The following is a 111,103-nucleotide window of genomic DNA, read 5'->3' as shown; positions in this document are numbered from 1 at the left end:
TCGTCGGTCAGCCTGAACCGGGCGTACAGCGTCTCCTTCGCGGGCTTCTTGAACCGAACCTCGGCTTCCTTGTCCCAGACGACGTAGCCGTCGCCGAGGGACTTCAGGAGCATCATCATGTAGAAGGGGTCGACGGCCCCGTAGATGCTGCCGCCGAAGGTCACGCCGACGTAGTTGCGCGTCCGCCACGAGTGGGGTAGCTTTACGCGAACTTCCTGCCAGTCCGGAGCGATGTACGTCACCCGCCCGCCGGTGCCGCGGTAGGCCGGAAACAGGTTGAAGCCGATCCGATAGAGGCGAGCCCTCAGGGACGCGAGCATGGGGGAGACTCCCGCCGCGGTTCGGAAAGCCATTCGGAAACGAGAGCCCCGTGTTCGCCCGTTGTTTCCCCGATCTCCGGCTCGGGGATGTCACATCGTCGCACTCCTGTCAGGAGAGCACCTTTTTTATCCGTTCCGGCCGAACGGAGAGCTATGCGACACCGGATCTTCAACGAGGACGGCGACGAGGAACTCGTTTTCGTCATGGGCTGGGGGAACCGCTGGACTCACGAGAACGTCAGTTGGCTCGTCGGGCAGTTGACCGACGCCGGCTACCGGGTCCACGCGTTCGAACTCCCCACCAACATCGACGACTTCAAAGCCGACTGGCTCGAGCCGGTCGCCGAGTACGTCCGCGACATGGACGGCTACCAGTTGCTGGGCCACAGCGCGGGCGCGCTGATCGCCCAGGCCCTCGACGGCGCGGACAACCACGTCTACCTGAGTCCGTGGTGGGGCTACGGCGAATCGTTCCCCGATCCGGTGCTCGAGGCGGTCTCGAAGCTCCCGACGACGTTCCCGTGTCTCCCCGTCGGGGACATCGACCGTGAGGCCTTGGGCGAGAAGGCCACCGACCACCAGATCGCGACGACGCCGCGGTGGATCTCGCCGGCGTTCGTCCGCGAGACGCGCCGCGCCCAGGAGGATCTGCTGACGATCGATCACGACGCGGTCGTCTTCTGCTCGCTGCGCGATCCGGTCGTCAGCCTCCGGCCGATCGGCGAGCGCGTCCCCGCCGAACACGTCGTCCTCTACGATGGCGGCCACGAACTGTTCTCCTCCGCTAGCCGCGAGCGCCACGTCGACACGCTGCTGGCGGCCCTCGAGGAGGGTGCCGAAGCCGTCGAAGAAGACGACGAGTCCGAAGAAGAGGCGGATCCGGTCCCGGCCTGAAGCGACGTCACCGCTGCCGGTACCGTGGCAGCGGTCAGAGCGCGTCGACCAGCGCGCCGAGTTGCGACCGGCCGTTCGTCAGCAGTGCGCGGGGAAATCCGCGGCGGGCGTTCGCGAGAGCGTCGCCCAACGCGGCCGTCGCGTCCTCGGGAATCCCCTCGCCGTGACCCAGGAGAATCCGTTCCGGAGCGATTCCCGTAAACGCTCCCGTCGGCGGGGTGAGACGACATAACAGATAGACGGCCAGCCGTTCGTCGCCGGCGAGGTACGGCGGCGCCGTCCCCAGCAGATCGGGCACGTACAGCGTCCCGTTCGACCGGCGGTAGGCGATCGCCTCGCGCCAGCCGGGGAACGGATTCGCCTCGCGAACGGCGAATCCGGACGCGCCGATTTCGTCGGTGACGAACTCGAGGTCGAGGTCGATGTCGCCGTCGGACAGTCGGCCGGCGGCCCGGTCGAGCCACGACGGAACGAAGACCGGGACGTCGTACCGACGAGCGAACGCGGCCGCGTCGCGAGCGTGGTAGTTCGAACAGACGACGACGCCCGCGACCTCGCCCCGGCGCTCGAGTTCGGCGTCGATCCTGGGCGCCTCGAGCGGATCGAACAGCCAGAGTCGGTCGTCCGCGCCGACCAGCGCGTGACTGGCTCGCTGGCCAGTTTCGTCGGGCTGGGCGAGCCAGCCGAACCCGTCGTCGAAGTCGTCGACGAATCGAGGGTCGGTCGGCGGTGACCTATCGTATGCCGTCATACGAGGTTCGTCTCCAGGGCGTCTAAAAGTCGTTTCGTTGAAACGACGGTCGCGAATCCCGCCAGCGGAGTGCATCGTCCACTCGCGAGCGCATCGGTCTCGGCGACGGCTCCGGCGGCCTCGAGCGCGCCCTCCCGTCAACGAAACCGTGATGGGCGGCGACCGACAACGGACCGCTAATGGACTGTACCCGGTGTGACGAAGAGGCGGTGATGCACGCCGCTTACTCGGGAGCACACCTCTGTGCGGATCACTTTCGGGAATCGGTCGAGAAGCGGGTGCGTCGCCGCGTCCGACGGGACGACCTCGTCCCGCACGATGCGACGCCTGAGAACCCCCAGATATGGGTGATCGGGCTCTCCGGCGGGAAGGACAGCGTCGTTCTCACGCAGATCCTCCACGACACGTTCGCCGAGGACCCGCGCATCGAACTCGTCGGGCTGACGATCCACGAGGGAATCGAGGGCTACCGCGACGAGTCCGTCGAGGCCTGCGTCGAACTCACCGACGACCTCGACGTTCGCCACGAACTCGTCTCCTACGAGGAGGAGTTCGGCGTCCGGATGGACGACGTCGTCGAGGACGACCCCGAAAACATGGCCGCCTGCGCCTACTGCGGCGTCTTCCGGCGGGACCTGCTCGAGAAGTACGCCGAGAAACTCGAGGCCGACCTCCTGCTGACCGGCCACAACTTAGACGACGAGGCCCAGACAGCGCTGATGAACTTCCTCGAGGGCGACGTCGAGCAGATCGCGAAACACTTCGACGCCAGCCTCGGCCCCCTCTCCGAACGCGACGAGCAGGACGAGTTCGTCCCGCGCGCGAAGCCGCTGCGCGACGTCCCCGAGAAGGAAGTCGCCCTCTACGCGCACATCAACGACCTCCCGGCCCACATCACGGAGTGTCCCCACGCCAGCGAAGCCTACCGCGGCGAGATCCAGCAGTTGCTCTACGGACTCGAGGAGAACCATCCCGGGACCCGCCACTCGATTCTCGCGGGCTACGAGGATCTGGCCTCGATCGCCGCCGACGAGTTCAGCGGCGACGACGGCGCCGACCTCCGGGAGTGTGTCGAGTGCGGATCGACGACCACCCGCGAAGTCTGTCGGAAGTGCTCGCTGCTCGAGTCGCTAGCCTGACCGACAACGCGGTCGATCGCGGTCACGACGGGTGTCGCCGTGGTGTCCGTTCGAGTTGACTCGCGCAGTACGCTGCAGTCGGCACCAGTCGCCGGACGGTCTCCGTGAGTTCGCACTCGAGCGATAGTTCGGTGTTACGGCTGTATACGGGCGCAAACAGAGGGTTCGGTCGGCGTGGAAACCAAGCTCGGTATCGTCCGAGCGGTCGAGTCGGTGTAACTATCTGAGTAACAGCCGAGCGTCGCGAAAAGGCACCGCGTCCGAACCGTCGACCGATCCGCGGACGGTGTGAGAGCAGTACGCCGGCAGCGTTACGCGTCGATTACCGGATGACGTCGACGCCGTGTTGCTTTTCGACTTCCTCGCGCCCGCCGTCGCTGTGGGCGTTGAAGTTTGTCTCCTCGAGGTTGTTGCTCGCGTCGAAGTCGGCGTCGTTGACGCCTTCGATGCTCGCGCGGGACTTGTCGGCCTGCTTCTGGGTCGTCGGCCCGAGCACCTGTGCGCTCTGGACGCCGGTCATGATCGCCATGACCCGCACCTTGCCCTTGTAGTTCTCCTGGATCCGGGCGCCCCAGATCACGTTCGCCGAGGCCTCGAGGCGCTCGGTGATGTTGTCCGCGATGCCCTCGGCCTCTTTCAGCGTGAGGTCGGGACCGCCGGTGATGTGGACCAGTCCGCCGCTCGCACCGCGGTAGTCGACGTCCAGCAGCGGGTGGTTCATCGCGTCCTTGACGACCTCGTCGGATTTGTTCTTGTCCTGGGTCTCGCCGACCAGCATGACGGCGACGCCGCCCTGGTTCATGATCGTCGACATGTCGGCGTAGTCCAGGTTGATCAGCGAGGGCTGGGTGATCGTCTCAGAAATGCCCTTGACGGTCTCGGCGATGATCTGGTCCATCACCGAGAACGCCTTGCCGATCGGGAGGTTCGGGACGTAGTCGAGCAGCCGGTTGTTGTCGAGCACGATGATCGAGTCGGCCTGCTCGCGCAGTTTCTCGAGGCCTTCCTCGGCCTTGACGGTGCGCGCGCGCTCGACGTTGAACGGCGTCGAGACCATGCCGACGACGATCGCACCCTGCTCCTTGGCGATCTTGGAGACGACGGGGGCGGCACCCGTGCCGGTCCCACCGCCCATCCCGGCGGTCACGAACACGAGGTCCGCGTCGCCGAGCACCTCTTTGATCGTGCTCTGGGCCATCTCTGTCGCGCGCTCGCCCATCGACGGGTCGCCGCCGGCGCCGAGCCCGTTGGTGAGCGACTTGCCGACCAGGATCTTCGTGTCGGCCTCGATCATCTTGAGGTGCTGCTTGTCCGTGTTGATCGCCACGGTGTCGGCGCCGTCGACGCCGATGTTGTACAGCCGGTTGATCGTGTTGTTACCCGCACCGCCAGCGCCGACGATGACGATTCGCGGATCGCCGAACTCGTCGTCGTCCATGTCGGCGTCCATCTCGCGGGCCTCTTCCTCCGCGTTCTCGAGGGCGTCTTGTACGATATCCTGCATCGTTACACCTTGGCCCAGGTTCGTTTACCGGACTGCTCGCTCGGCCCGTCCTGTTGTTCGTTGATCATCTCTCGGACCGCCGACCGGATCGCTTCGCTCCGGTTCGGGAACTCGCCCGAGTCGACCAGTTGCTCTACCTCCTCGATCTGCTGTTTCGGGATTCGCAGTGTCACACGCTCCATATTTGTATTCCCCGTTGGGGTAAGACGGTGGCGCGCCCCTGTCAGACGCGGCGTGTCTTACACGTGAGCCGCCCGACATCGGGCGGTTTGCGGCGTTTGCCGAGTGTTGTAAGACGACCGTCTTACGCGACTAAGTAGAATATCCGCATAGACAATAAAACTTTCGTCAGACGCGACTGTCCGTGTCTTACACCGGTCCCTACGACTGACTCTCCGTCCCGAGGACGTCAGCTGCCGGTGTTCGCCGCCCGCAGCCGGGGCAGAACGACCAGTCCGAGCGGATCTCGTCACCGCACTCACAGAACAGCCGTCGCGAGGCCTTTTCGCCGCAGTTCGGACAGTAGACGTGCTCTCCCGCCACCTGTTCGCCACACTGTCCACACGACGTCGACACCTCGTCGGGCGTTTGCGGCCGGTCGACGGACCGATCGGCTGACGAGTCGGCCGGCGGATCGGCCGTCTCCCGGTCGCCCGTCTCGCGTCGCGTCCGATCCTCGGGAGTGTCGCCCGCGAGCGAGACGGAGACGGTGACCTCCTCCGGACGGCCACGGCGCGTGCGCGCACCGTCGCGATCCAGTTCGTCGAGTCTGTCGGCGAGCAGTTCGTCGACGCGCCGGCGAATCAGGTCGTCGATCGCACCCGTCTCGCCGCCCGCGCCGCCACGTTCCGGCCGCTCCGCGGCCCCGAGATACGAACGCAGCGCCTCCCGCATCGCCTCGCTCTTGGAGATCTCGAGCCCCTCGAGTTGCTCGACGAGGTCGTCGTCGGCGCGGAACGTGATCTTGCTCATTCCGATGTTACAGCGACATTGACACTCCACCTATTTCAATCATTCTGCTAGTCACTGTAAGACACACATCGCCCGCTGCCGCCACGAATAATAACCCTTATGTGACCCACGGCGTCTACGTTGACGTGCGACCGCCCTTAGCTCAGACTGGTAGAGCAGTCGACTGTAGATCGACTTGTCCCCCGTTCAAATCGGGGAGGGCGGATTTTCTCCGAAAATCCGACCGACACGATTTGAACACGAGAGTCGCACGCTCGCGAGTGTAACGAGCGGGACCGTCTCTCATCTGTTCAAATCGGGAAGGCGGACTCCTCCTGCGAACGAAATCTGTCCGAGCGACAGTCCCAGCAGTCCGGCGTTTACGTGTCGTATCCGTCGAAGGAATCGGACCCCGATTCCAGTCACCGGTCCATAGTGCGGCTTCCAGCCTCAGTTTTGCTCCCGTTCGTCTCCATCGGCAACCGGCAGCGTAAACGAGAACGTCGACCCCTCTCCGGGCGCCGATTCGACCCACAGCTCCCCGTCGTGGCGCTCCACGATCCGCTCACAGAGCGCCAGTCCGATCCCCGTTCCCGCGTGCTCGTCGCGGCTGTGCAGGCGCTGGAAGATGTCGAAGATCCGCTCCTGATCCTCGGGCTCGAGCCCGATCCCCTCGTCCGCGACCGAAATCACCCACTTCTCGCCCCGTCGCTCGGCACCGACGTCGATCCGCGGCGGCTCGTCGCCGCTGTACTCGATGGCGTTGTCCAGCAGGTTCTGGAACACCTGCCGCAACTGGTCGGCGTCGCCCTCGACGCGTGGTAGCGGCTCCCGCGCGATGTCGGCGTCGTGTTCCTCGATCGTAAACTGGAGATCCGCGAGCACGTCTGCGAGCACGTCGTCCAGCTCCACCGGTTCGAGGGGTTCGCCCCGCGAGTCGACCCGGGAGTACGCGAGCAGGCCGTCGATCATCGCCTTCATGCGTTCGGCGCCGTCGACGGCGAACTCGATGAACTCCTTACCGTCGTCGTCGAGGTCGTCCCCGTACCGGTTCTCGAGCAGTTGCAGGTAGCTCGAGACCATCCGGAGTGGCTCTTGCAGGTCGTGAGAGGCGGCGTAAGCGAACTGCTGGAGGCGTTCGTTGGACTCCTCGAGGCGCCGCTCGCGCTCGATCCGTTCGGTGATGTCCTGGGCGTAGCTCAGGCCCGCGTAAATCTCGCCGTCGGGGCCGCGTAACGGGGTCGCCCACACTTTCCAGTGGCGGCCGACGACCGTCGTTTGTGTGGTGCCGGTCTCGCCGTCTTCGATAGCGGCCCGGAACAACGGCTCGAGGTCTGCCACGGCGTCGTCCGGGTAGAGGTCCGGCATCCGCGTTCCCTCGACTTCCTCGGCGCTCGGTGCGGGACCCCCCACTTTCTCGCCGGCCGCCAGCGTGTATCGGAGGTCGTGGTCGTAGACGCCGACCGTTCCGTTGGGGAACCGTTCGGCCAGCGTCCGGTGGAGTCGCTCGGACTCCGCGAGCCGACGCTGGGCCTCCCTGCGCTCGGTGACGTCGCTCATGGTGACGACCCCGCGGGTCACCGCGCCGTCATCGTCGCGGATGGGCATCCCCTCCAGTTCGACGATTCGACGTTCGCCGTCGACGGCCTCGATCTCGAGGACGTCGGGGTCGGTCACTTCCTCGCCGTCGACGACCCGAGCCAGCGTCATCTCCTCGGGAGCCACGGGGTCGCCCGAGTCGGCCCACCGCACCGTATACCGCTCGTACTCTTCGACGGAGCCGGCGTCGAAGACGTCACCGCCCCAGATCTCGTGGGCGACGTCGTTGGCATCGACGATCTCGCCGTCGGCCTCCGCGACGACGACGCCGACCGGAAGGACGTCGAATAGGGCCTCGAGCTGCTCCGTGTGGCGCTCGAGTTCGCGCTTGTGACGCTCCCGCTCGGTGACGTCGCGGACGACGCCGACGCGGCCGACGTCGTCGCCGATCTCCAGCGGCGTGAGCCGGCTCACGACTGGAATTGCCCCGTCGTCGGTCACCAGCTGCTCCTCCAGTTCGGCGACGTCGGTCTCGCCCTCGAGCATCTCTCGCTGGAGGTCGTCGCCCTTCTCGATCTGGTCTTCGCGGAACGCGGCCGACGCGTGGCTTCCGATCAGCGACTCCCGATCGGCGCCGACCATCGACGCGAACGCCTCGTTGACCGTGATGAACCGGTTGTCGCCGTCGAGAACGTAGACCCCCTCGCCGATCGTTTCCACGATCCGCCGGTACTGCTCGAGTTCCCGTTCGCGCTCCTTGCGTTCGGTGACGTCGGCGATGATCCCCTCGATGACGGTACGGTTCCCATCGTCGCGGACGCTGCGGCCGTAGTCCCTGACCCATCGCCGGTCGCCGTCGGCGGTCTCGATGCGGTACGTTTCCGAGAAGGTGTCGTCCTCGTCCACCGCCTGCTGGACGCTCTCCCATAGCGTCTGGCGGTCCGTATCGACCATGACGTCCTCGCCCCAACTGACATCGCCGCGCTCGAGGGCGTCGGCGTCGTAGCCGGTCAGCGGCTCGCAGGCGTCGCTGACGAACTCCATCGGCCACCCGCGTTCGTTCTCGCAGCGATAGACCATCCCGGGGACGTTGTCCATCAGCGTCGAGAGTTGGCGCTCGTACTCGCGACGCTCGGTGACGTCCCGGACGATACCGGTGAAGTACCGCTCGCCCCCGTACTCGACCTCGCTGAACGAGACCCCCAGCGGGATCTCCGAGCCGTCGGCCCGAACTCCGGGGAGTTCGACGTAGTCCCAGTCGAGGGTCCGGTCGCCGCTCTCGAGATACCGGGTCAGCGCCTCGCGGTGGCCGTCCGCCAGCCCGTCCGGCATGAGCGTCGTCAGCGACTCGCCGACCAGCTCTTCCGGATCGTAGCCGAAGACGGTCTCGACTGCGGGGTTGACCGTCCGAACCGTGCTGTCCTCGTCGATCGTGACGATCACGTCGCTGGCCGCCTCGGTGAGGGCCCGGTACTGCTCGAGTTCGCGGTCGCGCTGTCGATGCTGGCGTCGTTCGCCGACGTCCTGTACGACGGCGATAGCTCCCTGCAGTTCGCCGTCGTCGGTCAGCGGTCCGACTCGGACCGCACAGGGGTTCGGGTCGCCCTCCGCGGTGTGAACCGCCAGTTCGAGGTCGAACGGCTCGACCGGTCGATCGTCCGTCGCGAGTCGGTCCTCGAGTCGCTCGGTATCGGACGCGGAGAGCACGAGCGAGACGTGTTCGCCGAGGAGGTCGTCGCGAGCGTAGCCGGTCAGTTCGAGGAGGTCGTCGTCGACTGCGAGGAATCGGTCGTCGGTATCGAGCTGGCAGACCGCCTCGTCGACGGTGGAAACCAGCGTTCGAAATTGCTGGAGCGCCGCTTGCTCGTCCGCGTCCTCCCATGCGTTCACGTCAGCGGCCCCCACCCGTTCGCTCATATGACCGGAAGAGATCGTCGAGTCGGATAAATTCCTCGACGATCGGCTCGAGTCGCCGGTGACGCCGGTGAATTCGATTGGCGGGTTCGTGACGGCCTGCAACGCTGCTCCCGCACCGGCCGCGTACGGCAGTCGCGTGCTCACCGGTCGTCGCTGGTCCCGTCGACGGCCGGCAGCGTGAACGAGAACGTCGTCCCCTCGTCCGGTTCGCTCTCGACCCACAGCTCTCCGTCGTGCCGTTCGACGATGCGTTTACAGAGCGCGAGACCGATGCCCGTCCCCTCGTGTTCCTCGCGGGTGTGCAACCGTTCGAACACCTCGAAGATGCGGTCGGTATCGTCGGGATCGATCCCGATGCCCTCGTCTGCGACCGAAACCGTCCACATATCGCCGTTTCGTTCCGCGTCGACGCGGATTCGTGGCGGCTCGTCGCCGCTGTACTCGATGGCGTTGTCCAGCAGGTTCTGGAACACCTGCCGCAACTGGTCGGCGTCGCCCTCGACGCGGGGGAGGTCCTCGACCGTGATCTCGGCGTCGTGGTCCTCGATCCGGAACTGCAGGTCCGCGAGGACGTCGTCGACGACCCGCTCGAGGTCGATCGGTTCGAGCGGATCGCCGCGCGTCGTGACTCGAGAGTACTCGAGGAGGCCGTCGATCATCGCCGTCATCCGCTCGGCGCCGTCGACGGCGAACTCGACGAACTCGCGGCCGTCGTCGCCGAGTTCGTCCCCGTACCGGTCCTCGAGCAGCTTGAGGTAGCTCGAGACCATCCGCAGCGGCTCCTGCAGGTCGTGAGAGACGGCGTAGGCGAACTGCTCGAGGCGCTCGTTGGATTCCTCGAGTTTCCGCCGGTACTCCCGCCGCTCGGTGACGTCGCGGAAGTAGACCGACACGCCGCTCTCGGATGGGTACAGGGTCGCTTCGATCCAGAACCCGAGCCGTTCCGAGTAGTGTTCCAGATTGATCGGTTCCTGACGCTCCATCGCCGCGTCCAGGCGCTCTCGCGTCAGTTGGGTCTCCGCCGTCCCCGGGAACACGTCCTCGAGGCGTTCTCCGAGGAGTTCGTCTTCGGTGACCTCGAGGAGGTCCGCCGCTCGGTCGTTGACGTGGGTGAACCGCCCCTCCTCGTCGAGCGCGTAAAACGCGTCGGAGATCCGGCCGAACACCTCGCTCAGTTCGCTCTCGAGTACCCGCTGGCGTTCCTTCAGCTCGGTGATGTCCTCCCCCGCGGTGACGATTCGATCGATCTCGCCGCGCTCGTCGGCGATCGGGACGGCGTTGATCGACAGCCAGCGTCGGTTGCTGTCCGGGCGTTCGACCTGTAATACGCGATCGGACACCGACTCGCCCGTCTCGAGCGCCCGCACGGACGGATACTCGTCGGCCGCCAGTCGTCGGCCCTCCTCGTCGTAGATCCGCCTGTCCTGTAGGGAGAACGATTCCGGATCGTCGACGTCGAAAATCTCCGCGGCGCGGTCGTTGATCCGCGTGACTTCCCCGTCGGCGTCGAGCACGAGCCCGCCGACGGGAATGGTGTCGAGGATCCGGTCGGTCAGGTCGCGCTCGCGCTCGAGGCGTCGCTCGTGGCGGAACCTGTCGAACGTCGCCTCGAGGCTCGAAGCGACGACTCGCGCGATCATCTGATCGCCCTCGTCGAAGGCGTCGCGCTTCTCGGAGCTGATGAAGGCGACGCCGTGGTCCCCGATCGGCAGGACCATCTCGCTACCGATCGGCGTGTCGGGATCGTACGCGTCCGGAGCGGCGCCCACGTCGGCGTAGAACGCCGGTTCGCCCGACTCGAAGACGCGCCAGGCGATCCCCTCGTTCGGCTCGAACGTCGGCAGGTCGCCGAGCAGGCGCTCGGTCGCCTCGGTCCAGCTCGCGGGCCGAAGCGCCGCCGCGTCGGCGTCGTAGAGGTAGATCCCGTTGAGCGTCATCCCGAGGATGTCGCGGAGGTGGTCCAGGGCCCGTTCGGCGACCGCCGCGCGCGAGGACTCCTCGAGCCACTCGCCGACGGCTTCGTTCAGCCGTCGCAACTGTTCGGCCCGGCGGTGATCGTCGGTGACGTCGTAGTAGAGTTCGACCCGGCCGCCGGCGTATCGCCCCGATTCGATCGGCCGGCTCCGGTGCTCGAGCCACCGTTCCTCGCGGTCGGGGCCGGGCGTGACGTGACAGTCGAACCGTTCGTCGTAGCTGTTGTCGTCGTAGGTGGCCAGAACGGTATCGGCGAAGGCGTCGCCGTCGGCGACGCGGTCGCGGATCTCCTCCTCGATCAGTTCGCGTTTGTCGCGACCGATCGCGGCGTCCCGGTCGAACCCGAAGTACTCGCCCGCGGTCTCGTCGGCCCAGGCGACGTCGAACGACTCGTCGAGCACGAAGACGCCCACGTCGGCCTCGTCGAGAACGCTGGTGAGCGTCTCGTAGGAGCCACGCGTCGTCTCGATCCGTGCCTGGCGCTGTTTCCGATCCGAGACGTCGCGGGCCACGCCGACCGTTCCCCGGAACGTGCCGTCCTCGATCAAGGGGCTGACCCGCAGTTCGATCGGCACTCGGCGCCCGTCGGCCGTCTCGATCGAGACCTCGAAGACGCCGGCGGCGTCCCGATCGGTCGATAGCTCTTCACGGATCTCGCGTTCGATGCGCTCGAGGTCGTCGTCGTCGAGAACCAGCGAGACGTGTTCGCCGAGCAGATCGTCGCGTGCAAACCCCGTCGTCTCGACGATGATGTCGTTGACCGCGACGAAGTTACCCTCGGCGTCGAGCTGATAGAGGCCGTCGTCGATCGTGCTCACGAGCGTCCGGTAGCGCTGGAGCGCCGCGCTCTCGTCGACGTCGCCCCAGAATCCACCTCCGGTGGCGTCCGCTCGTTCACTCATATGGATTGTACTCAGGCTCCGTCCGGAAAAGTCACCCGTACGCGACGGCGATTCGAAATTCGAGTGGATCACCGATCCGAAGCGGCTCGCCGTCGGATCGAGTCAGGGGGAAGATTCACGCTAATTGGTATCATGTGTGTCAACATGACCGAACGGGATCCGTTTCCCCAGAAGGACGAGCGCTTACCGAGCAGCCAGATAACGACCGGTGCCGGCCGCGCGCCCCAGCGAGCGATGTTCCGGGCGATGGGGTACGACGACGAGGACCTCGCCGCCCCGCTGGTCGGAATCGCCAATCCGGCCGCCGAAATGACGCCGTGTAACGTCCACCTCGACGACCTCGCTGCCGGCGCGAGCGACCGCCTCGACGAGGGCGGGATGCCCGTCGAGTTCGGGACCGTCACGATCTCCGACGCTATTTCGGTCGGTACCGAAGGGATGAAGACCTCGCTGATCTCCAGGGAACTGATCGCTGACAGCGTCGAATTGGCGGCAATCGGCGAGCGGATGGACGGGCTGGTGACGATCGGCGGCTGCGACAAGAATCTGCCGGGGATGCTGATCGCGATGGTCAGGACCGACCTCCCCTCGGTCTTCGTCTACGGCGGGACGATCCTCCCGGGCGCGTTCCGCGGCGAGGACGTCACGATCCAGGACGTCGGCGAGGCCGTCGGCTCGCACTTCGCCGGCGAGATAACCGACGAGGAACTACTGGAACTCGAGCGCACGGCCTGTCCGGGTGCCGGCTCGTGTGCCGGAATGTACACCGCGAACACGATGGCGGCACTGAGCGAGGCGCTCGGACTGTCACCGCTCGGCTCCGCGTCGGCCCCGGCCGAAAGCGACGAGCGGCTGGCGGTCGCCGGACGCGCCGGCGAGATCGCCCTCGAGTGCGTCGAGCGGGATCGTCGGCCGAGCGACGTCCTCTCGCGGGCGTCCTTCGAGAACGCCATCGCGCTCCAGACCGCGCTGGGCGGGTCGACCAACGGCGTCCTCCACCTGCTGGCGATCGCCCGCGAAGCGGGGATCGACCTCGAACTCGAGGACTTCGATCGTATCTCCCGCGAAGTCCCCCACCTCTGTGACTTCCGACCGGGCGGCACCCACGTGATGGCCGACCTGCACGAGAACGGCGGCGTCCCCGTCGTCCTCCGGCGACTCCTCGAGGCGGACCTGATCGACGGCGACGCGACGACCGTCACCGGCCGGACGATCGCCGCGGAACTCGAGGCGCTGGATCTGCCCGCCGCCGACGCCGTCGACGAATCGGTCGTCCGCCCGCTGTCGAATCCGGTCCACGACGTCGGGGCCATCGCCGTCCTCTCGGGGAACGTCGCGCCCGATGGCGCGGTGTTGAAACTGACGGGCAACGACGCCGACGCCTACAGCCACACCGGCCCCGCTCGCGTCTTCGAGAGCGAGGAGGCGGCCGCCCGGTTCGTCCTCTCGGGCGACCTCGAGAGCGGCGACGTCATCGTCATCAGAAACGAGGGACCTCGCGGCGGTCCCGGGATGCGCGAGATGGTCGGAATCACCGCCGCCATCGTGGGACAGGGCCACGAGGACGACGTCGCGATGCTGACCGACGCGCGGTTCTCCGGGGCGACTCGCGGCCCGATGATCGGCCACGTCGCCCCCGAGGCGGCCGTCGGCGGGCCGATCGCGGCCCTCGAGGACGGCGACGAGATCACGATCGACGTCCCCGAACGGACCGTCGCGGTCGACCTCGACGACGGGCAACTGGCGGCGAGACTCGAGGATCAGTCATCGCACGACTCTCCCGAAATCGGCGGCGTGTTGGCCCGCTACGGCGGTGACTTCGGTTCGGCCGCCGCCGGTGCAGTCACGAACCCGGCGTTCCGCGACGAGTAGGCCGATAGCGCGGCAGATCCGCCGGTCAGTCGTCGTCGGGAGAGAGTCCGGAGACTTCGTCGTCGTCGTCTACGGGCGTAAACGCCATACTACCACACTGACAGCCGTCCCGTCGCCCGATCGGTCGGAAGTCGCCGTCGCCGATCTCGAGCGCCGCGTAGAGTGCCCCGCACTGTTCGCACATGGCGATCGTTCGTTGGTGCTCGTCGTCCCCCATGCGTCTCGTCTTGCGGTCTCGAGAGCGGCTATATGAATCCATCTCGAGTACGGAAGCGACACCAGTGCTGTCGCGACCGCAGTGACAACAGGCGATCGTGCCGGCGCGCGATCGTTTCACAGGCGATCGCCGGCCGGTCGTTTTTCCCTCGGCCCGCGATAGCACCGGCTATGAGCGAGGGTGGCCCAGACCGCGACCGCGCACAGGACCGCGCCGAGCAGCGGAAAGCCGAGCGGGCCGAGACGACCGAGTCGATCCTCGCGGAGGTGGAACGAGACCTCGGCGAGGTCGAGTATCCGATCACGAGCGAGGAACTCGCCTCGGAGTACGCCAGCGAACCGATCGACATGCCCAACGAGACCGAGTCGCTCGGGAGCGTCTTCGATCGGCTGGCCGGCGAGCAGTTCGACACCCCCGAGGAGGTCCGCGAGGCGGTCTACGGCGAGATCACCGGCGAGGCCGGCAGTCCCAACGAGGCCAACGCCGAACGCGACCTCACCAGGCTGGACGAGGAGAAACAGGGATCGCTCGGCGAGAGCGGCGGGAGCACGTACTGAGTCCGAGTCGGAAACGGCGGTCGCTTCGGTTCCCGGTCGGGCCGCCGCTCGAACGACCCCGGCGGTGACCGCCGTCATCGTCGACTCGCGTCGCGCCGCCGATCGCCGTCACGTGCCCCGATTGTCAGAGCAGAACGGATTTACGTCCCGGTCGCCTTGTCTCGCGTATGGATTACGAAGCGAGTCTCGACCGAGCCATGGAAGACGTTCCGGACATCGGGGGCGACGAAGAGCGACTGCAGATCCCCGACGCCGAGACCCAGAAGGACGGCGCCTTCACGCGGTTTACGAACCTCGGCGAAATCGCCGACGTCCTCTCGCGCGAGGACGAGCACCTCCACCGGTTCGTCCAGCGCGAGATGGGGACCAGCGGCAAGTTCGAGGACGGCCGCGGCCGATACAACGGGACCTTCTCCGAGCAGGACTTCGACGCGGCCGTCGACGCCTACGTCGACGAGTACGTGCTCTGTTCGGAGTGCGGCCTGCCGGACACCCGCCTCGTCCGCGAGGACCGCACGCCGATGCTTCGCTGTGACGCCTGCGGTGCGTTCCGCCCCGTCACCAAGCGCTCGACCAGCAGCCAGCAGCAACAACAGCAGGAGGCCGTCGAGGAAGGCAAGACCTACACCGTCGAGATCACCGGCACCGGCCGCAAGGGCGACGGCGTGGCCGAGAAAGGGGAGTACACCATCTTCGTCCCCGGCGCCGCAGAGGGCGACGTCGTCGACATCTACATCAAGAACATCTCCGGCAACCTCGCGTTCGCTCGCCTCGACTGAGAGCGGCCGACCGCCGATTATCGAAGGCTGGCGGTTATCGAAGGCTACCGATCGTTGACGACTGCCGATTATCGAGTGCCGTTTTCGCGACCGCGCCCCGCCATCGGAGCCATCCGTCGCTCCTCCTCGGGGAGTCGAACCACTTTCTCGCGACCGAGTCGGTAGCGCTCGATCGCGCCGTCGTCCTCGAGCGACGAGAGGAGTTCGCTGAGGGTCGACGGCGACCAGCCGTACTCGTCGACGAAGCGCCGCTGTTTGATCCGACCGCCGTGGTCGGCGAGGACGGCCCGCACGTATTCGGACGGCAGCCACCCGTACTCGAGGATTTCACCGCGACTCGTCGGCCCCGTATCGGGGTCGAGCGGGTCCGCGTTCGAATCGGCGCGCGACTCGAGCCGTGTCGCAGTATCGCGGCCACGATCCGTTCGGCGGCGACGTTCGGTGCGGCCGCCGTGGTCGGAGCCGCCGCGTTCGTGCTGCCGGTCGCGGTGTGGACCGTCGTCGGTCCGGTGACCGCCGTCGGGGGTATCGGAACGGGGGCTGACGCGGACCAGCGAGCTGATCGTTCGAAGACCGGCGCGGACGGTGCGCCGAACGCGGCGGACGACTCGGGAGGGAGGGGATGATCGTCGGGACATAGGGCGGAGCTACGATCCCTAGCCTGACTGTCGTCGTTACAAATCTTTTCCACCGTCGACCGCCCGTCGCCCCGCGCATATCGCGGCGTTAAAGTCAACTTGCGTTAGTACCGCTGACGTGGGAGTATCGTTCGACCTCTTCGGGACGCTCGTGACCGCCGATAGACCGTCCGATCCGGCCGCAGCAGTCGCGGCCGAACTCGAGCGCCGCGGCGTCGACGTCCCCGACGACTGGGCCGACGCCTACGCGGAGAGTCACATCGACGCCCCGGAGGGAGCCGAGGTACCACTGCCGGCTCACGTCTCGCGCGCGCTCGAGAGCCGCAACGTCGACTACGAGCGCAACGCGGCCCGACGGGCGGTCGTCGCCGCCTTCGATCCCGCCGTCGAGACCAGACCGGGCGCCCGCGAGGCCGTCGACGCCGCCCGCGAGCGCGGTCCGGTCGCGATCTGCTCGAACTGCAGCGTCCCGGAACTGGTGGGCCGCACCCTCGTCCGCTCGGCTTTCGAGCGCGACGAGTTCGACGCCGTCATCACGAGCGTCGGCTGCGGGTGGCGCAAACCCGCCCCGCAGATCTTCGAACTCACCGCCGACCAGGTAGGGGTCGACTCGAGCGACCTCGTTCACGTCGGCGACGACCGGCGGGCCGACGGCGGCGTCGAGAGCGTCGGCGGGACCGCGCTGCTGCTCGCGGACCACCCGCTCGAGACGCTTCCAGCGCGACTGGCCGAGCGGGAGGAGTCACAGCAGTCATGACCACGCGCGGGGACGACGACACTGTGACCCGGACCGGGACGCCGCTCCTCGAGTTCATCGGGGGCAAAACGGAGGCACGACCGTGCTACTGACGATTATCGCGCTGTTCGGACTCGCCTTTAGCCTCGACCTATTGGTCGGCGAACCGCCGACCCCGGCCCACCCGGTGGCGTGGTTCGGCCGCCTCGTCGGCGCGCTCGACCGAGAGTGGGCCGCCACAGAGCGCGGCCAGCGACTGGCCGGCGTCGGGATCGCGCTCCTCGCGCCGCTGGTTCCCGCCGGGGCCGCCGCCGGCGTCGTCCTCCTCGCAGGGGCGTACTCCGCGCTCGCCGCCGCGGTAGTCGCCGGCGTCGTCCTCTTCCTGACGACCAGTCTGCGCTCGCTGCTCGAGTTGACCCGCGCGGTCGTGGACGCCACTGCGGACGTCGCGGCGGGTGAATCCGAATCCGAATCGGATTCAGGCGACGGATACGGACCCGATTCCGGCGACAAACCTGGACCGGATTCAGGCGACGGCCTCGAGGCGGCCCGCGAGCGGGTCCGCGGACTCGTCGGTCGCGATACGGCCGGGCTCTCGGCGGCCGAGATCCGCAGCGCCGCGGTCGAGAGCGCCGGCGAGAACCTCGCCGACGGGCTGGTCGCGACGCTGCTTCCCTTCGCCCTCCTCGCGCCGCTGTCGCTGCCCGCCGCCGCGGCCGCCGCGGCGTGGGTCAAGGGTGTCAACACGCTGGACTCCATGCTCGGCTACCCGTCGAAGCCCCACGGCACCGCGAGCGCGCGCCTCGACGATCTCGTGATGTGGCTTCCGGCCCGGCTCACGGCGGTCGCGATCGCCGTCGCCGGAGTGGACCCGCTCGCGCTCCGGCGCGCCGCCGAGTGGGCCCGCGACCCGCCCTCGCCCAACTCGGGGTGGCCCATGGCGACGCTGGCCTGCGTCCTCTCGGTCCGTCTCCGGAAGCGGGGCGTGTACGACCTCAATCCCGCGGCCGACCTGCCGACGGCCGCCGACGCCGAGCGGGCTATCGCCGTCGTCGGCCGGGCGGCCGTCGTCGTCGTCCTCTTCACCATCGCTCTCGCGGCGGCCGTGACGGCGCTCGCGCCGCTCGAGGCCGGGCAACCGATTCCGACGGATCCGACGGCCGGCGTCGGCGTCGCGCTCGGCGCGGGCCTCGCGTTCCTGGGCGACCCCCTCGCGGTACCCGCGTGGCCGATCCCGAAGCCGGAGGTGGTGTTCGCGTGATCGGGGGGCCGTTCGGCGCCGTCCGCGGCGCGCTCAGCTTTCTGACGCGGCTCCCGGTCGGGTACCGCGACGGCGACTGGATCGCGTTTCGCTCGAGGCCGGCGGCGTTCCCCGTCGTCGGCTACGTCGCGGGCGCGCTGGCCGCGCTCCCCCTGCTCGCGGCCGGTGCGCTGCCGGCGCCGACCGTCGCGTTAGGGTATATCCTCGCCGTTTACGCGGTCCTCGGGATCCACCACATCGACGGGATCGCTGATCTGGGCGACGCGCTCGTCGTCCACGGCGACGTCGACCGGCGCCGCGAGATCCTGAAGGATACCACGACCGGCGTCGGCGCGCTGCTGGCGGTCTCGCTCGTCGTCGCGGCGCTCGCGCTCGGGGGACTCGCCCTCGCCGGGCTTCCCGCGTTCCGGGCGGTCGGCGTCGCGGTCGCCGCCGAAGTCGGGACGAAACTGGGGATGGCCGCGATGGCCTGTTTCGGCCGCGCGAGCTACGAGGGGATGGGCCGGCAGTTCACCGCCGCCGCGACGCCCGGTCGGTTCGTCGCACCCGCCGCCGTCGCCCTGCCAGCCGTCGCGCTGACCTGGCCGACCCCGACCGCGGCGGTCGCCCTCTGCGGCGCGCTCGCGGGGATCGCCCTCCCCTGGTACTGGGCGAATCGCTTCCTCGGGGGGATCAACGGGGATATCTTCGGCGCGGCCAACGAGATCGGCCGCGTCGTCGGCGTTCACGCGGGGGTGATCGCGTGGACGCTGTTGTGATGTGCGGCGGGAAGGGGACCCGCCTCGAGAGCCCGCACGAGAAACCCCTGCACCCGATCGACGGCACCCCGATGGTCGACCGCGTGCTCGCGGGCCTCGAGGAGAGCCGCGTCGAGGGCGTTTACGCCGCCGTTTCGCCGAACACGCCCGAGACGCGAGCCCACCTCGAGGCCACCGCCGGCGTCGAGCCGATCGAGACGGCCGGCGACGGCTACGTGGCCGACCTGATCGCCCTGCTCGAGCGCTCCGCCCTCGAGCCGCCGATCTGCACCGTCGCGGCCGACGTCCCGCTGCTCGCGGGGGCCGGGATCGACCGAATACTGGCGGATTACGACGGTAACGACGCCGACGGACGCGACGCCCCGTCGATGACCGTCGCCGTTCCCGTCGCACTCAAGCGCCGACTCGGCGTCAGCGTCGACGCGACGCTCGAGTCGGCCGACCACCTCGCGCCGACCGGGGTCAACGTCGTCGGCACCGCGGACGACTCCAGATCCATGACACACCGCAGCTACGACCCACGACTCGCGATCAACGTGAACCGACGCGAAGACGCCCGAATCGCCGCCGAGCGGTTGTCCACGGAGGGCCGATAACGTGCGCGTACTCCTCCCCGCCGGGACGACCGAGACGGCCCTGATCGACGGCATCAGCGCCGCCGGCGCGGCGCCGGAGCTGATGGAACACACCCCCTCCGCGGACGTCGAGATCCTCGAGTACGGCCGACCCACGACGGCGCCCGTCACGCCGGTCAGCCCGAACGGCTGTCCGACGCCGGCCGCGGTGACCCGCGCGGTGCGAGAGGTGATCGGGTTCGACGCCACGGTCGTCGACGCCGGCCTCGTCCAGCCGACGGGCGCGCCGACGGTCGACCTCGGGGTCGAACCGGGCGCCGACATTCGCGAGCCGGAGGCCGTTCCGGACGCCGAGGCGATCTTCGACCGCGCCCACGCGTTCGGCGCGAGCCTGCCGGACGACGACCTGCTGATCGGCGAGACCGTGCCGGGGGGAACGACGACCGCGCTGGGCGTGCTCACCGCGCTGGGCGAACCCGCCGGCGTCTCCTCGTCGCTGCCAGACAATCCGATCGAGCGCAAGCGCCGCGTCGTCGACGAGGCACTCGCCGCGAGCGACCTCGCAGCCGGCGACTGCGAGGGTCGCCCTCTCGCGGCGATCCGCGCGGTCGGCGACCCCGTGCAGGCGACCGTCGCCGGTATCGCCGCCGGCGCGCTCGAGTCCGAAGCCGACGTCACCCTCGCCGGCGGGACGCAGATGATCGCCATCGCGACCGCGCTGCGCCACGCGGGGGTCGACGAGTCGCTGTCGATCGCGACCACGTCGTTCGTCGCGGACGAACAGGGTGACCGCCTCGAGGAGGCCTGCGAGCGACTGGACTGCGACCTGACGGTGACGGATCCCGGCTTCGACGCCCGCGAGCACGTCGCGATGCGGCGCTACTGCGCCGGCGAGGCGAAAGAAGGCGTCGCGATGGGCGGCGCACTGTCGCTCGTCCCCGACGGCCGGATGGACGACGTGCTGGACCGACTCGAGGGCGTCTGCGACCGCCTCGGTATCGATCCCGACGGCGACCCCGACTCGGGCCCGGCGACGCATACGGAGGGCGACGGTGGACCCTGACTCGGTGCGCGAGGGGGAGCGCGTCCCCCACGGCGGCGAGACGGACCGGGACGTCCTCGACTTCTCGGCCAACACCAATCCCCGAACGCCCGACGGCGTCGAGGCGGTCTACGCGGACGCGCTCGAGGCCTCGCGGCGCTACCCCGACGACGACTATCCCGAGTTCCGGACCGCTGCTGGCGAATTCGGCGGCTGCGACCCCGAGCGAGTGATCCCCACGCCCGGCGGGCTGGCCGCGATCCGGCTGGCGATGGAAGTCACGCTCGAGCCCGGCGACGAGGCGTTGGTCCCGTACCCGAGCTTCGGCGAGTACGCCCGAGAGGTGCGGTTACAGGGTGCATCACCGCAGTTCGTCCCCCACGACGAGGTTCCGGGGACGACCGACGGCGCGCTCGAGGACTGCGCGCTGGCGATCGTCTGCACGCCGAACAATCCGACCGGTGAGGCGACGGATCCCGCCGCGCTGGCCGACTTCGCGGCGCGGTGCGAGGCGGCGGGGACGACGCTGCTGGTCGACGAGGCGTTTCTGGGCTTTACCGACCTGCCTTCGGCCGCCCGACTCGAGGCCGAGGGCGTGATCGTCGCCCGTTCACTCACCAAACTGTTTGGGTTGCCGGGGCTGCGCGCCGGATTCGCAGTCGCGACAGGCGAGCAGCGGGTCGCCCTCGAGACCGCTCGCCGGGCCTGGTCGCTCGGGACGCCGGCCGCCCGCGTGGGCGCCCACTGCCTGCAGCGGGACGAGTTCGTTCGCGACACGCGTGAACGGGTCGCGAGCGAACGCGAGCGGATGCGCGCCGCGCTCGAGTCGCGGTTCGACGTCGCCCCCTCTGACGCGCCCTACCTGTTGTGTGACGTCGGCGAGGACGACGTCGACGACGTGATCGCCGCGGCGCGCGAGGACGGCGTGGCGATCCGGGACGCGCGGACGTTCCGCGGGCTCGAGTCCCACGTCCGTGTCGCCGTCAAGGACCGCGCGGCGAACGATCGATTGCTCGCGGCGCTCGAGGTGGGCGGCGCCCTCGAGGCGCCAGACGCAGCCGAATCCGACGACTCAAGTGGTGGGCGCGAGACCGGACGCCGTGGATGACCGCGACTGAGCCAGCGTACGACGCCGTGCGCCGGGACGGGATTCTCCGCGTTCGACGGCCGGGGACCGAGTGGCTCTCGACCGGCTGGAACGGCGGCCGGCGGCGCGCCGACTGCGCGTACAACGTCTCGGTCCCCGAGGGCTGGGACCGGACGGATCTGGGCGCGTACGTCGACGAGCGCCTCGAGCGGGCCGGGTTCGACGACGCGGGCGGGGGTGTCGATAATGGGGGCGGTCGTGACGCCGATCCGGCCGACAGCGAGGGAGACGGATGTGGCGAGCCCCCGGTTCTGCTCACCGGCGTCGATCAGGTCCACGCTCGCGGAGCGCGGTACGGCTCCGTGACGGCCTACGCGACCGCCGGGGTTTCGAACCCCGCGGCCCTGCCGATGGACGTCGAAGAGGGCTCGAGGCCTCGAGACGACCCCATCGACGTCGATTCGGACGCGGCCCCGGGTCGAGGGACGGTCAACGTCGTCGTCGTCACGACCCGCGCGCTCGCACCCGGCGCGCTGGCGAACCTGATCGCCGTCGCCGCGGAGGCGAAGGCCGCGACGCTGCTCGCCGAGACCGGCTTTCCCGGTACCACGACGGACGCCATCGTCGCGGGCCACGATCCGTCGGGTGAGCGGGCCGCGTTCTCGGGCAGCGGCACGGATGTCGGCGCGGCCGTCCGGGCCTGCGTCCGCGAGGCCGTTCGGGCCTCGTTGCGTGCCCGGTACGCGGATTCTGGAGACGAGATACCCGACTCGGTCGCTGACGCATCCTCCGGCGTCTCGACGGATCAACGGGCGAGGATCGTTCGGCCGCGACTCGAGGAGTGATACGCATTCGACGGATGCGAGGCCTGAACGGAGTGAAGGCCTCGGAAAAGCGAACGGGGAGCGAAGCGACCCGTGAGCCCTCACCGAACCGCGATACGAAACGTGGGAGGTCGTCGCGACCGACTTTGGAGCGCGAATTGGCTGGAGGGCGTGGAAACCCTCGTATCAGGATCACGCTCGTGCTCACCGTTTCGTCCGAGGCGCAGTCAATCTCTTTGTTGTGATTGGTTCGAGCCTCTGTTGCTCATACTGGCAACAGGGAATAGCCACGCCCTCCCCAACCGATTCGCTCCCTGCGGTCGCTCATCCCTCGCGCAACATCGTCGGCCGCCCTCGCCGTCGCTCGGGCGACCGACAGCGCGCGCCACCGCACAATAGCTGCTCGCATGCGGGTTCGACCGCTGTCGATTTGAGTCCGAAACCGTCGATCGGGACACATTCGATATCGGCCTCGAGTCCAGCCCACGAGAAACACCTTTTCCCCGTCCGTCGCCAATGACCGGTCATGGAGGACGAGGACGATCCGACGGCGATCCGATCGCTCGCGCTGTCGGCCGAGGACGCTGCCGACGCCTACGCGTACACGCGGGAGAACCCGGGCGAGGCCGTGCTCCGCGTGACGCCGCCGTTTCACGGCCGGATGCGGGCGCGGATCCACGTCTACCGGCGCGACGACACCGAACTGACGGGCGCGGTCCACGTCCGACCCGACGCCGTCATCGCGGACGAGGTCGTCGCCGACTACCCCGACCTCGAAGGGAAACTCGACGATGCGGACCCGTCGACGACCGAGCGGATCCGAAAGCGCCACGCCGAGGCGGTCGAGGAGTGGCAGGCCCGGGCGCAGGAGGCGATCGTCGACGCCGTGACGATCGACACCGACGCGGGTCCCCACCGCGTCGAGATCAAGCGGGTCGGCTAAACTCACGGTTCGCGGCGACCGTCTTTTGCCGACCCGTATCCGCGATTCCCCGTCCACGAATTTCGACGCGATGTCGCCGCTCTCCTGTACTTTCACTTTCACTCCGGGTGGGTCGGTTTAACGTACACTCAGTCTTATCGATAGGTATGGCACTGATCGTCGACCGCACAGACGACCGAGGCGAGCCGACCGACCGACGCGAGGGCGCCACGCTCGAGCGAGAACCACAGCGACGACGCATCGACGTCACCGACCTGCACACGGCTGGTATCGAGGAGTTCGTCCGGTCGAACGTCGATACCGACTGCGTCTCGCTCGAGCACCGCGGGGCCCGGACCTTCCTCGTCCTCGAGGAATAAGCACACCCGTCACACGCGCCGCCCGAGTGCCTGTCACACGCTCCGGCGGGCTCCCTGTCACACGCCGTCTCGGAGTGCCTGTCACACGCTCCGGCGGGCTCCCTGTCACACGCCGTCCGGAGTGCCTGTCACACGTTCCGGCGGGCTCCCTGTCACACGCCGTCTCGGAGTGCCTGTCACACGTTCCGGCGGACTCCCTGTCACACGCCGTCTCGGAGTGCCTGTCACACGTTCCGGCGGACTCCCTGTCACACGCACCGTCGGATCACGGGATTGGGACCGATAGACTATCGATCCGGGTTCGGGACCGACACCGCGCGACCCCTGTCAGCAGTCGCTCGCGTGTTCGGTCCCCCGCACCGTTTTTATCGCGACTGTGGGTGAGCGTCGCATACAGGAAGACCGAGGCCATTCTCAAGTGAGTGATTCGACTCGAGTAAGCGACGACGGACAATCGCAGTCCCTCAGAATCGCTGCAGTCGGATTTCGTCTCGGGTAATCTCGTCGATGTGATCCTCGTCGAGGTGATAGCGCTCCATCCCGTCGGCGACGTCGCGATCGCGACTGAGCCGCGACTTGATCGACTCGCTCATCTCGGCGCCCGGTTCGACGAACGCGACGCCGGCACCGACCTCGTCGACGACGCCGATCTCCTTCCCGTTCGTGTTGACGACTCGCTTCCCTTCGTCGTCTACCGTCAGGTTGGCGCACATACTCGCTCGTTGACCGACCGCCGGGGTATACGTCGGGCCTCCATGTGCGTGTGTCACCCGGTGGGCCGCCCGACGCGTGGGTCGCCTGTATCGGCCGGCTCGGGGCAACTCGGAGGGTGGTGCGTCGACTCGAGCGACGATTCGATCCGAACCGGTCCGAAATCGAACCGATACGACTAATCGGGAGGAACCGCGACGGCCGGTAATGAAACTCGCGCGGATCGCGACGGACGAGGGACCGGTCACGGGCAGATACGAGGACGGCGTCGTGCACACCGACGACGGCGCCTACGAGGTCGGCGCTGACGGCGAGTTCCTGCCGCCCTGCGAGCCGTCGGCGCTGTACTGCGTCGGACGCAACTACGCGGCCACGATCGAACAGATGGAGTACGAACGCCCGGACGAACCGGACTTCTTCATCAAGCCGCCCGCGTCGCTGCTGGGCCACCGGGATCCGATCCCCTACCCCGCGTTCACCGACGAACTCACCTACGCCGGCGAACTCGCGGCCGTCATCGACGAACCCTGCCGGAACGTTTCTGAAGACGAGGTGCCGGACGTCGTCCGCGGCTACACGATCCTGAACGATATGGACGCGCTCGACCAGCAGGGCCGCACCGCGCGCAAGGTCTTCGACGGTTCCGGCCCGCTGGGGCCGTGGATCGAGACCGCCGTCGATTCGACCGACGTCGACATGTGGACCGACGTCGCCGGCGAGCGCCGACAGGAGGCGAACACCGAACTGATGTTATTCGACCCCGACGAGATCGTCGCCTTCCTCTCGCGGCGGTTCACGCTCCGCCCCGGCGACGTGATCGCCTTCGGGAGCCCCGCCAACCCCGGTCTGGTCGAACCCGGCGACGAGGTCGAGATCACCTACGAGGGCGTCGGCACGCTCCGAAACACCGTCGTCGACTCGAGCGAGCGGGAGAAGCTGCCGCTCGAGCGAGAGACGGTTCGCGCGTAGGGCCACCGTCGGCTCCCGAGACGCCGGGTAGAAAGACACTTCACGCGGACCGCCCTCCCACGAGACGTGAGCGCTGATCAGCGGCGACGCGTCGAGGTCTACCCCGACCGCGAGGTCGTCGTCGAGTTCGATCCGGACCTCACCTTCGAGTGCGTCGACGACTGCACGTGGTGCTGTCAGCACGGCGTACTCCTCTACGACGAGGACCTCCTCGAGCTCGCCCAGCGGGCCAACCTCGCCGAGACGACGACGGACTTTCGCGGCGAGAAGTTCGTCACCCGCGAGGAGAAAGACCGGGACGAGCACGTCGACGACGACGGCTGCGCCTGCGCGTTCCTCCGGGACGACGGCCTCTGTAGCTTACACCTCGAGGAGGACTGGAAACCCACCCGCTGTTCGGTCTTCCCGCTGGCCGTCTTCCTCGAGGACGGCGACCTCCACGTCGATATCCGCGACTCGGCCCACGAGCACTGCGAGGGGCTGAACGTCAGCGAACGGCGCGTGACCGACAACCTCGATGCCTTCGTCCCCGAACTGCTCTGGGAACTCGAGAATCCGGATTCCGATCGAGAGCTGTAACACCTGGATTCCGACCGGGAGCTGTCGCGTCTCGCTCGCCGACTGAGACGTTTCGTCCGACGACGAGCGGTTCTCTCTCAGCGGTGGTGTCAGACGAACCGACAGTCACCAATGCGTCAGATGTTACCACGACTCTCCAATGTTTTAAACGTCTCCCGCACGTAGTACGACTGTGACAGAAGAATCCGGGCGCCGGAATCTCCGTATGCCCAACAGCGATGAAGTATTCGCCGTCGTAACCGAACACCTCGGAGGGAACCACGTTCAACTCCGCTGTGCAGACGGCGAGGAGCGCCTCGGCCGCATCCCAGGTCGCATGAAGTACCGCACCTGGATCGAGCAAGACGACATCGTCGTCGCCGAGCCCTGGGACTGGCAGGACGAGAAGGCCACGATCGAGTGGCGCTACACCAGTCAGGACGCGGATCAACTGCGCCGCGAAGGCCACATCGATTGAACCCTCGGTACCGGCTCCACAACTAGACTTCTCTCGACGTACCACGACCGACGAGCGACGGCGCCGTCGCCTGCGAGCGAAATCGCCGCCCCGGGCGCCGACGCGTCGATGGATCGTCTCCGTCCAGCCGACGGCCCGACGGCTCGTTCCCGTCCAGCCGACGTTCCGAACGGACAGTTTCCCGACAGGGGCCGGTCGTTTTTCCCCGTCGCGCACGTAGAAGGGGTATGTCGAGCGCTACCGCAGATACCGTCCGCGTCTGGCTCGTCGAGCGAACCTACTCGGACGACGAGCAGAACCTGATCATCCTCACCTACGCGACCCCCGACGGCGAGCGGTACTTCCGGAAGGAGCGGGCGCTAACTTCCTTTACGGACGTCCGCGATACGACCGCCGCCGTCGACGCGGATTCCGGAAACCTCGGCAACGTCGACGACGCCGAAACCCGCGAGCAGTACGCCACCGAAGCCCAGCGCATGGCCGACGTTCACGACCCCGACGACGTCATCTGATCGCTCGCTTCCACGTTTGTAGGTCGACGACGGCCCCGTCTACGTCGGCCGCATCGGCCGTCGTCGCGGCCCAGACGAACATTCCTGCGACGGACTCGGGATCGCGCCCCGTCCCGCCCGATAGGTCCGTCGCGACCCGTCCGGGATCCAGACAGCCGACGGTGTAGTCGGTGTCGGCGGCGAACCCGCGAGCCACCGCCTCCGCCGTCGCCTTCGAGACGGCGTAGGCGCCGTAGCCCGATTCGGCCTCGCGAGCGACCGATCCCGTCGGGACGAGCACGCGCGCCTCGTCGTTCAGGTGGGGTAAGGCCTCGTGCATCGTCGCGAAGACGCCCCGCCCGTTGATTCGCCAGTGGTCGTCGAACGCGGCGTACGACTCGCGGTCGATCGGCGTCGAGCCCGGTTCCCCGTGGTAGACGCCGGCCGCGGGAACCACGACGTCGATACCGCCGTTCGGGCCGGTCCGGGAGGCCGTCTCGGCCAGTCGCTCGAGGTCGAACTCGTCCCGGACGTCGGTGCGAACGCCCGCTACGGCCGCCTCCTCGTCACTGTCGGCGTCCGCACCGACGTCCCCGTCCGCATCGGACTGTGCGTCTTCGGTCGCGGACGCGAGTCGCTCCTCGAGCGCCGCGACCGTCTCCGAGACCGCGTCGCCGTCACGGGCGCCGACGACGACGGTCGCGCCGCCGTCGGCGAAGGCGTCGGCGACGGCGCGTCCGATGCCGCGAGTGCCGCCGGTGACGACGACGGTCGTTCCCTGGAGTGTCATGGAACGGCGTACGACGGGCGAGAACAAGGAACCCGGTGGATCGGATCGCGGCGGTGGGCCGTCGAAATCAGCGACCGAACAGCCGCCGGAAGATACTCCGCTCGCTCGGCCGCTCGGCGAGCATCACCGAGCAGTCGACGTCGTTGACCACGTCGAGGTGGAGCGAACTGGTCACGAGCCGCGAGAGGAGGCCGCGCTCGGTCGCGCCGAGCATGATCGTCGTGTGGTCGTCGGCCGCGCGACAGATGGCCTCCTCGACGTTCCCGGAGTCGTCGATCAGGATCTCGGCGTCGTGGAGGTCGTGGTCGATGGCCCACTCCTCGAGGAACTCCTCGCCGGCGCGGCGCTCGTCGGGGCCGTCGACGATGTGGAGTAGCGAGACTTCGGCACCGGTGGTATCACTGAGCGTCTTCGCAACTTCGGCGCTCAGGTCCGAGTCCGGACCGCCGGCCGTCGGCAGGAGGATCCGCGAGGTGTCCAGCCCGCGGTTCTTGACCACGAGGAAGTCACAGGGAAGCTGGCTGGTCAACTCGCTGATGGGGCGCTCGGCCCGGGCGGCGTCCCAGAGGTTGTTGTCGCCCCAGCCCATCACCACGAGGTCGGCGTGCTCGCGGACGGCGGTGTCGAAGATTTCCTCGAACGAGCGGTGGGTGACGACCGTCGACGTCTCGCTGTCGACGTTGCCGTAGTCGATCGACCCGGTGACGTCCTCGAGCAAGATCTCCGATTCGTTGACGATCCGGGACCGCTGTCGGTCGCTGCCGACCGTCGACGGCCGGTCGGGCGTCTGGACGACGTGGACGACGTGGACGATCGCCGACTCGTGCCTGCTCGCGAGCGTCGCGGCGAGTTCGACGAGTCGCCCTTCGGTCCGCGGATTCGCGATCGGGACGACCACCCGGTAGGTGTCGTCGTTAGCGGGTGCCGTCGTCTCGGCCGTGTCGATCAGGGGGACGTACGAGCGCCCGGCGAGGCTCCCGAACAGCCACTCCTGGGGGGAGAGCCGCCGTTCGATTCCATCGAAGCGGGCCGACTCGAGGCGTTCCTCGCTCGTCTGGTAGTAGTTGACGATGGTCACCAGCAGGATGCCGCCGAGCGTGTTCCCGAGCAGGACCGGCAGGACGAACCCGGTTAGACCGGGAATGAGCGGATATTCGCCGGCGAAGAATAGATAGAGCATCTCGGTGAAGGAGACGACCACGTGGAAGAGATTGCCGAAGGGGATCGCCAGAAACGCCAGGTAGACGACAACGAGCCGGGAGATCGTGTCGCGCGAGGCGAACGTGACCCAGACGACGCCGGCGACGATCAGGCCGGCGAAGGCGGCCTTGAAGAACAGGTCCCAGACCGGCGTCTCGACGCCGTGCTGTGCGATGCTCAACGCCGCCGCTTCCGCGTCCGGGTCGAACACGCCGCCCCACGTCAGCGCGATCGCACCGACGGCGCCGCCGGCGAAGTTCCCCGCCAGCACGATGACCCAGTGGCGTAACAGCGTCGGGAGACTGGTCAGGCGCTCCAGAGTCAGCGCGACCGGCGGCAGCGTGTTCTCGGTGTAGAGCTGGTAGCCGCCGATGATGATGTAGATGAACCCGAGCGGGTACAGCAGGGCGCTCAGAATCGGGTGGCCGTCGGTCGCCCCGTACAGCGAGGCATAGAGCAGGAACGTGATCGTGATCGCGAAGCCGGCGGCCAGCCCGCTGAAGAACAGTTCGCGGTTCCCGGAGGTGACCTCCTCGTCGGCGGCCGCGACGATTCGCTGGAAGACCTCGTCGGACGAGAACCGGTCGCGGACGACCGATCCAACGGCGGGAGCGCCGCTTCTGGACCGCTCGACGGCCTCGCGCACTCGTTCGGTCTCCACCTCTTCTTGAACCGGGGGATCCTCTTCCCGGTCGGGACGGTCGGTCTCCGCCCGATCCGGTCGGTCGTGATCGCTCATTGTCGAGACCGAATCACGGGACGAACTAAGCGTTTGGCTTTGAGGACGCCACGAGTCAGCAGGTGTCAAACCAGCGCCGGAACGACTGGAGACCCCATCGTAGCCGCACCGACCGACGATCGCCACCGCGAGCGAGCGCCGACCGTTCGAGCCGGCTCGAGGCCCTCGATCGAGCCGGCTCGAGGGCCGCGATCGAAGGGACGTCGATATCCGAACCCTACGTAGGTATGACGTACGTTTTTGACCGTGCCGACACTCATAGTAGGGTATGCAATCGCTGGCCGGTGAGTCGGTCGTCGTGATCGGCGCCGGGATCGGTGGCCTCTCGACGGCCTGTTACCTCGCCGACGCGGGCGCCGACGTGCGAGTCGTCGAGAAGAACGAGCAGGTCGGCGGCCGAGCGAGCCGCCTCGAGCGGGACGGGTTCCGGTTCGACATGGGGCCGTCGTGGTACCTGATGCCCGACGTCTTCGAGCGCTTCTTCGGCGACTTCGACCGGACGCCGTCGGACTACTACGAACTGACGCACCTCGACCCGCACTATCGAATCTTCTTCAAAGACGACGATCGGGTGGACGTCACGCCCGACCTCGAGCGCACCAAGCGCGTCTTCGAGGCGTACGAGGACGGCGCGGGCGAGGCCTTAGAGCGCTACCTCGAGAAGTCACGCGAGAACTACGAGGTGGGGATGGAACACTTCGTCTACGAGGACCGCACCCGCCTGCGCGACTACGTCGACCGCGACGTGGCCCGGCAGGCGCGCGGGCTCTCGTTGCTGGGGTCGATGCAGGGCCACGTCGAGGACTACTTCGACCACCCGAAGCTCCAGCAGATCATGCAGTACACGCTGGTGTTCCTCGGCGGCTCCCCCGAGAACACGCCGGCGCTGTACAACCTGATGAGCCACGTCGATTTCAACCTCGGCGTCTGGTATCCCGAGGGCGGGATCGGCGCCGTCGTCGACGCCGTGGCCGAAGTCGGTCGCGAACTGGGCGTCGAGTACGACACGAACCGCCCCGTGACGGCGATCAAGGGCCGCGAGGGCGCGTTCCTCGTCGAGACCCCGGCGGGGCCGCTCAGACCCGATCTGGTCGTGAGCAACGCCGACTACGCGCACACGGAGCAGGACCTGCTCCCGCCCGAGCGGCGCGGCTACGACGCCGACTACTGGGAGCGGCGGACCTACGCACCCTCCGCGTTTCTGCTGTATCTCGGCGTCGAGGGGTCGGTCGACGACCTGGCCCACCACACGCTCGTCCTCCCGACCGACTGGCAGGACCACTTCGATCAGATCTTCGAGGACCCGGAGTGGCCCGACGACCCGGCCTACTACTGCTGCGTGCCGTCGAAAACGGACGACGACGTCGCTCCCGAGGGCCACAGCGCGCTGTTCGTCCTCGTCCCCGTCGCGCCCGGCCTCGAGGACACCCTCGAGATCCGCGACGAGTACCGGGACGAGATCCTCGCGGATATCGCGGCCAACACCGGCACCGACCTCCGCGACCGGATCGTCCTCGAGGAGCGCTTCTGCATCGAGGACTTCGCCGATCGGTACAACAGCTACGACGGGACGGCGCTCGGACTGGCACACACGCTCCGCCAGACGGCCCTGTTCCGGCCGCCCCACCGCGCGAAGGGGACCGACGGGCTCTACTTCGTCGGCGGGGACACCACGCCCGGTATCGGCGTCCCGATGTGTCTCATCAGCGGCGAACTGACAGCCGAGAAGGTCCTCGAGGACTACGGCCGACCGACGAAACGGTGATCGCCTCGAACCCCCGCGATGCGCCCCGACGGCCTCACGCACTTCCATGACCAGGGATTCGACGTCCTCGACAGCGGATTCGGCGTCCTCGAGCGACGAGCGCCTCGGCGACCGCCTCTCGTATCTGTTGACCCTCTCGCGGCCGCGGTTCTGGCTCTACCTCGCCGGGCCGGTCCTCGTGGGCGTCGCGTACGCCGCCGAGAGCGTGGGCGACCTGTTCGCGCCAGAAGCGGCCGTCCTGTTCGCCTACTTCCTCCTGCCGGCCAACGTCTTCCTCTACGGGATCAACGACGTCTACGATCGTGAGATCGACGCGGCGAATCCCAAGAAGGAGGAGCGGGAGGCCCGCTACCGCGGCCAGCGGATCGTTCCCGTCGCCGTGGCGCTGTGTGCCGTCCTCCCGCTGGCGATCCTTCCGCTCGTGCCGTCGGCGGCGTGGCCCTGGATCGCCGTCTTCCTCGTCCTCGGCGCGGCCTACAGCGCCCCGCCGGTCCGGTTCAAGACCACGCCCCTGTTGGACTCGGTCTCGAACGGGCTCTACATCGCGCCCGGCGCGGCGGCCTACGCCGCCGTCGCGGGGAGCCAGCCGCCCCTGCTGGCCGTCCTCGGCGGCTGGCTGTGGGCGATGGGGATGCACACGTTTTCGGCGATTCCCGACATCGATCCCGACCGCGAAACCGGGATCCGGACGACCGCGACGGTGCTGGGCGAGCGCCGGACTTACGCCTACTGCGGCGCCTGCTGGCTCGCGGCCGCCACCGCGTTCGCCGCCCTCGACCTCCGACTGGGCGCGCTCATGCTCGTCTACCCAGCGCTCGTCGCGGCCATCGTCACCTCGAGCGTCGCGGTCGACCGCGCCTACTGGTGGTTCCCCGCGATCAACACGGCGGTCGGCGCGGCGCTGACGATGGGCGCCCTCTGGAGGCTGGTCTATGGCTGATCCGGGCGATGCAGCGGGCACCGACGGCGATGCCGCCACAGACGCCAGCGCCACTGACGCCGAGACCGGCGCCACCGACGCCAGCGCCACCGATGCTGAGGCCACTGACGCCGACGACACTGATGCCGACGCCACTGACGCCGACGCCGGCACCGAGGTCGACGAGCGACGCGCGGCCGTCCAGCGGCGCCTCGAGGCCCTGATCCGGGAGAACCGGTTCACGATCGCCGTCGTCTTCCCGGTCGTCGGCGCGGTGACGCTGGTCGCGAGCGCCGAGGGGTTCGTTCCCGTCCCGCTCGCGTTCAACCCGCTACTGATCCTGTTCGGAACGCTGGTAATGCGCTCGCCGCTGGTCGTCGGCCTGCTCCCGCGGATCGACCGGCGAGCGCTCGCCGCGCTGGGACTCCTGACGGCGTACACGTACGCGGTCGAGTTCGTCGGGGTGCGAACCGACTGGCCCTACGGCGCCTTCGCGTACGGGATCGAACTCGGACCGATGCTGTTCGGGGAGATCCCGCTGGCCCTGCCGCTATTCTTCGTGCCGCTGGTGCTGAACGCCTACCTGCTGACGCTGCTGGCGTTCGAGGAACGGACCGCGACGGCGCTGGTCCGGATTCCGGCGGCCGTCGCAGCGGTCGTCGCCGTGGACCTCGTGCTCGACCCCGGCGCCGTCGCTATCGGCTTCTGGGAGTACCTACCGCCGGGGGACTACTACGGCGTGCCCGCGTCGAACTACGCGGGCTGGCTCCTCTCGGGGACCGTCGCCGTCGTGCTCGTCGACCTCGCCTTCGACCGCGCGGCGCTGCTCGAGCGCGTGCGGACCTGCGAGTTCGTCCTCGACGATCTGGTGAGCTTCGTGTTGCTCTGGGGCGGGATCAACCTTCTCTACGGGAACTGGCTCGCGGCCGGCGTCGCCGGCCTGTTCTGTCTGGGGCTGTTCCGGACGGACCGCTACGACCGCGACCTGCTCCGGACGGCGCTTCCCACGGGCCGTCGCGAAGACCACGATTCGTGAGCCGCGCTCAGCGAAGTCGGCGGAACGTCGACGCGCCGCAGGCGCACTCGTCCTCTGATCCTATCGGCGTGAACGCCCCATCCTCGAGCACCTCGGCGGGGAGAATCGCGCTACAGCCGGTACAGGCCACGACCGCCTTCTGCTTGCTCGTGATTGCCATATCGTCACGACGAACGTCCACTGGGATCACCGTACTCCCAACGTGTTTCGGGTCCGGAACGATGACGACGAGGCCGCTCGAGCGCCGTGATCGCGGTCGGACGACGCGTCTCCGGAATCGCCCCCGCACCAGTGACTCCGGGATCGGACCGTTCCAGTGATCGGGGACCGGTCTGCGGCGAGGGCCGAACGTGCGCGCTCCAGTCTTTTGCTCGTGCGGCCCGTGGGAGGCGTATGGCGACCAGAACACCGCTCGAGTGTCCGCTCTGTCGCGAGGAACTGATGCGCGATCAGAACCTCGAGGACCACCTCGTGGCCACTCACTCGGAACGGGAGCTGGCAAAGTTCGTCGTCGCCGAGACCGAAGCGCTCGAGGCGAAGGACGTTTCCGAATAATTCCGCGATGGATCCCCGATAGCGCGGGAATCGAACCGTGACGATCACCGCGTCGGGACGCGGCTGCTGCGGCCCGGTTCGCGTCGATCCGTCTCGAGGGAGGGAACGGCCGACACGCGCTTGAAGACGGCCTCCGGGTCCCGGTTCCAGTGCCAGTGCCAGCGCGTCTTCGCGAGACACCACAGCTTTCGCGCCGCGGAGAGCGACGGCTCCGCGGTGAGGACGTCGTACTCCTGTCCCCGGATGACCGCGTGGTGTTCCGCGTAGAGCACGGCCGCCAGCAGGACGGGCAGTTGACAGTCCGCGGGGAGATACCGAATTCCGGCGACGCCCTCCCGATAGAGGTCCTCGGTCCGCTTCATTTCGGCGGCCATCGCGGCCGCGAAGTCCTCCGAGTACTCGAGGCGCTCGACCTGCTCGGGCGGGACGCCGTGCGCGCGAAGCGTTTCCTGCGGGAGGTAGATCCGGTCGCGCTCGCGGACGTCCTCGCGGACGTCCCGCAGGAAGTTCGTCATCTGGAAGGCGTCGCCGAGTTTGATCGCGTGCGGGAGCGCCGCCTCCGGGTCGTCGGGGTCCATGATCGCGGTCATCATCACGCCGACCGCGGCCGCCGACCCCCGCATGTAGCGCTCGAGGTCGTCGTAGCGCTCGTAGCGGCCGGTGTCGATGTCGGACTGCATCGCGTCGACGAACGAGTCGATCTCCGAATCCGGGATGTCGTACTCCCGGCGGAGTTCGTCGAACGCCTCGAGGACGGGTTCCTCGGGGCCGGTTTCGCCCAGCGCCTGAGCGCGAAGCGACTCGAGTTCGGCCCGCTGGCGCGCCGGCGGGACGCCGTCGGCGTCGTCGACGACCTCGTCGGCGATCCGGAAGAACGCGTAGAGGACGTGCGTGGCGTGGCGAACGCGTTTCGGAAGGAACCGCGTCGCCAGATAGAACGTCTTGCCGGTGCGCCGCTGGATGGCCTTGCCCGCGTCGATGTGTTCCTGTTGCATTCTCTGTCTCGCCCCAACTGACAGCTGAGGGATGTATTCCGTACGACAGTTGCTTATAAAATAGCTACCCCTTACTAGTCGGGCCTGCGTCTGCTCGCGGGCCGCGAGACGGCGACGCCGTCGTCTCATGGCCTTTGCCCGTTCGGCTGCTCGCGGAGCTTTGCTCCGCGTCCGTCTCGTTCGAGGCGGTGAAACCGCCTCGCAGCCCGCCCGCTCGCACGGTCCGCGGAACGAAGTCGTTCGAGAGACGGCGGTACCGTCTCTCGTGATGACGAAAATCAGCACCGCTGATTTTCGAACCATTACGCGCTATCGAACAGTTCGTCGAGGAGTTTCCGCTGGGCGGCCCGGAGGTGCTGGTGGAACGTCGACCGGGAGATGTCCATCGATTGGGCGAGGTCGTCGCCGGAGACGTTGCGCGGCCACTCGAAGTAGTCGGCGAAGTAGGCCTTCCGCAGCGCCGTGAGCTGCCGATCGGTCAGCGAGGACTCGAGTCGAGCCACGACGTCCTGTGGGGTCTGGGGCGGCTGATCCGTCTCGTGGTAGCTGACCAGTTCGACGCCGTCGTACGTCCGATCGAGCAGATCGTAGACCGAGCGCGCGGACTGGGCGGTCGGAAGGTCGACGGTGAGATCGACGCCCACCTCGCGGGCGGCAGTCTGCGCGGATTCGTTTCCCGCAGTCGCCGCATCGAACCGACGGATCGCGGCCCCGTGTTCGGACAGTCCCGTCACGACGGCGTCGTCGATCGCGACCTCGAGAAGGGCGCTGTCGTCGTACGTGGAGAGCACCGTGACGTCGGAGACACCGTCGATTTCCGCCGCCGGAGGGACGGCCTCGACGGCCCGGTCGGCCTGGAAGAACGCCAGCGGCGTCCCGTCCTCCGCGTAGGTCAGGCCGCGATAGCTGAGTGCCGTCTCGAGCGCGACTGCCAGCGCCGCGACGAACTGCGACGGGTCCTCGACGGTGATCTCGAGTTCGACGACGCTGTCGGTCGTGAGCATCCGGCGAGCCTCGAGGGCGTTCATCGCGGTCGCGATCGTCCCGGCCAGCGAGTCGAGGACGAGCAGTTCCCGCTCGCCGAAGACGTCCGCGTCCGTCGCGAACAGGGTGAGGACGCCGTACGTGACGTCGCCGTAGGTCAGCGGCACGGCGGCGACCGATCGGAACGAGTCGCCGGCTCCCGCCGGCCACCAGCGCTCCGCGTCGTCGAACGCCTCGAGGTCTTGTATCACCTGTACCCCGCCGTCCGCGAGCGCCCGGACCGCGGGGTGGGTCTCGTCCGTGCCGAGGACGAGTTCGTCGTCCTCGAGGGCGGCGTCGCCGTCGGCGGCCCACTCGCGGGGTGAGAGCCGACGGTTCGTGGCGTCGAGGCGGCCGATCCAGGCGAGCACGTAGGGGTCCGTCCCGACGAGCGTCTCGCAGACCCGCCGCTCGATCTCCTCGCGCGTGGCCGCGCCGACGGCGGCGTCGGTGACCTCGCGCAGCAGGCCGTCGATGCGATCGAGGACGTGCTCGAGCGCCTCGTGCTCCTCGCGGAGCTCCGCGGCGGTCTCCTCGACCGCGATTTCGGCCAGCTTCCGCTCGGTGATCTCGAGGTGGAGGATCGAGACGCGGACCGCGCCGTCGACGGTGAACCGGTTGGCCCGCATCAGGAACCACCGCTTCTCGTCGGGCGAGTGGCACGGGTACTCCATCGCGAACGTCTCGCGCTCGCCCTCGACGACGGCCTCGAGCCCCTCGACGGCCCGTCTGGCGTGTTCGTCGTCGACGTCCGCCGTCGCGAGGTAGTCGACGCCGACGTGGTCGGCGGCGTCGTCCGGGCCGAACTCCCGCCACGCTCGGTTCGTCGACAGGATCTCGCCGTCACCGTCGATGACCGCGACGGTGATCGGGAGCGTCTCGAGGGTCGCCGCTGCGAGGTCGTTCCCGGTGCCCATCGGGCGCTACTTCGCGCCAGAACCCCATAACGAAACCGGGCGACGCGTGTCGAGGACGTCGCTACCGCAGCGCGATGGACGGGGCGTCGCGTGTCGGGGATGTCGCGTCCACGCTGGGTTATCGCGGCCCCAGCCTCTCTGGCACACGGCGGAAAAAACGGACGCTTCGGGCGGACAACCGGGGAGTTCGGGTGTTCACTCCTCGAGCAGTTCCTCGGCGAGCATCGGGATGAACGTCCCGATGTCGGTGACCATTCCGATAGCCTGCGCGCTACCCCGGTCGAGCAACTGGGTGACGGTGGCGGGATTGATGTCGACGCAGACGGTCTTGGTCGTCGAGGGGAGACAGTTACCGACGGCGACGGAGTGCAGCAGCGTCGCGAGCATGAGCACGATGTCGGCCTCCTGGGCCTGCTCGCGGATCGCGTTCTGGGCCTCGATCGAATCGGTGATCGTGTCCGGCAGCGGCCCGTCGTCGCGGATCGATCCCGCGAGGACGTAGGGAACGTCGTTGCTGACGCACTCGTACATCACGCCCTCGTCGACGACGCCCTCGTCGACGGCCTCCTCGATCCCGCCGAGGCGGGCGATCTCGCTGATCGTGTAGATGTGGTGTTTGTGCCCCTTCCGCGGGTGCTCGAGTTTCTCCGTGTCGACGCCGAGCGAGGTGCCGTACAGGTCCCGCTCTAAGTCGTGGACGGCGAAGCCGTTGCCGGCCGACAGCGCGTCGACGTACCCCTCGCGGACCAGGTCCGCGAGCGCGTCGCGGCCGCCGGAGTGGACGATCGCCGGGCCGCAGACGACGAGGACGTTGCCGTCGGTTTCCCGAACCTCGCGCATCTCGTCGGCGATCTCCTCGATCAGCGACGCGGAGGGACGCTCGCTGGAGACGCCGCCCTGCATGAAGCCGAAGGAACCGCCGCCGTTGCGGGGGCGTTCCGGCGGTTCGACCCGGATGCCGCTTTCGCCCGTAACGATGAGGTCTCCCTCCTCGACGGCGTTGAGGACCTTCGTCTGGACGCGCGGACGCTCGCCGTCCTCCGGCTCTCCTCGTTCCACGACGAGCGCGCAGTCCATCTCGGCGTCCTCCACCTCGATCCACTCGCCGTCGACGCGGACGAAGGTGGGGTGGTTCGTCGTCGAGTAGAAGTCGACGGGGACGACCCCGTCCTCCGGCGCCTCGTGGAGCGTCGCGTCCCGCGGGTCGGCGACGGTCGCCCCCTGCTGGTTGAGTTCGTGGAGGATGGCCCGCAGGTCCGCTTCGGTCTCCGCCATCACCCGCATCCGGCAGTACGTCTCCGCGTGCTTGTGGCGGCCGACCTCGAACTCCTCGACCTCGAACTCGCCGCCCATGTCCATCACGGCCCCGAAACAGTTGCCCATCGTCCCCGAGTCGATGATGTGTCCCTCGAGTTCGACGGTTCGCGAAACGGTCATCGGTGCAGCGTTGGCGGCCGGGGACCGTGAATGTGTGCGTCTCGGATCGACTGGACCGGGAACGCCTCGGCGCGCCACCTCGGTCTCCGAAGCCGCCGTCGGTAATCGCCGCTCCTTCGCACCGTCACCGATCGCCGCCCCTCAGTACCGTCACCGACCGCCGATCTCAACCCGCCGCCGACGGCCCTCGACGCTCGCGAATTCGCCACAGGCGCCGTCCGCCGATATTTCAGGGGAAATGACGGTTCTGCCAACACTTTAGTACAGTTCCGTAGACGGCCTCACCGGAGAGCAACCGTGTCGAACCCCACCCCTACACCCGCGACAGTCGAACTGTGGATCCGATCGTTCGCCCCCTCGAGCGCCGGTCCGACCCAGGAACGCGCCCTCGACCGACTCGACGAACTCGCGTCGACCGCGTCGATCGAGTCGGTCGAGGTCGGCGTCTGGGGGAAGGAAGTCGAGGTCGAGGGCGTCGACCGCGCGGTTCGGATTCCACAGCTTCAGCGGATCGAACGGCGGCTCGAGGCGTTCGAGACGTGGGCGGCTCGCACGGATCGCCGCCTCGAGCCGTTCTTCCGGAACGCGCACGTCGAATCGTCGATCACGGGCGAATCGCGCGACGTCTGGCGACTGCCGACGATCGCGGTCGCCGAGTTCGACGAGAACGACGACCTCCTTCACGTCGCACCCTGTCGCGACGGCGATCGAACGATCGACGTCTTCGACCGGTTCGATGCGCTGGCCGACGACGCGGAGCCACACCGCCCGATGGACGGGCCGCGCCGGACGGAGGAGGTGATGACCGACCGCTCGTCCGAACGGACGAACTACGGCCGGGATCACGTGGACCTGCCGGCGTTTCGGTCCGACTAATCGTTCCAGTTCCGACCGCTATCGCCGCGACCGCGATCGCCGCGGGTGCTGCGCGTTCGGTCGCCGTTCCGGGTGGGGACGCGATCGCCGGACCAATTTTCTGCCGTCGATCGATCGGGGATGGGGACAGTCAGGATCAGCGTGAATAACACCTATGCTATTCAGTGACATACGACGACGCATGGCGAGTGAACCACACGCGATCGGCCCGTCACAGTGTCGAAACTGCGGCTTCGAAGCGCCCGGTGGCGACGACGCGTGGCGTCGGATCGACGTTCCGAAACTGGGTCGCATGACCCAGTGTCCCGACTGCGAGAGCACAGACGTGATCACGAGTCGGTAGGTCGCTCGAGCGCAGACAGACTCTTGGGCGTCACGCGCCTAGACGGAGGTATGGGACACGAACCGAACGCGCACGAGCGCGGGGCGGACGACGACCTCCCCGCGAGCGACGCCGAGTGGCGATCCGAACTGAGCGAGGAGGAGTACCGCATCCTGCGGGAAGCCGGCACCGAACCGCCGTTCAGCGGCGAGTACGTCGACCACAAGGAAGACGGCAGCTACGTCTGCGCCGGCTGCGGCGCCGAACTGTTCGACTCGGAGACGAAGTTCGAATCCGGCTGCGGCTGGCCGAGTTTCTACGACGTCGACGACGGCCGCGTCGAGACGCGCACCGACACCAGCCACGGGATGCGACGCACCGAAGTCCTCTGTGGCAACTGCGGCGGCCACCTCGGCCACGTCTTCGAGGACGGCCCCGAGCCCACCGAGAAACGGTACTGCATCAACTCGGTGGCCCTCGAGTTCGACGAGGAGTAGGACCGCGCCCGTCCCCCCGATTCGGTCTCGGCGCGGTATGAGACGAGTGCAGGCACTACCCTTTTCGACGCGACCGCCGGACCACCGGGCATGTCCAACGAACGACCGACCGCCGAGGAACTGCGACAGGGAGTCACCGTCGAGGTCGTACAGGGCGATCAGGACGTCCAGTCGACGGACGCGGAACCGATCGTCGGCGAGGTCGCGACGGTCTACGGCGACGAACCCGAGGGACCTGAGGTCGAACTGAAAAACGGCGTCGTCGGCCACGTGCAGTCGGTCGTCCACGACGAATAGCGCGCGTCGATTCACCCGGCCCGCTCCTCGAGTCCCGCTTCGTCTCGAGTCGTTCTCTCCGGCCATCGTCTCGAGTCGTCCCCTACGGCCGTCGTCACGCATTGCGTCTCGACGGAATCGATTTCAGCCGTGCCGTTGTCGCCCGACTATGGCCGACTCGAGTCGCCTCGCTTTCGTCCGCGACGTCGCCGCGGTCGCCCGAGAGCGCCAGCTCAGCGTCAAATCGGCGGGACTGGCCTACCACGCGTTCAACACGCTCGTCCCGCTGGCGATCCTCGCGCTCGTCGCCGTCTCGTTCACCGACTCGTTCGAACCGTTGATCGCGACCTTCGAGCGCGCGGCGGGGCTCGACGAGGCGGTGACCGACGGCGGCCTCGAGGGGGGCGTCGGAACCAGTGCCCGAAGGCGGGCGGCGGTGTTCGCGGTTGCGATCCTCCTCTGGAGCGCGGTCCGGCTGTTTCAGGCGGTCAACAGCGCGTTTACGGACGTCTACGGTGCTCGAAAGGAGGAGTCGTACGTGAGTACGGTGACGACGATCGCGCTCGTCACGGCGCTCAACACGGCCCTCGTGACGGCCACGGTCGCGGTCGGCGTCGCACTGGTCAGCGTGGTCGGGATCAGCCTCTCGACGGTCGTCGGCGGGGTCTGGTCGGCGGGTCTCAACACCGTCCTGCTCGCGGCGCTGTTGCTCGTGGTCTTCTTCCCGATGTACTACTGGTTTCCCCAGCCCGACGTCTCGGTCGCCGAGGTGCTGCCGGGAACGGCGTTCGCCGCCGTCTCCTGGACCGTCCTGGCCGTCGGCTTCCGAATCTACGTCACGGCCTCGGAGAGCGTCGCCCTGTTCGGGATCGCCGGCGCGGTCCTGTTGATCCTGACGTGGGTGTACCTGGGCGGGCTCTGTCTCCTGCTCGGCGCGGTTCTCAACGCCGTCCTCGCGGGCCACGTCGATCCCGAAGATGGGTGGGTCCCGATGCGATCGGTGTGGTCGACGGATCACTCCGACTAGGCGCTCGGCGGCGTGGATTCAGACGCTCGACGGCGTTACGGGCCCGAGCGACTCTCCTGCAGTTCGTACCAGGCGGCGATACCCAGAGAGAGGACCAGGAGCGAGAGGCCCGTGACGACGCCGGAACCGAACTGCTCACCGAGTTCGACGTCGACGACGCCGCTGCTCAGGAGGACGACGCCGACGGCGATCGCGGTCGCGCCACCAGCCAGTATCAGGAAGCGGAGAGCAAACTCGATCGTCGCGTCAGCCCGTATCCAGTCGGACGGGATAAGGCGCCTGCCTGAGTCTGAACCGTCGCGAATCCGACGGGACACTCGCTATCACACCCGTCAGCGTCCGTCGTCGCGAAACGCGGCGTAGATCGTCCGCGCGCGGGTCTCGCGGATCCCCTCGATGCAGCCGTACACGCGCTGTCGACGTAGTCTCGCAGGGTCTTGCGCTCGAAGCCGACCGAATCGATCGCGAGATCGCCCGTGGGCAGTCGATCGACGACGACCTCGGTCACGTCCGGATGGTCGCGGACGGCCGCGAGGAGGCCCGCTGGCTCCCGATCGTCGACGGTGACGGCGACGCGCATGCTCGTCGGTTCGTCGTCGACCCGGGCCGAACGAGGTGTCCCGCGAGACGCGGCAGGGAGATTCCACGAGCCGAAACGAACCGATGGGTTCTATCGGCTCGCGTCCGTATACGCGACGAATGGTTTCCGAAGGGATCTCCGACGGCGCGCAGGTTCTCGCCGTCGGGTCCGACGCCGAACACGCGGGGCCGCTCTCGAACTGGGTCGAAAATCGAGCGGCGACCGAAGACGGCGCCGGCGCCGTCGAGACGGTTTCGAGCGCGAGCGAGGCCCTCGAGGCGCTGGACCGACGGGCCGTCGACTGCGTGGTGACCGCCCAGCACCTGCCGAACGGAACCGGACTCGAGCTGATCGAACTGCTCCGCGAGCGCGACCCCGACCTGCCGGTCGTCCTCGTCGCCCGCGACGGCGACGAAGCGCTCGCCAGCGAGGCCATCGCGGCGGGCGTCTCGGAGTACGTCCCCGCCGATCGGCCGGACGCGGCCCTCGAGGCGACCCTCGAGCGAGCGATCGAACGGGGTCGCGACCGACGGCAGTGTCGTGCGAGCGCGCGCCAGTTCGGCGCGGTGTTTGACGATCCGGAGGCGTACGCGTGGGTGCTGGATCTCGACGGGCACCTTCGTCGGGCCAACGAGACCGCGCTCGAGGCGATCGACGCGAGCGAGCGCGACGTTCGCGGCGAGTCGTTCGCCGAGTCGCCGTGGTGGGAGTACGCCGAGGCGGGACCGACGACGCTCCGGCGTGCGATCGATCGGGCGGCGAACGGGACGGTCGTCGATCGGGAGATTCGGCTCGGCGGCGGGGACGCGAGCGGCGAGGTGCCGCGAACCCTCGAGGTGACGTTCCGACCGATCCGCGACGAGTCGGGGACCGTCGTCTCGCTGCTCGCGCAGGCGAGCGACGTCACGGAGCGAGTCGAACTCGAGCGAGAGCTCCGCGAGTCGGAGGAGCTCCACCGGGTGACGCTCAACAACATGACCGACACCGTCCTCATCACGAACGATGCGGGCGAGTTCACCTACGTCTGCCCGAACGTCCACTTCATCTTCGGCTACGACGACGACGAGATCCACGAGATGGGCTCGATCGAGGAACTGCTCGGGCCCGACCTCTTCGACCGCGAGGACCTCGAGGACGAGGGCGTCCTGACGAACATCGAGTGCACGGCGACGGACAGGGCGGGCCGTGAACACACGCTGCTGGTCAACGTCCGCGAGGTCTCGATTCAGGACGGAACGCTCCTCTACAGTTGCCGTGACGTGACGAAACGAAAACGCCGGGAGGTGGCGCTGACGGCGCTCCACCGGACGACGCGGGAACTGCTCTACGCCGAAACCGAGCGCGAGATCGCCGACATCGTCGTCGGCGACGCTACCGAGATCCTCGACTGCGAGGGGAGCGGCGTCTACCTGTTCGATACCGACGAGAACGTCCTCCGCCCGGCCGCCGCGTCTCCGGGACTGAATCGCCTGAACGGTCCGCTCTCGCAGCGACGCGCCACCGGCGACAGTATCTCGGGCCGGGTCTTCGTCGAGGGCGAGTCCCGGTTCTTCGCGGACGTCTCCGACGCGGACGCGCTGGCCGATCCGACGACGGACGTCAGGAGCGCGGGGTTCGTGCCGCTCGGCGATCACGGCGTCTTGCTCGTCGGGGCGTCCGAAACCGACGCCTTCGACGACGTGGATCGCGAAGTAACCGATCTGCTCGGGGCGACGGCGGAGGCGGCGCTCGATCGGGTCGAGCGCGAGCGAACCCTCCGCGAGCGCGATCGCGAACTCAAACGGCAGAATCAGCAGCTCACCCGGCTCAATCAGGTCAACGAGATCATTCGCGAGATCGACGCGGCGCTGGTGCGGGCCGAAACCCGCGAGGAGATCGAGCGAGCCGTCTGCGAACGACTCACGTCGGCCGATCGGTTCTCGTTCGCCTGGATCGGGACGACCGACCCCGCGGGCGAGCACCTCGAGCCGACAACACTCGGTGGAACGGGGCGCGGTCAGGAGTACCTCGACAGCGTCTCGCTCTCGCTCGCGGACGCGACCGAGCCGGCGGCCCGCACCGCGGCCGACCGCGAGGTGACGGTCGTCTCGAACGTCGTCGACAGACTTCGCGACGAACCGTGGCGCTCGGAGGCCCTCTCCCGGGAGTACCAGTCCGTCGCCGGCGTCCCGCTCGCCTACGACGAGTTCACCTACGGCGTGTTGACCGTCTACGCCGATCGCCCCGACGCGTTCGACGAGGTGACGCGGACCGTGCTCGCGGAACTCGGCGAGACCATCGCCTCCGCCATCGCCGCCGCCGAGCGCAAACAGGCGCTGCTGACCGACTCTCGGACCCGCCTCGAGTTCGACGTCCGCGACGACGGCTTCGTGTTCTCCCGGCTCGCCCGGCGGGCCGACTGCGCCCTGTCGTTCGACGGCGGCGTTCGGCTACACGAGGACGGGGCCGCCGTGTTCGCGACCGTCGACGGCGCCTCACCCACTGCCGTCGCGGACGCGGCCGCCGATCTCGTCGCGGTCGACGACGCTCGGGTGATCAGCGACGACAGGAGCGACGGCGACGGAACCGAGGCTAACGGGACCGACGGCGACGAAACCGCCAGTAACGGGTCGAGTAACGCCAGCGGGACGGTCCTTCTCGAGCTCTCACCGCCGTTTTTGGCGCTCCAACTCGCGGATCACGGCGTCGTATTGCGGAGCGTGGAGGCGACGCCGGAGGGGTCGCGCGTCGTCGTCGACGTTCCGCGCACCGTCGACGCGCGGGGGAGCATCGACATCGTCTCGAACGCGTTCTCGGACGTCGATCTTCACGCCAAACGAACCGTCGAGCGGACGAGCGCCCGCGACCTCCGGTCGGAACTGCTCGAGCGACTCACGGACCGCCAACTCGAGGTCGTGCAGGTGGCGTACTACGGGGGCTACTTCAAGTCGCCCCGTGAACGTTCGGGCGAAGCGGTCGCCGAGACGCTCGGCATCTCCGCGGCGGCGTTCTATCGTCACGTCCGGACCGTCCAGCGGAAACTGTTCACGATCCTGTTCGAGGAGATCGGCGTTCCGGCAAATATCGAGGGCAGTGTTGAATAGTGAACCCTCTCGAACGGACGGGGTTAGCTATCCAACGAATATGCCTATCCTAATATCCCTATTATTCCTGAATGCAACGGCGCGACTCCCATGAAAGACATCTCCCTCAACCCCGACGAGGAATCGACCTACGAGTGCTTCGACTGCGGAACCGTCGTCCGCGCGGCGGCACCCGAATCCTGTCCTGACTGCGGCGCCGACATGCGCAATCGGCAGACACCGATCGAGTGATCGAGTCGCCATGGCGTCGAACCAGCAGTCGTCAGCGTCCGCTACGCCGCAGCGATCGGTCGACGCGACCGAACCCGAGACGGCGCTCGAAACCGCTCGCCGACAACTCGAGCGGGCGACTGCCCATCTCGAGATCGACGAGGCCGTGCTCGAGCGACTCAAACACCCGACCAAAGTTCACGAGGTGAGCGTCCCCCTCGAGCGCGAGGACGGCTCGGTCGAGGTCTTCACCGGCTACCGCGCCCAGCACGACAGCGTCCGCGGCCCGTACAAGGGCGGGCTCCGGTACCACCCCGAGGTCACTCGCGACGAGTGCGTCGGCCTCTCGATGTGGATGACCTGGAAGTGCGCGGTGATGGACCTCCCCTTCGGCGGCGCGAAGGGCGGCGTCGTCGTCGACCCCAAGTCGTTGACCGGCGACGAGAAAGAGCGACTCACCCGCCGGTTCACGCAGGAGATCCGCGGCGCGATCGGCCCGACGAAGGACATCCCCGCTCCCGATATGGGAACGGATCCGGCGACGATGGCCTGGCTGATGGACGCCTACAGCATGCAGGAAGGCGAGACCATCCCCGGCGTCGTCACCGGCAAACCGCCCGTCGTCGGCGGCAGTTACGGCCGCGAGGAGGCGCCCGGCCGCAGCGTCGCGATCGTCACGCGCGAGACCTGCGACTACTACGGCTACCCGCTCGAGGACACCACCGTCGCCGTGCAGGGCTTCGGCAGCGTCGGCGCCAACGCGGCCCGCCTGCTCGAGGAGTGGGGTGCGACCGTGGTCGCCGTCAGCGACGTCAACGGCGCGATCCACGACCCCGACGGGATCGACGTCGATGCGATCCCCTCCCACGACGAGGAACCGGAGGCGGTCACCAGCTACGCGGCGGAGGCGAGCGACGTCGCTCGAATCACGAACGCAGAACTGCTCGAACTCGACGTCGACGTCCTCGTCCCGGCCGCCGTCGGCAACGTCATCACCGCGGACAACGCCGACGACGTGGCGGCGGACATCGTCGTCGAGGGCGCGAACGGCCCGACGACGTTCGCCGCCGACACGATCCTCGACGAGCGTGGCGTGCACGTCGTCCCCGACATTCTGGCCAACGCGGGCGGCGTGACGGTCAGCTACTTCGAGTGGCTCCAGGATATCAACCGCCGGACGTGGAGCCTCGAGCGCGTTCACGAGGAACTCGAGGCCGAGATGACCGAGGCCTGGTCGGCCGTGCGCGACGAGGTCGAGCGGCGCGATCTCTCCTGGCGCGACGCCGCCTACGTCGTCGCGCTGTCACGGGTCGCCGAGGCCCACGACGCGCGCGGGTTGTGGCCCTGACCGCGGCCTCGAGTTGACCGCGGCTACGGGTCGCGGACCGCGCGGCTCTCCGTTTTCGGTCCCGCTTCACCGGTCGTGAGGACGTATTACACGTTCCAGTCGATCGTACGGACGTACTATGCGTTCCGGTCGAGATACGCGATCGCCTTCGCGTCGCTCACCTGCCCGAACTTGCAGTAGAACTGACCTACTGCGCGGAACGACTCGGGGGTCTCGAGGGCGATCACCGCGTCGGCCTCGCTCTCGAGGTCGTCGACGCCCCGCGGCGACCCGACGGGAACCGCCAGCGCGACGTACTCGGCGCCGGCCTCCCGCACCTGTCGGAGACAGGCAGTCGCGGTCGCGCCGGTCGCGACGCCGTCGTCGACGACGACCACCCGCTTCCCCTCGAGGTCCGGCAGGCCCGGCCGATCGCGGTATCGGTCGGCCTTCGCCGCGGCGTTTTCCGCTTCGTCGTCCCTGCTCTCCTCGAGGTACGTCTCAGACACGCCCAGGCGATCGATCAGGTCCTCGTTGTACCAGACGCTGCCGTCGCTGGCGACCGCCCCGAGCGCCAGTTCGGGGTTCTCCGGCGCGCCCATCTTCCGGGCGACCACGACGTCGAGGTCCGCATCCAGCGCGTCCGCGACCGGCCGCGCGACGGGGAGCGCGCCGCGGGGGATTCCGAGGACGATATCGGCCTCGAGACCGCGGGACTCGAGGTCAGCGGCGAGTCGTTCGCCGGCGTCGGTTCTGTCGTCGAACATACAGCGAGCTACGACGGCCACGTACTATGGCTTGTCGTGGCAGACGATGGAACCGACCGCTGCGCAACCGTTTGCGGTGGCGCGCGCTGGCGACGCGCTCGAGTATCGACGAGAGCGCGTCGCCGAGGTTGCGCGAGGGATGAGCGAGCGAGAGCGCGGCGCTACGCGCCGCGGACGCGAACGGCGTAGCCGTGAGCGGGAGCGAGCGAATCGGTTGGGAAGGGTGTGGAGATCACCGTTGCCAGTAGCAGCAGAACGCTCGAGTTAATCGTTTCACCGAGCGTTTCCGAGTCGAATTGAGATCCGAAAACGACCGGAACACGCCTGCCAAACGGCTACCCGTCCCGGTTTCTGGATGTGCGGTATGGGACGACTGCAGCGAACGCTCTCGAACATCTCCGAGGAAGAGATCGACAACGGCCGGATCGGGATCGTCGCCGGCGCGATCGAGTACCCTAATCAGCCCGTGCTCGTCGGCCGCGCGGCGCTGCGGACCGGCTCCGACCACGTCCGGACGTTCGTCCCCGATCCGATCTACGAGATCGTCGCGGGGCAGGACCCGAACCTGCTGGTCGACCGCTACGCGGGCGAGCAGTTCGAGGAGAGCGCGGTCGAACGCACCCGCGAGATGAGCGAGTGGGCAGACGCGCTCGTAATCGGCCCCGGACTCGTCGACGCCGATCCCGAGGCCGTCTGCGAGGCGATCGACACGATCGACGTCCCGATGGTCGTCGACGCCCTCGCGCTCGAGCCGTCGCTCGACGCCGACCTCTCGAACGCCGTGCTCACGCCCAGCGATACGGAGGTCGGTCCGATCCGCGACGAGTACGGCTCGCTCGCGACGTTCACGGAGGAGACGGGCGCCGTCGTCACCCTGACCGGCGACGTCGACGAGATCGTCGCCGGCGGCGAACGACTCGAAAACGAGACGGGGACGTCGGCGATGACCGCCGCCGGGACCGGCGACACGTTGGTCGGGATCGTCGCCTCGCTGCTCGGCCAGGGAATGGACCGGCACGAGGCGGCCGAACTGGGCGCGTGGATCCTCGGCAAGAGCGGCGAGCTGGCGACCGCCGAGCGCGGGCCGGGCGTCGTCGCGACCGACGTGATCGAGCGGATTCCGGACACGATCCGCTGAGTCGAGGGCGTCCGCTCGAAGCCGCTGCGGATCGGGCGCGGTCCGTTTGGAAGCCGCTGCGGATCGGGCGCGTTCCGTACGGGTTCCGACTGGACGGGAAACCATTACTGCTCGGCGCGTCATCAGTTCGAACGAGATGTCCGAACAGCGCTCCCCACCCGCGGCGACGACGGCGGACGAAATCTCCCACCCCGTCTTCGCTGCGATCTACGATCTGTGTCCGGAACCCGAAGCACTCGAGGCCCAGCGCGGGTATCTCGTGCGCGACCTCTCGGGCCGGGTGCTTGAACTGGGCTGTGGCACCGGCGACATGTTCCCGTTCGTCGTCGACGGCGCGAGCGACGACCTCGAGTACCACGCCATCGAACCTGACCCGCACATGCGCAGGCGGGCGGCCGAGGCCGCTCGCGAGACGGGACTCGCGGTGGACCTCCGGGACGCCCGCGCGGAGTCGCTTCCGTACCCCGACGACAGCTTCGACGTCGTCCTCGCCGGCGTCGTCTTCTGTACCGTCCAGGATCCCGACGCGGCCCTCGAGGAGGTCGTCCGCGTGCTGAAGCCGGGCGGCGAGTTCCGCTTCCTCGAGCACGTCGGCGCCGACGGTTGGCGCGGACGAGGGCAGGAACTGCTCGATCCGATCTGGCAGCGCGCGGCGGGCGGCTGTCACCTCACCCGCGACACGGTCGGGCGCTTCGTCGGCCACGAGGCGCTCGCCGTCGAGGAAATCGAGTCGCTCGAGGCCGGCGTCTTTCCCGCGACGCCGATCGTCCGCGGGACGCTGCGGCGCCGCAACGACGGCGTCGTGGGCTGAGTTCCGAACTCCGGGCTCGAGTCCGCCGCGACGGCGTCTCGGTCGGCTAATCGAGGAACCCCGGAGTCTGCAGGTGGAACCGTTTCCCGCGCGTCCGTGATAGACGCGACTATGTCCGAACCGGATCGAGAGCCGACGGAGAAACCCACGACGTCCAAGGAGGAGGCCGAGTCGGAGGGGAAGTGGATGGCCCGTAACGGGATCGCGATCGGGGTCGTCTCGATTCTGGCGCTGGTGGTGCTCATGATCGGGGCGATGCAGGCGACGGGTCTCGTCGACGTCCTCGCCCCCTTCGCGGAAACCGCAGGCGCACAGTGGGGCGTCTTCTTCGTCATGGCCCTCGTGGTGATCATCCTCGGTGGCTGGAGCTGGAAGGCCATCGCCTAGGGCCGCGGTCGAGTCGAATCGCGGGGTCACGATACCCCGTGACGGCGAGAACCGATCCGTCCGTTCCCGTCCGTTCCCATCCGCTCTTTCTGCCCGGTAGTTCGCTTCGTCTGGCTGTCGATTCTCTCCGCGTGCCCGCTCGGTTTCCCGGGGTCACCCGCCGTCGGCTTCCAGCACCTCTCGGTTCCGGATCCACGCGTCCGCGCCGAACTTCCGGTCGGCGAGGTCCCGGGCCGCCTCGAGTTCGTCGTCGCGCCACGACGCGTCCGCCGCGTCGCACCACTCCCCGAGCGCCGTCGCGAGCGTCTCGACGGCCTCCGAGCGGTCGATGCCGGTCTCCTCGCGGATGCTCGTCACGCGATCGGCGAACGTCTCCGGGCCGACGTCGGTCTCGAAGACGCCGACGTGGCGCTCGGGTTCGAGGTCGTAACTGATCGAGCCGTGTTGGATGACGACGTCGCGCTGGCGGTACTGGGCGTTGCCGCTGATTTTCCGGGCGTCCGCGCCCGCCGACGCCGGTGCGACGACGTCGTGGGCCGGGTTGATGTCCCGCAGATAGCAGGAGGGCTGGTAGATCGACGACTGCTCGACGCCGGCGAAGTCCGCGTCGACGCCCATCCGCCGGAGTCCCTCGAGGATCGGCTCGCAGAACAGCGCGTAACAGTCCATCAGGTCGCCGGGCACCTCGTCGGCCGGCGCGACGATCGTATAGGAGATGTCGGCGTGGCGGTCGTGGTAGATCCCGCCGCCGCCGGTCTGACGACGCGTCACACCGACCCCCTCGCGCTCGCAGTACTCCCAGTCGACCGTCTCGGCGTCTTGACGGTACCCCAGCGACAGCGTACTCGGTTCCCACGAGTAGACCCGAACGGTCCGCAGGTCGTCCTCGAGGGCCGTCCGCGCCGCGATCTCTTCGACGGCCATCTGCACGGCCCCCTCGCGGGGGTCGTCCCGGATCAGCCGCCACTTCCGATCGGCGAGTTCGCTCATACCGGCTGGTCACCGGCGACCGAGTTAGTGATTGCGACGGCCCGTCGTCGCCGATTCCGTCCGAATTCCGTCCGAATTTCGGTCGAACCGGCGGCCGGAGTGAATCGACCGCCGAACGCCCTCGCTCGTACACCTTCTCCCACCTAATGGAGATTTGTAGGTTCTAACCGCAGGTTCTACACGGTTTTACACTCACACTGAGGGGGCGACTCGACTGCGAGCCGTTCAGACTGAGGACACCACGACGTCCGGAGCTACCAGATTCCTAGAAGGAAAAGAGGTCGGTCTGCCCTTCCTCGACACCATCGACACTCTGCCGACGAACCCCGCCGGGCGGGACGATCTCCCCCGCCTCGATCGAGTCGGTGAGCCACGCCGCCCGCTTCCCGACGTCGTCCAGGTGGTCGTACGGAAAGTGTTCGTCCGGGTCTACCCGTTCGAAGACGACTCGAAGCGACCGACGGAACGTGTTCGTTGTTTCGAGATCAAGCAGCCGCGGATAGGCGAGGACGTAGAGGTCGTCGTCGTCCGTCCAGTCGATATCGCGGGCGCTACCGTACACCGCGTTCGCCAACTCGGTCGGCGTGATCGCTTCGAGATTTCCGACCGACTCCTCGTCGAGGCCGTCCGGTGTGAGGTAGAGCAGCTGGTCGCAGAGTTCAGACGCGAAGCGTTGTTCGCGGCTACGAAAGGTCGTTCCATTGGATGGAAGAAGAAGGACGTACGTTGTCACAATTCCTTACCGGTACGTTTCGTGGGTGACACCGGGGATGTTTCCGAAGTGTCCGTCACCAGCGAGAACAGGCTCATCACGCTCCAGAGCAGTTGCTGCGATTGCTGCATCTCCTTTCCCGATACCAGGCCCCTCTCCTTCATCCGCATCGGCCATTCGCTCACCGAGCAGCCGCCCAGCGCGGCGGGAGATACTCGGAGTCATATCTATTACTGGGTAGGAATCGAGTACGGCTTCTACCTTCTGACGTTCTTCGACGGTGTTCGCTACCTTCCCGACGCCGATATAGAGCTCCAGAACGGTCATTGAGGGGATTACCAGCGGAACGTTCTCTACTTCGAGTTCCTGTTCTTTCTCGACGGCGGGTTCGACGTCGTCGATGACATCCAGAACGAAGCTTGTATCGACGATCATTCGAAGCGCTCTGCAACTTCGCGGACTTCATCACGATCCGCCTGATCAGCGGCCTCGATTGCTTCTCGCATCTCGCTCACCTGGTTGTCGTCGAAGACGTCGCGGAGATCGCGGAGTGACCGCCCACCGATGAGTCGATCCACGGCGTCGCTGAACGACTCGTTATCACGTTTGTTCGCCTTGATGCGTTCGTATACGTCATCTTCGAGACGGATCTGATGTGACATCCTTGTTGACAGCGTTGACGCTCTACGAGGATTAAGATTGGGGTGGTCAGCGCAACTGGCCCAGTTCGTCAAGGCTCTTCGGTCTTGTACTGCTCTAGCTCGTCGCCGATACTACCGTGAAGCCGATCATACGCTTCCTTGAGCAAGCTTCGAGCCTGGGTCAATCTCATCTCGGTTTTAGGGTCTACCCATGTCCCAATATCGTCGCGGGCTAAATCAGGGATGGTTGGATCAGTGGCGTAATTATACGCGGTGGCGATCGCATCCAGATCCCACGCCAATGCCCGAAGCTTCTCGTCATCAATTTCCTCTATTTCTTCATCATCGAGGGGTGGCTGAAGCACCGCCTTTCCGAGATATTCGTTCTCTTGGTCTTCTATCTCCTCAGAATCGTTCACTGGCTCCTCTTCTTGGAGATAAACGTGTTTCACGAAAGTTCGGAGTCTGCCGCGCGTATGTTCGGTATATACCTGGCCTACCGGTGCGTTCCACTTTTCCTCAAAAGAATCGTCAGGGTCACCATCTCCGAATACTTCTTCGGAGGCGTCTGTGAACGCGTCATCCAAGTCATCTTCGACTCTATCCAGTAATTTCAAAAACTCCCGTGCTTCGTTCTCTGTAAGGCGTTTATCTTTGTTCATTCTCCGAATCCATTTCCCGGTATCTCATTAACCAAACAACAGACGAACCAATTATTTCGGGTGGGGATTGAAACCCGAGGTGGTTGTTGAAGTGTTCCCCTGCTTGTTTTGTCGAGACCTCTATGAAACTATGATTACATCCGCGCCATGGACACTGTCCAGTTACTGGCCCAGACAGATCCCGTTCCCGATCACTCCCACTTTCGGTGAACCAATCGTAAGGACTCATATTTCTGTTCTACCTATTTCTCCTGCTCTTCTGCCCACAATTCTGAGAGGAGATCGTCGCCAAGATCTGCGGCCTCGTGTAGTCCTTGGGCCGTGATTTCTCCGATACGCTTTCTATTCCGCTTTACGATCACCTGGCCGCCTGGTTTCTTTTCGAGAAGGATGTCACCGACAGTCATGTACTCCGTCTCATGTTCTTTGTTCAACGGCCCCAGCAACGCAAAGTATTGGTATTCTATGTCGGTAGGTGCATTGGATTCAGCTACTAAATCAACGTCCAGCGAGTTAAGGTCACCAACATACGCGGGGTTGATGTGCCCTTTAGCTAACATCCGTGCAATCCTACACCGTTCCTTAGCGTCGTCCTGAGTCATGCAATGATCTCCTGTTGCTCAGCATTGGATAAGGGCTCCAGATCCTTATGGCACGATTCACAGACGGTCACGAGATTGTCCAGTTTATGCGCCTTCTCGTCATCATCGAACTTACGGTAGGGTTCAATGTGATGAACGTGGAGTCCAGTCTCATATTCTGCCCGGTGTTCTTTCTGGGTCATGCCGCATTTCTGGCAGCAGAAGCCATCTCTTTGAAGTGCTTCAAATCGTGCTTCGCCCCAGTCTGGCCCGTAGTCCGAGGACTTTGGGCCACCAGAAGTGACGTATCCACACCATCGGCATTCAATTCCCATTGATTCAGCGGCCACCACTCTCCGGTCAAAGAACGAGTGTTCTTCACACTCACTTGGATCGGTGACAGATCGGCGGTACCAGCATATTTCAGACTCATCACAACCCGAATCTAAACAGTTCTTGCAGAGTCCTGGTGAAGTCCGATGGGCCACCTCTATATGTCTCGTATCGAGTCCATCATCTTCAGGATCGAATCCGTTCTCTTTGATTTCTTCGGCGATAGACCGCCTCAATTCTTTCCGCTCTTTTTTCCCTTCTTCCGATTGGTCAAGCGACTCCTCACAACATGTACACTTCAATCGCTTAACTTCCAGGTCGTCACTCGATCGAAGTGTCTTCTTACACTCCGGGCAGAACTTGTATCCACGTTGTTTCCCTCGTTCAGAGGTGCTTTTCACGACCTCTGTTCCACAGTCTCTACATACCGTTTTGGAATAGTCAGCCATCGTTTTCCTCCAGTTCGTCTAATCCGGTCTCAATCACACGTCGGTACGCCTCATCGAGATCAAGGTCGTTCGCTGCGGCATAGTCTTTCACGCGTCCATTTAGCTGGTGGCTGATCTGAATATTCGGTCGCATGTGCGTCCCGATGGATCGTTGTCCGTTAGCCATTCTGGTTTTCACACCGATAGTCAGTACGTCATAGTGTCTATTAGTCTTTTGGACAAATAGACATAAGCCAGTGCTCTAACCACTTATCAGTTATCGGCAATCTTTATGCCACCTGTATGTGTGGGCGTCCTAGTGAGTGCCCGCGACTGCCGCAGAGCTGACGACTGCCCTCTTGGACGACATCGACGTCGATAGCTGCAAGTTCAGCTACACGGAGACGCAGATCGACGGCCCCGATATTCATCACGTCTACACGACAGAATCCTACGGAGTCCCGTCAGACCCGTTCGGCGTCGCCAATCAGATCACGTCGCACCTGGAGGACGGCGAGTCACTCCTCGACGCGATCTCCCAGACTCGGCTCTACCAGGAGTTCGACGACCCCTATTGGAACGATCACCCGCAGGTCTACGACTTTCAGGTGATGCTGCGGACGTTCCTGTTCGCCGAACTCCGCGGGTTCGCTCACCGCTCGCACATCGCTGACTTCCTCGACGAGAACCCGAACACAGCGCTTGATCTTGGATTCGACTTCAAGAAGAACTCGCTGGAGGTTCGTACGCCGTTTCAGACCACGGTTAACGAGTGCTGGAACGACCGGTTCAACTAAGACGTACGCGACTACATCGGAGAGACCGTCGAGTACGTCCACGAGTGGGCGCGCGAGAACGAGACGTTCATCGAGACCACAGAACTGAGCGTTCCCTCCGAAGACGAGGAGGAAGGGCTCTCGAAGGAGGAGATTCGGCGCATTGTGAACGAGATGATGTGCCACATCCTCCCGAACTATTCGTTCGAGCGCGGGGACAACAAGAGCCACCGGAAGAACCTCTTCTTCGAGGTACTCGCACACTGCGCGCTTACCAGTTCGAGCGTCTACGGCGGTGGAGAGACGTTCGAGTGGTCGAAGTGCAGCGACGAAGCGCCGCCGTCCGGGCGGACGTACTTTGACCACATCCAGAGTCTCTCTCCCGCGCAGATGCTGGAGATGTTCGACGAGGCGATCGAGAGCCAGTTCAACGCGGCCTCGAAACTCGACCTCTACGACCAGGCGCTCCCGATCGCCATCGACACCACCACGTGGGAGTCCGATGCGTTCGGGAAGCGCGTCACCTTCGAGTCAATCAGTAACCCCGAAGACGACGAGTGGAGCAAGGCGAAACGCAACGAGACGTACAAAGCGATCGAGAAATGGGATTTGCAACCGCTCGTCGGGAGGGACTCTGAGAAGATTCGGAACGCCGACTTCGATGATCCTGAGTTAGTCGAGATCGCCGAGTCCATCCCGGACGTCGTCCGGTACGTCCACGGGACGAAGTCGGGCGACGACTTCTGCTACGCGTGGGAGTTCGCTGCGGCCTGCATCGCACACCCCACGTGCCCGATGGTGTTCGCGGTGAAGCCGCTCGAACGGAAGGACGAACTCGAAGAACACGTATCGGAGTTCATCGAGCGCGCGCAGGAGCTCATCGTCGTGGACGAAGTCTACATGGACTCCGCGTACGCGCAGGTGCCGGTCTACAATCGGTTCCGGTACCCGGGCAAGTTCCGGACAGCGGACGTCTTCGACATGGACTACGTGATGAATATCCGCGAGAACGACGACGTGAAGAAAGCTGTTCTCAAGGAGAAGCCCGGTGGCGGTGACTTCACCGCTAAGATGGACGACAACGACGATGACGTGACCATCCTTCAGGAGTACGCCCAGTACTCGCAGGACGAGAAAGCGTACGGCCACACCACGCTATTTGCGCTGCCGAAGCGGGGCGTCGAGACGGTCGAAGACCCCGTGACCGACCGCGTTGCGTTCTGTACGAATCGCGCTGGGTTCGACTCCGAGAGAGCGCTTGAACTCGTCAACGGCAACGACGCCGACGACATCGAGGACGAGCGCGGGGGCTATTCGTGGCGCTGGCTCATCGAGTCCGGGTTCAAGAAGGTGAAGGAGTTCCTCGCGTACACGAAGACGGGAGACGCCGATACGCGGCTCTTCTACATGTTGTACGCGACGCTGTTGTTCAACACCTGGATGCTCGTCGATCGGACTGTGAAGAAGCGGAAGGGAATTGAGTATGCGGACGATCCCGAGCTGAAGGCGAAGACCTTCGCGGTGATCGTGGCGAACTACCTCCGCCCGGTGACGTAGCACCCCACGTTTCTTCTGAAAAACCGCCTCACTCCTGAGCGGCAGCGCTCGGCAACTTTCCTTCTTTTCCGCCGTTCTTATCGCGTAACACTCATATAGACCGACCGGCGAGTATCGGCTACCTTCTTTCACGGTGAGTGGCTGGTATCGAACCGAGAGCTAACGGTTAGAATCGGCATTTCTCCGATAGGTGTTCTCCCATTTGATATAGCGTGAGATGGTTTACAGCAGACTCGGTAACCGATTCACGGGGCCGTGTCCGCCGACGCTGGGTGCGCCGCCCCCACGAATTCCCCGTGCCGACCGCTCGTTCGCGGCCGGAATCGGACGTCACGACGTTTTTACGTATCCGACGGCTATCCCGGGCTATGGTGCGGAACGTCGCCGGGTTACTCCCGGAGCTCGAGGCCGAAGACTTCTATCTCCTCTCGGGGGTCGAACAGGGGATGCGCTTCTCCGAGTGGGTCCAGCGGGAGAAGCTCCCGAAGTTCTCCAGCCTGACCGAAGAGGAGGTCGATTACCGACTCGAGCGCTGTCTCAAACGCGGGTTGATCGAGAAGAAGACGATCCAGTACGAGGGGTACACCCTCCAGTTCGAGGGGTACGACTCCCTGGCGCTCCGGGCGCTCGTCCAGCGGGAGACGATCGGCGAGTTCGGGTCGCCGCTGGGCGTCGGCAAGGAGAGCGACGTCTACGAGGTTCGCTCCTACAAACCGCTGGCCCTGAAGTACCATCGCGAGGGGTACACGAACTTTCGGGAGGTCCACAAAGAACGCGATTACACGTCTGAGAACGACCACGTCTCGTGGATGTACACCGCCCGGAAGGCCGCCGAACGGGAACACGAGATCCTCGAGGCGCTCTACCCGGACGTCTCGGTCCCCCAGCCCATCGATCAGAACCGCCACGCCATCGTCATGGAGAAGATGGACGGCGTCGAACTCTCGCGAACGCGACTCGAGGACGACCAGGTGCTGGGCGTGCTCGACCTACTCGTCGACGAGATCGCCAACGCGTACGCGCACGGGTACGTCCACGCCGACATGAGCGAGTACAACGTCTTCGTCAACGAGGCGGGAGTGAAGATCTTCGACTGGCCCCAGGCGGTCCCGACCGAACACGAGAACGCCAGCGAATTCCTCCGGCGTGATCTGACGAACATCGTCGGCTACTTCCGCCGCAAGTACCCCCAGCACGTCCCCGATGGACTCGAGAGCGATGACCTCGCCGCGTCGATCGAGGACGACTCGTTCGAGACGATCACCGAATTCGTCGCCTAGGAAGCGGGAGCGGCTCGTCGGTCCGGACTGTTCGTCAGTCAGGAGTAGCCGCTGGTCTGGCTCCTCGTCGGCCTCGAGCGGGCCAAACGACTGAAATCGATTCGTTTCTTCCGGCCTACCTCCCGTCGCGTCCCGACCGCAGTTCCGAGAGGGAGTTCGCAGAGTAGCTAGCGAAACTGTGTCGTTCGGGAGTGACACGGCCGTTCGGACTGTCTTCCGGTCGCTGGAACGCCGCGAATCGGCCGAATAGAGACCGAGCGACGCTGATTTTCCGAGTCTGCCTCGTTGCGGAGACTCTGGTTCGATATGCGGGTATCGCATTGGATAAACTGAATATCGATATACGAAATCGTGGTTCTCCAGTCGAATCGATTCGATCCGGATTCAGGTCGTATCGGGCCGGTGGTGCCCCAACGGGACCGAACCGATCGTCTCGCTCGACCCGCTCGAGTCACCGAGTCGCGAATCGGTCGCTCGAGCGGTCAGCAAATCGTCTGGCGAAGATCGGAAGCCATAATACCGCAGTCACCCGATTTCGGGGTAGAAACCGACGCTGGCTACACCGTGGTTCGATTCCGCGGGTCGGCATTCGGTCAGCCGTACGTCATTGGCGGGTTCCGACCGATTTCGGTCGGATCCCGGAATCGTTACGTCTGGCCGACTGAGGCGACCACAGCGGCGGGGTTCCACCCGTACCCATCCCGAACACGGACGTTAAGCCCGCCTGCGTTCCGGCGAGTACTGGAGTGCGCGAGCCTCTGGGAGACCCGGATCGTCGCCTCGCTCTTCATACTGCAGTTCGCACCGCTACCGACGGGTACTCCTCGCGGCGCTCGGTTGGCTCCCGTTAGATCGACCGCCGCCGCAAGGGTTCGAGGTCCGCGTGCGCGCCGTCGATCCTCGAGCCGATGACTGCGACGTAGGCGTTCTCGCCCGTGTACGGCGCCTCGAGTACTGTGCCGCGGTTTTATCGACGACGCCATCCAGTTTTCGCCCTTAGCGTCGGTCCCGAAGTTCGAAGCCCTTATACTCGAGAGTTCGGAAGATACGGTAGACTCGCTGAGCCGCGGGCGGCAGCGGGCACCTGTACGGCATCGCCGCCACAGGTCGGGATGTGATCCGCGGGGCTTCGCCCCGGTCGGGATTGAACCAGGAAACGCCCGCAGGTGATACACAATGGCAGAAAGCTTCTACTCCCACATCAAGGAAGCATGGAAGGACCCCGACGACGGCAAACTCGGGGAACTGCAGTGGCAGCGCAAGCAAGAGTGGCGCAAACAGGGCGCCATCGAGCGCATCGAGCGCCCGACCCGCCTCGACAAGGCGCGCGAACTCGGCTACAAGGCCAAACAGGGTATCGTCGTGACCCGGGTCTCGGTCCGCAAGGGGACCGCCCGGAAGCAGCGACACAAGGCCGGCCGGCGCTCGAAGCGCCAGGGCGTCAACCGCATCGGGCGACGCAAGAACATCCAGCGCATCGGCGAGGAGCGCGTCTCTCGGAAGTACCCCAACCTGCGGGTGCTCAACAGCTACTGGGTCGGTGAAGACGGCTCGCAGAAGTGGTTCGAAGTGATCCTCGTGGATCCGAACCACCCCGCGATCCAGAACGACGACGACCTCAACTGGATCTGCAGCGACGACCACACGAACCGCGCCTTCCGCGGCCTGACCAACGCGGGCAAGGCCAACCGCGGTCTCAACAACCGCGGCAAGGGCGCCGAGAAGGTCCGTCCGTCGAACAACGGCGACCGCGGCCGCGCGAAGTAACGACGACCGCGGGCGGTTGGCGGTTTCGCGCTGATCCGGATCGATTCCGACTTCGATTTTTCTCGACTCGAGTCGCGAGCGACAGCGCCGCGTCACGAGGTGCCGCAGGCGGGCGGTTTCGGCGGCGAACTCGCGGCCAAAATCGTCGACGGGCCGGTCTGGCACCTCGAAGAGGCGATCGAGCGCGTCCGCTCGGCGTACGCGCCGCGTTCGAGGCGTCGCCGGGCTGACGTTTATTTCGACGGCCGGCGTACCCGCTCCCATGGTGGACCACGTTCTCGTCCCCGTTGACGACTCGTCGCAGTCGACCGCCGCCCTCGAGTTCGCGTGCGAAGAGTATCCGGACGCCAGAATCACGGCGCTGCACGTGCTCGACCCGGGCGATTTCTACGCGGCGACAGGGACCGAAGGCGGCGCGATGGCGAACTACGACGACCTCCAGCAACACCACGAGGATCGAGCCGACAATCTGCTCGAGGAGGCCCGGGAGCGGGCCGCCGACTACGGGGTCGAGATCGAGACGGACCACGTCGTCGGCGGAATCTCGGGCTCGATCGTCGACTACGCGGCCGACAACGGGATCGATCACATCGTCGTCGGCAGTCACGGCCGAACGGGCGCGAGCCGAATCCTGCTTGGCAGCGTCGCGGAGAAGGTCGCCCGCCGCTCGCCGGTGCCGGTGACGATCGTTCGCTGACGCGCTCACGTCGACTCACTGTCTCGAGTCGGCTAGCGAGTGGCTCGTATAGCGGTCACGACGCGCAAGTGCAGCAGTGACGAGTCGCGTGGAGGACGTGACGACAGGTACGAGCGGTCCTCCGAGGAAAACAGCGCGACCGCTATCGATCCGTTAGCGGCCGAAAACCCGACGTTGCGTGCCTACGCGGAGATGGTCTGGCTCTCCCGTTCGGACTCCGAAGAGCGAATGTCCAGGTCGGCACGGAGCGCCTCGATGGCGTCCTCGGGGTCGGTCTCGGAGTCGAAGACGCGGTCGAACCCCATCTCGCGGAAGGACTGACGGGTTTCCTCGAAGTCGTCCTGCCCGACAGCGAGGTTGCCGCCGATGTAGGTCGTGACGTCCTCGAGACCGGCGTCGACGATGGTCTGGTGGAATCCCTGACAGTCCTGCTTGGCGTGACCGTAGAGCGAGGAAACGAGTACAGCCTCGGCGTCGTGAGCGTCGGCGGCTTCGACGAACTCTTCCTGCGAGGTCTGGACCCCGAGATTGACGACGTCGAACCCGGCCGCCTCAAACGCTTGTTCCAGGATGGTGATCCCGACGACGTGGGCGTCGGACCCGATCACGCCGAGGATGACTGTCTTCGTCATGTTCGTACCACCACAAACTGGGGGGAGCACCATAAACCTAATGATTAATAATGTGTTAGTCGTTCGCACGGTCCCCTGCTTGCGATCTGGGGTGTGAGTTACGGGCCGAACTACGATTCGGCGCCCTGCGAGCGGGCTCGAGGTGGAAACGCCGGGATATCGCTCGAGACGATGCCTCGAGGGACGGGAGCGATCCGATGAGTGTCGTGAGCGGCGATCAGTCGCCGTCGACGGGTATCGATGAAACTGGCGGTGGATTACAGTAGATCGCACTCGAGGACGGAATCTGCCGATAGAGTGCTCTATTCGGACGTATACCTAGTGAACGGATCCAATCAGACTTTCGTGAGCGCGCCGATCGGTGCGTCGGTGCGTTCGCGCGCGCGCTTGATGCCGTCCTCCCCCGCCGCGATCAGCGCGAAGACGCCGGCGACGTCCGCGTCGGCGGTCTCGACGATATCGAGCAGGAGTTCCTGAGTCTCCCCCGAGCGGATGAGGTCGTCGACGACCAGCACCGACTCCCCGGCGTCGATGGCCTGCTCGGGCAGGTAGTAGGTGAGTTCGATCCCCGACTGGAGGCGCTCGCGGGCCTCGATGAACTCCTCGACGGCGGTCTCCTTGCTCTTCTTCGCGTAGGCGCAGCGGATTCCGTAGTAGCTCGCGAGCGACGCGGCGAGCGTGATGCCGTCGGTCGCCGCAGTCAGGACCACGTCGGGGCGGTCGAACTCGAACCCGTTCGCGACGACCGGCGCGACGAGGTCGAGGAACGGCTGATCGAAGACCGCCGCGCTGTTGTCGACGTAGCCCTCGTCGTCGACGCGGATACGCGCCTCGAGTTCCTGGCCGAGCGCCTCGCGGCCCAGATCCTCGACGATTTCGCGCGCGCGATCGGTTCCCGGGAGGACGTGCCCGTTGACGTACCGGTTGAGGTCGCCCGCCGGCAGTCCCGTCGTTGCCGCGAGTTCGTCGTAGGTCCGCGTCTCCTTCAGCATCCGCAACACGTCGACGGCCCGCAACTGGAGGGCTGCCTTCTCGGCTCTGTTCATACCGAGATACTCACGGCTGTGCAACTATGAACACGTCGATGTCGGAAACGGGTATGAATACCCACGTGCGTGGGATCACGGATCGACGGCCGATCGACGACGTTCCCGCCAACCGGATCGAACGAAAGAGTGGAATTGACCGCGTTCGCCGTCGCAGAGGGAGATCGAGACCCGAACCGCCCCATCTCGGGGCTTCTGGACCTCGGGGCTCGGGCCTCCGGGTCTCGGGTCTCGGGACTCGAATCTCAGATCTCGGATCCCGGAACCGCCTCAGTCCTGAAGGAAGTCCGGTTGCGTTCGCTGCTCCTCGACCTCGCGCTCGAGATGGCTTCGGAACGCGTCGATCTCGACGTCGTACTCCTGGTCCTCGAAGCGGTCGCGGACCGAGATGTTGCCGTCTTCCTCCTCGTCGTCGCCGACGATGATCTGGTAGGGGACGCGGTCGTCGTGGGCCGCGCGGATCTTCCGCTCGAGCGTGCTGTCGCGGCCGTCGACCTCGACGCGGAACGCGTCGAACTCGTTGGCGACGCGGTGGGCGTAGCCGAGATTGTCGTCGGAGATGGGGAGCACGCGGACCTGCTCGGGCGCGAGCCACAGCGGGAACCGGCCCTCGTAGTGCTCGATGAGCATCATGAAGAACCGCTCGTAGCTGCCGTACAGCGCGCGGTGGATCATGACGGGGCGGTGTTCGTCGTTGTCCTCGCCCACGTAGGAGAGGTCGAAGCGCTCGGGCATGTTGAAGTCGAGCTGGACCGTGGGGCCGTCCCACGAGCGGCCGATGGCGTCCTCGAACGCGAAGTCGATCTTCGGGCCGTAGAAGGCGCCGTCGCCCTCCTCGAGGTCGTAGTCGAGGTTTCGCTTCTCGAGGACGTTCTCGAGTTGCTCCTCCGCCTCTTCCCAGATCTCGTCGCTACCGACCGACTTCTCCGGGCGCGTCGCGAGGGCCATCTCGTACTCGAGGTCGAACGTGTCGAGGACGTCCGTGATCATGTCCATGATCCCTTCGACCTCGCGCTCGATCTGATCGGGGCGGATGAACAGGTGGCCGTCGTCGATCGTGAAGGCCCAGACCCGCGAGAGCCCCGAGAGTTCGCCGCGCTGTTCCTTCCGGTAGACCTTCCCGTTCTCCGCGTAGCGGATCGGGAGGTCGCGGTAGCTCCAGGACTGATCCTGGAAGATGGCGGCGTGGCCGGGGCAGTTCATCGGCTTCAGGCCGAACTCGTCGTCGCCGACGTCGAAGATGAACATGTCGTCGGCGTAGTTCTCGTAGTGGCCCGAGCGGTGCCAGAGGTCCGTCTTGAAGACGTGGGGCGTCTCGACGTAGTCGTAGCCCGCGTCCTCGTTCAGGTTCTCGACGAAGTCCTCGAGTTCCTTCAGGACGGTCTTGCCCGGCGGGTGATACAGCGGCAGTCCGGGGCCGGTGACGTCCTGAATCGAGAACAGGTTCATCTCGTTGCCGATCTTCCGGTGGTCGCGCTCCTCGGCCGCCTCCTTGCGCTCGAGGAACGCCTCGAGGTCGCTCTCGTTCTCGAAGGCCGTGCCGTAGATGCGCGTCTGCATCGGGTTCTCCTCGTCGCCGCGCCAGTAGGCGCCCGCGATCTCGAGGAGTTTGACGACGCCGATCTCGCCCGTCGAGTCGACGTGGGGGCCGGCACAGAGGTCCTCCCACTCACCCTGTTTGTAGAAGCTCACGGTGTCGTTCTCGTCGGCGAACTCCTCGAGCAGTTCGAGCTTGTAGGGTTCGTCCGCCAGCCGCTTCTCGGCCTCCTCGATCGAGACGTCCTCGCGCTCGATCTCGTAGTCCTCGGCGACGATCTCTTCGATCTCCTCCTCGAGATCCGCGAGGTCCTCCTCGTCGATGTCGAGATTGTCGAAGTCGTAGTAGAAGCCCTCGTCCGTCGGCGGGCCGATCGCGAGTTTGACCTCGTCCTCGTCGTACAGTCGTTCGACCGCCTGTGCGAGGCAGTGCGACGCGGAGTGGCGCATGACGTCGAGGTACTCGTCGGACTGGTCCGTGACGATCTCGAGGTCGACGCCGTCGTAGACGGGCGCCTCCTTGGCGACGAGGTCGCCGTCGAGTTTGCCGGCGACCGTGTCGCGGCCGAGGCCGGGGCCGATCTCGTAGGCGCAGTCCTCGACCGTCGCGTCCGCGTCGACCTCGAGTTCGGAGCCGTCGGGCAGTACGACCGCTATCTGTTCCTGTGACTGGGAATCTGGTTCTGACATGGGTGGTGTAGCTGTGGGTAGTGCTGTGGCTGGTGCTGTGCTGGGAACTTCGGTGAGAAGTTCGGTCGGGGGTCCGCCGTGGCCGCTCGGCTGCGGGTCGGTTCCGACACAGCGAGCGGTAGGTGTGGGTTAGAAGCGGGCGAAAGCCCCTGTAAAGCGGACACCTACCATCGTGGATTCGGATTGTCTCGAGCGGGATAAAAGCCTTCTGATGGTGTGGCGGTCCGTCGGAATTGATCGATCGTCGTGGCGACGGTCTCTGGCCAGATCGGCTCGTTTCGTTCTCGCATCGGCGTGGACGGACCGATACTCGTTTTTCGCGCCCCGTCGAAGCCCCGGTATGACCGTCACTGCCGTGCTCTTCGACCTCGACGACACGCTGTATCCCTATGCCCCGTGCAAGGAAGCGGGGCTCGAGGCGGCTCGAACCGTCGCGCTCGACCTCGGCTACGAGTTCGATCGGGAGGGCTTCGACGCGTTCTACCGGTCGGGACGCCGGGAGGCCAAACGCGAACTCGCCGGGACGGCCGCGACCCACGAGCGGTTCATCTACTTCAAACGCGCGCTCGAGGAGCGGACCGGGGAACCCAGAGCCGGCGACGCGCTGGCGCTCGGCGAGGCGTTCTGGGAGGCCTACCTCGACGAGATGGAGCTCTTCCCGGGCGTCCGCGAGACCCTCGAGACGCTGCGCGAGAACGGCGTCGCGGTCGGTATCGTCACGAACCTCACGACGCGCATCCAACTGGAGAAGGTCGATCGACTCGGTCTCGAGGAGCACATCGATCTCCTGCTCACCTCCGAGGAAACCGGCCGGGAGAAGCCGGGCTCGGTCATGTTCTCGCTGGCCCTGTCGCGCCTCGAGTCCCGGCCGTCGGAGGCGGTGATGGTCGGCGACAATATCGAGACCGACGTCGTGGGCGCGAACGCGGTGGGCCTCGAGACGGTACTCTGGAACGCCGACGTCGACCCGGCGGACGAACCGCTCGCGGGCCGTCGACGCCCCGACCACAGGATAGATTCCTTCGGGGATCTAACGGAGGAGGTACTGTGATCCTCGAGTCCGAGCGGAGAGCGGTGGTCGATCACGCGCCGGACCTCGCCGCGCTGACGCCCGGCCGGACGGGTAATCTGAGCGTCCGCGATGGCAACACCGGCGACGCGTTCGCGGTGACGCCGACCGGCGTCCCCTACGACAGCTTCGACGCCGCGGACGTGCCGGTCGTCGGCGTCGACGGCGACCAGCGCGGCGGCGAGATGGCCCCGAGCAGCGAGGTGCCGATGCACGCCGCGATCTACCGGCGCGAGGACGTCGGCGCCATCGTCCACACTCACTCCCCGTGGTCGACGGCGATGGCGGTCGCTCACGAGCCGCTGCCGCCGATCCACTACATGATCGTCGCCGTCGGCAAGTCGGTCCCGGTCGCCGAGTACGCCCCCTACGGCACCGACGAACTGGCTGCGAACATCGTCTCGGCGATGGACGACGCCGACGCGACGGCGACGTTCATCGAGAACCACGGACTCGTGGTTACGGCGTCGGACATAGAGACCGCCCTCGAGAACACCCACCACGTCGAGAGCCTCGCGCGCCTGTACCTGCAGACGCGGGCAGCCGGGCTCGAGCCCGAGACGCTGTCGGACGCGCAGTTGGAGACGGTCCTCGAGAAGTTCGAGTCCTACGGGCAGTAACTCTCCACGATAGCGGAGCGACTCCGATCGGACCGTAGAAACGCGACCGCTTCTCCTCGCTGGCAGCCCTCACCTGTCGCACACATCGAGGCTCGTCGACATCGAAGAGTCACCGAAATGGATCCGAAGCGATCGCTCTCGCGGTCGAACTCGGTCTTCCGACCGCCAACCGTGTAGGGGTCGGCGCCGGTCGCACTCGGCGAGCGGACGGCTGATGGTCCGGGCCGACAACCGCGTTCACTTCAAGTGCGGACCTGTCCATCCGTGGACTCACCAAATTCGCCTGTAAATCAGGTATTAGTGAATGTATACTGATAGTGACGGTATCCGTTCGACCCGGTCTTCAGACGAAACGAGTGAGACCTCGCAGGAGCGTGTCCGAATCGATAGACGGAGTTTTCTCACGGTGGCCAGCGGTGCAACGGCGCTCGCTGCCGTAAGTTCGATCGCCGCTGGAGCCGACGGTTCCGAGACGGTCGGCTACGGCGGGGACGGATACGGTGCGGGCGGTTACGGTGGAGTCGACGACTCGGAACCAGTCGACGGAAGCGAACGGGAAGAATCGGTGGGCCCGGTGATCGATCGGCTCGAGCTTCGGGACCGAAGCAATCCGCAGTGGGCGCGCGTCGGTGTCGACTGGTCGGTCTCCCACTCCGACGAACTCCTCGCGGAAGTCGAGTCGGTGCTGACCGGTGACGGCTGGGGATCGATCTCCGAATCCACCGGAGTGAGCGGTTCGAACGCCGCGGGCGAACACGGTCATCGCGTTCGCAAGGGACACGGTGAACGCTACGAGGTCGAACTCACGGTCACCGATACGAACGGCAATACGGCGACGGAGACGGCGACGATCGATCTCTGATCGAGCGACCGGAGAGCGCGTCGGCGAGCACTCAGTCCCGGTCCGCTAACAACTCGCTCGCGGTCACCAGCGCCTCCATCTCCACGCCGGCGTCCTCGACGTTCTCGCGGCCGCCCTCCTCGCGGTCGACGACGACCAGCGCGCGATCGACGGTCGCGCCCGCTTCCCGGAGCGCCTCGACGGCCTCGACGAGGCTCGTCCCCGTCGTCACGATGTCCTCGACGACGACGACCTCCTCGCCCTCCTCGAGGCGGCCCTCGATCAGGTTCCCGGTGCCGTACTCCTTGCGCTGCTTGCGCGCGATGACGTAGGGAACGCCGGCGGCGACGCTGGTGGCCGCCGCGAGGGGAACGCCGCCGAGGGCGACGCCGCCGAGTTTGTCGTCGGCCTCGAGTCGCTCGGCGAAGGCCGCGGCGATGGCCTCGAGACAGTCCGGGTCGGTCTCGAAGAGGTACTTGTCGACGTAGTACTCGCTGGTACCGCCGTGGGAGAGTTCGAACTCGCCGAACTTGACGGCCTCCGCCTCGCGCAGGGCTGCGATGAGTGCCTCGTTCGTCATTGCTCGAAGGGCCGCACCGAACCGAAATAAGCGGTGTGGAACGGACCCGTCGGGCGAGCGCTCCGGAGTGCCGATGCGTACACCTTTTTATTCTGTCACTGAGTGGCCTGTGGCATGCCACCGTCACGCGCACCCGAACCCCACCCGGAGGTCGAACCGCTCCTCGAGTTGCTCGACTCGCCGGACGCGCCCGATCTGCACGAACTGCCGGTCGAGGAGGCGCGCGAACTCCTCGAGGGAATGTTCGCCGCCGAGGGCGACCCGATCGCCGTCGAGTCGGTCGAAGACCGAACGATCGACGGCCCGGGCGGGGACCTCCCGGTCCGCATCTACCAGCCCGCGGGCGAGACCCCGCGGCCGACGATCCTCTTTTTCCACGGGGGCGGCTTCGTCCTCGGGAGCGTCGACGCCTACGACAAGACGTGTCGGAAACTCGCCGCCGAGACCGGCTACACCGTCGCCAGCCTCGAGTACCGGTTGGCGCCCGAGCACCCGTTCCCGGCCGCTCTCGAGGACTGTTACGCCGCGCTGGAGTGGGCCGCCGACGAAATCGAGACGCTGGGCGGCGACCGCGGTCGCATCGTCCTCGCGGGCGACAGCGCCGGCGGCAACCTCGCGGCGGCGACGGCCCTGCGCTCGCGGGACCGTGGCGGCCCCGAAATCGCCCACCAGGTACTGTTCTACCCCATCACCGGCGACGTCACCGAGACCGAGGCCTACGAGGAGAACGGCGAGGGCTACTTCCTCGAGCGGGACGGGATGGCGTGGTTCGAGGACTGTTACTTCGATCGCGAGGTAGACAAAGGGAACGTCTACGCCCGCCCGCGACTGGCGGCCGACCTCTCGAGGCTGCCGCCCGCGACGGTCGTCACCGCCGGCTTCGACCCGCTGCGGGACGACGGCGCGGCCTACGCCGAGCGCCTCGAGGCCGCCGGCGTCCCGGTCTCGCACCACCACTACGAGGACATGATCCACGGCTTCGTCAGCATGGTCGAGGGCTCGGTCGACCTCACGCGCGCCCACGAGGCCTACGACGCGGTGGCCGACGACCTCGAGGCCGCCCTCGAGTAAGCCCAGCGGGCCGTAACGCCAGTCTCGTGAACCGATCGCGAGCGCACCGGAACCGACCGCGAGGCACCGGAACCGACTGAGAGCACGCCGCGCCTGCCGATGCGGATACCTTTTTGTTCCCGACGATGAGAGTACCGTACTATGACACCAACTCGCGCACCCGAACCCCATCCGGAGGTCACGCAGTTCCTCGAGGTCTACGAGTCGCTGGACTCTCCCTCGTTCGACGAGGTGTCGGCCCAGGAGGCCCGCGAGATGCTCGAGGAGTTGCGCGCCGGCGGCAAGCCGGCGGTCGAGGTGGCGTCGGTCGAGGACCGGACGATCGACGGCCCGAACGGCGAGATACCGATCCGGATCTACGAGCCCGGTACTACAGGCGAGGACGGGGCGGACGACAGCGGCGCCGAACCCGCTTCCGACCGGCCGCTCCTCCTCTACTTCCACGGCGGCGGCTGGGTCGTCGGCAGCGTCGAGACCCACGACGACACCTGCCGGAAACTCGCCGCCGACTCCGGTTACCCCGTCGTCAGCGTCGACTACGGCCTCGCGCCCGAACACCCGTTCCCCGAGGACCTCGAGGACTGCTACGCCGCCCTCGAGTGGGCCGCCGAGGCGGCGCCCGACCTGAACGCCGACCCGGAGCGACTCGTCGTCGCCGGCGACAGCGCCGGCGGCAACCTCGCGGCCGGAGTGACGCTGCTCGCTCGCGACGAGGACGGTCCGGAGATCGCCCACCAGTTGCTGATCTACCCCAGCACGGGCGACGTGACCGCGACCGACGCCTACGAGGAGAACGGCGAGGGCTACTTCCTCACCACGGACGACATGCAGTGGTTCCGGGACCACCGCTTCGAGCGCGAGCTCGATCAGGGGAACGTCTACGCGATGCCCCGGCGCGCTCGCGACCTCTCGGGGCTGCCGCCGGCGACGGTGATCACCGCCGGGTTCGACCCGCTGCGGGACGACGGCGCGGCCTACGCCGACCGCCTCGAGGCCGACGGCGTCCCGGTCACCCACTACCACTACGACGACGTGATCCACGGCTTCTTCGGGATGTTTTCCGACCCGGTGAACCTCGAGCGCGCCCACGAGGCCTACGAGGACGCCGTTCGGGATCTGCGGCAATCGCTCGAATGAGACTGGTGTTTTGAGACCGGTTTCGCAATCTGAGTGTCCTTGTACTGAGTGACTGGGACGTGCGGTTCGAGGGGGATGAGGTCGAAAACGCGCGTTCTGCTATCGTGGCAACAGGGAATCGCCACGTCCTCCCCAACCGATTCGCTCGCACGCTATCGTCGGCGCCCTCGCTATCGCTCGAGACGCCGACAGCGCGCGCCACCGCAACGCCGGATGGTTAGGCTACGTGGTCTGTAGAGCGACTCTGTTGACCGGCCGTTCGCGGTCCCAACCCAAAAAGCATCTAACGACAGCTATCCGTCCATACTGCATGGACGTTTCTATCGTCGGCAGCGGCTACGTCGGGACGACGATCGCCGCCTGCCTCGCGGATATCGGCCACGACGTTGTAAACATCGAGATCGACGAGGAGATCGTGGCGACGATCAACGCCGGCGAGGCGCCGATCCACGAGGCGGGCCTCGAGGAGCGCATCGCCGAACACGCGGGCACGAGTCTTCGCGCGACCACGGACTACGACGAGGTCCGCGAGACCGACGTCACCTTCCTCTGTCTCCCGACGCCACAGGCCGACGACGGCAGCCTCGATCTGGCGATCATGCGGGCCGGCGCCGAATCGCTCGGCCGCGCGCTCGCCGAAAAGGACGGCGACCACCTCGTCGTCGTCAAGAGCACGGTTTTGCCCGGGACTACCGAGGAGGTCGTCGGCCCGATCCTCGAGGACGAATCCGGCCGCCAGATCGGCGACGGACTCGAACTCGCGATGAACCCCGAGTTCCTGCGGATGAGCACGGCCGTCGCGGACTTCCTCGAGCCGGACAAGGTCGTGATCGGCGCCTCGAGCGACGGGGCCGCCCAGACGCTGCGCGAGCTTTATTCGCCGATTCTCGAGGGCAAGCAGACGGATCTCGTCGAGACTGATATCCGGGAGGCCGAACTCATCAAGTACGCGAACAACGCCTTCCTCGCGTCGAAGGTCTCGCTGGTCAACGACCTCGGCAACATCTCGAAGGAGTACGGCGCGGACGCCTACGAGGTGCTCGACGCGGTCGGCTTAGACGACCGCATCTCAGAGCGATTCATGCGCTCGGGGCTGGGCTGGGGCGGCTCCTGCTTCCCGAAGGACGTCAACGCCCTGCGGGCCGGCGCCCGGGAACAGGGGTACGACCCCGAACTACTGGACGCGGCCGTCTCGGTCAACGACGAGCAACCCCGCCGGCTCGTCGCCCTGCTCGCCGAGCACGTCCCGCTCGAGGGCGCGCGCATCGCGGTGCTGGGCCTCTCGTTCAAGCCCGGCACCGACGACGTGCGCAAGTCCCGCGCGCTCGACGTGATCGAGCACCTGCGCGAGCGTGGTGCCGACGTCGTCGCCTACGACCCGGTCGCCGTCGAGAACGTCCGCCCGGACTATCCCGAGATCGAGTACGCCGACTCGGCCGACGAGGCGCTCGCGGGCGCCGACGGCGCAGTAGTCGCGACCGACTGGCCCGAGTTCGACGACCTCGCGTTCGACGGGATGGCCCGCCGGGTGCTGGTCGACGGCCGCCGGATCGACGTCGATCGGGAGGCCCTCGAGATCTACGAGGGGCTCACCTGGTAGCATGGATGACTGTCGCTCGAGCCGGAATGGCACTAATAAGCCCGGCAATGGTGTATCAGTACCCTTTTGCGCCGTCGCGGGGGAATGAATGGCGATGCAAGATGACGCGGTTCGCGCGGACGCGAAGATCTCCGGCGGCGACGGTGAGGTCATCGCCATGAGCCGCGACACGCAGGAGATCGCAGCCGACGAGGTCTGCGTGCTCATTCCGACCCTCGACGAGGCGGCCACGATCGGCGACGTCATCGACGGCTTTCACGAGGCGGGGTACACCAACGTGCTCGTCGCCGACGGCGACTCGACCGACGAGACCCGCGAGATCGCCCGCGACCGCGGCGCCCACGTCTTCGTCCAGTCCGGCGATGGGAAGGGACAGGCCGTCCGCGAGGCCCTCGAGTACGTCCAGGTTCCCTACGTGCTGATGGTCGACGGCGACGGCACGTACGATCCCGCCGACGCCGAGACGATGCTCGAACCCCTCTCGCGGGGCTACGAGCACGTGATCGGCAACCGATTCGCGAACATGGACGACGACGCCATGAAGTCGCTGAACGGCTTCGGAAACCGGATGATCAACCGCTCGTTCCGGTTCATTCACGGCGCCGACTACGACGACATCCTCTCCGGCTACCGCGCCTTTACGGTCGAGTCGTTCGACCGCATCTCGATCGATTCGGACGGCTTCACGCTCGAGACGGAACTCGCCGTCGAATGCGTCAAACACGGCGTCGACACGGCCGTCGTCCCGGTCAGTTACACCGCCCGGCCCGAGGAGTCCGAGACCAACCTCCACCCGGTCAGAGACGGCGGGACGATTCTGCTCGCGCTGTACTCGCTGGCCAAGACGAACAACCCGCTGTTCTACTTCGGGAGCTTCGGCATCGGCGGCATCGCCACCGGCGGCGCCGTCGCGTCGTACGTCCTCTGGGAGTGGATTCAGTACCAGCAAGGCCACGAGATCATGGCGCTGGTCTCGGCGGCCGCGATCCTGCTCGGCGTCCAGTTGCTCATGTTCGGCGTCCTCTCGGACATGCTCCTCTCCCTGCACCGGGAACAGCGGCGCCGTCTCGAGCAGATCGCCGGCAGAAACCGAGAGCGAGACGACGACGGAACGTAGTCAGAACGGCAGCATCGAGCGAACCTGCTGGAAGACGCCGCCGGAGTGGTTCCGGCGGTACTCCTCGAACGGTTCGTGGAGCGCGTTGAGCAGTTCCTGCCGGGACCGGAACTCCGCGGTCTCGACCGTCGCGAGTATTTCGCCCAGCGCGACGTCGTCACCGTGGACGTTGTAGGGGATTCGTTCGTGACCGAGCTCGGCTTCGACGTCGGCTTTCGTCGCCGGGAACGAGAGGTCGGCGTCTCTCAGCCGAGCGTCGACGGCGGCGATGCCGAACTCGATGCTCTCCGGTTCGTCGTCGTCTCCGCCCGAGGGTGGCCGGACTCCCATACGTACCAGTAGCGCGTCCGATAGCAAAACCGCTACGAAGACTGTCGGGGAGCGGGCCGTGAAACCGCGGCGGACTCACGCCGTTGGAACGCTACCGAGTTATGCCGTCGAAACGCCATCGAGTCGCGCTGTCGACACGCCTTTGACGACGGCGACGGAGTATCGCGTATGACCGAGTACACCACGGTTTCGATCCCGAAGGATCTCGCCGACCGCGTCGACGAGACGATCGAGGGAACCAGTTTCCAGAGCACGAGCGATCTCGTGCGGTTTCTGCTCCGCAGCATCGTCATCCAGCACCAGAAGGAGGGCGAACTCACCGAAGCCGAGTTCGAGGAGATCACCGAGCAGTTGCGCGGACTGGGCTACCTCGAGTGAGGGTTTTCAGCTTCGAGCGGCCTAGTGAGACGTGGAGGTCGAGTCTATGCCACACGTTCCCGACTTCCCAACGCCGTCGGACGACGACGACGAGCGCGAGTCGAAGCGCGGCGGCATCGTCGACAGAATAATCGACGACGGTAACTGCCCGACCGTCGGGGTCGACGCGCTCCCGGGCGCGACGCCGGTCCGGTGACGTCGGCCCTGACGCGCGGCCGTTTTTCTACTGCGATCGGTCGGACAGCGACTGGTCGGGCGGCTGGGCGTCGACGACCTCGAGCGGTTGGCGCTCGCCGGACCGGTCGAAGGCGGCGAAGGTCCGTTCGCCGAGTTCCCACGGGGGAACGGCGACGAAGATCACCTGTGCGAGGTCGTCCCGTTTGGTCACCTCGAGTTCCCGGACGGGATGGGAGACGAACTGCCCCTGAGCCTGTCGGGCGGGCGTTGAGAGGTCGACGCCGAAGACGGCGTTGACGGGGTTGTCGGGATCGGGCAGGAAGAAGTCCGTGAAGACGGGCGTCTCGGCCGGGATTTCGGTCGCGCTGCCCTCGAGATCGCCCGCGGACGTGATCGAGACGCCGGTCGTCACGCGATCCGGATCCGCGTCGCTGGCCAGATCCAGCAGCACGTCGACGAGCGCGCGCGTGATGTAGACCACATCTCCCGTAAGCACCGATAGTAGTTAGTTGTGTGCCCGCTCGGCCGCGGGGCTCGGTTCGGGCGGGACGCGTCTGCTCGCGACGAGGACCGACTCCCGCCTCAAACGGGAAGCAACTGCCACGCCATTCTCGCGTACGCCTGCGGGGCGCGCCGCCGCGAGTTCTCGAGCGCGTCCTCGAGGGCGCCCGCCGCGTCCGTCTCGATACCGGACCCGTGCCCGACGCGGATCCGTTCGGGGGCGAACCCGCCCAGTTCCTCCCGCGGCGGCGTGAGCCGCCGCATCGGGTGGACCCCGAGGCGTTCGCGCCCGGCGCGGAAGAAGTCGGCCGTGCCGACAGACTCGGGGACGACGAGCGTTCCGTTCTCGGAATCGTAGAGGGCGACCTCCTTCCAGAAGCGGTTGTCGACCACCGTGTGGGCCTCGAGTCCGGTGTCCGAGAGTTCGTCGGAGAAGCGCGCCACCGGGGCCTCGATCTCGTCCGTGACGCCCTCGAAGATTCGCGGGAGGTAGACCGGAACGTTGTGCCGGTCCGCGATCGCCTCGGCGTCGCGGGTGTGGCGGTCGAGCAGGACGACGACGCCGGTCACGTCGCCGAACTCGGCGAGCAGGTCGTCGAGTCCGTCGGCGTCGACGGGATCGACCACCCAGACCTCGCCGTCGATCGCGAGGGCGTGGCTCGCTCGCTGCATCTCCTCGTCGGGATGGGCGATCCAGCCGACGCCGCCGTCGAAGCGGTCGATCTCCCGAAACTCGGTCGCGGACTCGTCGATACGGAAGGACATACCCCGTGAGTACGACCGCGGCGGGTAAAAGCGTAGGCGACGCTTCTATACCGCTGTTCGGTGTACGTCCCACCATGCTCACCGGCCTGTCCTGGCTCGCGCTCGAGGTCAAGTACCTCGAGCCGGCGCGGTCGTTCTACGAGGAGACGCTGGCGCTGTCCCTGCGCGAGCGGCGGGCGGACGAACTCGCGTTCGCCGCGGGCGAGACGGATCTCGTCCTCCGGCGACCCGAGGCCGTCCCGCGGGGCGGACTGCACACCCACTACGCGTTCTCGATCCCCGACGCGGAGTACGACGAGTGGTGGGACCGACTGAGCGCCGACTACGACCTCGAGGAGGTCGCGTTCGGCTCCGCGAAGTCGCTGTACCTGTACGACCCCGACGGCAACTGCGTCGAACTCGGCCAGCAGGGCGTCGACGGCCCCGGCATCGACGGCATCTTCGAGGTCGTCCTCGAGGTCGAGGACCTCGAGCGCGCCGAGGCGTTCTACACCGAACTCGGATTCGAGACGGTCGACGTGGGTGACGAGCGCAAACGAGTTCGGATGAACGGCCCGATGGCGCTGGAACTCTGGGAGCCCCACCTCGGTATCGCGGACGCCCGCGGCGGCGTCCACGTCGATCTGGGGTTCGAGACCAGCGAACCGACCGGCGCGCTCGAGGCGGTCAGCGACCGCGTCAGCCGCGTCGATCGCGTTGCGGACGAGGAGGTCGTCGTCCGCGATCCGGACGGCCACGTCCTGACGTTCACGACGTAGGGGCCGTTGCCACGCGAGACGTACCGATGTGCGGTGGCGCGCGCTGGCGACGCGCCTGAGCACTGCGAAGGCGCGTCGGTGAGTACGTGCGAGGGATGAGCGAGCGGGACGAGGGGTGAACGCAGTGAACCCCTCGGAGAGCGAGTGAATCGGTTGGGGAGGGCGTGGCGATTCCCTGTTGCCAGTGCAAGTCGCTCGCTCGAGTGTACGAGTTCTCCGGGCGTAACTCTCGATATCGTCGTTCCGTCTCGAGACCTGCTTTCCTCACGCGTTCGGTCGATCGGGCGAATCCCTGCCCAGCGCAAGCCCGCGCTTTATCGATTCCAACGCTGTCCCACCAGATGGATCACCCATGAGCATCGACTCAACCGAAGACCTCTTCGTATCCGGACTCAAGCACGCGTATTACACCGAACAACGACTCCTCGACGCCCTCGAGGAACTCGAGCAGAGCTCCTCGAGCGAGGAGCTCAAGAGCGGCTTCGCCGAGCACCGCGAGGAGACGGAGACCCAGGTCGAGCGCATCGAGCAGGTGTTCGACCAGCTCGACGCCGAGCCCGAAGCGGAGGAAGACCCCATCGTGGAGGCGATGATCCAGGCCCACGAGGAGTTCATGGATCAGGACCCCAGCGACGAGGCCATCGATCGGTTCAACATCGCGGCCGGCCAGAAGTCCGAACACTACGAGATCGCCACCTACGGCAACCTCATCCCGATGGCCGATCAGCTCGGGATGGACGACGTCGCAGACACGTTAGAGGAGACGCTGCGCGAGGAGCAGGACGAACTCGAGACGCTCTCGGAGAAGGGCGAGCAGTTCGACTACGGCGAACTCGAGGCCTCGGACTAGCGACGAGCGCGGACCCGCGGCGCGGAGCAGCCCCACGCAATCGGCTTCTTTCTCGCGGCGTACCGTCGGTTTCCGAGGCCTACAGTCGATCCGTACTCACGTCGACGCCCGGCGGCGTCACGAGCAGGAAGCCCCGGAAGTGGACGAGGTTACCCCCCGATTCCTTGATGTCGCGGGCGAACCCGGCCGCCAGTTCGTTGACGTCGCCCTCGACGTTGAGGACGAGGACGTTTCCCTTCGAGATGGCCTCGAGCCACTCGCCGTCGGGCGTCGTTCCGTCGAGGGTGCCGAGCACGATGCTCCCCTCGATCTCGAGTTCGTCGTCGATGTGTTCCTCGACGGTTCGAAGGTCGAGGTCGAAGTCGCTCATACGAGGGGGCTCGAACTGCGGCGAGAAAAACGTTCGCCTCCGAACTTTTGCTCTGCGGGCGCGCCTTCGGCGCGCCCTCGGCAAAACTTCGATGAAAAGCCTGCGTCACCCCCTCAGCCGCGCCGATGGCGCGGCCTCGAGGGTTCCTCGGCCCGCTCGCTCCCTTCGGTCGCTCGCGGTCTTCGACCGTCTACGATCGTCCGCGGCGGCGATCGAGTCGAACCGATCAGTCCATGGGGAACTCCTTCTGGAACCCGCGGAACTCGGTGTGGTGGGCCTCCTCGTCGGTGAGGATCGTCACCGCCACGTCCTCCGTGACGGGGTCGTTCGCCTCGTCGGCGGCGTCGACCAGCGATCGGTAGGTCTCGATCGCGCCCTCTTCGGCCTCGAGGACGCCCTCGATGACCGACTGGACGTCGGTGGTGTCTTCGGGGGGCTGGAGGCTGTGCTGTTTGGCCTCGAACTGCTCGGAGCCGGGCGGCGCCTCGTCGAGTTGCTTCAGGCGCTCCCCGAGCAGCCGCGCGTGGTCGAGTTCCTCCTGGATGTCCTCCTCGAGGCTCTCCTTGACCTCCTCGGCGTGGATGCCGTCGAGGACGATCGCGTTCGAGAGGTAGTTCATTACGGTCTCGAGTTCGTCGTTGTAGGCCTCCGTCAGGAGGTCCGTAATCTCGTCGGTCGTCATGCCGCTCGATCTACCACGGCGACGGATAAAATCTTGACACGCGCGCCTGCGTGATTCATTTCCGTCCCGGCGTCTCGCGTTCCGTCGCCGTTCGCCATCGGCGTCCGTGAACGCGACGCCCCGATTACGCCCTCGGTCGTCCGAGACGACGCCTCCTCGGCCCTCTCAGGGTTGCTCCGGCGGGACCGCCGTTCAGCGCGGGGTGCGAAATAGTTGGACGAATGTCCGGTATCGCCCCCCAGATAATCGATGGTTTCGTTTCAGCACCCCGCTCCGAGACGTAATCCCGACCGAACGTCTACTCGCCGAGTGCGCGCCAGCGATGGTGGCCGGTCACCGCCTGATATTCGGGACGATTCGGATGTCGCTCGCGGGCGACGCGCCTCGAGCGTAGTATGATAATAGGACATATGGTGACGTATTAGGGCGTTGGTGTCGTACGGTTTTCCGATCGCTGACGATAGTATGAGTTGTAGTAGCATGACTCGCCCCGTAGCCTCAGCGTTAGGTTTATATACTTCGTCGCCCGTCGGATTCAGACACAATGTCTTCACAAGACAACCCGTCCTCTGACACCAGTCAGGGGGGTCGAGTTCTTCCAGGGCACGTTAGATTCCACTGACGAAATAGAGTCAGCACGTGTCTTCGATACGACGCTCCGGGACGGTGAACAGTCGCCCGGAACGTCGTTCTCCTACGACGACAAACGGCAGATCGCGTCCATTCTGGACGAGATGGGAACCCACGTTATCGAGGCCGGGTTCCCGGTCAACTCGGACGCGGAGTTCGAAGCCGTTCGTGATATCGCGTCATCGACCTCGACGACGACCTGCGGGTTAGCCCGCGTCGTCGACGCGGACATCGAGGCCGCACTGGATTCCGGCGTCGAAATGGTGCACACGTTCGTCAGCACCAGCGACGTTCAGATCGAGGACTCCATGCACGCGACGCGGGACGAAGTCGTACAGCGCGCAGTCGAATCGGTCGAACGCGTCGTCGAGACGGGAACTACCTGCATGTTCTCGCCGATGGACGCGACGCGAACCGACGAGCCGTTCCTGATGGAGATCATCGAGGCCGTCAGCGAGGTCGGCGTCGACTGGATCAACATCCCGGACACGTGTGGCGTCGCCACCCCGACCCGGTTCAAGGCCATGATCGAGAAGGTCTGTGCCCACACCGACGCGCGGGTCGACGTCCACACCCACGACGACTTCGGACTGGCCACCGCCAACGCGCTGGCCGGTATCGAGGCGGGCGCCGACCAGGCGCAGGTCTCGGTCAACTCGATCGGCGAGCGCGCCGGTAACGCCGCCTACGAGGAGTACGTGATGGCCGTCGAGTCGCTCTACCAGTGCGACACGGGCATCGACACGACGCGCATCACCGAACTCTCGAACGTCGTCGAAGAGAAGAGCGGCATGGGGACGCCGGGCAACAAGCCCGTCGTCGGCGACAACGCGTTCTCCCACGAGAGCGGCATCCACGCCGCGGGCATCATCGAGAACTCCGATACCTTCGAACCCGGCGTCATGACTCCGGAGATGGTCGGTGCCGAGCGCCGACTCGTCATGGGGAAACACACCGGGACCCACTCGGTCCGCGAGCGCCTGCACGAGCTCGGCTTCGAGCCGACCGACGAGCAGGTCACGGCGGTCACCCGCCGCGTCAAGGACTACGGGGCCGAGAAGCGCCGCGTCACCGTCGACGACCTCGAGCGCTTCGCGGAGGAGGCTGACATCGAACGTCAGTCCGAAACGGAGGAGGTGCGCGTCTGAGGGATGGCCGCCTCGTTTGCCACCGCCCGCGAGCCCCTGCTGTCGCGCTCGAGCGATTCGAATCGCAACACTTGCACGACCCGTGAGACTCGCAACCATTATGTCCCTCGAGGGTCCTACGTCATCAGTAATGACGGTCCGCGCTTCGCTGTCGGCTCGCAACTCGGCCGACACCAGCGCGTTCGCTTCGATTCGTATTGTAGGGGCGCTCTCGCCCCCTCTCTAGTACCTCGTAGCTCCGGACCGAAATTCGTCGCATCGTTTTCACAGCGACAGCACATCCAGCAGATGACACACCACTCTACACCCAGCGCGACCGACACACGCCGCCACGCGGCGGGAGGCAATCGATGAGCGAACGCGCAGCAAAGGTCACACCGGCGGACGAAGAACAGGACGACGACCAGATCACGGACAGTGCGGCCCCGGACGCGGCCAAGGAGCTCGACGCCGACACCGAGTCGACGCCGACCGAGCAGGCCGAACCCGTCACGAACGGCGCCGAGGCCGTCGTCCGCGCGCTCGAGAACGCGGGCGTCGAGTACGCTTTCGGCGTGCAGGGCGGGGCGATCATGCCCGTCTACGACGCGCTCTACGATTCGGACATTCGCCACGTGACGATGGCCCACGAGCAAGGCGCGGCCCACGCGGCCGACGCCTACGGCATCGTCTCGGGCGAACCGGGTATCTGTCTGGCGACGTCGGGGCCGGGCGCGACCAACCTCGTCACGGGACTGGCGGACGCCGACATGGACTCGGACCCGCTGGTCGCGCTGACGGGGCAGGTCCCGACGGAGTTCGTCGGCAACGACGCCTTCCAGGAGACCGATACGACGGGCGTCACGACCCCGATCACGAAGAACAACACCTTCGCGAGCGACTCGGACCGCGTCGGGAGCGACGTCAGCGAGGCGTTCGCGCTGGCCGGCGAGGGCCGTCCGGGGCCGACGCTGGTCGACCTCCCCAAGGACGTCACCAAGGGCGAGACCGACCGCGAGCCGGACGCGCCGAAGACGCCCGACACCTATCGGGTGCAGGAACGCGCGGACGAGGAACTCGTCGCGGCCGCGGCCGAGCGGATCGAGAACGCCGCGAAGCCCGCGATGCTACTCGGCGGCGGCGTCATCAAGGGCGAGGCCAGCGAGGCCTGCCGCGAGTTCGCGATCGAACACGAGATCCCGGTGATCACCACGATGCCCGGCATCGGCGCGTTCCCCGAGGACCACGAGCTATCGCTCGAGATGGCGGGGATGCACGGCACCGGCTACGCCAACATGGCGATCACCCACTGCGACACGCTGATCGGGATCGGCACGCGGTTCGACGACCGCCTGACCGGCGGCATCGAGACCTTCGCGCCCGACGCGGAACTGATCCACGTCGACATCGATCCCGCGGAGATCTCGAAGAACATCCACGCGGACTACCCGCTGGTCGGTGACGCCGAGACGGTCGTCGAGCAACTGCGCGAGGCGGTCGACTCCTCGCCGGAAGCGACCAAGTGGCGCGCCCAGTGCCAGCAGTGGAAGTCCGACTACTCGATGGCCTACGATGCGCCCGAGGACGGTCCCGTTCAGCCGGAGTTCGTCGTCGAGGCGCTCGACGAGGCGACCGACGACGACACCATCGTCACCACCGGCGTCGGCCAACACCAGATGTGGGCCTGCCAGTACTGGACGTTCACCGAGCCCCGCACGTGGGTCTCGAGTCACGGCCTCGGGACGATGGGGTACGGACTCCCCGCGGCGATCGGCGCCCGTCTCGCGGCCGACGACGATCAGGACGTCGTCTGTATCGACGGCGACGGCTCGTTCCTGATGACGATGCAGGGGCTCTCGGTCGCGGTCCGCGAGGAGCTCGACATCACGGTCGCCGTGCTCAACAACGAGTACATCGGCATGGTCCGACAGTGGCAGGACGCCTTCTTCGAGGGCCGACACGCCGCGTCGGAGTACAACTGGATGCCCGAATTCGACAAACTCGCGGAGGCGTTCGGCGCGGCCGGCTTCCGCATCGACGAGTACGACGAGGTCGCCGACACCATCGCGGACGCGATCGCCTACGACGGCCCGTCCGTGATCGACGTCCACATCGATCCCGACGCCAACGTCTACCCGATGGTTCCGAGCGGCGGCGACAACGGCCAGTTCGCACTGGCGGAGGACCAGCTATGAAACGGGGATTAGACGGCCCGGCTCCGGAGGAGCGACCGACCCCCGCGGGTCGACGCAACAAGCAGGGCATTCGCATCGACCCCGAGGTCGAAGCGACCCACCTGCCCCGGCGCACCGTCATCTCCGCGCTGGTCGAGCACGAACCCGGCGTGCTTTCGGACGTCTCGGGGCTGTTCTCGAGGCGCCAGTTCAACATCGAGAGCCTGACCGTCGGGCCGACGAAAGACGACGACCGCGCGCGGATCACGGTCGTCGTCGAGGAGCCCGACCCGGGCATTGACCAGATCAAGAAACAACTGCGAAAGCTCGTCCCGGTGATCTCGGCGCGCGAACTCGAGCCCGACGCGATGCAACGCGAACTGGCGTTGATCAAAGTCGAGGCCGACGACCCGGCACAGGTCAACGCCGTCGCCGACATGTACGACGCGAAGACCGTCGACTCGAGTCCCGAAACCGCAACGTTCGAGATCACGGGCGCCCGCCAGAAGATCGAGGCCGCGATCGAGACGTTCGGCCAGTTCGGGATCCGCGAAATCTCACGAACCGGGGCGACGGCGCTAGCGCGGGGCACCGACGAGACGGCGGCGCCCGTGAGCGCGACGGAATCGGCCGCCGACGAGGCGAACCAGCAGGAAATTCCAGCAGACGATGACTGACGAATTCACCACCGACATTTACTACGACGACGACGCAGACGTATCGACGCTCGACGACGAGACCGTGGCCGTGCTGGGCTACGGGAGCCAGGGCCACGCCCACGCGCTGAACCTGAACGACAGCGGCGTGGACGTGGTCGTCGGCCTCCGCGAGGGATCGTCCTCGCGCTCGGCCGCCGAAGCCGACGGGCTGACGGTCGAGACGCCCGCCGACGCGGTCGCACAGGCTTCCTACGTCTCCGTGCTGGTGCCCGACACCGTGCAGGCGGACGTCTACGAGAACGCCATCGCGCCGAACCTCGAGGCCGGCGACACGCTGCAGTTCGCCCACGGGCTGAACATCCACTACAACCAGATCGAGCCGCCGGAAGACGTCGACGTGACGATGGTCGCGCCCAAGAGTCCGGGTCACCTCGTCCGCCGGAACTACGAGAACGACGAGGGGACGCCGGGGCTGCTCGCGGTCTATCAGGACACTACGGGCGAGGCGTCCGAACGCGCGCTCGCCTACGCGAAGGGGATCGGCTGCACTCGAGCGGGTGTCATCGAGACGACGTTCCAGGAGGAGGTCGAATCCGACCTCTTCGGCGAGCAGGCCGTCCTCTGTGGCGGCGTCACCTCGCTGGTCAAGCACGGCTACGAGACGCTGGTCGACGCCGGTTACTCGCCGGAGATCGCCTACTTCGAGTGCCTGAACGAACTCAAACTGATCGTCGACCTGATGTACGAGGGCGGCCACGCCGAGATGTGGGATTCCGTGAGCGACACCGCCGAGTACGGCGGCCTCTCCCGGGGCGACCGCATCGTCGACGAGAACGTTCGCGAGAACATGGAGGAGACGCTCGAGGAGATTCAAAACGGCGAGTTCACCCGCGAGTGGATCCTCGAGAACCAGGCGGGTCGACCGAGCTACAACCAGCTCCGGGAAGCGGAGAAGAACCACGAGATCGAACAGGTCGGCGAGCGCCTGCGCGACCTGTTCGCGTGGGCCGACGACGAAGCGGAGACCGAAGACGAAGACGAGTCCGTCCAGGTGCAGGCGGACGACTGAGACCGAGCACCCGACCAATGAACGAGAACGACACGACATCCGAGACGATGGCCGACGTCAGCCACACCAACCCCTACACGGGGGAGACGGCTGGCCGGCTGTTCAGTCGCGGGCCGACGGTGGTCACCGACGGCGGGACCGAGAACACCGACCGGGCCGCGACCGATTCGAACGGACGCACAGACGACGAACCGACCGACACGATGGCGGACGTGGATCACACGCCGCCACAGGACGCCGCGGACGCGAACCGCGTCTTCGAACGCGGCCGCGAACCGACCACCACCGTAGAGGACGAGGAATGAGCGAGGGCACGCTGTACGACAAGGTCTGGGATCGACACAAAGTCACCACGCTGCCGACGGGACAGGATCAGCTGTTCGTCGGGCTTCACCTCATCCACGAGGTCACGAGTCCGCAGGCGTTCGGGATGCTCCGCGAGCGCGACCTCGAGGTCGCCTTCCCGGAACTGACCCACGCGACGGTCGACCACATCGTCCCGACGGCGGATCAGTCCCGCCCCTACAAGGAGGACGCGGCCGAGGAGATGATGGCCGAACTCGAGGAAAACGTTCGGGAGGCCGGCATCGAGTTCTCGGACCCGACGACGGGCGATCAGGGGATCGTCCACGTCATCGGACCGGAACAGGGGATCACCCAGCCCGGGAAAACGATCGTCTGCGGGGACTCCCACACCTCGACCCACGGCGCGTTCGGCGCGCTCGCGTTCGGGATCGGGACCTCCCAGATCCGCGACGTGCTCGCGACGGGCACCGTCGCGATGGAGAAACAGAAAGTGCGGAAGATCCAGGTCGACGGCGAACTCGGCGAGGGCGTCGAGGCGAAGGACGTCATCCTCGAGATCATCCGCCGACTCGGCACCGAGGGCGGCGTCGGCTACGTCTACGAGTACGCCGGCGAGGCCATCGAGAGCCTCGGGATGGAAGGCCGGATGTCGATCTGTAACATGTCCATCGAGGGCGGCGCCCGCGCGGGCTACGTCAACCCCGACGAGACCACCTACGAGTGGCTCGAGCAGACGGACTACTTCCAGGAGAACCCGGAGAAGTTCGAGGAACTCAAGCCCTACTGGGAGTCCATCCGTTCGGACGACGACGCCGAGTACGACGACGTCGTCCACATCGACGCCAACGAACTCGAGCCAGTGGTCACCTGGGGCACCACGCCCGGTCAGGGCGTCGGCGTCACCGAGCCGATTCCGGAACCCGAATCCCTGCCCGCAGACAAGCAGGACACCGCCCGACGCGCCCAGGAGCACATGCGCGTCGAACCCGGCGACACGATGGAGGGGTACGACATCGACGTGGCCTTCCTCGGCTCCTGTACGAACGCCCGCCTGCCCGATCTGCGCCGCGCGGCGAAGATCGTCGAGGGCCGGCAGGTCCACGACGACGTCCGCGCGATGGTCGTCCCCGGCAGCCAGCGCGTGCAGAAGACCGCCGAGGAAGAGGGCCTCAAAGACACCTTCGAGGAAGCCGGCTTCGAGTGGCGAAACGCCGGCTGTTCGATGTGTCTGGGCATGAACGAGGACCAGCTCGAGGGCGACGAGGCCTGCGCCTCCTCCTCGAACCGGAACTTCGTCGGCCGGCAGGGATCGAAAGATGGCCGCACGGTGCTGATGAGCCCGCGGATGGTCGCCGCCGCGGCGATCACCGGGGAAGTCTCCGACGTACGCGATCTGAAGGAGGTGAACCTCGCATGACCGACGAAGTCGAGATTCCAGAAGTCAACTACGTCTCCGGTTCGGGCGTCCCGATTCGGGGCAACGACATCGACACGGACCAGATCATCCCCGCGCGGTTCATGAAGGTCGTCACCTTCGACGGCCTCGGCGAGTTCGCGTTCTTCGATCTGCGCTTCGACGACGACGACAACCAGAAGGAGCACCCGTTCAACGAGGATCGGTATCAGGACTCCTCGGTGATGGTCGTCAACAGCAACTTCGGCTGTGGCTCCTCGCGCGAGCACGCGCCCCAGGCCCTGATGCGCTGGGGGATCGACGCGATCATCGGCGAGAGCTTCGCCGAGATTTTCGCGGGCAACTGTCTGGCGCTGGGTATTCCGACCGTCACCGCCGACAGCGAGACGATTCAGGAACTGCAGGACTGGGTCGACGCGAATCCCGACGGCGAGATCGAGATCGACGTCGAGGCCGAGGCGGTCACCTACGGCGGCGAGACGATCGACGTGACCGTCGACGACGCCCAGCGCAAGGCCCTCGTCGAGGGCGTCTGGGACACGACGGCGCTGATGAAGTCCAACGCCGGCGCGGTCCGGAAGAAGGCGCGGGAACTCCCCTACGTCGAGGACGAAGCGATTCCCGAAGCCGAGTAGGCGGCGTTCGATTTCGAACCTCGTTTTCACTCGTTTCCGTTCGATCGCGTCGTCCCTCGATACCCATCGGTCTCGAGCGACGGGTTACTCCGTAGTGGCACTTGTTCCGTGATAACACGCCTGAACCGGAAGGTGACGGCCGAAATCGCGAGATACTTCGGGGACTGACGGCTACAGTCGTCTATGTCTCGCTCTCTCGACGCACCGCTTTTCGTCCTGCTCGCGATCCTCTGGGGGTTTTCCTTTCCGGCGATTTCGGTCGGTCTCGAGCACCTGCCGCCGCTGCTCTTCGCGGCCGCCCGGTACGACATCGCCGCGCTGCTGTTGCTGACCGCGGCCGTCCTCCGAGTCGAGCAGTGGCGGCCGACCGCGCGGAACGATCTGGCGGCCGTCGCGGGCGGCGGCGTCTTTCTCATCGCCGGCAACGGCCTGCTCTTTCTCGGCCAGCAGACGGTTCCCAGCGGCGTCGCCGCGATCCTGCAGGGACTGGTCCCCATCATCACCGCACTGTGGGCCATCCCGCTGCTGGGCGAACGGCTCTCGCCGCTGGGGGCCGTCGGCGCCGCCATCGGCTTCGTCGGCGTCGGCCTCGTCGTCCAGCCCGATCCGGGGAATCTGCTGGCCGGCGATACCGCGTCGCGGTTGCTCATCGTCGGGCAGGTCTGCAGCGTCGCGCTCGGCGGCGTCCTGATCCAGCGGGCCGGTCCGACCCTCGAGCAACTGCCGCTGGTCGGCTGGTCGATGCTCGTCGGCGGCCTCGTCCTCCACGCCGTCAGCCTCGGTCGGGGCGAGGGTCTCAGTGCCGACGTGATCGGCCCCGTCTCGATGGGCGCCCTGCTCTACCTCGGGGTCTTCGCGACCGCCGTCGCCTTCATGATCTACTTCCGGATCCTCGAGCAACACGGCGCGTTCGAGGCGGCGCTGATCGGCTATCTGGTCCCGATCGTGGCGACGGTTGCCGGCGTCTTCCTGCTCGGCGAGGAGATCGGCCTCCTGACCATCGTCGGCTTCGTGGTGGTCGCCGTCGGCTTCGTCCTGCTCAAGCGACGCGCGATCGCCGAGGCGATCGGGTTCTCGACGGGCGTCGGCTCCCCCTGATTGGACGTCCGATTCCCGCCGTCAGGGACCGCTCCCGGTATCGACACCCTCTTTTCGCACCCCAAGAGAGGGGTGAGTATGACCCACGAGATCGCCGTCATCCCGGGCGACGGAATCGGGCAGGAAGTCACCCCCGCCGCGGTCGAGGTCCTCGAGGCCCTCGAGATCGACTTCGAGTTCGTCGAGGCGGACGCGGGCGACGCGGTGTTAGAAGAGACGGGGGAGGCGCTGCCTCAGGAGACCTACGACCTCGCGGCGTCGGCCGACGCGACGCTGTTCGGCGCGGCCGGCGACACCGCTGCCGACGTCATCCTACCGCTTCGGGAGGCGGTCGATTCCTTCGTCAACATCCGACCGGCGAAGGCGTATCCCGGCATCGACGCCGTCCGCCCCAAGACGGATCTGGTCTTCCTCCGGGAGAACACGGAGGGCGTCTACGCGGGCCACGAGGACCGCCTGACGCAGGACGTCTCGACGCTGACCCGCGTCGTCACCGAGTCCGCCTCGGCGCGACTCGCCGAGTTCGCCTGCGACTACGTCGCCGACGGCGAGCACGACGGGTTCTCGATCGTCCACAAGGCCAACGTCATGCGCGAGACTGACGGCCTCTTCCGCGACACCGTCAAGCGGGTCGCCGACGAGAACGGCGTCGAGACCGATCAGGTGCTGATGGACGCCTTCGCGACGCGAGTCTGTCTCGACCCCGAGCAGTTCGACGTCGTCGTCTGCCCCAACCTCGCGGGCGACGTGCTCTCGGACCTCGCCGCGGGACTGGTCGGCGGCCTCGGCCTGCTCCCCAGCGCCAACGTCGGCCCCGACCGCGCGCTGTTCGAACCCGTCCACGGCACCGCGCCCGACATCGCCGGTCAGGGCGTCGCGAACCCGGCCGCCACGATCATCTCCGCGGCGATGTTGCTCGAGTACCTCGGCTACGACGCGGAGAGCGAGGCCGTCCACGCGGCCGTCGAGGACACGCTCGAGAACGGCCCGCGGACGCCGGATCTGGGCGGCGACGCCTCGACGGCGGACGTGACCGAGGCGATCGTCGACCGTCTGTAGGCGGATCGGCACGAGTCGGCTCGAAGCACCGATTTCGGCCGAAAACGGTCGCATTTTTGTAAATCGGGTGACGTACACGGCGCATGGATCGGAACGATCGGGTCGTGACCGCGTTCGCCATGCTCGGCCACGCGACGTTCCACACGTACGAGCTGGTGCTCCCGATCTTCGTCGTGATCTGGCTCGAGGCGTTCTCGACGACGGCGGCGTTTCTGGGCGCCATCGTCGGCGCGAGCTACGCGCTGATCGGGATCGGCGCCCTCCCGAGCGGGCTGCTCGCCGACCGGTTCGGCTCGAGGCGGCTCGTCGCCGCGTGTCTGCTCGGGATGGCCGCGTCGTTCGGGATCGTGAGCGTCGCCCCGACCCTCGCTGTCCTGACGATCGGGCTGTTGCTGTGGGGGCTCGCGGCGAGCCTCTACCATCCGGCGGGGCTGGCGCTCATCAGCCGCGGGACGAAGGAACGGGGGACGGCGTTCGCCTACCACGGCGCGGCCGGGAACGTCGGCGTCGCGATCGGACCGCTGTTCGCGGCGGTGCTTCTCGCGTTCGTCGGCTGGCGAGCCGTCGCCGCGCTGCTCGTCGTTCCGGCCCTCGTCGCGACGGCCGTCGGACTCCGACTCACGTTCGATGAGACTGCCGGGGCCGCCGCCCGCGGGGGAGACGACGGGACGGCCGACGGCGACCAGCCCCGCGACCTCGCGGCGTTCGTCGCCAGTTCGAAGCGCCTGTTCACCGGCGGGTTCGCCCTCGTGTTCCTGACCGGAATCCTGTACGGGCTGTACTACCGCGCCGCGTTCACCTTCCTGCCGGACATTCTGGCCGACCTGCCCCTGTTCGATCCGGTGACGGCGTTCGATCGCGCGTTCGAGCCGAGCCAGTACGTCTACTCCGGACTCCTGCTCCTCGGCGGCGTCGGACAGTACGTCGGGGGAAAACTCGTCGACCGGATCCGAGTCGAGACGGCGCTGCTGGGGGGATACGCCGTTCTCGCTGCGATCGCGATCGCGTTCGTTCCGGCGGCGAACGCTGGGCTGGTCCCGCTCCTCGCCGTCGCCGGACTCCTCGGATTCGCGGCCTTCGCGATCGCCCCGATCAATCAGGAAGCCGTCTCGGCGTACACCGCCGCGGAGTCGAGGGGACTCTCCTTCGGCTACTCCTACACCGCGATCTTCGGGGTCGGCGCGGTCGGCGCCTCGCTGGCGGGGGTCGTCCTGACTCACTCGACGCCCGCGGTACTGTTCGCCGTCATCGCCGGCTGCGCCGCCATCGCTGCGCTCGTCGGGGCCTCGCTCCGGAGTCGGTCGGCCCACGCTGGTTCCCCCGCCGACGCCGCGAGCGACGACTGACCGCGCTCTCCGAGCCATCCCTTCGATCGTGCACTCTTCCTTGCGGACGCCGCAGTCGCGTCCAACCGTCGCGGACGCCATCGTCGCGTGTGCTTTCAAGTACCACAGGGTCGTACGCGGTGTCATGACGACGGCGAACTTCGGCCCTATCACCGACGACGTCCCGATCTTCGGGGCTTGTCGGCCCGGCCACCTCGGCGGCGACCTCGCGGCGTGGACCGACGTCCTCTCCGATCGCGGCGTGTCCGCCGTGCTCTGTCTCCTCTCTGAGAGCGAGGCGTCACGCTGGGGAGTCCCGGCCGCCTACGACGGGACCTTCGAGACCGCACACGTCCCGATTCGGGACCGCTACCTCCCCGAAGTCGACCGTCTCACGAGGGCCGTCGATATCCTCGAGTCGATGACGGCTGGCGGCCACCGCGCCGCGATCCACTGCAACGCCGGGCTCGGCCGTACGGGCGTCGTCGCGGCGGCGTGGCTCGTCCGCGAACGGGGACTGTCACCGACGACAGCGCTCGAGACCGTCGAATCGACCCCGTGGCCCAGATCACCTCGAGAGGCGATCAGAGACGGCAACGCGACCGAAGCGGAACTGTACGACCTCCTCGGTCGGTTCTGATTCGGCGTCGGCTGCCGGTGCCGGACCGGGAGTTATCAGGGGGAACGTGGTATCGGGGGCTATGCTCCAGACGCGAGACGACACCCTCGCCGGCATCGATTCCCACACTGTCGACACCGATCGCCTCGAGACACACTACCTCGAGGCCGGCGCTCCGAACGGTGCTGACGATGCCGGCGGGACGGTGGTGTTCATTCACGGTAACGTTTCTTCGTCTCGTTTCTTCGAGGACGTGATGACGGAACTCCCGGCCGGCTATCACGCGATTGCGCCCGACCTGCGGGGGTACGGCGATTCGGAAACGAAGCCGATCGATGCGACGAACGGCCTCGGCGATTTCGAGGCGGACCTCCGCGCGCTGTTCGGCGAACTCGAGCTCGCCGACCCCGTCACGCTGGTCGGCTGGTCGAACGGCGGCGGAGCGGCGATGCGGTACGCGATCGACAACCCCGAGCAGGTCGACTCGCTCGTCCTGCTCAATCCGCTCTCGCCGTACGGTTTCGGGGGGACGAAGGACGAGGAGGGAACGCCGTGTTTCGACGACTACGCCGGCTCCGGCGGCGGCCTCGGCAACGAGGAGTTCGTCGCCGGCCTCGCGGATCGGGACCGCGGCGAGGAGGGGCAGTCCTCGCCCCGGAAGGTCCTGCGGACGTTCTACGTCGATCCCAGCTACGTGTTCGACGAGGAGAGCGAGGAGTCGTACCTGACGGGGATGCTCGACACCGCAACCGGCGACGAGAACTACCCCGGTAACGCGACCGAGTGCGAGCACTGGCCCGGCGCCGCACCCGGCGACACGGGGGTCAACAACGCCATCTCGCCGAAGTACTGCTCGCTCGATGAGATCACCGAGATCGATCCCGAGGAGAAGCCGCCCGTGCTGTGGATTCGCGGCGACTCGGATCAGATCGTCTCCAACGAGTCCGTCTTCGACGTCGGCACGCTCGGCCGGATGGGGCAGGTCCCCGACTGGCCCGGCGAGGACGTCTTCCCGCCCCAGCCGATGGTCGACCAGACCCGCGCCGTCCTCGAGGAGTACGCGGACGCGGGCGGCGAGTTCGAGGAGGTCGTCTTCGGGAATACGGGCCACGCGCCCCACGTCGAGGTGCCGGGTGACTTCCTGAACGAACTCGAGGGCGTCCTGCAAGGATAACCGTCGCCGGCGGAATCAGGTCCTACGGCGCGTCGCGTTCCGCTTCGGCCGCTTCCGCCTCGTCGCGCTCGCTGCGCATCGTCCGGAGCGTCGAGAGCCCCCGCTTCCGGGTGACGCCCTTCGAGAGGCGGACGCCGTCGAACGTCCCCTCCCAGGACTCCTCGCTCACGCCGAGGTGATCCATGTAGTACGCGAAGGCGCCGAGCCAGCCCAGCACGACCGTCAGCACGAGGAAGGAGAGCACCGAGACGACCGTCGACGGGCCGACCGCGCCGACGGCGATGCCGGCGGCGACGTAGACGAGCCCGGCGATCACCATGAGGACCGTGATCGTCGCGAACATGTCGTTGACCGCGGTCACCCGCGCGTTGTACTCGATCCAGCGGCCGTAGCTGCGCAGCAGGCGCTCCTCGAACCGGTTCGCGTCCGACGGCGCGGCGGCTCGAGCCGACGCGAGCGCGACCTCGACGGCGTCGCCGTCGACGCCGCCCCGGAGGTTGGAGGCGATGTAGGTCACCCCCGCCAGTCCCGTCGAGACCAGCAGGAGCAGCGTGCCGGCGATCGTAAAGAGGTTCGCGAAGGCCGCGACGTCGATCTCGGTCTGGAAGACGATCGAGCCGCCGGTGACGACCAGCCCGATCAGCAGGAGGTTCGCCTTCAAGATCTCGATGGCCTTGCCGTCGATCTCCCGGAGGCGCTCGACCTGGTAGTCGAAGGTCCGCTGGAGTTCGTCGCGGGCGATCGCGACCGTCTCCGGGTCCAGTTCGCGATTCCCGTTCGCCGTGGCGTCACCGATCGCGGTGCTCGAGTCGGTGGCGGCGCTCGCGTCGACCGCGTCGTCCCGCTCGCTCGGTTCGTCCGTGCGCTCCCGACCGCTCATGGTCCCGACTCCCACTACGGGCATAAATAGCCACGCGTTCGACCGCGCTCGAGGGACGGGGATCGACGACTCGCGACGCGTCTCAGACGACGCCGTGCGCCCTGTCTCAGTCACGGCCTCGCACCCCGTCTCAGACGACGTCGAGCGCGTCCCGATCGGCGTCGGCGAGTTCGACCAGCGCGTCGGCCTCGAGGAGGTGGCACTCCCCGGGAACGACGAGCAGGTGCAGCGGGTCGCCGAACTCCCGCTCGGCGAGTTCGCTCATCGTTCCGGCCTCGACGAGCGGACCGGGACTGCCCGCGCGGGCGACGACGACGCCGACGAGATCGGGATACGTCTCGGCGAGCAGTTCGGCGCCGACGTCGGCGGTCATGTACTCGTCCTCCGCGGCCCGCTCGTGGCCCACTTTTATGTCGAGGTAGACGACGGTGTGTAGGCCGTCCTCGCGGTTCGCGTCGATCGTGTTCGTGACGCTGGCGGGAAGCCCGTCGGCGCCGTGGGCGTAGGGGAACGGGAGGGTCGTCGCTTTCCCGAAACGGTAGTTCTGGAGGCCGGTGAGCGAACTGGCGGCCGTCTGGGCGGTGACGCCGTGGATCACCCGCGTCTCGATTTCGCGGTCGTGGGCCCGCAGGCGCAGGTCGACGTGGGTCGTCGAGATCATCGTGTCGCCCGCGGTCAGAAAGGCCACGTCTTCCGTTTCCGCGGCCGAGAGGATATCGTCGGGGTGCTGTTCGACGCCGGCGCGGTCGCGGACCTCGATGTTGGTGTCGTGGGCTTCCTCGAGGTCCGCGACGCTCGCGCCGAGCAGCTCGCTAGTGTAGAACTCGGCGTAGGCGCGGTCGGCGGTTCGCAGCGCCTCCCGGCCCTCGACGGTGATCGACCGCTCGTCGTAGAGCCCGAGGCCGATGAAGGTGAGCATGGCCGGTGGTAGTGCCAGCGACCGGAATACGCTTTCGAGACGCGGCGTGCGCGACGGTGGGGCGTCGGCGGCGCGTTATCGAAGTCGGCGAGACGCCCGCAGGAGCAGCGACGTGGCCGTCCCCAACCCGGGCACGCGCGAGGAGAGCGCGGCGGCCACGAGCAGCAGGACGCCGCTGGCGCGTCGGCCCTTCGAAAACTCCATTACTGCGTCGATCAGCGTCGTCACGGTACTCGCGTTCTTCAGCAGCTTCGAGCGATTGCCTGTCGAGGTCATCCCTATCGGCCCAGATGACGGGCTCGAGAGTGAAAATGCGGTTGGTTGCGCCTGCCACGCGGTCGTCGGGTCGGCGTAACGCGGCGGGTCACCGACCGTCGTCGGTGATCGCCACCGCTTCGATCTCGACGCAGTGGTCGGGGTCGATCAGCCGCTGGACCTCGACCATGCTGGCTGCGGGACGGATCTCGCCGAAGACCTCGCCGCGTGCGCGTCCGATCGCCTCCCAGTCGTCGATGTCGGTGACGTATACTGTCGACTGTAAGTCAGCGCGGTGGATTCGCCGGATTGCTCGGCGACTCCACGAACCGTTACGGTCGACAGTATAGATGCGGGTTCGGACGACGTCCTCGAGGTTCGCTCCGGCTTCCGCCAATGCGTCCGCGACGATCTCGAGGGCGCGCTCCGTCTGCCGGTAGGGATCTCCGGGCGCGACGACGCTCCCGTCCTCGTCGGTCGCGGTCGTCCCGGCGACGTGAACGTGCGAGCCCGCGCGGACGGCCCGCGAGTAGCCCACCTTCGGTTCCCACTCGGTGTCGCTCGAGACGGTCTGGCGGTCCATACGGAGACCAGACAGCGCAGTGAAATAAGCCCCCGCGCGACGACGGACTCAAAAGCCGATGTGCGAGGTCGAGGCGGGACCGTCGTCGCCGCCGTCCTCGTTGTCGTCGATACCGCCCTCGCCGACGAACGTGAACTCGTCGTCGTCGAGGACTATCCGGCCGTCGTCGCGAACCGTGATGTCGACCGCCGGAAGCGTGGTGTCGGCGGCCTCGCCGTTGTCGCAGTAGCCGGAACACGAATCGAACATCGAGCCGTGTTTCGGACAGATGATCTGGCCGTCGCGCATCGGCACGCCGCGACCGGTGTCGAACCGCTGGGCCTCGTGCGTACAGCGGTTGATCCAGGCCTCGGCTCCGTCGTCGCAGGGGACGAGGATGACCTCGTCCTGCTCGCCGTACTGATCTCGTACCGTGAACAGCCACGACCCCTCCTCGTGGACCGTCTCCACGGTCGTCAACTCTCGCATAGGGACCCATAGCGTCGGCTGCGTGAAAACGTTCACTCCACTCGCCGATCCTCGAGCGACCCGGTCGCGACTCGGACCGCGCAGCGAAACCTCGGACCGCGCGGCGAAACGTCACCGTTACGGCGGTTCGACGGCTCCGTGGGGGTATGGACGTGCCGTGCGTCCGCGTCCCGCGCGAGGAAGGGGAGGCCGCGCGCCAGCGACTCGCGGACGCGGACCTGATCGACGACGACTACGAACTGACCGTCGAAGACGGCAGCCTCTACGTGCCGGTCGCCGACCCCGCGGCGGTCCCCGAGGACCTCGAGGTCGTCTCCCGACCGCTCGAGGAGCGCGAGACCCAGACGACGCCCGCCGACCTGCTGGGGTTCGAACCCTCCTACGAGCGCCTCGGACGGGCGGCGCTGATCGACGAGGACGATCCCGAGCGCGCCCGTGCGATCGCGGACGCCATCGTGGCGTCGGATCTGCCCCTCGAGACGGTGTTGAACAAGGCCTCGAAGGTGAAAGGCGAGACGCGGGTCCGCGACTGGGAGTTGCTCGCGGGCGAGAACACGGTGGTCGTCCACCGCGAGTACGGCTGCGAGTTCCTGCTGGATCTCGCTGCGGTGTACTTCTCGCCGCGGCTGGCGACCGAGCGCCACCGAGTTACGGAACAGGTCTCCGAGGGCGAACACGCCTTCGACATGTTCGCCGGCGTCGGCCCGTTCGCGATCCCCGTCGCGAAGCGCGGCGCCGAGTGCGTCGGCGTCGACGTTAACCCGGACGCGATCGACTACCTGCGCGAGAACGCGCGCCGGAACGGCGTCGCGGATCGAGTGACCGCCGTCTGCGAAGACGTCCGCGAGGTCGCCCCCGAGTACGCGGACTGGGGCGACCGCGTCGTGATGAACCTCCCCCACAGCGCCGACGAATTCCTCGAGTCGGCCGTCGCCGTCGCGGGCGACGACTGCGTCCTCCACTACTACGACATCCAGCACGAGGACGACCCGTTCGGCCCGGGAGAGCGCGCGATCCGCGACGCCGCTGAACCGGCGTACGACGTCACCGTCGAGACGGAGCGCGTCGTACGGTCCTACGCGCCCCACGAACTGAACGTCTGTCTGGACGTGCGCCTCGAGCGCTGACTCGAGGCACGCGACCCCTTCGCACGTGCGCGACGATTCGCAATCCTTATGGCCGGCATCGAACCTATGAATAGACACACCGTGCCGGTGTCTTGCCGAGGGAACCGAGGCAAGGCTCGGGACGCGAGCGAAGCGAGCGTGCCGGTGTAGCTCAGACTGGCAGAGCGAATCCTTCGTAAGGATTAGGTCGAGGGTTCAAATCCCTCCACCGGCTTGTCTTCTGCGACGAACATCACGTGAGGAGCGAAGCAAGCTGTGGCGGATTTGAATCAGGGAGGAGCTCGCTCCGACCGTGGTTCACAATCCCTCCGCCGGCTTGCCTTCTACGCGAAACAGTTGTACTCGGGAGAGACACCCGTTCTATATGAGATCACTCTGATAGCAACTGCGATATTCGATCCCCAGCCGTTACTGTCGCCAACGTCGACTCCACCTCGAGACCGACCTCCGTCCCACTCGACGAGTTGCTAACCGCTACCGGATGTGCCGAAGTAATTGTCTCTGTGGCGATATTTCTCGGTCTCGAGGGTTTCGTCGGTCGTACCGATACCGAAAGAACCGGCACGAAGTCGAGACCAGGTGCCGACCGTACGACGAGAGGTTTTTCACTGCAAGTAGACATGGGTGACTATGGGAACACGAGCGGACGCTTCTGAAGGATCATTTTGGGGGGATGCCGAAAACGATGTGGCTCTGCAACGATATCAGACGCTTGTTAACACGATCGACGACGGGATCTACCAACTCGACTCCAACGGCCGATTTGTCGCGGTTAATGAGGTTATCGTCGAGACGACCGGCTACACTCGGGATGAACTTCTCGGCGAACACGTCTCACTCGTTCTCGCCGAAAACGACATCGTCGACATCGAACGCGAAATCCGCACTCGAGTGACTGCGGAAGACGACAGTATTGCTACGCTCGAACTCGGTATCCAGACCGCCGATGGCGGGACAGTACCGTGCGAACTTCGAATCAACCCGCTCATGGATGGTGGTGAGTTCGAAGGGACGATCGGCGTCGCCCGGGATCTCTCCGAACAGAAACACCGATTGGACACGCTCGAGTCGACACGAGACTCGTACGAATCGATCGCTACCGTACTCGATGAGTCCGATATCGGAGCCTTCGTAATCGATGGCGACCTCGAGGTCGCCTGGATCGACGAAACGGCCGAGGAATACTTCGGCCTCGATCGAAACGAGATCATCGGGCGCGACAAACGACAGGTGCTGGAAGAGACGATGAAACACAACTTCGCCGACCCGGAACGCTTCGAAGAAACCGTTTCGGGCGTCTACGAGGACAACAGCTACACCGAGCGGTTCGAGTGTCGACTCACGGCGGACGACGACCGCGAGGGACGGTGGCTCGAGCACTACAGCAAACCCGTCGAGACCGGCCAGTACGCCGGTGGTCGGATCGAACTCTATTACGACATCACCGATCGGAAGCGTTCGGAAGACGCCTTGCGGGAGAGCGAAGAGGAGTTTCGATCGCTGGCCGACGCCGTCGAAGAGTACGCGATTTTCCGCCTCGATTCCGATGGGTCCGTCGTGAGCTGGAACGAAGGTGCGTCGCGGATCAAAGGGTACGATCGGAACGAGATTCTCGGCGAACACTTCTCGACGTTTTACACCGAAGAAGACCGAGATGCGGGCGTCCCCGAGCGAAACCTCGAGCGGGCTCTCGAGAACGGCTCCGTCGAAGACGAAGGGTGGCGCGTCAGGCAGGACGGCACGCGGTTCTGGGCGAACGTGACGATCTCGGCGGTCCGGGACGCGGACGGAACCCATCGCGGATATCTGAAGGTGACTCGCGATATGACCGACCGACGGGAGCGCGAACAGGAACTCGAAAGCGAACTCCAGCGCATGCTCGGACGGATTTCTGACGCCTTCTACGCGGTCGATGAAGACTTCCACTTCACGCACGTCAACGAGCGCGCCGAAGAACTCCTCCAGCACTCGGAGGAGGAGTTGCTCGGTAAACGCCTCTGGGATGTGTTTCCGTCCGCTGCTGAAATCGACGACGTCTGGGAGGCCTTCCATACGGCCCGGGACGAACAGGAAGCGACCAGCTACGAACTTTACTACGACACGCTCGACTTCTGGGTCGAGGCGAATCTCTATCCCTCCGAGACCGGCATCTCGGTCTACTTCCGCGACGTGACCGAACGCAAGAAGCGCGAGCAAGCCCGGAAGGAGTCCGAACAACGGTACCGGACGCTCGCGGAGTACTTCCCGAACGGTCTCGTGACGCTGTTCGACCACGACCTCGAGTACACGCTGGCAGCGGGACAGGGGTTCGACTGGATTCCCGTCGACCCCGACGATCTCGAGGGGAAGAACTTCCGAGACGTCTGGCCCGACGAAACCGTCGACGACCTCGAACCCGCGTTCCAAGCGGCGCTCGAGGGCGAGGAAGCATCGATTGAACTTTGTTACGAAGGTCGAGAGTGGGTGCTCCGCTCGGTGCCGATCACCGACGAGCGCGGCGACGTCTTCGCGGGCATGACGATGGCCCAGGATATCACCGAGCAGAAGGAGCGCGAGCGATATCTCGAGGATGCGAAGGCCCAACTCGAGGCGGCGACGGAGGCCGGTGCGGTCGGCACCTGGGAGTGGCGGATCCCCGAAGACACGTTCGTTACCGGCGCGTCGTTCGCCAGGACGTTCGGCGTCGATCCGGACGCGGCCCGAGAGGGAGTCCCGCTGGAACGGATCACCTCGTCAATTCACGAAGACGACCGCGAGCGCGTCGAGCGGAAGATTCAGGAAGCCGTCGAATCCGGTGACGAATACGAAGAGGAGTATCGGGTCTGGAACGCCGACGGGGAACTCCGCTGGGTCGTGGCACGCGGCCACGTCGAGTGCGACGAGGACGGAGATCCGATTACATTCCCCGGCGCACTGACCGATATTACGGAACGGAAACAGGCGGAACTCGAGGCCCAGGAGCAACGCAAGCAACTCGAGACGTTATTCGACGTGCTTCCCGTCGGTGCCGTCGTCTCCGATGCGGACGGTTCGATGATTCGGGCAAACGACACGGCAAAAGAGATCTGGGGCGGAGACGTCTTCAACGCGGACGGTTTCGAGGACTACGAAAAGTATTCCGCGGTGTGGGCGGACTCTGGTGAGGGAGTCGAGCCCGAAGACTGGACGATGTATCAGGTGCTTCAGGGCGAGGAGGTGATGGAGCCGAACGTCTACGAGATCACGACGTTCGATGATGGCCGGCGAATCATCATGGAACACGGGATGCCGGTCAGAAATGAGCGGGGGGACGTAAGTCGCGCGGTCGTGACGCTGACCGACATTACTGAACGCCGGAAGTCCCAGCGCAAACTCGAAGCAACGGTCGAAAAGCTCGAGGAATCGAACGAACGGCTCGAGCAATTCGCGTACGCCGCCTCACACGACTTACAGGAACCGCTACGGATGGTGACGAGTTATCTCCAACTGCTCGAGAGCCGCTACGCCGATGCCTTCGATGAGGACGGGCGAGAGTTCCTCGAGTTCGCAGTCGACGGAGCGGAACGGATGCGCGAGATGATCGACGGCCTCCTCGCGTACTCCCGGGTGGAGACGCGCGGCGACCCGATCGAGCCGATCGAGTTAGAAGACGTGTTCAGTGACGTAGTAGATAACTTACAGATACAAATCGAAGAGACCGACGCCGAAATCACGACGGAACGACTTCCACGGGTAAAGGGTGACGACACCCAGATGCGGCAGGTCTTCCAGAATCTGCTCTCGAACGCGATTACGTACAGCGGCGACGAGCCGCCGCGGGTGCACGTCGGTGCCAGACGACGTGGTCAAAAATGGGTCATCTCGGTCGAAGACGAGGGTATCGGGATCGATCCTGACGATCAAGACCGCATCTTTACCGTTTTCGACCGGCTTCACAGTCAGGAAGAACACAGCGGAACCGGTATCGGTCTCGCACTCTGTGAGCGGATCGTCGAACGACACGAAGGGGAAATCTGGGTCGAAAGCGAACCGGGCGAAGGCTCCACGTTCTCGTTTACGCTTCCAGCAGCTGAGTGACACTCGAGATTCGATCGTCGTCGAAGCGGCGAAATGATGCGGCTCGAGCGTTGTCGACAAGCAGGGCACCGTCGAACAGGCCAACTACGCTACGGTCACGAGCGGTCTCTTCGGGTACCGGATCATCTCGCTGATTCACCGTCACCAGGTCGCTCGCGCTCGAGTTGGCCAGAACGCGGACGACGGCCAACTGTATCGCCCCCGGCTTCACGCGGACGGAGATGGTCGACGCGCTCTCCGAGAACGTTCGGGGCGGCCTGCGCGAGGACATCCCGCTCGAGCGGTTCGCGACCGGCGATGAGATCGCCGGACTCGTCCGCTGTCTCGCGAGCGAGGAGTCGAGAGACGTCACCGGCGAAGTGATCGACGGTAACGGCGGCATCGACCTCCAGGGACCGGACGGCGTCTGCCTAGCGATTGCGCTTCTCGAGACCGCGAGAGCCGCCGACCGCACAGTTACAAGGTGAGCCGTGGACGATCCGTCCATGACGGATACCTTCGTCATCGTCGGCGGTGACGCGGCGGGAATGGCCGCGGCGAGCAAGGCCCGACGCGAGGATTCCGACCTCGAGATCGTCGTCTTCGAGAAGGGGGAGTGGGTCTCCTACGGCGCCTGCGGGCTGCCCTACTACGTCAAAGGAGAGATCCAGTCGCTCGAGGCGCTGGTCTCGGTCACACCGCAGGAGTTCCGCGAGGAACGCGACATCGACCTGCGGACGGGCCACGAGGTCGTCGCGATCGATCCCGACGAGCGGACGGTTACGGCCGAGAGTGACGATGGAGACGTCGTCCAGCCGTACGATCACCTGCTGCTCGCGACGGGCGCGGAGTCGGTCGTCCCGCCGATCGGCGGCGTCGACCTCGAGGGCGTCTACACGCTCGGGTCGATGAGCGACGGAAAGGAACTCCGGGAGTACGTCGCCCGCGCCCGCAGCGACGAGTCGTTCCAGCAGCCGGACCGGGGGCCGGCCTGCCGGTACCTCGAGGACTGCACCGGCCCGGTCGCCGTCGTCGGCGGTGGCTACATCGGTATCGAGATGGCCGAAGCGCTGGCCGCGAACGACTTCGAAGTCCACCTGTTCCAGCGCGGTGATCGCGTCCTGAAGGGGTTCAGCGAGGCGACCAGCGAGGCGGTGGCCGCCCACCTCCGCGACCAGGACGTAACCCTCTATCTCGGAAGCGAAGTCCGTGAACTCGCGGGCAGCGGGGCGTCCGACGACAGCGAGGGGCGAAGTCCCTCGAGCAATCGGACGCAGTCCGATGACGCCGGCGAGGTCGGTGCCGTCGTCACCGAAACCGAGCGAGTCCCGGTCGATATGGTCCTGCTCGGAACCGGCGTTCGCCCGCGGACGGCCCTCGCCGAAAACGCCGGCCTCGAGATCGGGCCGACGGGCGCGATCGCGACCGACGCTTACCGCGAGACGAGCGCACCTGACGTCTACGCCGCGGGCGACTGCGCGGAGGCCACCCACGTCGTGACCGGTGAGCCGACGTACGCGCCGCTGGCGCTGACGGCCAACCGACACGGCCGTGCGGTCGGCCAGACCGTCACCGGAACACCCTCGGAGGGCGGCGGCGTCGCCGGCACGGCCGCCGTGAAGGCATTCGACGTCGAAGCGGCTCGGACCGGGATCATCGATCCCGACGAGGCCCGAAAAGCCGGATTCGACCCCGTCAGCGAGACCATCACCGCGAAATCGCGCGCGGGCTACTATCCCGAGGGCGGCGACGTCACCGTCACGCTGACGGCCGACCGTGACTCGGGACGCGTGCTCGGGGCGAGTCTGGTCAGCGAGTACGGCGAGGGCGCGGTCCACCGCAGTCACGCGGTCGTCGGCGCCCTCGAGGCGGGCGCCACCGTCTTCGAACTCGAGAACTACGACCTCGCGTACGCGCCGCCGTTCAACACGACGTGGGATCCCGTGCTCGTCGCCGCGAAGGTGCTCGGCGGGGAACTGCGATGACGGGCCGTAGAAGCGTCGCTGTCGTTCGATAGCACTGCGTTCTCGACAACGCTCGATAGCGGCGAGTCCGTCTCTTCGAGCGGTGCGCGTCCGAGCAGGTCGTGGCGACGTTACTCGTCCTCTTCGACGATGACCGGACCGCGGTCGTCCTCGTCCGCTCCCCCGACGAGTCGCTCGATCTTGTCCTCGCTGAGGTCGTCGATGACGTCCACGGCGTCGGTCAGCCACGTGTACAGCCCGAGTTTGAACTGTCGACGGACCGCGTCCGCCGATCGATGCGAGTAGACGTTCACGCGGCCGCCATTAGAGAGCACGCGGGAGTGCTTCTCGACCATCCCTAGTTCGACGAGGTGGTTGAGATGGCGAGTGACGACGCTTCGGTCCCGATCGACCAGTCCCGTGAGTTCGTCGACCGTGAGTTCGTTCTCGGACATCAGGTGCCGACAGACCTCGAGTTCCGTCTCGGAGATGTCGAATACGGCCCGCATGAGATGCGACTCGTCCGGCGATTCGACGGGAACCGTCTCGTCGATCTCGTCCATCGGTTCCCCACAACACGTCGGCGCCGCGGACGCCAACTGGCACTCGCCGCACGACTGACAGGTGTACACGGCGAGTTCGGACTCGAAGGGTGCCATTGATCTCGATACACCGTCCCCGCAGTAAAGCCTTTCATGCTAGTCCGAGACATGTCTCTCGATCTGTGGCGCGAAGACCTGTCTCGCGTTCCACGAGTCGCTCGGGAGTTCCCGACGCTCCTCGAGGAACTCGAGACGGGCGGTCCCGTCGCGGCTCACTGGGCGATTCGCGACCGTTGAAACCCGCGTTCACCACGTTCAGGCCTGAGACGGAGCCGATCACCGGGCCGTCGTACTCGTTCACGCATCGCGGTACTGAAACCCGAGTGGGTATCTCCGTCGCGTCTGTGCGCGACTGATGCACGGTCGAGAGCTATTGAAATCGCTTCGCGGCGAGTGGACCGATACATGAGCGATACGCCCGCCCTGTCGACGAACACCGCACCGGAAGCCGCCAAGGACGTTCCGCCGAGCGCCAAACTCGTGTTGACCGTCCTCGTTCACGAAGGGACCCTCACTCAGTCCCGACTCGCGGAGGAAACGATGTTACCCGCTCGGACGGTTCGCTACGCGTTGAACCAACTCGAGGACCGCGACCTCGTCACCTCGGAAATATCGTTCATGGACGCCAGACAGAACGTGTATTCCCTCAACGACGAGCGGTTTGCAGAAGCGGCGTCACGGTGACCTCGGTCGCGAACTTCGAAACGACGGCGACGAACGCGGGCGAGCCGATCACGGCGTCTCTCGAGTGAGCCCGCGAACACGTCCGAATTCCGACCGACCCCAACCGCTAATGACCTCGCCGTTGCAGCGTGGCACGTCATGGATTACGAGACGTGGGCAGACGAGCAGGAGACGACGACCGTCAGCGTCGACGAGCACGACCTCGAGGTCGCCTACTACGACGACGGTGACGGCGAACCGATACTGTTTTGCCACGGCATTCCGACGTCGTCGTTCCTCTGGCGCGACGTCGCACCGCCGCTGTCCGACGAGTACCGAGTGATCGTCCCGGACATGGTCGGGTACGGGAATTCGGCGATGCACGACGGCTTCGATCGCTCGATCCGCGCCCAGGAGGCGATGATCGACGGGTTAGTCGACGAACTGGACCTCGAGCCCCTCTCGTTCGTCGGGCACGACCTCGGCGGCGGCGTGGGACTTCGCTACGCCGCTCACGAACCCGACGCGGTCGAGAACCTCGTCCTCTCGAACGCCGTCTGCTACGATTCCTGGCCGATCGAGACGATCCTCGATCTCGGACTGCCCGCGACCATCGACGAGATGAGCGTCGACGACGCCCGAGAAATGCTCGAAGGGGTCTTCCGTGAGACCCGCTACGACGACCCGAGCGAAGAATTCGTCGACGGGATGCTCGACCCGTGGGACTCCGAAGCAGCGATCGTCTCGCTCTCGCGCAACGCGATCGGGACCAACACGAGTCACACGACCGAGATCGATCCGAGCGAGATTTCGGCTCGAACGCTCCTCCTGTGGGGCGCCGAGGACGAGTTCCAGCCCATCGAGTACGCCGAGCGGCTGGAAGAAGACGTTTCCGACGCCGAACTCGTCGGGTTGGACGAGGCGAGTCACTGGGTCATGGCCGATCGGCCCGACGCCTACGGCGATCGGCTCCGCGAATTCCTCGACGGGGCCTAAATCGGGGCACGACTATCCCGCTTCACACGCGGTTTCGATCGGGTCGTCGATCCATCGCTCGAGTCCGAAGCCGTGGTCGGTCTCGAACGATCTCCGACCGCGAGATCTCCCGGAAGTAGGTTGCGAACCCTCCGGGCGGTCATCTACGAGGTGGTGTCGTTCCTATCGGTGCTGGATTCTAGGTGATGACGGCGCTCGATAGACGATCCGACCGCCGGATGGCTATCGGGTTTCTGTCGTCGCCCGTCGCGTACGGCGTCGTCCCCGGATACTGCCTCGGATCGCTCGCAATCCCGACTCCCTCCTCCGTATCGAATCTGTGTCGCCGCTAGTAGAGGTCCACTCAAACGGCGGTACCACGTCGTTGGGCGAGTCGTATTAGACGCCGAGTGCATTTGCGAGTTCGTAGAACGATTCGACGGTCAGATCCGGCGTTCCAGCGACCGCCTCCCACGGCCGTCCCTTCCGGTCGACCCACGCACCCTGCATGCCGGCGTGTTTCGCTCCCATGACGTCGTACCAGCCGGCGGTAACGTGAACGATTTCGTCGATCGGTGTTCCAGTTCTCGCTGCCGCGTGGCGATAGAGTTCGGCGGCGGGCTTGAACGTCTCGACCTCGTCGGCGCTGATCGTATCCGCGAGGAGATCGTCGATACCGGCGTGGGCGACCATCGAAGACAGCATGTCCGGGTCCCCGTTCGAGACCACGTAACAATCGTAGCCGCCCTCGTGGAGCCGTTCGATCCCGTCTCGAACGTCGTCGAAGACCTCGAGTTCGTGGTAGACCGCCAGTACCTCGTCGCGTTCATCTTCCGTGATATCGACGTCGAACACGTCCAGCGCGTACTGGAGCGCGTCCCGGTTCATCTCGTAGAACGGTTGGTACGCGTCGAGGTAGTTCGCGACGAGCGTGTACTCGAGCGATCGGAGTCGCCACAGCGTCGATACCGGTTCGGGGTCGTCGACGTGATCCGTGAGGGCCTGCACGGCGGCATCGACGTCGACGATGGTGCTGTACGAATCGAACGTGATCGTCGTGACGCGATCGGGAGCGAACGCCATACGGTTGGTATACGGGAACGAGACGCATAGTTCTCGTGTATTCCGGAAAACCGGTGTCAACGGCCGAACTATCGGCTACTCGCCGAACGGGTCCTCGTAGTCGTTCCGGATGAAGTACCGGACCCAGTTCCCGTAGGTGCGGTCGGCCGGATGGTCCGCGACCTGTTCGAAACGGACCGTCCCCTCCTCGTCGATGACGTACACGCGCGAGATACCGATGAGGCCGTGACTCGTCTCCTCGGTCCCGCTGTACCGGTCGGCGACCTCGCCGTCCGGATCGGCGTGCAGTTGGATATCGAGGTCGTACCGATCGCGCATCTCGGCGACGCGCGGCAGGGGGTCGGTGGTGACCGGCAGAATGTCTACGTTGTCGTTGAACCAGAGGTCGTAGGCGACCTCGCTGAACGTCTGGAGCTGTTCCGCGTCGATTGCGCAGCAGGCGGAGTGCAGACCCCGTCTAAATCACGGAATGCACGATCAGTGCACGACCGGGATAGAACTTTGTGGCTCGTCGGTCGAGGTAAGTGCGATGCTCGTTATCCACGCGACGTTTCCGGTCGAGCCGGACAGCCGCGACGAGGCCCTCGAACTCGTACGGGATCTAGCCGAAGACTCCCGGGAGGAGGACGGTATTATCGACTATCGAGTCGCGACGGACGTCGAAGAGCCGAACGTGTTCCGGTTCTTCGAACGGTACGAGGACGAAGCCGCCTTCGGCGCGCACGCCGAGACCGACCACTTTCAGGCGTTCGAGGAAGCGCTCCCGGATCTGCTTGCGGGCGAACCGGACGTCACCCGCTTCGACGTCGAATCGTCGTCGCCGGTCGAACTGTGACCGCCGAGAGGGATCGCCATCGCTTTTGATCGGAATCCGGAGTCTCGACGAGTTCGTTACTCCCGTCCGGCCGCGACGGCGGCCAGCGATGACAGTGCGTCCGAGACGGTATCCAGGCGGTCGTCCTGATCCTCCACGCCGTGTCGGTCCGCGAGATAGGTCGGATCATTGTAGGTTACCGTGACGGTACCGTCCGCTCGTTCCGTAACGAGCAGTTTTTGCGGGAGATCGATCGCCAGCGTCCGGCCCGCCTGCATCAACGGCGTTCCCAGTTCCGGGTTGCCGAACACCAGCACGGTCGTCGGCTCGAGGTCGCGATCGACCGAGTCGGCGTTGGCCTCGTGGTCGAACTCCGCCAGCAGACCGAGGTCGTCGTTACCTTCGATGGCGTCTCTCACGCGTTCGACGGACGTCTCGACGTCGGCGTCGCTCTCCACGGTTACGAGTCCGTCGTCCGATCCACCGTCGGCGAGCAGCCGTCGGCTGTCGGTACCGGTAGCGTCCCTTCCGTCGTCGTCACTCGGTGACTTCCCTGGCATCACGTAGACGACGACCCCACGGGGTATAATGCTGACCCGGTCGTGTGCTGAAGCGACACACAGCGAAATTCCGTTTTCCTCGTCACCGTCTTCCTCGACGGTCCCTCACCCGGTGAGAAACGCCTCGAGGCGGTCGCGGTACGCGTCCGGCCGGTCCTCGGTCACCCAGTGACCGGCGTCCTCGAGCGCGACGACCTCGCCGCCGATATCGTCGACGAGTCGTCGGCCGTCCTCGACCGGCTGTTCCTCGTCCGCCGCGCCCCACAGACACAACAGATCGACGTCGATGGCATCGTACTCGATCTCGGTCGTGTGGTTCGTGTTCGTCGCCACGGAGGCGCGGGCCAGCGCCCGCTGTCCGTCGTCTCGGAGCCATGGCGCGGTCATTCCGCTGACCCACTCCGGCTCCGGGTCGGCCCGTTCGAGTCCGTCGACGAACGCGCGATCGAGTCGCTCGCGGAACGCGTCGGGATCCATCTCGAGCGTCCGCGGCAGTCCCAGCGAGGTGATGTACTCCACCGGCCAGGAGCCGTACGCCGTCGCGTTCGAGAGGACCAATTTGTCGATCCGCCCCTCGGTATGCGCGGCGTACCGGAGCGCGACTCCGCCGCCGAGGTCGTGCCCGACGACGTGGAACGCCTCGAGTCCCAACTGATCGACGAGATCGGCGACGGCCTGCTCCTGAGCGCGGATCGAGCGGTCGAACGCGTCGCGCCGATCGCTGTTTCCGTAGCCGACGAAGTCCGGGACGATCGTCCGGAACCGATCCGACAACTGCGGCGCGATCCGCCGCCAGAGAAACGACCACGTCGGGATACCGTGGAGAAACACGACTGGCTCTCCGTCTCCCTCGTCGCGGTACGCGACCGACAGCTCGTGGCCGTCGACGGTGACGATCGCCTCCGCTTGCGACTCGGACCAGGTATCGTGGTTCACGTGCGCTCGTTCGACGGTACCCGTGAAAGTGCTGTGCCGGTCGGTCGCCGGCCGTTCCCGCGACGGCCGAGCCGATCGATCGGCGAGGTCGACCCGGTTCCGAAATCCGCCACGAGCCTGCGGGTTTAACCGGCTCTCTCCCGTGAAAGAGTACCAATGGACTCGCCGAACGTGCTGCTGATCCACTGCCACGACCTCGGGCAATACATCGGGTGCTACGACGTCGACATCGAGACGCCGAACCTCGAGCGGTTGGCCGACGAGGGCGCCCGGTTCGCCAATCACTTCACGACCGCACCGCAGTGTTCGCCGAGCCGCAGTAGCCTCTTCACCGGCTGCTATCCCCACGTGAACGGGCTCCTGGGACTGGCGCATACTGACTGGGAACTCGACACCGAGCGGACGCTTCCACAGCGGTTGTCGGACGCCGGCTACGAGACCCACCTGTTCGGCCTCCAGCACATCTCGGAGTCGCCCGAGAATATCGGGTACGACGAGATCCACACGGCCGGTCGCCTCTCTCCGAACGTCGCTCCGGAGTTGCACTCGGTCAACCGCGCGGCCGACGTCGCGGACACCCTCTCGCAGTACCTGAACAGCGGGCTCAACTCTCCGTTCTTCGCGTCGGTGGGGTTCTTCGAGGCCCACCGGCTGGAGACGGACGAACCGGACGAGGAGGAAGGGGCCGTCCTCTACGGGTACGGCGATCGCTACGACGCGGACGACCCAGACGAGATCGAGGTACCCGGCTACCTGCCCGACGAACCGGGCATTCGCGAGGACCTCGCGGCCATGCGAGGGATGGTGTACGCCGTCGACGACGCCCTGGGAACGATCCTCGATGCCCTCGAGTCGGCGGGCCTCGAGGAGGAGACGCTCGTGCTGTTCACGACCGAACACGGTATCGCGTTCCCGCGGGCGAAGGGCACCTGTTACGATCCGGGCGTCGAGGCGTTTCTGCTGGCGCGATACCCGCCGCTGATCGACGGCGGGACGGTCTACGAGGAACTGGTGAGCAACGTGGACGTCATGCCGACGGTTCTCGACCTCGCGATCGGCGAGACGCCGGCCGACATCGACGGCTACAGTCTGGTCCCGCTGCTCGACGACGCCCGGACGTACTCCCCGCGCGACCGCGTATTTGCGGAGATCACCTGGCACGGAACGTACAACCCGATTCGGGCCGTCCGGACGGAGCGGTTCAAGTACATCAGGAACTTCTGGCATAACCCGCGCGTGTTCCTCCCGAACGACGTCTACGCGAGCCGAGCGGGGAAGGAGGTTCGGGGCCGCTACGGCCGCCCGTCGCGGGTGTTCGAGGAACTGTACGACCTCGAATCCGATCCGCACGAGCGGGAGAACGTCGCCGACGAGGCGGACTACGAACAAGTGCGAGCCAAGCTGGAGTCGACGCTCGCCACGTGGATGCACGAGACGGACGATCCGATACTCGAGGGGCCGGTCCGTCCCGACGATTACGACGAGATGTTCGACGGCCTCGAGTAAGACGGCGCTCGCGACGGTTCGAGGGCGCGTCGTTCGTTCCGGTCACAATGGCGAGCGAGCGGTCGGATCCCCGACTATGAGAGGGCAGCCCCGCGTCTTTTCCCGCGAGGACCGATAGCGTGCGCGATGCCAGTAGCAGACGAGATCAGGACGACGGAGTCCGTTCGCGAACACTCCAGCGTCGCCGGTGAGACGGCCGTCGTGACGGGTGCCTCGAGCGGTATCGGACGGTCGATTACGGAGACGTTCGTCGCGGACGGCGCCGACGTCGTCATCTGTTCGCGGACGCGGGACGACGTCGAGGCCGTCGCGGACGAACTCAACGGGGCCGACCTCCCCGGCTCGGTCCATCCCGTCGAGTGCGACGTCACCGATCGCGAGGACGTCGAGACGCTCGCCGAGGCGACGCTCGAGGAGTTCGACACCGTCGACGTCCTCGTCAACAACGCGGGCGGGGCCGGCGAGGGCGGGCCCCTGCAGGAGGTCGCCCCCGAGGACTGGGGCGGGATCGTCGAGGTGAACCTCACGGGCACGTACAACGTCACCCGCGCGTTCGCCGACGCGCTCCGGAGCGACGGCGGGGCGATCGTCAACACGTCCAGTATGGCCGGTCGCTACGGCGTCGCCGGGATGGGCCCGTACAGCGCCGCGAAGGCGGGCGTCAGCGCCCTCACCCGGACGCTCGCCGTCGAGTGGGCCGACGACGACGTCCGCGTGAACGCGGTCGAGCCCGGATTCATCGCGACGCCGGTCCGCGAGGCGTTCGGTCTCGACGAGATTCCGGACCGAGACGCGGTCGCTCGGGAGGTCGGTTCGCCTCACGAGGTCGCCGACCTCGTCCGTTTCCTCGCGAGCGACGCCGCCTCGTTCGTGACGGGACAGACTCTCTCGCCGACCGGCCCGCCGAACACGTTCGAGCCGCCCGAACCGTAGCCCGGTGCGCCTCGAGGACGTCTTCGCCGCGGGCGAACAGTCCGACCCGCGCGCCTCGCTCGCCGAAGGCCCGCGCGGTCGCCCGACCGACGCTCGCCGACGCGCCCGTGATCACGATGACGTTCGACTCGGTGGATTCGCTCCGGTCGGCTACCCCCGTTTCCCGGACGCCCGGTCCGGATAGACGTCCTCCTCCGGGACGTGGTCGCTGACCGGCGGATCCCTGCCGAACACGTTTGCGACGATACCGCGGTTGTTCGAGAGCGTGTGATAGGTCTTCTCGCGGAGCCAGTTGTACGTCGTGAACCGTCGCAGGAACTCGATCGGCCGTCTGGGGAGGACCCCCGCGATGACGAGCGCTTCCTCGGTCGCGGCGCCACAGGAGTACACCGCGTCTTCGGTGAGCAACTGCGCACACTCCTCGAAGTCCTCCGGAAGGTGTTCGCGTTCGAAGTCTCTCAGGCGCGACTCCCCGTCTTGGACTTCCGAGAGCCTGACCGGCTGGATATTCCCTCGGCGAACGGCGAACGTCGCGGACCACGTACAGAAGTAACAGTCATCGTCGTAGACGAGCTTCGGAACGTATTCCATGGTTCGAACGTAACACGGCCGCCAAGCCCGTGAAACTTCGCTCTATGATAGCTTTCGAGAACGGTCAGTTCTAGTTCTGTAGTATTGCCGATTCGCACTGTGCACGGGCCGCATTTTTCCTGCTGGCCGCCGAACGAACCGGTATGTACAACGGTCCCCTTATCGGTTCCGTCGCGTCGGTCACCTCGGTCCGTACCGCGGGTGATATCGGTGACTGAGTCCGACGCCTATCCGCCGATCGAGGCCTACGCCCTCGTCGGCAACCTCGAGACGTGCGCGCTCGTCGCGCCGGACGGCTCGGTCGACTGGTTCCCGTTCCCGCACCTCGAGTCGCCGAGCATCCTCGCGGCGGTCCTCGACGCCGAGCGCGGCGGCCGGTTCCGGATCGCGCCGAGCGACTCCTTCGAGACGGACCGGCGGTACGTCGACGACACGAACGTCCTCGAGACGACCTTTCGAACCGACGACGGCGCGGTGACGATGACGGACTTCCTGCCGCCGGCCGGACGAACCGGCCACCCGAAGAAAGTCCTCTACCGCAAACTCGCCTGCTCGGACGGACCCGTCGATCTCGCGGTCGACCTCGAGCCGCGGTTCGATTACGGTCGCGCGGAGACGTCGATCGAATCCACGGAGCGGGGCGTTCTCGCCGAGGGAGACGAGGAACGGACGCTGCTCGAGAGCCCGACTGACCTCGAGATCGGAGACGGTCGAGTCACCGGCGAACTGTCGCTCCAGGACGGCGACGAGGAGTGGTTCATGCTCCGGTGTACGGGCGCCGAAGACGCGGACACGGATCCCGAGGCCGCGCTCGAGGAGACGCTCGCGTTCTGGACCGACTGGGCCCACAGCTGCGACGACGGCGACTGCGCGTTCGAGGGAGCGTGGCACGATCCGGTCGTTCGTTCCGAACTCGTCCTCAAACTCCTCACCCACGCCGAATCGGGGGCCATCGCCGCCGCGCCGACGACCTCGCTTCCCGAGGACATCGGCGGCGTCCGCAACTGGGACTACCGGTTCAACTGGCTGCGAGACGCCGGATTCACCGTCCAGGCGCTGATGAACCTCGGCACGGCCGACGAGGCGAACCACTACTTCGACTGGTTCATGGACCTCTGTCAGGCCGACGATCCCGAAGCGATCCAGCCGCTGTACAGCCTTCACGGCGAGTCGGACCTCGAGGAGCGAGAACTCGAGCACTTCGAGGGCTATCGCAACTCCCGTCCGGTCCGGATCGGGAACGGGGCCGCCGAGCAGCGCCAACACGACACTTACGGGGAACTCCTGCTGGCCGTCGACGAGATGCACCGACACGGTCGCGAACTGGACGCCGACGAATGGGAGCGGATCCGCGATATCGTCGACTACGTTCGCGAGATCTGGGACGAACCGGACGCGGGCATCTGGGAGGTCCGCGGCGGGGACGAGCACTTCGTCTACTCGAAGGTCATGTGCTGGGTCGCCCTCGATCGCGGGATCGCGCTCGCGACCGACGGCGGCTACGACGCACCCCTCGAGGAGTGGCGCGAAAGCCGCGAGCGGATCAAAGCGGATGTCCTCGAGAACGGCTACGACGAGGACGTCGGCGCGTTCGTCCAGTCCTACGGGTCGGACGCGCTCGACGCGACGGGGCTGTTGCTCCCGATCGTCGGCTTCCTGCCCTTCGACGACGACCGCGTGCAGGGAACGATCGACGCGACCGAGGCGACGTTAGTCGAGGACGAGGTGTTCGTCCAGCGGTACGACGGCGACGACGGCCTCCCGGGCGACGAGGGCGCGTTCGTCCTCTGCTCGTGCTGGCTCGTCGACGCGCTCGCGCTCTCCGGACGCGTCGACGAGGCACAGTCGCGGTTCGAGACGGTGCTCGAGTACCTGAACCCGCTCGGACTGGTCGCGGAGGAGATCGATCCCGAAACGGGTGCCCACCTCGGGAACTTCCCGCAGGCGTTCAGCCACATCGGGATCGTCAACAGCGCCATCTATCTCGGCTACGTGCGGGGGAACGAGACGCCCGGACCGGCGCCGATGGGGATTCGGCTCGGCGATCCGGTCGGGCTCCCGAGCGATAGCCCCTAGTTACCCTCCGACCTCGATTCCGCCCCGCATGCTCTGGGGGTGGACCTGACAGTAGTACTCGCTCATCTCCTCGCTAGCGGTGAACGTGACCGTCTGCGTGGCCCCCTGCTCGCTGACGAGTTCGGACGCGAGGAGGTCCTCCCCGTTCGCGTCTTCGATCGCGAAGTTGTGCTGGAGCCCGTCGCCGTTCTCCCAGACGAGCGCGTACTCGGTTCCGGCCTCGAGTTGCAGGGTCGGATTCGCTTCG

General features: G+C 66.4%; 116 protein-coding genes, 2 tRNA genes, 1 rRNA gene and 3 pseudogenes (2 of these 122 cut by a window edge). 75 read left to right on the top strand and 47 right to left on the bottom strand.

The genetic code is table 11. From position 1 onward, the window contains the following. Positions 1-320, bottom strand: partial view of a DUF4442 domain-containing protein gene (locus J0X25_RS21295; protein ID WP_207289452.1) — the 5' portion only. 154 nt of this gene lie to the left of the window's left edge; 320 of the gene's 474 nt are visible here — the first part of the coding sequence; the start codon lies at positions 318-320; its stop codon lies off the left edge, out of view. Between the two features lie 153 nt (positions 321-473). Here J0X25_RS21295 and J0X25_RS21290 point away from each other — a divergent pair, with 153 nt between their 5' ends. Next, on the top strand, positions 474-1,214 hold the full coding sequence (locus J0X25_RS21290) for an alpha/beta fold hydrolase (protein ID WP_207289451.1): 741 nt from the start codon (positions 474-476) through the stop codon (positions 1,212-1,214). A 34-nt stretch (positions 1,215-1,248) separates the two neighbouring features. Here the strand turns inward: J0X25_RS21290 and J0X25_RS21285 are convergent, their stop codons facing one another. After that, positions 1,249-1,965 (bottom strand): hypothetical protein, encoded by a 717-nt coding sequence (locus tag J0X25_RS21285; RefSeq protein ID WP_207289450.1) that lies wholly within the window; start codon positions 1,963-1,965, stop codon positions 1,249-1,251. Positions 1,966-2,144: 179 nt separating this feature from the next. Here J0X25_RS21285 and ncsA point away from each other — a divergent pair, with 179 nt between their 5' ends. Then, positions 2,145-3,104 carry a tRNA 2-thiolation protein NcsA gene (gene ncsA / locus J0X25_RS21280; protein WP_207289449.1) on the top strand — a complete coding sequence of 320 codons (960 nt, stop codon included), beginning with the start codon at positions 2,145-2,147 and terminating at the stop codon, positions 3,102-3,104. Between the two features lie 322 nt (positions 3,105-3,426). Here the strand turns inward: ncsA and ftsZ are convergent, their stop codons facing one another. From ftsZ to J0X25_RS21265, 3 genes are all read right to left on the bottom strand, one after another. Then, positions 3,427-4,608, bottom strand: coding sequence for a cell division protein FtsZ (gene ftsZ / locus J0X25_RS21275; protein ID WP_207289448.1), 1,182 nt, complete (start codon positions 4,606-4,608; stop codon positions 3,427-3,429). A 2-nt stretch (positions 4,609-4,610) separates the two neighbouring features. Continuing rightward, positions 4,611-4,790, bottom strand: a complete 180-nt coding sequence (locus tag J0X25_RS21270) for a ribbon-helix-helix domain-containing protein (RefSeq protein WP_160065933.1) — start codon at positions 4,788-4,790, stop codon at positions 4,611-4,613. Positions 4,791-4,989: 199 nt separating this feature from the next. Next, the gene (locus tag J0X25_RS21265; RefSeq protein ID WP_207289447.1) at positions 4,990-5,580 is read right to left on the bottom strand and encodes a double zinc ribbon domain-containing protein; all 591 of its coding nucleotides are present in this window, start codon (positions 5,578-5,580) and stop codon (positions 4,990-4,992) included. A gap of 131 nt (positions 5,581-5,711) precedes the next feature. On the opposite strand from J0X25_RS21265, the gene J0X25_RS21260 reads away from it, so the two are divergent. Then, positions 5,712-5,785, top strand: a tRNA-Tyr gene (locus J0X25_RS21260). Between the two features lie 224 nt (positions 5,786-6,009). Here the strand turns inward: J0X25_RS21260 and J0X25_RS21255 are convergent. Beyond that, a complete protein-coding gene (locus J0X25_RS21255; protein WP_207289446.1) occupies positions 6,010-9,015 on the bottom strand; it encodes a PAS domain-containing sensor histidine kinase in 3,006 nt (1,001 codons plus the stop codon). 140 nt (positions 9,016-9,155) lie between these two features. After that, on the bottom strand, positions 9,156-11,891 hold the full coding sequence (locus J0X25_RS21250; RefSeq protein ID WP_207289445.1) for a PAS domain-containing protein: 2,736 nt from the start codon (positions 11,889-11,891) through the stop codon (positions 9,156-9,158). A 144-nt stretch (positions 11,892-12,035) separates the two neighbouring features. On the opposite strand from J0X25_RS21250, the gene ilvD reads away from it, so the two are divergent. Next, the gene (ilvD, locus tag J0X25_RS21245; protein WP_207289444.1) at positions 12,036-13,763 is read left to right on the top strand and encodes a dihydroxy-acid dehydratase; all 1,728 of its coding nucleotides are present in this window, start codon (positions 12,036-12,038) and stop codon (positions 13,761-13,763) included. Between the two features lie 25 nt (positions 13,764-13,788). Here ilvD and J0X25_RS21240 read toward each other — a convergent pair whose 3' ends face one another. After that, entirely contained in the window at positions 13,789-13,980 is a 192-nt protein-coding gene (locus J0X25_RS21240; protein WP_207289443.1) for a hypothetical protein, read from the bottom strand. 170 nt (positions 13,981-14,150) lie between these two features. Between J0X25_RS21240 and J0X25_RS21235 the strand changes: the two genes are divergently transcribed. Beyond that, positions 14,151-14,537, top strand: coding sequence for a DUF5789 family protein (locus tag J0X25_RS21235; RefSeq protein ID WP_207289442.1), 387 nt, complete (start codon positions 14,151-14,153; stop codon positions 14,535-14,537). A 167-nt stretch (positions 14,538-14,704) separates the two neighbouring features. Beyond that, positions 14,705-15,316 (top strand): translation initiation factor IF-2 subunit beta, encoded by a 612-nt coding sequence (locus tag J0X25_RS21230; RefSeq protein ID WP_207289441.1) that lies wholly within the window; start codon positions 14,705-14,707, stop codon positions 15,314-15,316. 68 nt (positions 15,317-15,384) lie between these two features. Here the strand turns inward: J0X25_RS21230 and J0X25_RS21225 are convergent, their stop codons facing one another. Continuing rightward, complete coding sequence (locus J0X25_RS21225) at positions 15,385-15,954, bottom strand: helix-turn-helix transcriptional regulator (protein WP_207289440.1); 570 nt, start codon at positions 15,952-15,954, stop codon at positions 15,385-15,387. Positions 15,955-16,072: 118 nt separating this feature from the next. Here J0X25_RS21225 and J0X25_RS21220 point away from each other — a divergent pair, with 118 nt between their 5' ends. The 9 genes from J0X25_RS21220 (at position 16,073) to J0X25_RS21180 (ending at position 23,539) form a co-directional block, all read left to right on the top strand. After that, positions 16,073-16,711, top strand: a complete 639-nt coding sequence (locus J0X25_RS21220; protein WP_207289439.1) for an HAD family hydrolase — start codon at positions 16,073-16,075, stop codon at positions 16,709-16,711. Between the two features lie 82 nt (positions 16,712-16,793). Next, the gene (locus tag J0X25_RS21215; protein ID WP_207289438.1) at positions 16,794-17,951 is read left to right on the top strand and encodes a CobD/CbiB family cobalamin biosynthesis protein; all 1,158 of its coding nucleotides are present in this window, start codon (positions 16,794-16,796) and stop codon (positions 17,949-17,951) included. Then, complete coding sequence (gene cobS / locus J0X25_RS21210) at positions 17,948-18,709, top strand: adenosylcobinamide-GDP ribazoletransferase (protein ID WP_207289437.1); 762 nt, start codon at positions 17,948-17,950, stop codon at positions 18,707-18,709. The genes J0X25_RS21215 and cobS overlap by 4 nt, the downstream gene beginning before the upstream one ends. After that, positions 18,709-19,305, top strand: a complete 597-nt coding sequence (locus J0X25_RS21205; RefSeq protein ID WP_207290838.1) for an NTP transferase domain-containing protein — start codon at positions 18,709-18,711, stop codon at positions 19,303-19,305. The genes cobS and J0X25_RS21205 overlap by 1 nt, the downstream gene beginning before the upstream one ends. Position 19,306: 1 nt before the next feature. Then, positions 19,307-20,347 (top strand): nicotinate mononucleotide-dependent phosphoribosyltransferase CobT, encoded by a 1,041-nt coding sequence (cobT, locus tag J0X25_RS21200; protein WP_207289436.1) that lies wholly within the window; start codon positions 19,307-19,309, stop codon positions 20,345-20,347. Beyond that, positions 20,337-21,434, top strand: a complete 1,098-nt coding sequence (locus tag J0X25_RS21195; RefSeq protein ID WP_207289435.1) for a threonine-phosphate decarboxylase — start codon at positions 20,337-20,339, stop codon at positions 21,432-21,434. The genes cobT and J0X25_RS21195 overlap by 11 nt, the downstream gene beginning before the upstream one ends. Further along, complete coding sequence (locus J0X25_RS21190; RefSeq protein WP_207289434.1) at positions 21,431-22,258, top strand: adenosylcobinamide amidohydrolase; 828 nt, start codon at positions 21,431-21,433, stop codon at positions 22,256-22,258. Before J0X25_RS21195 ends, J0X25_RS21190 begins: the two co-directional genes overlap by 4 nt. A 505-nt stretch (positions 22,259-22,763) precedes the next feature. Continuing rightward, positions 22,764-23,180, top strand: coding sequence for a DUF8009 family protein (locus tag J0X25_RS21185; protein WP_207289433.1), 417 nt, complete (start codon positions 22,764-22,766; stop codon positions 23,178-23,180). A 146-nt stretch (positions 23,181-23,326) separates the two neighbouring features. Next, positions 23,327-23,539 carry a hypothetical protein gene (locus J0X25_RS21180; protein WP_207289432.1) on the top strand — a complete coding sequence of 71 codons (213 nt, stop codon included), beginning with the start codon at positions 23,327-23,329 and terminating at the stop codon, positions 23,537-23,539. A 464-nt stretch (positions 23,540-24,003) separates the two neighbouring features. Here J0X25_RS21180 and J0X25_RS21175 read toward each other — a convergent pair whose 3' ends face one another. Beyond that, on the bottom strand, positions 24,004-24,252 hold the full coding sequence (locus J0X25_RS21175) for a hypothetical protein (RefSeq protein ID WP_207289431.1): 249 nt from the start codon (positions 24,250-24,252) through the stop codon (positions 24,004-24,006). 205 nt (positions 24,253-24,457) lie between these two features. Between J0X25_RS21175 and J0X25_RS21170 the strand changes: the two genes are divergently transcribed. From J0X25_RS21170 to J0X25_RS21155, 4 genes are all read left to right on the top strand, one after another. After that, positions 24,458-25,219: a fumarylacetoacetate hydrolase family protein gene (locus tag J0X25_RS21170; RefSeq protein ID WP_207289430.1), complete on the top strand. Its 762-nt coding sequence runs from the start codon at positions 24,458-24,460 to the stop codon at positions 25,217-25,219. A 66-nt stretch (positions 25,220-25,285) separates the two neighbouring features. Next, entirely contained in the window at positions 25,286-25,798 is a 513-nt protein-coding gene (locus J0X25_RS21165) for a YkgJ family cysteine cluster protein (protein ID WP_207289429.1), read from the top strand. 172 nt (positions 25,799-25,970) lie between these two features. Beyond that, entirely contained in the window at positions 25,971-26,255 is a 285-nt protein-coding gene (locus J0X25_RS21160) for a translation initiation factor eIF-1A (RefSeq protein ID WP_207289428.1), read from the top strand. A 227-nt stretch (positions 26,256-26,482) separates the two neighbouring features. After that, entirely contained in the window at positions 26,483-26,767 is a 285-nt protein-coding gene (locus J0X25_RS21155) for a DUF7967 family protein (protein ID WP_207289427.1), read from the top strand. Here the strand turns inward: J0X25_RS21155 and J0X25_RS21150 are convergent. Then, the gene (locus tag J0X25_RS21150) at positions 26,760-27,536 is read right to left on the bottom strand and encodes an SDR family NAD(P)-dependent oxidoreductase (protein WP_207289426.1); all 777 of its coding nucleotides are present in this window, start codon (positions 27,534-27,536) and stop codon (positions 26,760-26,762) included. The two genes, J0X25_RS21155 and J0X25_RS21150, sit on opposite strands and share 8 nt — an antisense overlap. Before the next feature lie 67 nt (positions 27,537-27,603). After that, entirely contained in the window at positions 27,604-29,475 is a 1,872-nt protein-coding gene (locus tag J0X25_RS21145; protein WP_207289425.1) for a formate/nitrite transporter family protein, read from the bottom strand. A 268-nt stretch (positions 29,476-29,743) separates the two neighbouring features. Here J0X25_RS21145 and J0X25_RS21140 point away from each other — a divergent pair, with 268 nt between their 5' ends. From J0X25_RS21140 to cruF, 3 genes are read left to right on the top strand one after another with little or no spacing between them, the layout of a single operon-like run. Beyond that, positions 29,744-31,240: a phytoene desaturase family protein gene (locus tag J0X25_RS21140; protein ID WP_207289424.1), complete on the top strand. Its 1,497-nt coding sequence runs from the start codon at positions 29,744-29,746 to the stop codon at positions 31,238-31,240. 46 nt (positions 31,241-31,286) lie between these two features. Then, a complete protein-coding gene (locus tag J0X25_RS21135; protein ID WP_207289423.1) occupies positions 31,287-32,180 on the top strand; it encodes a prenyltransferase in 894 nt (297 codons plus the stop codon). After that, complete coding sequence (gene cruF / locus J0X25_RS21130; protein ID WP_207289422.1) at positions 32,173-33,195, top strand: bisanhydrobacterioruberin hydratase; 1,023 nt, start codon at positions 32,173-32,175, stop codon at positions 33,193-33,195. The genes J0X25_RS21135 and cruF overlap by 8 nt, the downstream gene beginning before the upstream one ends. A gap of 7 nt (positions 33,196-33,202) precedes the next feature. Here cruF and J0X25_RS21125 read toward each other — a convergent pair whose 3' ends face one another. After that, entirely contained in the window at positions 33,203-33,355 is a 153-nt protein-coding gene (locus J0X25_RS21125) for a hypothetical protein (protein WP_207289421.1), read from the bottom strand. 233 nt (positions 33,356-33,588) lie between these two features. Here J0X25_RS21125 and J0X25_RS21120 point away from each other — a divergent pair, with 233 nt between their 5' ends. Then, positions 33,589-33,750: a hypothetical protein gene (locus tag J0X25_RS21120; protein ID WP_207289420.1), complete on the top strand. Its 162-nt coding sequence runs from the start codon at positions 33,589-33,591 to the stop codon at positions 33,748-33,750. 44 nt (positions 33,751-33,794) lie between these two features. Here the strand turns inward: J0X25_RS21120 and J0X25_RS21115 are convergent, their stop codons facing one another. From J0X25_RS21115 to J0X25_RS21105, 3 genes are all read right to left on the bottom strand, one after another. Further along, the gene (locus J0X25_RS21115; protein ID WP_207289419.1) at positions 33,795-34,745 is read right to left on the bottom strand and encodes a phytoene/squalene synthase family protein; all 951 of its coding nucleotides are present in this window, start codon (positions 34,743-34,745) and stop codon (positions 33,795-33,797) included. 302 nt (positions 34,746-35,047) lie between these two features. Beyond that, positions 35,048-36,685 (bottom strand): bacterio-opsin activator domain-containing protein, encoded by a 1,638-nt coding sequence (locus J0X25_RS21110; protein ID WP_207289418.1) that lies wholly within the window; start codon positions 36,683-36,685, stop codon positions 35,048-35,050. A 195-nt stretch (positions 36,686-36,880) separates the two neighbouring features. Next, positions 36,881-38,122, bottom strand: coding sequence for an ornithine cyclodeaminase, nickel-pincer nucleotide-dependent (locus J0X25_RS21105; protein ID WP_207289417.1), 1,242 nt, complete (start codon positions 38,120-38,122; stop codon positions 36,881-36,883). A gap of 297 nt (positions 38,123-38,419) precedes the next feature. On the opposite strand from J0X25_RS21105, the gene J0X25_RS21100 reads away from it, so the two are divergent. From J0X25_RS21100 to J0X25_RS21080, 5 genes are all read left to right on the top strand, one after another. Next, a complete protein-coding gene (locus J0X25_RS21100) occupies positions 38,420-38,998 on the top strand; it encodes an HTH domain-containing protein (RefSeq protein WP_207289416.1) in 579 nt (192 codons plus the stop codon). Positions 38,999-39,179: 181 nt separating this feature from the next. Next, on the top strand, positions 39,180-39,341 hold the full coding sequence (locus tag J0X25_RS21095) for a hypothetical protein (protein WP_207289415.1): 162 nt from the start codon (positions 39,180-39,182) through the stop codon (positions 39,339-39,341). Between the two features lie 50 nt (positions 39,342-39,391). Beyond that, positions 39,392-39,817 (top strand): peptide-methionine (R)-S-oxide reductase MsrB, encoded by a 426-nt coding sequence (msrB, locus tag J0X25_RS21090; RefSeq protein WP_207289414.1) that lies wholly within the window; start codon positions 39,392-39,394, stop codon positions 39,815-39,817. Between the two features lie 90 nt (positions 39,818-39,907). After that, entirely contained in the window at positions 39,908-40,114 is a 207-nt protein-coding gene (locus tag J0X25_RS21085) for a DUF2196 domain-containing protein (RefSeq protein ID WP_207289413.1), read from the top strand. Positions 40,115-40,262: 148 nt separating this feature from the next. Beyond that, a complete protein-coding gene (locus J0X25_RS21080) occupies positions 40,263-41,120 on the top strand; it encodes a YihY/virulence factor BrkB family protein (RefSeq protein WP_207289412.1) in 858 nt (285 codons plus the stop codon). Between the two features lie 35 nt (positions 41,121-41,155). On the opposite strand, the gene J0X25_RS21075 is transcribed toward J0X25_RS21080, so the two are convergent. Beyond that, a complete protein-coding gene (locus J0X25_RS21075) occupies positions 41,156-41,437 on the bottom strand; it encodes a hypothetical protein (protein ID WP_207289411.1) in 282 nt (93 codons plus the stop codon). 92 nt (positions 41,438-41,529) lie between these two features. Continuing rightward, positions 41,530-41,700: pseudogene (locus tag J0X25_RS21070) on the bottom strand (ERCC4 domain-containing protein); the annotation flags it as partial. A 119-nt stretch (positions 41,701-41,819) separates the two neighbouring features. Between J0X25_RS21070 and J0X25_RS21065 the strand changes: the two are divergent. From J0X25_RS21065 to gdhB, 3 genes are all read left to right on the top strand, one after another. After that, the gene (locus J0X25_RS21065) at positions 41,820-44,783 is read left to right on the top strand and encodes a bacterio-opsin activator domain-containing protein (protein WP_207289410.1); all 2,964 of its coding nucleotides are present in this window, start codon (positions 41,820-41,822) and stop codon (positions 44,781-44,783) included. A gap of 90 nt (positions 44,784-44,873) precedes the next feature. Continuing rightward, a complete protein-coding gene (locus J0X25_RS21060; protein ID WP_207289409.1) occupies positions 44,874-45,014 on the top strand; it encodes a rubrerythrin-like domain-containing protein in 141 nt (46 codons plus the stop codon). A gap of 10 nt (positions 45,015-45,024) precedes the next feature. Continuing rightward, positions 45,025-46,341 carry a glutamate dehydrogenase GdhB gene (gene gdhB / locus J0X25_RS21055; RefSeq protein ID WP_207289408.1) on the top strand — a complete coding sequence of 439 codons (1,317 nt, stop codon included), beginning with the start codon at positions 45,025-45,027 and terminating at the stop codon, positions 46,339-46,341. A gap of 116 nt (positions 46,342-46,457) precedes the next feature. Here the strand turns inward: gdhB and J0X25_RS21050 are convergent, their stop codons facing one another. Then, the gene (locus tag J0X25_RS21050) at positions 46,458-47,087 is read right to left on the bottom strand and encodes a phosphoribosyltransferase (RefSeq protein WP_207289407.1); all 630 of its coding nucleotides are present in this window, start codon (positions 47,085-47,087) and stop codon (positions 46,458-46,460) included. Positions 47,088-47,451: 364 nt separating this feature from the next. Between J0X25_RS21050 and J0X25_RS21045 the strand changes: the two genes are divergently transcribed. The 3 genes from J0X25_RS21045 to J0X25_RS21035 all read left to right on the top strand — a co-directional run bounded on the left by J0X25_RS21045 (position 47,452) and on the right by J0X25_RS21035 (position 49,423). Continuing rightward, on the top strand, positions 47,452-48,225 hold the full coding sequence (locus J0X25_RS21045; RefSeq protein WP_207289406.1) for an NAD(P)H-hydrate dehydratase: 774 nt from the start codon (positions 47,452-47,454) through the stop codon (positions 48,223-48,225). A gap of 136 nt (positions 48,226-48,361) precedes the next feature. Next, positions 48,362-49,036, top strand: coding sequence for a class I SAM-dependent methyltransferase (locus J0X25_RS21040; RefSeq protein ID WP_207289405.1), 675 nt, complete (start codon positions 48,362-48,364; stop codon positions 49,034-49,036). Between the two features lie 111 nt (positions 49,037-49,147). Then, positions 49,148-49,423 carry a hypothetical protein gene (locus J0X25_RS21035; RefSeq protein ID WP_207289404.1) on the top strand — a complete coding sequence of 92 codons (276 nt, stop codon included), beginning with the start codon at positions 49,148-49,150 and terminating at the stop codon, positions 49,421-49,423. Positions 49,424-49,576: 153 nt separating this feature from the next. Here J0X25_RS21035 and J0X25_RS21030 read toward each other — a convergent pair whose 3' ends face one another. The 7 genes from J0X25_RS21030 to J0X25_RS21000 form a co-directional block, all read right to left on the bottom strand. Further along, on the bottom strand, positions 49,577-50,413 hold the full coding sequence (locus J0X25_RS21030; protein ID WP_207289403.1) for a lipoate--protein ligase family protein: 837 nt from the start codon (positions 50,411-50,413) through the stop codon (positions 49,577-49,579). Positions 50,414-50,678: 265 nt separating this feature from the next. Continuing rightward, positions 50,679-51,146 (bottom strand): hypothetical protein, encoded by a 468-nt coding sequence (locus J0X25_RS21025; RefSeq protein ID WP_207289402.1) that lies wholly within the window; start codon positions 51,144-51,146, stop codon positions 50,679-50,681. A 6-nt stretch (positions 51,147-51,152) separates the two neighbouring features. Continuing rightward, a complete protein-coding gene (locus tag J0X25_RS21020) occupies positions 51,153-51,560 on the bottom strand; it encodes a PIN domain-containing protein (RefSeq protein WP_207289401.1) in 408 nt (135 codons plus the stop codon). Beyond that, positions 51,557-51,787, bottom strand: coding sequence for an antitoxin VapB family protein (locus J0X25_RS21015; RefSeq protein WP_207289400.1), 231 nt, complete (start codon positions 51,785-51,787; stop codon positions 51,557-51,559). Before J0X25_RS21015 ends, J0X25_RS21020 begins: the two co-directional genes overlap by 4 nt. A 68-nt stretch (positions 51,788-51,855) precedes the next feature. Next, positions 51,856-52,428 carry a hypothetical protein gene (locus tag J0X25_RS21010; protein ID WP_207289399.1) on the bottom strand — a complete coding sequence of 191 codons (573 nt, stop codon included), beginning with the start codon at positions 52,426-52,428 and terminating at the stop codon, positions 51,856-51,858. 242 nt (positions 52,429-52,670) lie between these two features. After that, a complete protein-coding gene (locus J0X25_RS21005) occupies positions 52,671-53,030 on the bottom strand; it encodes a hypothetical protein (protein WP_207289398.1) in 360 nt (119 codons plus the stop codon). Then, a complete protein-coding gene (locus J0X25_RS21000; RefSeq protein WP_207289397.1) occupies positions 53,027-53,791 on the bottom strand; it encodes an HNH endonuclease in 765 nt (254 codons plus the stop codon). Before J0X25_RS21000 ends, J0X25_RS21005 begins: the two co-directional genes overlap by 4 nt. A 302-nt stretch (positions 53,792-54,093) precedes the next feature. Between J0X25_RS21000 and J0X25_RS20995 the strand changes: the two genes are divergently transcribed. The 6 genes from J0X25_RS20995 to J0X25_RS20970 all read left to right on the top strand — a co-directional run bounded on the left by J0X25_RS20995 (position 54,094) and on the right by J0X25_RS20970 (position 59,847). Beyond that, positions 54,094-54,567, top strand: a complete 474-nt coding sequence (locus tag J0X25_RS20995; protein WP_226776985.1) for a hypothetical protein — start codon at positions 54,094-54,096, stop codon at positions 54,565-54,567. Positions 54,568-54,720: 153 nt separating this feature from the next. Beyond that, positions 54,721-56,103 (top strand): transposase, encoded by a 1,383-nt coding sequence (locus J0X25_RS20990; protein WP_207289395.1) that lies wholly within the window; start codon positions 54,721-54,723, stop codon positions 56,101-56,103. A gap of 368 nt (positions 56,104-56,471) precedes the next feature. Continuing rightward, positions 56,472-57,383: a serine/threonine-protein kinase RIO2 gene (locus J0X25_RS20985; protein ID WP_207289394.1), complete on the top strand. Its 912-nt coding sequence runs from the start codon at positions 56,472-56,474 to the stop codon at positions 57,381-57,383. 662 nt (positions 57,384-58,045) lie between these two features. Then, positions 58,046-58,167: ribosomal RNA gene (gene rrf / locus J0X25_RS20980) — 5S ribosomal RNA — on the top strand. A 392-nt stretch (positions 58,168-58,559) separates the two neighbouring features. After that, complete coding sequence (locus tag J0X25_RS20975) at positions 58,560-59,150, top strand: 50S ribosomal protein L15e (RefSeq protein WP_207289393.1); 591 nt, start codon at positions 58,560-58,562, stop codon at positions 59,148-59,150. 262 nt (positions 59,151-59,412) lie between these two features. Next, complete coding sequence (locus J0X25_RS20970; protein WP_207289392.1) at positions 59,413-59,847, top strand: universal stress protein; 435 nt, start codon at positions 59,413-59,415, stop codon at positions 59,845-59,847. 182 nt (positions 59,848-60,029) lie between these two features. Here the strand turns inward: J0X25_RS20970 and glmS are convergent, their stop codons facing one another. From glmS to thrS, 3 genes are all read right to left on the bottom strand, one after another. Further along, positions 60,030-60,479, bottom strand: coding sequence for a methylaspartate mutase subunit S (glmS, locus tag J0X25_RS20965; RefSeq protein WP_207289391.1), 450 nt, complete (start codon positions 60,477-60,479; stop codon positions 60,030-60,032). 335 nt (positions 60,480-60,814) lie between these two features. Beyond that, entirely contained in the window at positions 60,815-61,525 is a 711-nt protein-coding gene (locus J0X25_RS20960; RefSeq protein ID WP_207289390.1) for a phosphoribosyltransferase family protein, read from the bottom strand. Between the two features lie 270 nt (positions 61,526-61,795). After that, positions 61,796-63,751, bottom strand: coding sequence for a threonine--tRNA ligase (thrS, locus tag J0X25_RS20955; RefSeq protein WP_207289389.1), 1,956 nt, complete (start codon positions 63,749-63,751; stop codon positions 61,796-61,798). Positions 63,752-64,091: 340 nt separating this feature from the next. Between thrS and J0X25_RS20950 the strand changes: the two genes are divergently transcribed. The 3 genes from J0X25_RS20950 to J0X25_RS20940 all read left to right on the top strand — a co-directional run bounded on the left by J0X25_RS20950 (position 64,092) and on the right by J0X25_RS20940 (position 66,302). Then, positions 64,092-64,802 carry a ribulose-1,5-bisphosphate 5-phosphatase gene (locus tag J0X25_RS20950; protein WP_207289388.1) on the top strand — a complete coding sequence of 237 codons (711 nt, stop codon included), beginning with the start codon at positions 64,092-64,094 and terminating at the stop codon, positions 64,800-64,802. Then, a complete protein-coding gene (locus J0X25_RS20945) occupies positions 64,799-65,440 on the top strand; it encodes a ribulose-1-phosphate aldolase (protein WP_207289387.1) in 642 nt (213 codons plus the stop codon). Before J0X25_RS20950 ends, J0X25_RS20945 begins: the two co-directional genes overlap by 4 nt. Positions 65,441-65,846: 406 nt before the next feature. Beyond that, positions 65,847-66,302, top strand: coding sequence for a hypothetical protein (locus tag J0X25_RS20940; protein ID WP_207289386.1), 456 nt, complete (start codon positions 65,847-65,849; stop codon positions 66,300-66,302). Between the two features lie 31 nt (positions 66,303-66,333). On the opposite strand, the gene pyrE is transcribed toward J0X25_RS20940, so the two are convergent. Next, positions 66,334-66,861, bottom strand: coding sequence for an orotate phosphoribosyltransferase (gene pyrE, locus J0X25_RS20935; protein ID WP_207289385.1), 528 nt, complete (start codon positions 66,859-66,861; stop codon positions 66,334-66,336). A gap of 114 nt (positions 66,862-66,975) precedes the next feature. Here pyrE and J0X25_RS20930 point away from each other — a divergent pair, with 114 nt between their 5' ends. From J0X25_RS20930 to aglJ, 4 genes are all read left to right on the top strand, one after another. Next, complete coding sequence (locus J0X25_RS20930; protein ID WP_207289384.1) at positions 66,976-67,932, top strand: alpha/beta hydrolase; 957 nt, start codon at positions 66,976-66,978, stop codon at positions 67,930-67,932. Positions 67,933-68,073: 141 nt separating this feature from the next. Then, positions 68,074-69,069 carry an alpha/beta hydrolase gene (locus tag J0X25_RS20925; protein WP_207289383.1) on the top strand — a complete coding sequence of 332 codons (996 nt, stop codon included), beginning with the start codon at positions 68,074-68,076 and terminating at the stop codon, positions 69,067-69,069. Between the two features lie 310 nt (positions 69,070-69,379). After that, positions 69,380-70,669, top strand: coding sequence for a UDP-glucose 6-dehydrogenase AglM (gene aglM, locus J0X25_RS20920; protein WP_207289382.1), 1,290 nt, complete (start codon positions 69,380-69,382; stop codon positions 70,667-70,669). Positions 70,670-70,763: 94 nt separating this feature from the next. After that, positions 70,764-71,786 carry an S-layer glycoprotein N-glycosyltransferase AglJ gene (gene aglJ / locus J0X25_RS20915; protein WP_207289381.1) on the top strand — a complete coding sequence of 341 codons (1,023 nt, stop codon included), beginning with the start codon at positions 70,764-70,766 and terminating at the stop codon, positions 71,784-71,786. Here the strand turns inward: aglJ and J0X25_RS20910 are convergent, their stop codons facing one another. Continuing rightward, complete coding sequence (locus J0X25_RS20910) at positions 71,787-72,116, bottom strand: DUF5789 family protein (RefSeq protein WP_207289380.1); 330 nt, start codon at positions 72,114-72,116, stop codon at positions 71,787-71,789. Positions 72,117-72,284: 168 nt separating this feature from the next. On the opposite strand from J0X25_RS20910, the gene J0X25_RS20905 reads away from it, so the two are divergent. After that, complete coding sequence (locus J0X25_RS20905) at positions 72,285-72,494, top strand: ribbon-helix-helix domain-containing protein (RefSeq protein ID WP_207289379.1); 210 nt, start codon at positions 72,285-72,287, stop codon at positions 72,492-72,494. Positions 72,495-72,525: 31 nt separating this feature from the next. Continuing rightward, the gene (locus J0X25_RS20900) at positions 72,526-72,690 is read left to right on the top strand and encodes a hypothetical protein (protein ID WP_226776984.1); all 165 of its coding nucleotides are present in this window, start codon (positions 72,526-72,528) and stop codon (positions 72,688-72,690) included. Between the two features lie 27 nt (positions 72,691-72,717). Here J0X25_RS20900 and J0X25_RS20895 read toward each other — a convergent pair whose 3' ends face one another. After that, the gene (locus tag J0X25_RS20895) at positions 72,718-73,152 is read right to left on the bottom strand and encodes a JAB/MPN domain protein-containing protein (protein WP_207289377.1); all 435 of its coding nucleotides are present in this window, start codon (positions 73,150-73,152) and stop codon (positions 72,718-72,720) included. Positions 73,153-73,253: 101 nt separating this feature from the next. After that, positions 73,254-73,937 carry a hypothetical protein gene (locus J0X25_RS20890; RefSeq protein ID WP_207289376.1) on the bottom strand — a complete coding sequence of 228 codons (684 nt, stop codon included), beginning with the start codon at positions 73,935-73,937 and terminating at the stop codon, positions 73,254-73,256. A gap of 74 nt (positions 73,938-74,011) precedes the next feature. Between J0X25_RS20890 and J0X25_RS20885 the strand changes: the two genes are divergently transcribed. Further along, positions 74,012-74,695 carry a VOC family protein gene (locus tag J0X25_RS20885; protein ID WP_207289375.1) on the top strand — a complete coding sequence of 228 codons (684 nt, stop codon included), beginning with the start codon at positions 74,012-74,014 and terminating at the stop codon, positions 74,693-74,695. 352 nt (positions 74,696-75,047) lie between these two features. Next, the gene (locus J0X25_RS20880; RefSeq protein WP_207289374.1) at positions 75,048-75,545 is read left to right on the top strand and encodes a YciE/YciF ferroxidase family protein; all 498 of its coding nucleotides are present in this window, start codon (positions 75,048-75,050) and stop codon (positions 75,543-75,545) included. Positions 75,546-75,624: 79 nt separating this feature from the next. Here the strand turns inward: J0X25_RS20880 and J0X25_RS20875 are convergent, their stop codons facing one another. Continuing rightward, on the bottom strand, positions 75,625-75,915 hold the full coding sequence (locus tag J0X25_RS20875) for a DUF5779 family protein (protein ID WP_207289373.1): 291 nt from the start codon (positions 75,913-75,915) through the stop codon (positions 75,625-75,627). A 226-nt stretch (positions 75,916-76,141) separates the two neighbouring features. Next, the gene (locus tag J0X25_RS20870; RefSeq protein WP_207289372.1) at positions 76,142-76,597 is read right to left on the bottom strand and encodes a ferritin-like domain-containing protein; all 456 of its coding nucleotides are present in this window, start codon (positions 76,595-76,597) and stop codon (positions 76,142-76,144) included. A 533-nt stretch (positions 76,598-77,130) separates the two neighbouring features. Between J0X25_RS20870 and J0X25_RS20865 the strand changes: the two genes are divergently transcribed. The 12 genes from J0X25_RS20865 to J0X25_RS20810 all read left to right on the top strand — a co-directional run bounded on the left by J0X25_RS20865 (position 77,131) and on the right by J0X25_RS20810 (position 89,886). Continuing rightward, positions 77,131-78,375, top strand: coding sequence for a LeuA family protein (locus J0X25_RS20865; protein ID WP_425600936.1), 1,245 nt, complete (start codon positions 77,131-77,133; stop codon positions 78,373-78,375). Between the two features lie 350 nt (positions 78,376-78,725). Next, a complete protein-coding gene (gene ilvB / locus J0X25_RS20860) occupies positions 78,726-80,549 on the top strand; it encodes a biosynthetic-type acetolactate synthase large subunit (RefSeq protein ID WP_207289371.1) in 1,824 nt (607 codons plus the stop codon). Next, positions 80,546-81,205 (top strand): acetolactate synthase small subunit, encoded by a 660-nt coding sequence (gene ilvN / locus J0X25_RS20855; RefSeq protein WP_207289370.1) that lies wholly within the window; start codon positions 80,546-80,548, stop codon positions 81,203-81,205. Before ilvB ends, ilvN begins: the two co-directional genes overlap by 4 nt. Further along, positions 81,198-82,256, top strand: coding sequence for a ketol-acid reductoisomerase (ilvC, locus tag J0X25_RS20850; RefSeq protein WP_207289369.1), 1,059 nt, complete (start codon positions 81,198-81,200; stop codon positions 82,254-82,256). The genes ilvN and ilvC overlap by 8 nt, the downstream gene beginning before the upstream one ends. A gap of 17 nt (positions 82,257-82,273) precedes the next feature. Beyond that, a complete protein-coding gene (locus tag J0X25_RS20845) occupies positions 82,274-82,561 on the top strand; it encodes a DUF7989 family protein (protein WP_207289368.1) in 288 nt (95 codons plus the stop codon). Continuing rightward, a complete protein-coding gene (leuC, locus tag J0X25_RS20840; protein ID WP_207289367.1) occupies positions 82,558-83,979 on the top strand; it encodes a 3-isopropylmalate dehydratase large subunit in 1,422 nt (473 codons plus the stop codon). Before J0X25_RS20845 ends, leuC begins: the two co-directional genes overlap by 4 nt. Next, entirely contained in the window at positions 83,976-84,611 is a 636-nt protein-coding gene (gene leuD, locus J0X25_RS20835; protein ID WP_207289366.1) for a 3-isopropylmalate dehydratase small subunit, read from the top strand. The genes leuC and leuD overlap by 4 nt, the downstream gene beginning before the upstream one ends. A gap of 183 nt (positions 84,612-84,794) precedes the next feature. Continuing rightward, positions 84,795-85,709, top strand: coding sequence for a DMT family transporter (locus J0X25_RS20830; protein WP_207289365.1), 915 nt, complete (start codon positions 84,795-84,797; stop codon positions 85,707-85,709). A gap of 78 nt (positions 85,710-85,787) precedes the next feature. After that, positions 85,788-86,768 (top strand): isocitrate/isopropylmalate dehydrogenase family protein, encoded by a 981-nt coding sequence (locus J0X25_RS20825; RefSeq protein WP_207289364.1) that lies wholly within the window; start codon positions 85,788-85,790, stop codon positions 86,766-86,768. An 83-nt stretch (positions 86,769-86,851) separates the two neighbouring features. After that, on the top strand, positions 86,852-88,114 hold the full coding sequence (locus J0X25_RS20820) for an MFS transporter (protein ID WP_207289363.1): 1,263 nt from the start codon (positions 86,852-86,854) through the stop codon (positions 88,112-88,114). Between the two features lie 124 nt (positions 88,115-88,238). Further along, a complete protein-coding gene (locus tag J0X25_RS20815) occupies positions 88,239-88,733 on the top strand; it encodes a protein-tyrosine phosphatase family protein (protein WP_207289362.1) in 495 nt (164 codons plus the stop codon). Positions 88,734-88,794: 61 nt separating this feature from the next. Continuing rightward, positions 88,795-89,886 (top strand): alpha/beta hydrolase, encoded by a 1,092-nt coding sequence (locus J0X25_RS20810; protein ID WP_207289361.1) that lies wholly within the window; start codon positions 88,795-88,797, stop codon positions 89,884-89,886. A 22-nt stretch (positions 89,887-89,908) separates the two neighbouring features. Here the strand turns inward: J0X25_RS20810 and J0X25_RS20805 are convergent, their stop codons facing one another. From J0X25_RS20805 to J0X25_RS20785, 5 genes are all read right to left on the bottom strand, one after another. Continuing rightward, positions 89,909-90,766 carry a hypothetical protein gene (locus J0X25_RS20805; protein ID WP_225896711.1) on the bottom strand — a complete coding sequence of 286 codons (858 nt, stop codon included), beginning with the start codon at positions 90,764-90,766 and terminating at the stop codon, positions 89,909-89,911. 130 nt (positions 90,767-90,896) lie between these two features. Next, entirely contained in the window at positions 90,897-91,685 is a 789-nt protein-coding gene (gene dph5 / locus J0X25_RS20800; protein ID WP_207289360.1) for a diphthine synthase, read from the bottom strand. 75 nt (positions 91,686-91,760) lie between these two features. Then, positions 91,761-91,961 (bottom strand): hypothetical protein, encoded by a 201-nt coding sequence (locus tag J0X25_RS20795; RefSeq protein WP_207289359.1) that lies wholly within the window; start codon positions 91,959-91,961, stop codon positions 91,761-91,763. A gap of 88 nt (positions 91,962-92,049) precedes the next feature. Further along, positions 92,050-92,523: a RidA family protein gene (locus J0X25_RS20790; protein WP_207289358.1), complete on the bottom strand. Its 474-nt coding sequence runs from the start codon at positions 92,521-92,523 to the stop codon at positions 92,050-92,052. A gap of 48 nt (positions 92,524-92,571) precedes the next feature. Then, a complete protein-coding gene (locus J0X25_RS20785) occupies positions 92,572-92,991 on the bottom strand; it encodes a Rieske (2Fe-2S) protein (protein ID WP_207289357.1) in 420 nt (139 codons plus the stop codon). Between the two features lie 146 nt (positions 92,992-93,137). Here J0X25_RS20785 and J0X25_RS20780 point away from each other — a divergent pair, with 146 nt between their 5' ends. The 5 genes and pseudogenes from J0X25_RS20780 to J0X25_RS20760 all read left to right on the top strand — a co-directional run bounded on the left by J0X25_RS20780 (position 93,138) and on the right by J0X25_RS20760 (position 100,138). Beyond that, positions 93,138-94,118, top strand: coding sequence for a class I SAM-dependent methyltransferase (locus J0X25_RS20780; RefSeq protein ID WP_207289356.1), 981 nt, complete (start codon positions 93,138-93,140; stop codon positions 94,116-94,118). A gap of 140 nt (positions 94,119-94,258) precedes the next feature. Continuing rightward, positions 94,259-94,332 (top strand) — tRNA-Thr (locus tag J0X25_RS20775). 416 nt (positions 94,333-94,748) lie between these two features. Further along, entirely contained in the window at positions 94,749-98,174 is a 3,426-nt protein-coding gene (locus J0X25_RS20770; protein ID WP_207289355.1) for a PAS domain S-box protein, read from the top strand. 43 nt (positions 98,175-98,217) lie between these two features. Continuing rightward, positions 98,218-98,563, top strand: a pseudogene (locus J0X25_RS20765) (SDR family oxidoreductase); the annotation flags it as partial. A 96-nt stretch (positions 98,564-98,659) separates the two neighbouring features. Continuing rightward, positions 98,660-100,138: an FAD-dependent oxidoreductase gene (locus J0X25_RS20760; RefSeq protein WP_207289354.1), complete on the top strand. Its 1,479-nt coding sequence runs from the start codon at positions 98,660-98,662 to the stop codon at positions 100,136-100,138. Positions 100,139-100,248: 110 nt separating this feature from the next. Here the strand turns inward: J0X25_RS20760 and J0X25_RS20755 are convergent, their stop codons facing one another. Further along, positions 100,249-100,776, bottom strand: coding sequence for a helix-turn-helix domain-containing protein (locus J0X25_RS20755; protein ID WP_207289353.1), 528 nt, complete (start codon positions 100,774-100,776; stop codon positions 100,249-100,251). Positions 100,777-100,827: 51 nt separating this feature from the next. Here J0X25_RS20755 and J0X25_RS39780 point away from each other — a divergent pair, with 51 nt between their 5' ends. The 3 genes from J0X25_RS39780 (at position 100,828) to J0X25_RS20745 (ending at position 102,378) form a co-directional block, all read left to right on the top strand. Continuing rightward, complete coding sequence (locus tag J0X25_RS39780) at positions 100,828-100,956, top strand: hypothetical protein (protein WP_284145174.1); 129 nt, start codon at positions 100,828-100,830, stop codon at positions 100,954-100,956. 168 nt (positions 100,957-101,124) lie between these two features. Further along, a complete protein-coding gene (locus J0X25_RS20750; RefSeq protein ID WP_207289352.1) occupies positions 101,125-101,403 on the top strand; it encodes a MarR family transcriptional regulator in 279 nt (92 codons plus the stop codon). Positions 101,404-101,541: 138 nt separating this feature from the next. Beyond that, positions 101,542-102,378 carry an alpha/beta fold hydrolase gene (locus tag J0X25_RS20745; RefSeq protein WP_207289351.1) on the top strand — a complete coding sequence of 279 codons (837 nt, stop codon included), beginning with the start codon at positions 101,542-101,544 and terminating at the stop codon, positions 102,376-102,378. A gap of 378 nt (positions 102,379-102,756) precedes the next feature. Here J0X25_RS20745 and J0X25_RS20740 read toward each other — a convergent pair whose 3' ends face one another. Further along, on the bottom strand, positions 102,757-103,440 hold the full coding sequence (locus J0X25_RS20740) for a haloacid dehalogenase type II (RefSeq protein WP_207289350.1): 684 nt from the start codon (positions 103,438-103,440) through the stop codon (positions 102,757-102,759). A gap of 75 nt (positions 103,441-103,515) precedes the next feature. Continuing rightward, positions 103,516-103,875 (bottom strand): annotated as a pseudogene (locus tag J0X25_RS20735) (peroxiredoxin family protein); the annotation flags it as partial. Positions 103,876-103,969: 94 nt separating this feature from the next. Here J0X25_RS20735 and J0X25_RS20730 point away from each other — a divergent pair. Next, positions 103,970-104,275, top strand: a complete 306-nt coding sequence (locus tag J0X25_RS20730; protein ID WP_207289349.1) for a putative quinol monooxygenase — start codon at positions 103,970-103,972, stop codon at positions 104,273-104,275. Positions 104,276-104,331: 56 nt separating this feature from the next. Here J0X25_RS20730 and J0X25_RS20725 read toward each other — a convergent pair whose 3' ends face one another. Together J0X25_RS20725 and J0X25_RS20720 are read right to left on the bottom strand one after the other, a co-directional pair. Then, positions 104,332-104,814 (bottom strand): DUF302 domain-containing protein, encoded by a 483-nt coding sequence (locus J0X25_RS20725; protein ID WP_207289348.1) that lies wholly within the window; start codon positions 104,812-104,814, stop codon positions 104,332-104,334. Between the two features lie 105 nt (positions 104,815-104,919). Continuing rightward, entirely contained in the window at positions 104,920-105,750 is an 831-nt protein-coding gene (locus J0X25_RS20720; RefSeq protein WP_207289347.1) for an alpha/beta fold hydrolase, read from the bottom strand. Positions 105,751-105,906: 156 nt separating this feature from the next. Between J0X25_RS20720 and J0X25_RS20715 the strand changes: the two genes are divergently transcribed. Next, positions 105,907-107,256: a sulfatase family protein gene (locus J0X25_RS20715; protein ID WP_207289346.1), complete on the top strand. Its 1,350-nt coding sequence runs from the start codon at positions 105,907-105,909 to the stop codon at positions 107,254-107,256. A gap of 126 nt (positions 107,257-107,382) precedes the next feature. After that, positions 107,383-108,189 (top strand): SDR family NAD(P)-dependent oxidoreductase, encoded by an 807-nt coding sequence (locus J0X25_RS20710; protein ID WP_207289345.1) that lies wholly within the window; start codon positions 107,383-107,385, stop codon positions 108,187-108,189. A gap of 150 nt (positions 108,190-108,339) precedes the next feature. Here the strand turns inward: J0X25_RS20710 and J0X25_RS20700 are convergent, their stop codons facing one another. Beyond that, on the bottom strand, positions 108,340-108,780 hold the full coding sequence (locus J0X25_RS20700) for a DCC1-like thiol-disulfide oxidoreductase family protein (RefSeq protein WP_207289344.1): 441 nt from the start codon (positions 108,778-108,780) through the stop codon (positions 108,340-108,342). A 210-nt stretch (positions 108,781-108,990) separates the two neighbouring features. Between J0X25_RS20700 and J0X25_RS20695 the strand changes: the two genes are divergently transcribed. Beyond that, complete coding sequence (locus tag J0X25_RS20695) at positions 108,991-110,856, top strand: glycoside hydrolase family 15 protein (protein WP_207289343.1); 1,866 nt, start codon at positions 108,991-108,993, stop codon at positions 110,854-110,856. On the opposite strand, the gene J0X25_RS20690 is transcribed toward J0X25_RS20695, so the two are convergent. Next, positions 110,857-111,103: the end of a cupredoxin domain-containing protein gene (locus J0X25_RS20690; RefSeq protein ID WP_207289342.1), read on the bottom strand. Its footprint extends 1,202 nt past the window's final position; the window shows 247 of its 1,449 coding nt (coding positions 1,203-1,449); the start codon falls outside the window, past its right edge — the gene reads right to left on this strand; it ends in the stop codon at positions 110,857-110,859.

The sequence above is a fragment of the Haloterrigena alkaliphila genome, from assembly GCF_017352155.2.
GTDB classification, from domain to species: domain Archaea; phylum Halobacteriota; class Halobacteria; order Halobacteriales; family Natrialbaceae; genus Haloterrigena; species Haloterrigena alkaliphila.
The sequence above is the reverse complement of the archived record's forward strand: the minus strand, read 5'-3'. Positions and strand labels throughout refer to the sequence as shown.

Bases quoted from the DNA above. Each gene is read 5' to 3' on its own strand.
- J0X25_RS21290 (WP_207289451.1), top strand. From the start codon at position 474: ATGCGACACCGGATCTTCAACGAGGACGGCGACGAGGAACTCGTTTTC.
- J0X25_RS21285 (WP_207289450.1), bottom strand. From the start codon at position 1,965: ATGACGGCATACGATAGGTCACCGCCGACCGACCCTCGATTCGTCGAC.
- ncsA (WP_207289449.1), top strand. From the start codon at position 2,145: ATGGACTGTACCCGGTGTGACGAAGAGGCGGTGATGCACGCCGCTTAC.
- ftsZ (WP_207289448.1), bottom strand. From the start codon at position 4,608: ATGCAGGATATCGTACAAGACGCCCTCGAGAACGCGGAGGAAGAGGCC.
- J0X25_RS21270 (WP_160065933.1), bottom strand. From the start codon at position 4,790: ATGGAGCGTGTGACACTGCGAATCCCGAAACAGCAGATCGAGGAGGTA.
- J0X25_RS21265 (WP_207289447.1), bottom strand. From the start codon at position 5,580: ATGAGCAAGATCACGTTCCGCGCCGACGACGACCTCGTCGAGCAACTC.
- J0X25_RS21255 (WP_207289446.1), bottom strand. From the start codon at position 9,015: ATGAGCGAACGGGTGGGGGCCGCTGACGTGAACGCATGGGAGGACGCG.
- J0X25_RS21250 (WP_207289445.1), bottom strand. From the start codon at position 11,891: ATGAGTGAACGAGCGGACGCCACCGGAGGTGGATTCTGGGGCGACGTC.
- ilvD (WP_207289444.1), top strand. From the start codon at position 12,036: ATGACCGAACGGGATCCGTTTCCCCAGAAGGACGAGCGCTTACCGAGC.
- J0X25_RS21240 (WP_207289443.1), bottom strand. From the start codon at position 13,980: ATGGGGGACGACGAGCACCAACGAACGATCGCCATGTGCGAACAGTGC.
- J0X25_RS21235 (WP_207289442.1), top strand. From the start codon at position 14,151: ATGAGCGAGGGTGGCCCAGACCGCGACCGCGCACAGGACCGCGCCGAG.
- J0X25_RS21230 (WP_207289441.1), top strand. From the start codon at position 14,705: ATGGATTACGAAGCGAGTCTCGACCGAGCCATGGAAGACGTTCCGGAC.
- J0X25_RS21225 (WP_207289440.1), bottom strand. From the start codon at position 15,954: ATGTCCCGACGATCATCCCCTCCCTCCCGAGTCGTCCGCCGCGTTCGG.
- J0X25_RS21205 (WP_207290838.1), top strand. From the start codon at position 18,709: ATGTGCGGCGGGAAGGGGACCCGCCTCGAGAGCCCGCACGAGAAACCC.
- J0X25_RS21190 (WP_207289434.1), top strand. From the start codon at position 21,431: ATGACCGCGACTGAGCCAGCGTACGACGCCGTGCGCCGGGACGGGATT.
- J0X25_RS21185 (WP_207289433.1), top strand. From the start codon at position 22,764: ATGGAGGACGAGGACGATCCGACGGCGATCCGATCGCTCGCGCTGTCG.
- J0X25_RS21180 (WP_207289432.1), top strand. From the start codon at position 23,327: ATGGCACTGATCGTCGACCGCACAGACGACCGAGGCGAGCCGACCGAC.
- J0X25_RS21175 (WP_207289431.1), bottom strand. From the start codon at position 24,252: ATGTGCGCCAACCTGACGGTAGACGACGAAGGGAAGCGAGTCGTCAAC.
- J0X25_RS21170 (WP_207289430.1), top strand. From the start codon at position 24,458: ATGAAACTCGCGCGGATCGCGACGGACGAGGGACCGGTCACGGGCAGA.
- J0X25_RS21155 (WP_207289427.1), top strand. From the start codon at position 26,483: ATGTCGAGCGCTACCGCAGATACCGTCCGCGTCTGGCTCGTCGAGCGA.
- J0X25_RS21150 (WP_207289426.1), bottom strand. From the start codon at position 27,536: ATGACACTCCAGGGAACGACCGTCGTCGTCACCGGCGGCACTCGCGGC.
- J0X25_RS21145 (WP_207289425.1), bottom strand. From the start codon at position 29,475: ATGAGCGATCACGACCGACCGGATCGGGCGGAGACCGACCGTCCCGAC.
- J0X25_RS21140 (WP_207289424.1), top strand. From the start codon at position 29,744: ATGCAATCGCTGGCCGGTGAGTCGGTCGTCGTGATCGGCGCCGGGATC.
- J0X25_RS21135 (WP_207289423.1), top strand. From the start codon at position 31,287: ATGACCAGGGATTCGACGTCCTCGACAGCGGATTCGGCGTCCTCGAGC.
- cruF (WP_207289422.1), top strand. From the start codon at position 32,173: ATGGCTGATCCGGGCGATGCAGCGGGCACCGACGGCGATGCCGCCACA.
- J0X25_RS21125 (WP_207289421.1), bottom strand. From the start codon at position 33,355: ATGGCAATCACGAGCAAGCAGAAGGCGGTCGTGGCCTGTACCGGCTGT.
- J0X25_RS21120 (WP_207289420.1), top strand. From the start codon at position 33,589: ATGGCGACCAGAACACCGCTCGAGTGTCCGCTCTGTCGCGAGGAACTG.
- J0X25_RS21115 (WP_207289419.1), bottom strand. From the start codon at position 34,745: ATGCAACAGGAACACATCGACGCGGGCAAGGCCATCCAGCGGCGCACC.
- J0X25_RS21110 (WP_207289418.1), bottom strand. From the start codon at position 36,685: ATGGGCACCGGGAACGACCTCGCAGCGGCGACCCTCGAGACGCTCCCG.
- J0X25_RS21105 (WP_207289417.1), bottom strand. From the start codon at position 38,122: ATGACCGTTTCGCGAACCGTCGAACTCGAGGGACACATCATCGACTCG.
- J0X25_RS21095 (WP_207289415.1), top strand. From the start codon at position 39,180: ATGGCGAGTGAACCACACGCGATCGGCCCGTCACAGTGTCGAAACTGC.
- msrB (WP_207289414.1), top strand. From the start codon at position 39,392: ATGGGACACGAACCGAACGCGCACGAGCGCGGGGCGGACGACGACCTC.
- J0X25_RS21085 (WP_207289413.1), top strand. From the start codon at position 39,908: ATGTCCAACGAACGACCGACCGCCGAGGAACTGCGACAGGGAGTCACC.
- J0X25_RS21080 (WP_207289412.1), top strand. From the start codon at position 40,263: ATGGCCGACTCGAGTCGCCTCGCTTTCGTCCGCGACGTCGCCGCGGTC.
- J0X25_RS21065 (WP_207289410.1), top strand. From the start codon at position 41,820: ATGGTTTCCGAAGGGATCTCCGACGGCGCGCAGGTTCTCGCCGTCGGG.
- J0X25_RS21060 (WP_207289409.1), top strand. From the start codon at position 44,874: ATGAAAGACATCTCCCTCAACCCCGACGAGGAATCGACCTACGAGTGC.
- gdhB (WP_207289408.1), top strand. From the start codon at position 45,025: ATGGCGTCGAACCAGCAGTCGTCAGCGTCCGCTACGCCGCAGCGATCG.
- J0X25_RS21050 (WP_207289407.1), bottom strand. From the start codon at position 47,087: ATGTTCGACGACAGAACCGACGCCGGCGAACGACTCGCCGCTGACCTC.
- J0X25_RS21045 (WP_207289406.1), top strand. From the start codon at position 47,452: ATGGGACGACTGCAGCGAACGCTCTCGAACATCTCCGAGGAAGAGATC.
- J0X25_RS21040 (WP_207289405.1), top strand. From the start codon at position 48,362: ATGTCCGAACAGCGCTCCCCACCCGCGGCGACGACGGCGGACGAAATC.
- J0X25_RS21035 (WP_207289404.1), top strand. From the start codon at position 49,148: ATGTCCGAACCGGATCGAGAGCCGACGGAGAAACCCACGACGTCCAAG.
- J0X25_RS21030 (WP_207289403.1), bottom strand. From the start codon at position 50,413: ATGAGCGAACTCGCCGATCGGAAGTGGCGGCTGATCCGGGACGACCCC.
- J0X25_RS21020 (WP_207289401.1), bottom strand. From the start codon at position 51,560: ATGATCGTCGATACAAGCTTCGTTCTGGATGTCATCGACGACGTCGAA.
- J0X25_RS21015 (WP_207289400.1), bottom strand. From the start codon at position 51,787: ATGTCACATCAGATCCGTCTCGAAGATGACGTATACGAACGCATCAAG.
- J0X25_RS21010 (WP_207289399.1), bottom strand. From the start codon at position 52,428: ATGAACAAAGATAAACGCCTTACAGAGAACGAAGCACGGGAGTTTTTG.
- J0X25_RS21005 (WP_207289398.1), bottom strand. From the start codon at position 53,030: ATGACTCAGGACGACGCTAAGGAACGGTGTAGGATTGCACGGATGTTA.
- J0X25_RS21000 (WP_207289397.1), bottom strand. From the start codon at position 53,791: ATGGCTGACTATTCCAAAACGGTATGTAGAGACTGTGGAACAGAGGTC.
- J0X25_RS20990 (WP_207289395.1), top strand. From the start codon at position 54,721: ATGATGTGCCACATCCTCCCGAACTATTCGTTCGAGCGCGGGGACAAC.
- J0X25_RS20985 (WP_207289394.1), top strand. From the start codon at position 56,472: ATGGTGCGGAACGTCGCCGGGTTACTCCCGGAGCTCGAGGCCGAAGAC.
- J0X25_RS20975 (WP_207289393.1), top strand. From the start codon at position 58,560: ATGGCAGAAAGCTTCTACTCCCACATCAAGGAAGCATGGAAGGACCCC.
- J0X25_RS20970 (WP_207289392.1), top strand. From the start codon at position 59,413: ATGGTGGACCACGTTCTCGTCCCCGTTGACGACTCGTCGCAGTCGACC.
- glmS (WP_207289391.1), bottom strand. From the start codon at position 60,479: ATGACGAAGACAGTCATCCTCGGCGTGATCGGGTCCGACGCCCACGTC.
- J0X25_RS20960 (WP_207289390.1), bottom strand. From the start codon at position 61,525: ATGAACAGAGCCGAGAAGGCAGCCCTCCAGTTGCGGGCCGTCGACGTG.
- thrS (WP_207289389.1), bottom strand. From the start codon at position 63,751: ATGTCAGAACCAGATTCCCAGTCACAGGAACAGATAGCGGTCGTACTG.
- J0X25_RS20950 (WP_207289388.1), top strand. From the start codon at position 64,092: ATGACCGTCACTGCCGTGCTCTTCGACCTCGACGACACGCTGTATCCC.
- pyrE (WP_207289385.1), bottom strand. From the start codon at position 66,861: ATGACGAACGAGGCACTCATCGCAGCCCTGCGCGAGGCGGAGGCCGTC.
- J0X25_RS20930 (WP_207289384.1), top strand. From the start codon at position 66,976: ATGCCACCGTCACGCGCACCCGAACCCCACCCGGAGGTCGAACCGCTC.
- J0X25_RS20925 (WP_207289383.1), top strand. From the start codon at position 68,074: ATGACACCAACTCGCGCACCCGAACCCCATCCGGAGGTCACGCAGTTC.
- aglM (WP_207289382.1), top strand. From the start codon at position 69,380: ATGGACGTTTCTATCGTCGGCAGCGGCTACGTCGGGACGACGATCGCC.
- aglJ (WP_207289381.1), top strand. From the start codon at position 70,764: ATGCAAGATGACGCGGTTCGCGCGGACGCGAAGATCTCCGGCGGCGAC.
- J0X25_RS20910 (WP_207289380.1), bottom strand. From the start codon at position 72,116: ATGGGAGTCCGGCCACCCTCGGGCGGAGACGACGACGAACCGGAGAGC.
- J0X25_RS20905 (WP_207289379.1), top strand. From the start codon at position 72,285: ATGACCGAGTACACCACGGTTTCGATCCCGAAGGATCTCGCCGACCGC.
- J0X25_RS20890 (WP_207289376.1), bottom strand. From the start codon at position 73,937: ATGTCCTTCCGTATCGACGAGTCCGCGACCGAGTTTCGGGAGATCGAC.
- J0X25_RS20885 (WP_207289375.1), top strand. From the start codon at position 74,012: ATGCTCACCGGCCTGTCCTGGCTCGCGCTCGAGGTCAAGTACCTCGAG.
- J0X25_RS20880 (WP_207289374.1), top strand. From the start codon at position 75,048: ATGAGCATCGACTCAACCGAAGACCTCTTCGTATCCGGACTCAAGCAC.
- J0X25_RS20875 (WP_207289373.1), bottom strand. From the start codon at position 75,915: ATGAGCGACTTCGACCTCGACCTTCGAACCGTCGAGGAACACATCGAC.
- J0X25_RS20870 (WP_207289372.1), bottom strand. From the start codon at position 76,597: ATGACGACCGACGAGATTACGGACCTCCTGACGGAGGCCTACAACGAC.
- ilvB (WP_207289371.1), top strand. From the start codon at position 78,726: ATGAGCGAACGCGCAGCAAAGGTCACACCGGCGGACGAAGAACAGGAC.
- ilvN (WP_207289370.1), top strand. From the start codon at position 80,546: ATGAAACGGGGATTAGACGGCCCGGCTCCGGAGGAGCGACCGACCCCC.
- ilvC (WP_207289369.1), top strand. From the start codon at position 81,198: ATGACTGACGAATTCACCACCGACATTTACTACGACGACGACGCAGAC.
- J0X25_RS20845 (WP_207289368.1), top strand. From the start codon at position 82,274: ATGAACGAGAACGACACGACATCCGAGACGATGGCCGACGTCAGCCAC.
- leuC (WP_207289367.1), top strand. From the start codon at position 82,558: ATGAGCGAGGGCACGCTGTACGACAAGGTCTGGGATCGACACAAAGTC.
- leuD (WP_207289366.1), top strand. From the start codon at position 83,976: ATGACCGACGAAGTCGAGATTCCAGAAGTCAACTACGTCTCCGGTTCG.
- J0X25_RS20830 (WP_207289365.1), top strand. From the start codon at position 84,795: ATGTCTCGCTCTCTCGACGCACCGCTTTTCGTCCTGCTCGCGATCCTC.
- J0X25_RS20825 (WP_207289364.1), top strand. From the start codon at position 85,788: ATGACCCACGAGATCGCCGTCATCCCGGGCGACGGAATCGGGCAGGAA.
- J0X25_RS20820 (WP_207289363.1), top strand. From the start codon at position 86,852: ATGGATCGGAACGATCGGGTCGTGACCGCGTTCGCCATGCTCGGCCAC.
- J0X25_RS20815 (WP_207289362.1), top strand. From the start codon at position 88,239: ATGACGACGGCGAACTTCGGCCCTATCACCGACGACGTCCCGATCTTC.
- J0X25_RS20810 (WP_207289361.1), top strand. From the start codon at position 88,795: ATGCTCCAGACGCGAGACGACACCCTCGCCGGCATCGATTCCCACACT.
- J0X25_RS20805 (WP_225896711.1), bottom strand. From the start codon at position 90,766: ATGAGCGGTCGGGAGCGCACGGACGAACCGAGCGAGCGGGACGACGCG.
- dph5 (WP_207289360.1), bottom strand. From the start codon at position 91,685: ATGCTCACCTTCATCGGCCTCGGGCTCTACGACGAGCGGTCGATCACC.
- J0X25_RS20795 (WP_207289359.1), bottom strand. From the start codon at position 91,961: ATGACCTCGACAGGCAATCGCTCGAAGCTGCTGAAGAACGCGAGTACC.
- J0X25_RS20790 (WP_207289358.1), bottom strand. From the start codon at position 92,523: ATGGACCGCCAGACCGTCTCGAGCGACACCGAGTGGGAACCGAAGGTG.
- J0X25_RS20785 (WP_207289357.1), bottom strand. From the start codon at position 92,991: ATGCGAGAGTTGACGACCGTGGAGACGGTCCACGAGGAGGGGTCGTGG.
- J0X25_RS20780 (WP_207289356.1), top strand. From the start codon at position 93,138: ATGGACGTGCCGTGCGTCCGCGTCCCGCGCGAGGAAGGGGAGGCCGCG.
- J0X25_RS20770 (WP_207289355.1), top strand. From the start codon at position 94,749: ATGGGAACACGAGCGGACGCTTCTGAAGGATCATTTTGGGGGGATGCC.
- J0X25_RS20760 (WP_207289354.1), top strand. From the start codon at position 98,660: ATGACGGATACCTTCGTCATCGTCGGCGGTGACGCGGCGGGAATGGCC.
- J0X25_RS20755 (WP_207289353.1), bottom strand. From the start codon at position 100,776: ATGGCACCCTTCGAGTCCGAACTCGCCGTGTACACCTGTCAGTCGTGC.
- J0X25_RS39780 (WP_284145174.1), top strand. From the start codon at position 100,828: ATGTCTCTCGATCTGTGGCGCGAAGACCTGTCTCGCGTTCCACGAGTC.
- J0X25_RS20750 (WP_207289352.1), top strand. From the start codon at position 101,125: ATGAGCGATACGCCCGCCCTGTCGACGAACACCGCACCGGAAGCCGCC.
- J0X25_RS20745 (WP_207289351.1), top strand. From the start codon at position 101,542: ATGGATTACGAGACGTGGGCAGACGAGCAGGAGACGACGACCGTCAGC.
- J0X25_RS20740 (WP_207289350.1), bottom strand. From the start codon at position 103,440: ATGGCGTTCGCTCCCGATCGCGTCACGACGATCACGTTCGATTCGTAC.
- J0X25_RS20730 (WP_207289349.1), top strand. From the start codon at position 103,970: ATGCTCGTTATCCACGCGACGTTTCCGGTCGAGCCGGACAGCCGCGAC.
- J0X25_RS20725 (WP_207289348.1), bottom strand. From the start codon at position 104,814: ATGCCAGGGAAGTCACCGAGTGACGACGACGGAAGGGACGCTACCGGT.
- J0X25_RS20715 (WP_207289346.1), top strand. From the start codon at position 105,907: ATGGACTCGCCGAACGTGCTGCTGATCCACTGCCACGACCTCGGGCAA.
- J0X25_RS20710 (WP_207289345.1), top strand. From the start codon at position 107,383: ATGCCAGTAGCAGACGAGATCAGGACGACGGAGTCCGTTCGCGAACAC.
- J0X25_RS20700 (WP_207289344.1), bottom strand. From the start codon at position 108,780: ATGGAATACGTTCCGAAGCTCGTCTACGACGATGACTGTTACTTCTGT.